110 protein-coding genes and 1 riboswitch (2 of these 111 cut by a window edge) are annotated in these 115,343 nt (G+C 40.5%); of the genes, 64 read left to right on the forward strand and 46 right to left on the reverse strand.

The genetic code is table 11. From position 1 onward, the window contains the following. The 9 genes from BCY91_RS04270 to BCY91_RS04310 all read left to right on the forward strand — a co-directional run. A protein-coding gene (locus BCY91_RS04270) for a RagB/SusD family nutrient uptake outer membrane protein (RefSeq protein ID WP_120180894.1) crosses the window boundary here: on the forward strand, positions 1–98 show its final stretch. 1,390 nt of this gene lie to the left of the window's left edge; 98 of the gene's 1,488 nt are visible here — the last part of the coding sequence; its start codon lies beyond the left edge, outside the window; the stop codon is at positions 96–98. Between the two features lie 18 nt (positions 99–116). Continuing rightward, positions 117–1,592 (forward strand): SusF/SusE family outer membrane protein, encoded by a 1,476-nt coding sequence (locus tag BCY91_RS04275; RefSeq protein WP_120180785.1) that lies wholly within the window; start codon positions 117–119, stop codon positions 1,590–1,592. A 20-nt stretch (positions 1,593–1,612) separates the two neighbouring features. Next, positions 1,613–3,373, forward strand: a complete 1,761-nt coding sequence (locus tag BCY91_RS04280; protein WP_120180786.1) for an endo-dextranase — start codon at positions 1,613–1,615, stop codon at positions 3,371–3,373. 1 nt (position 3,374) lies between these two features. Continuing rightward, positions 3,375–5,870 (forward strand): glycoside hydrolase family 31 protein, encoded by a 2,496-nt coding sequence (locus BCY91_RS04285; protein ID WP_120180787.1) that lies wholly within the window; start codon positions 3,375–3,377, stop codon positions 5,868–5,870. Positions 5,871–5,935: 65 nt separating this feature from the next. Beyond that, positions 5,936–8,131 carry a glycoside hydrolase family 97 protein gene (locus BCY91_RS04290; RefSeq protein WP_120180788.1) on the forward strand — a complete coding sequence of 732 codons (2,196 nt, stop codon included), beginning with the start codon at positions 5,936–5,938 and terminating at the stop codon, positions 8,129–8,131. 94 nt (positions 8,132–8,225) lie between these two features. Further along, entirely contained in the window at positions 8,226–9,539 is a 1,314-nt protein-coding gene (locus BCY91_RS04295) for a SusF/SusE family outer membrane protein (RefSeq protein WP_120180789.1), read from the forward strand. 198 nt (positions 9,540–9,737) lie between these two features. Beyond that, a complete protein-coding gene (locus BCY91_RS04300; RefSeq protein WP_120180790.1) occupies positions 9,738–10,010 on the forward strand; it encodes a DUF6364 family protein in 273 nt (90 codons plus the stop codon). Then, positions 10,000–10,344: a type II toxin-antitoxin system VapC family toxin gene (locus BCY91_RS04305; RefSeq protein ID WP_120180791.1), complete on the forward strand. Its 345-nt coding sequence runs from the start codon at positions 10,000–10,002 to the stop codon at positions 10,342–10,344. The genes BCY91_RS04300 and BCY91_RS04305 overlap by 11 nt, the downstream gene beginning before the upstream one ends. A gap of 101 nt (positions 10,345–10,445) precedes the next feature. After that, complete coding sequence (locus BCY91_RS04310) at positions 10,446–11,153, forward strand: class I SAM-dependent methyltransferase (RefSeq protein WP_120180895.1); 708 nt, start codon at positions 10,446–10,448, stop codon at positions 11,151–11,153. Between the two features lie 75 nt (positions 11,154–11,228). Here BCY91_RS04310 and BCY91_RS04315 read toward each other — a convergent pair whose 3' ends face one another. The 7 genes from BCY91_RS04315 to BCY91_RS04345 all read right to left on the reverse strand — a co-directional run bounded on the left by BCY91_RS04315 (position 11,229) and on the right by BCY91_RS04345 (position 16,612). Next, a complete protein-coding gene (locus BCY91_RS04315; RefSeq protein ID WP_120180792.1) occupies positions 11,229–11,711 on the reverse strand; it encodes a hypothetical protein in 483 nt (160 codons plus the stop codon). Between the two features lie 140 nt (positions 11,712–11,851). Then, positions 11,852–12,835, reverse strand: a complete 984-nt coding sequence (gene floA, locus BCY91_RS04320) for a flotillin-like protein FloA (protein WP_120180793.1) — start codon at positions 12,833–12,835, stop codon at positions 11,852–11,854. A 9-nt stretch (positions 12,836–12,844) separates the two neighbouring features. Beyond that, a complete protein-coding gene (locus BCY91_RS04325) occupies positions 12,845–13,312 on the reverse strand; it encodes a redoxin domain-containing protein (protein WP_120180794.1) in 468 nt (155 codons plus the stop codon). 47 nt (positions 13,313–13,359) lie between these two features. Beyond that, positions 13,360–14,277 carry an SDR family oxidoreductase gene (locus BCY91_RS04330; RefSeq protein ID WP_120180795.1) on the reverse strand — a complete coding sequence of 306 codons (918 nt, stop codon included), beginning with the start codon at positions 14,275–14,277 and terminating at the stop codon, positions 13,360–13,362. Between the two features lie 33 nt (positions 14,278–14,310). After that, positions 14,311–14,850, reverse strand: coding sequence for a shikimate kinase (locus tag BCY91_RS04335; RefSeq protein ID WP_120180796.1), 540 nt, complete (start codon positions 14,848–14,850; stop codon positions 14,311–14,313). A 48-nt stretch (positions 14,851–14,898) separates the two neighbouring features. Continuing rightward, positions 14,899–16,068 carry a BT_3928 family protein gene (locus BCY91_RS04340; protein WP_120180797.1) on the reverse strand — a complete coding sequence of 390 codons (1,170 nt, stop codon included), beginning with the start codon at positions 16,066–16,068 and terminating at the stop codon, positions 14,899–14,901. A gap of 1 nt (position 16,069) precedes the next feature. Then, positions 16,070–16,612 (reverse strand): DUF1599 domain-containing protein, encoded by a 543-nt coding sequence (locus BCY91_RS04345; RefSeq protein ID WP_120180798.1) that lies wholly within the window; start codon positions 16,610–16,612, stop codon positions 16,070–16,072. Positions 16,613–16,667: 55 nt separating this feature from the next. Between BCY91_RS04345 and folP the strand changes: the two genes are divergently transcribed. The 3 genes from folP to BCY91_RS04360 are packed head-to-tail and all read left to right on the forward strand — an operon-like array spanning position 16,668 to position 19,256. Then, complete coding sequence (gene folP / locus BCY91_RS04350; RefSeq protein ID WP_120180799.1) at positions 16,668–17,531, forward strand: dihydropteroate synthase; 864 nt, start codon at positions 16,668–16,670, stop codon at positions 17,529–17,531. 9 nt (positions 17,532–17,540) lie between these two features. Beyond that, the gene (gene cdaA / locus BCY91_RS04355; RefSeq protein ID WP_120180800.1) at positions 17,541–18,332 is read left to right on the forward strand and encodes a diadenylate cyclase CdaA; all 792 of its coding nucleotides are present in this window, start codon (positions 17,541–17,543) and stop codon (positions 18,330–18,332) included. A gap of 54 nt (positions 18,333–18,386) precedes the next feature. Next, complete coding sequence (locus BCY91_RS04360) at positions 18,387–19,256, forward strand: oxidoreductase (protein ID WP_120180801.1); 870 nt, start codon at positions 18,387–18,389, stop codon at positions 19,254–19,256. A 44-nt stretch (positions 19,257–19,300) separates the two neighbouring features. Here BCY91_RS04360 and BCY91_RS04365 read toward each other — a convergent pair whose 3' ends face one another. The 3 genes from BCY91_RS04365 to BCY91_RS17525 all read right to left on the reverse strand — a co-directional run bounded on the left by BCY91_RS04365 (position 19,301) and on the right by BCY91_RS17525 (position 22,295). Next, positions 19,301–19,693 (reverse strand): hypothetical protein, encoded by a 393-nt coding sequence (locus tag BCY91_RS04365; RefSeq protein ID WP_120180802.1) that lies wholly within the window; start codon positions 19,691–19,693, stop codon positions 19,301–19,303. A gap of 128 nt (positions 19,694–19,821) precedes the next feature. Next, a complete protein-coding gene (locus BCY91_RS04370; RefSeq protein ID WP_120180803.1) occupies positions 19,822–22,041 on the reverse strand; it encodes an NADP-dependent isocitrate dehydrogenase in 2,220 nt (739 codons plus the stop codon). 95 nt (positions 22,042–22,136) lie between these two features. Next, positions 22,137–22,295: a hypothetical protein gene (locus BCY91_RS17525; protein ID WP_182995302.1), complete on the reverse strand. Its 159-nt coding sequence runs from the start codon at positions 22,293–22,295 to the stop codon at positions 22,137–22,139. A 106-nt stretch (positions 22,296–22,401) separates the two neighbouring features. On the opposite strand from BCY91_RS17525, the gene BCY91_RS04375 reads away from it, so the two are divergent. Both BCY91_RS04375 and BCY91_RS04380 read left to right on the forward strand, forming a co-directional pair. Further along, complete coding sequence (locus tag BCY91_RS04375; RefSeq protein ID WP_120180804.1) at positions 22,402–24,198, forward strand: APC family permease; 1,797 nt, start codon at positions 22,402–22,404, stop codon at positions 24,196–24,198. Next, complete coding sequence (locus tag BCY91_RS04380) at positions 24,198–24,401, forward strand: YwbE family protein (protein WP_120180896.1); 204 nt, start codon at positions 24,198–24,200, stop codon at positions 24,399–24,401. Before BCY91_RS04375 ends, BCY91_RS04380 begins: the two co-directional genes overlap by 1 nt. Here BCY91_RS04380 and BCY91_RS04385 read toward each other — a convergent pair. From BCY91_RS04385 to BCY91_RS04405, 5 genes are all read right to left on the reverse strand, one after another. After that, positions 24,398–25,141 (reverse strand): ATP-binding protein, encoded by a 744-nt coding sequence (locus BCY91_RS04385; protein ID WP_245989000.1) that lies wholly within the window; start codon positions 25,139–25,141, stop codon positions 24,398–24,400. The two genes, BCY91_RS04380 and BCY91_RS04385, sit on opposite strands and share 4 nt — an antisense overlap. Before the next feature lie 59 nt (positions 25,142–25,200). Further along, on the reverse strand, positions 25,201–27,240 hold the full coding sequence (locus BCY91_RS04390) for a putative porin (RefSeq protein WP_245989001.1): 2,040 nt from the start codon (positions 27,238–27,240) through the stop codon (positions 25,201–25,203). Between the two features lie 3 nt (positions 27,241–27,243). Beyond that, positions 27,244–28,059: a purine-nucleoside phosphorylase gene (locus BCY91_RS04395; protein ID WP_120180805.1), complete on the reverse strand. Its 816-nt coding sequence runs from the start codon at positions 28,057–28,059 to the stop codon at positions 27,244–27,246. After that, entirely contained in the window at positions 28,043–29,095 is a 1,053-nt protein-coding gene (gene lpxK / locus BCY91_RS04400) for a tetraacyldisaccharide 4'-kinase (RefSeq protein ID WP_120180806.1), read from the reverse strand. Before lpxK ends, BCY91_RS04395 begins: the two co-directional genes overlap by 17 nt. 104 nt (positions 29,096–29,199) lie before the next feature. After that, complete coding sequence (locus tag BCY91_RS04405; protein WP_120180807.1) at positions 29,200–30,195, reverse strand: aspartate-semialdehyde dehydrogenase; 996 nt, start codon at positions 30,193–30,195, stop codon at positions 29,200–29,202. 64 nt (positions 30,196–30,259) lie between these two features. Between BCY91_RS04405 and BCY91_RS04410 the strand changes: the two genes are divergently transcribed. Next, entirely contained in the window at positions 30,260–32,872 is a 2,613-nt protein-coding gene (locus tag BCY91_RS04410) for a lamin tail domain-containing protein (protein ID WP_120180808.1), read from the forward strand. 205 nt (positions 32,873–33,077) lie between these two features. On the opposite strand, the gene BCY91_RS04415 is transcribed toward BCY91_RS04410, so the two are convergent. Both BCY91_RS04415 and pruA read right to left on the reverse strand, forming a co-directional pair. Next, positions 33,078–33,473, reverse strand: coding sequence for a DUF2147 domain-containing protein (locus BCY91_RS04415; protein ID WP_120180809.1), 396 nt, complete (start codon positions 33,471–33,473; stop codon positions 33,078–33,080). Positions 33,474–33,709: 236 nt separating this feature from the next. Beyond that, the gene (pruA, locus tag BCY91_RS04420) at positions 33,710–35,344 is read right to left on the reverse strand and encodes an L-glutamate gamma-semialdehyde dehydrogenase (protein WP_120180810.1); all 1,635 of its coding nucleotides are present in this window, start codon (positions 35,342–35,344) and stop codon (positions 33,710–33,712) included. Positions 35,345–35,472: 128 nt separating this feature from the next. Here pruA and BCY91_RS04425 point away from each other — a divergent pair, with 128 nt between their 5' ends. Beyond that, positions 35,473–36,252 (forward strand): S1/P1 nuclease, encoded by a 780-nt coding sequence (locus tag BCY91_RS04425; RefSeq protein WP_120180811.1) that lies wholly within the window; start codon positions 35,473–35,475, stop codon positions 36,250–36,252. 172 nt (positions 36,253–36,424) lie between these two features. Here BCY91_RS04425 and BCY91_RS04430 read toward each other — a convergent pair whose 3' ends face one another. Next, positions 36,425–38,377, reverse strand: coding sequence for a heavy metal translocating P-type ATPase (locus BCY91_RS04430; protein WP_120180812.1), 1,953 nt, complete (start codon positions 38,375–38,377; stop codon positions 36,425–36,427). Positions 38,378–38,562: 185 nt separating this feature from the next. On the opposite strand from BCY91_RS04430, the gene BCY91_RS04435 reads away from it, so the two are divergent. The 22 genes from BCY91_RS04435 (at position 38,563) to BCY91_RS04540 (ending at position 60,644) form a co-directional block, all read left to right on the forward strand. Continuing rightward, entirely contained in the window at positions 38,563–38,988 is a 426-nt protein-coding gene (locus BCY91_RS04435; protein WP_120180813.1) for a MarR family winged helix-turn-helix transcriptional regulator, read from the forward strand. 8 nt (positions 38,989–38,996) lie between these two features. Next, the gene (locus BCY91_RS04440; protein WP_120180898.1) at positions 38,997–40,001 is read left to right on the forward strand and encodes an NAD(P)/FAD-dependent oxidoreductase; all 1,005 of its coding nucleotides are present in this window, start codon (positions 38,997–38,999) and stop codon (positions 39,999–40,001) included. 2 nt (positions 40,002–40,003) lie between these two features. Then, entirely contained in the window at positions 40,004–40,324 is a 321-nt protein-coding gene (locus BCY91_RS04445; RefSeq protein ID WP_120180814.1) for a 2Fe-2S iron-sulfur cluster-binding protein, read from the forward strand. Between the two features lie 107 nt (positions 40,325–40,431). Further along, complete coding sequence (locus tag BCY91_RS04450; protein ID WP_120180815.1) at positions 40,432–41,733, forward strand: NAD(P)/FAD-dependent oxidoreductase; 1,302 nt, start codon at positions 40,432–40,434, stop codon at positions 41,731–41,733. 647 nt (positions 41,734–42,380) lie between these two features. Next, positions 42,381–43,901: a hypothetical protein gene (locus BCY91_RS04455; protein ID WP_120180816.1), complete on the forward strand. Its 1,521-nt coding sequence runs from the start codon at positions 42,381–42,383 to the stop codon at positions 43,899–43,901. 12 nt (positions 43,902–43,913) lie between these two features. Continuing rightward, the gene (locus tag BCY91_RS04460) at positions 43,914–45,113 is read left to right on the forward strand and encodes a tetratricopeptide repeat protein (RefSeq protein WP_120180817.1); all 1,200 of its coding nucleotides are present in this window, start codon (positions 43,914–43,916) and stop codon (positions 45,111–45,113) included. A gap of 7 nt (positions 45,114–45,120) precedes the next feature. Further along, positions 45,121–45,774, forward strand: coding sequence for a hypothetical protein (locus BCY91_RS04465; RefSeq protein ID WP_120180818.1), 654 nt, complete (start codon positions 45,121–45,123; stop codon positions 45,772–45,774). A gap of 1 nt (position 45,775) precedes the next feature. Further along, a complete protein-coding gene (locus BCY91_RS04470) occupies positions 45,776–46,702 on the forward strand; it encodes a hypothetical protein (RefSeq protein ID WP_120180819.1) in 927 nt (308 codons plus the stop codon). A gap of 11 nt (positions 46,703–46,713) precedes the next feature. Continuing rightward, positions 46,714–47,616, forward strand: a complete 903-nt coding sequence (locus BCY91_RS04475) for a hypothetical protein (RefSeq protein ID WP_120180820.1) — start codon at positions 46,714–46,716, stop codon at positions 47,614–47,616. Positions 47,617–47,636: 20 nt separating this feature from the next. Beyond that, positions 47,637–48,086, forward strand: a complete 450-nt coding sequence (locus tag BCY91_RS04480; RefSeq protein ID WP_120180821.1) for a hypothetical protein — start codon at positions 47,637–47,639, stop codon at positions 48,084–48,086. Next, entirely contained in the window at positions 47,987–48,607 is a 621-nt protein-coding gene (locus BCY91_RS04485) for a hypothetical protein (RefSeq protein ID WP_147387908.1), read from the forward strand. Before BCY91_RS04480 ends, BCY91_RS04485 begins: the two co-directional genes overlap by 100 nt. 24 nt (positions 48,608–48,631) lie before the next feature. Next, positions 48,632–50,455: a hypothetical protein gene (locus BCY91_RS04490; protein ID WP_120180823.1), complete on the forward strand. Its 1,824-nt coding sequence runs from the start codon at positions 48,632–48,634 to the stop codon at positions 50,453–50,455. Positions 50,456–50,480: 25 nt separating this feature from the next. Further along, positions 50,481–51,395: a WG repeat-containing protein gene (locus BCY91_RS04495; protein WP_120180824.1), complete on the forward strand. Its 915-nt coding sequence runs from the start codon at positions 50,481–50,483 to the stop codon at positions 51,393–51,395. After that, positions 51,392–51,880, forward strand: a complete 489-nt coding sequence (locus BCY91_RS04500; RefSeq protein ID WP_120180825.1) for a WG repeat-containing protein — start codon at positions 51,392–51,394, stop codon at positions 51,878–51,880. Before BCY91_RS04495 ends, BCY91_RS04500 begins: the two co-directional genes overlap by 4 nt. 20 nt (positions 51,881–51,900) lie before the next feature. Further along, positions 51,901–52,419, forward strand: coding sequence for a hypothetical protein (locus BCY91_RS04505; protein WP_120180826.1), 519 nt, complete (start codon positions 51,901–51,903; stop codon positions 52,417–52,419). 52 nt (positions 52,420–52,471) lie between these two features. After that, entirely contained in the window at positions 52,472–53,491 is a 1,020-nt protein-coding gene (locus BCY91_RS04510) for a hypothetical protein (RefSeq protein WP_120180827.1), read from the forward strand. A 149-nt stretch (positions 53,492–53,640) separates the two neighbouring features. After that, positions 53,641–55,479: a hypothetical protein gene (locus BCY91_RS04515; protein ID WP_120180828.1), complete on the forward strand. Its 1,839-nt coding sequence runs from the start codon at positions 53,641–53,643 to the stop codon at positions 55,477–55,479. A 22-nt stretch (positions 55,480–55,501) separates the two neighbouring features. Beyond that, positions 55,502–56,545, forward strand: coding sequence for a hypothetical protein (locus BCY91_RS04520; RefSeq protein ID WP_120180829.1), 1,044 nt, complete (start codon positions 55,502–55,504; stop codon positions 56,543–56,545). 14 nt (positions 56,546–56,559) lie between these two features. Continuing rightward, positions 56,560–57,624 (forward strand): hypothetical protein, encoded by a 1,065-nt coding sequence (locus tag BCY91_RS04525; RefSeq protein WP_120180830.1) that lies wholly within the window; start codon positions 56,560–56,562, stop codon positions 57,622–57,624. 1 nt (position 57,625) lies between these two features. Continuing rightward, positions 57,626–58,039 (forward strand): hypothetical protein, encoded by a 414-nt coding sequence (locus tag BCY91_RS04530; protein ID WP_120180831.1) that lies wholly within the window; start codon positions 57,626–57,628, stop codon positions 58,037–58,039. Further along, positions 58,033–59,976: a tetratricopeptide repeat-containing sensor histidine kinase gene (locus BCY91_RS04535; RefSeq protein ID WP_120180832.1), complete on the forward strand. Its 1,944-nt coding sequence runs from the start codon at positions 58,033–58,035 to the stop codon at positions 59,974–59,976. Before BCY91_RS04530 ends, BCY91_RS04535 begins: the two co-directional genes overlap by 7 nt. 17 nt (positions 59,977–59,993) lie before the next feature. Continuing rightward, complete coding sequence (locus BCY91_RS04540) at positions 59,994–60,644, forward strand: response regulator (RefSeq protein WP_120180833.1); 651 nt, start codon at positions 59,994–59,996, stop codon at positions 60,642–60,644. A 181-nt stretch (positions 60,645–60,825) separates the two neighbouring features. On the opposite strand, the gene BCY91_RS04545 is transcribed toward BCY91_RS04540, so the two are convergent. Next, positions 60,826–61,785, reverse strand: coding sequence for an FKBP-type peptidyl-prolyl cis-trans isomerase (locus BCY91_RS04545; protein ID WP_120180834.1), 960 nt, complete (start codon positions 61,783–61,785; stop codon positions 60,826–60,828). Between the two features lie 194 nt (positions 61,786–61,979). Next, the gene (locus tag BCY91_RS04550; RefSeq protein WP_120180835.1) at positions 61,980–62,990 is read right to left on the reverse strand and encodes a DHH family phosphoesterase; all 1,011 of its coding nucleotides are present in this window, start codon (positions 62,988–62,990) and stop codon (positions 61,980–61,982) included. Between the two features lie 106 nt (positions 62,991–63,096). On the opposite strand from BCY91_RS04550, the gene BCY91_RS04555 reads away from it, so the two are divergent. Continuing rightward, positions 63,097–63,516 (forward strand): nucleoside-diphosphate kinase, encoded by a 420-nt coding sequence (locus BCY91_RS04555; RefSeq protein WP_120180836.1) that lies wholly within the window; start codon positions 63,097–63,099, stop codon positions 63,514–63,516. Positions 63,517–63,614: 98 nt separating this feature from the next. On the opposite strand, the gene BCY91_RS04560 is transcribed toward BCY91_RS04555, so the two are convergent. Continuing rightward, positions 63,615–64,307: an SIMPL domain-containing protein gene (locus tag BCY91_RS04560; protein ID WP_120180837.1), complete on the reverse strand. Its 693-nt coding sequence runs from the start codon at positions 64,305–64,307 to the stop codon at positions 63,615–63,617. A 169-nt stretch (positions 64,308–64,476) separates the two neighbouring features. Here BCY91_RS04560 and BCY91_RS04565 point away from each other — a divergent pair, with 169 nt between their 5' ends. Then, complete coding sequence (locus BCY91_RS04565) at positions 64,477–64,962, forward strand: peroxiredoxin family protein (protein ID WP_120180838.1); 486 nt, start codon at positions 64,477–64,479, stop codon at positions 64,960–64,962. Here the strand turns inward: BCY91_RS04565 and BCY91_RS04570 are convergent. Beyond that, on the reverse strand, positions 64,959–65,243 hold the full coding sequence (locus tag BCY91_RS04570) for a SelT/SelW/SelH family protein (RefSeq protein ID WP_120180839.1): 285 nt from the start codon (positions 65,241–65,243) through the stop codon (positions 64,959–64,961). The genes BCY91_RS04565 and BCY91_RS04570 overlap by 4 nt on opposite strands. Before the next feature lie 43 nt (positions 65,244–65,286). Here BCY91_RS04570 and cobA point away from each other — a divergent pair, with 43 nt between their 5' ends. Then, positions 65,287–65,997, forward strand: a complete 711-nt coding sequence (cobA, locus tag BCY91_RS04575; protein ID WP_120180840.1) for a uroporphyrinogen-III C-methyltransferase — start codon at positions 65,287–65,289, stop codon at positions 65,995–65,997. Between the two features lie 91 nt (positions 65,998–66,088). Here cobA and fcl read toward each other — a convergent pair whose 3' ends face one another. After that, positions 66,089–67,018, reverse strand: coding sequence for a GDP-L-fucose synthase (gene fcl, locus BCY91_RS04580; protein WP_120180899.1), 930 nt, complete (start codon positions 67,016–67,018; stop codon positions 66,089–66,091). A gap of 114 nt (positions 67,019–67,132) precedes the next feature. On the opposite strand from fcl, the gene trmB reads away from it, so the two are divergent. Beyond that, positions 67,133–67,792 (forward strand): tRNA (guanosine(46)-N7)-methyltransferase TrmB, encoded by a 660-nt coding sequence (gene trmB, locus BCY91_RS04585; protein WP_120180841.1) that lies wholly within the window; start codon positions 67,133–67,135, stop codon positions 67,790–67,792. A 23-nt stretch (positions 67,793–67,815) separates the two neighbouring features. Then, positions 67,816–68,157: an MGMT family protein gene (locus BCY91_RS04590; protein ID WP_120180842.1), complete on the forward strand. Its 342-nt coding sequence runs from the start codon at positions 67,816–67,818 to the stop codon at positions 68,155–68,157. Between the two features lie 36 nt (positions 68,158–68,193). Here the strand turns inward: BCY91_RS04590 and BCY91_RS04595 are convergent, their stop codons facing one another. The 3 genes from BCY91_RS04595 to BCY91_RS04605 form a co-directional block, all read right to left on the reverse strand. After that, positions 68,194–68,736, reverse strand: a complete 543-nt coding sequence (locus BCY91_RS04595; protein ID WP_120180843.1) for a hypothetical protein — start codon at positions 68,734–68,736, stop codon at positions 68,194–68,196. A gap of 102 nt (positions 68,737–68,838) precedes the next feature. Further along, the gene (locus BCY91_RS18035; RefSeq protein WP_120180844.1) at positions 68,839–69,108 is read right to left on the reverse strand and encodes a PIN domain-containing protein; all 270 of its coding nucleotides are present in this window, start codon (positions 69,106–69,108) and stop codon (positions 68,839–68,841) included. 54 nt (positions 69,109–69,162) lie between these two features. Next, positions 69,163–69,363 carry a P-loop NTPase family protein gene (locus BCY91_RS04605; protein ID WP_120180845.1) on the reverse strand — a complete coding sequence of 67 codons (201 nt, stop codon included), beginning with the start codon at positions 69,361–69,363 and terminating at the stop codon, positions 69,163–69,165. Positions 69,364–69,530: 167 nt separating this feature from the next. On the opposite strand from BCY91_RS04605, the gene BCY91_RS04610 reads away from it, so the two are divergent. The 4 genes from BCY91_RS04610 to BCY91_RS04625 all read left to right on the forward strand — a co-directional run bounded on the left by BCY91_RS04610 (position 69,531) and on the right by BCY91_RS04625 (position 73,969). Next, entirely contained in the window at positions 69,531–70,499 is a 969-nt protein-coding gene (locus BCY91_RS04610; RefSeq protein ID WP_120180900.1) for a polyprenyl synthetase family protein, read from the forward strand. Continuing rightward, complete coding sequence (locus tag BCY91_RS04615) at positions 70,500–71,552, forward strand: TerC family protein (protein WP_120180846.1); 1,053 nt, start codon at positions 70,500–70,502, stop codon at positions 71,550–71,552. A 173-nt stretch (positions 71,553–71,725) separates the two neighbouring features. Continuing rightward, positions 71,726–73,537, forward strand: coding sequence for an alpha-amylase family glycosyl hydrolase (locus tag BCY91_RS04620; RefSeq protein ID WP_120180847.1), 1,812 nt, complete (start codon positions 71,726–71,728; stop codon positions 73,535–73,537). Positions 73,538–73,633: 96 nt separating this feature from the next. Next, the gene (locus BCY91_RS04625) at positions 73,634–73,969 is read left to right on the forward strand and encodes a cupin domain-containing protein (RefSeq protein WP_120180848.1); all 336 of its coding nucleotides are present in this window, start codon (positions 73,634–73,636) and stop codon (positions 73,967–73,969) included. 47 nt (positions 73,970–74,016) lie between these two features. Here BCY91_RS04625 and BCY91_RS04630 read toward each other — a convergent pair whose 3' ends face one another. Further along, on the reverse strand, positions 74,017–74,604 hold the full coding sequence (locus BCY91_RS04630; RefSeq protein WP_120180849.1) for a hypothetical protein: 588 nt from the start codon (positions 74,602–74,604) through the stop codon (positions 74,017–74,019). 126 nt (positions 74,605–74,730) lie between these two features. Continuing rightward, entirely contained in the window at positions 74,731–74,928 is a 198-nt protein-coding gene (locus BCY91_RS04635) for a hypothetical protein (protein WP_120180850.1), read from the reverse strand. A 91-nt stretch (positions 74,929–75,019) separates the two neighbouring features. Here BCY91_RS04635 and BCY91_RS04640 point away from each other — a divergent pair, with 91 nt between their 5' ends. After that, complete coding sequence (locus tag BCY91_RS04640; protein ID WP_120180901.1) at positions 75,020–76,459, forward strand: M20/M25/M40 family metallo-hydrolase; 1,440 nt, start codon at positions 75,020–75,022, stop codon at positions 76,457–76,459. Between the two features lie 330 nt (positions 76,460–76,789). Here the strand turns inward: BCY91_RS04640 and BCY91_RS04645 are convergent, their stop codons facing one another. The 5 genes from BCY91_RS04645 to purN form a co-directional block, all read right to left on the reverse strand. Continuing rightward, a complete protein-coding gene (locus BCY91_RS04645) occupies positions 76,790–77,518 on the reverse strand; it encodes a YoaK family protein (protein ID WP_120180851.1) in 729 nt (242 codons plus the stop codon). A 319-nt stretch (positions 77,519–77,837) separates the two neighbouring features. Then, complete coding sequence (locus BCY91_RS04650) at positions 77,838–78,860, reverse strand: rod shape-determining protein (protein WP_120180852.1); 1,023 nt, start codon at positions 78,858–78,860, stop codon at positions 77,838–77,840. Between the two features lie 79 nt (positions 78,861–78,939). Then, positions 78,940–80,469 (reverse strand): bifunctional phosphoribosylaminoimidazolecarboxamide formyltransferase/IMP cyclohydrolase, encoded by a 1,530-nt coding sequence (gene purH, locus BCY91_RS04655; RefSeq protein WP_120180853.1) that lies wholly within the window; start codon positions 80,467–80,469, stop codon positions 78,940–78,942. Between the two features lie 120 nt (positions 80,470–80,589). After that, on the reverse strand, positions 80,590–80,916 hold the full coding sequence (locus tag BCY91_RS04660) for a hypothetical protein (RefSeq protein ID WP_120180854.1): 327 nt from the start codon (positions 80,914–80,916) through the stop codon (positions 80,590–80,592). Positions 80,917–81,044: 128 nt separating this feature from the next. Then, positions 81,045–81,626, reverse strand: a complete 582-nt coding sequence (gene purN, locus BCY91_RS04665; protein WP_120180855.1) for a phosphoribosylglycinamide formyltransferase — start codon at positions 81,624–81,626, stop codon at positions 81,045–81,047. Between the two features lie 130 nt (positions 81,627–81,756). Between purN and BCY91_RS04670 the strand changes: the two genes are divergently transcribed. Continuing rightward, positions 81,757–82,320 (forward strand): type 1 glutamine amidotransferase domain-containing protein, encoded by a 564-nt coding sequence (locus BCY91_RS04670; protein WP_120180856.1) that lies wholly within the window; start codon positions 81,757–81,759, stop codon positions 82,318–82,320. A 59-nt stretch (positions 82,321–82,379) separates the two neighbouring features. Here the strand turns inward: BCY91_RS04670 and BCY91_RS04675 are convergent, their stop codons facing one another. The 3 genes from BCY91_RS04675 to rlmF form a co-directional block, all read right to left on the reverse strand. After that, on the reverse strand, positions 82,380–82,793 hold the full coding sequence (locus tag BCY91_RS04675) for a c-type cytochrome (RefSeq protein ID WP_120180857.1): 414 nt from the start codon (positions 82,791–82,793) through the stop codon (positions 82,380–82,382). 186 nt (positions 82,794–82,979) lie between these two features. Beyond that, a complete protein-coding gene (locus BCY91_RS04680) occupies positions 82,980–83,444 on the reverse strand; it encodes a COG3650 family protein (protein ID WP_120180858.1) in 465 nt (154 codons plus the stop codon). Between the two features lie 41 nt (positions 83,445–83,485). Continuing rightward, on the reverse strand, positions 83,486–84,484 hold the full coding sequence (rlmF, locus tag BCY91_RS04685) for a 23S rRNA (adenine(1618)-N(6))-methyltransferase RlmF (protein ID WP_120180859.1): 999 nt from the start codon (positions 84,482–84,484) through the stop codon (positions 83,486–83,488). Between the two features lie 351 nt (positions 84,485–84,835). Between rlmF and BCY91_RS04695 the strand changes: the two genes are divergently transcribed. Beyond that, positions 84,836–85,285 (forward strand): DinB family protein, encoded by a 450-nt coding sequence (locus BCY91_RS04695; RefSeq protein WP_120180861.1) that lies wholly within the window; start codon positions 84,836–84,838, stop codon positions 85,283–85,285. Positions 85,286–85,716: 431 nt separating this feature from the next. Here the strand turns inward: BCY91_RS04695 and secDF are convergent, their stop codons facing one another. The 7 genes from secDF to BCY91_RS04730 form a co-directional block, all read right to left on the reverse strand. Next, positions 85,717–88,677 (reverse strand): protein translocase subunit SecDF, encoded by a 2,961-nt coding sequence (secDF, locus tag BCY91_RS04700; protein WP_120180862.1) that lies wholly within the window; start codon positions 88,675–88,677, stop codon positions 85,717–85,719. 98 nt (positions 88,678–88,775) lie between these two features. After that, positions 88,776–89,306 carry a dihydrofolate reductase gene (locus BCY91_RS04705; protein ID WP_120180863.1) on the reverse strand — a complete coding sequence of 177 codons (531 nt, stop codon included), beginning with the start codon at positions 89,304–89,306 and terminating at the stop codon, positions 88,776–88,778. Between the two features lie 223 nt (positions 89,307–89,529). After that, the gene (locus BCY91_RS04710; protein ID WP_120180864.1) at positions 89,530–89,895 is read right to left on the reverse strand and encodes a methionine-R-sulfoxide reductase; all 366 of its coding nucleotides are present in this window, start codon (positions 89,893–89,895) and stop codon (positions 89,530–89,532) included. Positions 89,896–89,939: 44 nt separating this feature from the next. Beyond that, positions 89,940–90,176, reverse strand: coding sequence for a cysteine-rich CWC family protein (locus tag BCY91_RS04715; RefSeq protein ID WP_245989002.1), 237 nt, complete (start codon positions 90,174–90,176; stop codon positions 89,940–89,942). Between the two features lie 73 nt (positions 90,177–90,249). Further along, positions 90,250–92,616, reverse strand: coding sequence for a ribonucleoside-diphosphate reductase subunit alpha (locus tag BCY91_RS04720; RefSeq protein WP_120180865.1), 2,367 nt, complete (start codon positions 92,614–92,616; stop codon positions 90,250–90,252). 81 nt (positions 92,617–92,697) lie between these two features. Beyond that, positions 92,698–93,666, reverse strand: coding sequence for a ribonucleoside-diphosphate reductase small subunit (locus tag BCY91_RS04725; protein WP_120180903.1), 969 nt, complete (start codon positions 93,664–93,666; stop codon positions 92,698–92,700). Positions 93,667–93,767: 101 nt separating this feature from the next. Continuing rightward, positions 93,768–93,978, reverse strand: a riboswitch (cobalamin riboswitch). Between the two features lie 94 nt (positions 93,979–94,072). After that, positions 94,073–94,426, reverse strand: coding sequence for a septal ring lytic transglycosylase RlpA family protein (locus BCY91_RS04730; RefSeq protein WP_120180866.1), 354 nt, complete (start codon positions 94,424–94,426; stop codon positions 94,073–94,075). 168 nt (positions 94,427–94,594) lie between these two features. Between BCY91_RS04730 and BCY91_RS04735 the strand changes: the two genes are divergently transcribed. Further along, the gene (locus BCY91_RS04735) at positions 94,595–96,622 is read left to right on the forward strand and encodes a sensor histidine kinase (protein WP_120180867.1); all 2,028 of its coding nucleotides are present in this window, start codon (positions 94,595–94,597) and stop codon (positions 96,620–96,622) included. Positions 96,623–96,636: 14 nt separating this feature from the next. Here the strand turns inward: BCY91_RS04735 and BCY91_RS04740 are convergent, their stop codons facing one another. Further along, a complete protein-coding gene (locus BCY91_RS04740) occupies positions 96,637–97,326 on the reverse strand; it encodes a head GIN domain-containing protein (protein WP_147387909.1) in 690 nt (229 codons plus the stop codon). A gap of 47 nt (positions 97,327–97,373) precedes the next feature. Then, positions 97,374–99,011, reverse strand: a complete 1,638-nt coding sequence (locus BCY91_RS04745; protein ID WP_120180869.1) for a M1 family metallopeptidase — start codon at positions 99,009–99,011, stop codon at positions 97,374–97,376. 97 nt (positions 99,012–99,108) lie between these two features. Between BCY91_RS04745 and BCY91_RS04750 the strand changes: the two genes are divergently transcribed. The 5 genes from BCY91_RS04750 to cysM all read left to right on the forward strand — a co-directional run bounded on the left by BCY91_RS04750 (position 99,109) and on the right by cysM (position 102,709). Further along, on the forward strand, positions 99,109–99,903 hold the full coding sequence (locus BCY91_RS04750) for a HipA family kinase (RefSeq protein ID WP_394341546.1): 795 nt from the start codon (positions 99,109–99,111) through the stop codon (positions 99,901–99,903). Further along, positions 99,881–100,264, forward strand: a complete 384-nt coding sequence (locus BCY91_RS04755; RefSeq protein ID WP_120180871.1) for a DUF3037 domain-containing protein — start codon at positions 99,881–99,883, stop codon at positions 100,262–100,264. The genes BCY91_RS04750 and BCY91_RS04755 overlap by 23 nt, the downstream gene beginning before the upstream one ends. Before the next feature lie 69 nt (positions 100,265–100,333). Next, complete coding sequence (locus BCY91_RS04760; protein WP_120180872.1) at positions 100,334–100,897, forward strand: DUF4142 domain-containing protein; 564 nt, start codon at positions 100,334–100,336, stop codon at positions 100,895–100,897. 121 nt (positions 100,898–101,018) lie between these two features. After that, entirely contained in the window at positions 101,019–101,837 is an 819-nt protein-coding gene (epsC, locus tag BCY91_RS04765) for a serine O-acetyltransferase EpsC (protein ID WP_120180873.1), read from the forward strand. Beyond that, positions 101,834–102,709, forward strand: coding sequence for a cysteine synthase CysM (cysM, locus tag BCY91_RS04770; protein WP_120180874.1), 876 nt, complete (start codon positions 101,834–101,836; stop codon positions 102,707–102,709). The genes epsC and cysM overlap by 4 nt, the downstream gene beginning before the upstream one ends. A 42-nt stretch (positions 102,710–102,751) precedes the next feature. Here the strand turns inward: cysM and BCY91_RS04775 are convergent, their stop codons facing one another. Next, entirely contained in the window at positions 102,752–103,318 is a 567-nt protein-coding gene (locus BCY91_RS04775) for a T9SS type A sorting domain-containing protein (RefSeq protein ID WP_120180875.1), read from the reverse strand. A gap of 175 nt (positions 103,319–103,493) precedes the next feature. Between BCY91_RS04775 and BCY91_RS04780 the strand changes: the two genes are divergently transcribed. The 8 genes from BCY91_RS04780 to BCY91_RS04820 form a co-directional block, all read left to right on the forward strand. Continuing rightward, a complete protein-coding gene (locus tag BCY91_RS04780) occupies positions 103,494–105,434 on the forward strand; it encodes a KUP/HAK/KT family potassium transporter (RefSeq protein ID WP_120180876.1) in 1,941 nt (646 codons plus the stop codon). Position 105,435: 1 nt separating this feature from the next. Then, entirely contained in the window at positions 105,436–106,023 is a 588-nt protein-coding gene (locus BCY91_RS04785) for a pentapeptide repeat-containing protein (RefSeq protein ID WP_120180877.1), read from the forward strand. 511 nt (positions 106,024–106,534) lie between these two features. Continuing rightward, the gene (nirB, locus tag BCY91_RS04795; protein WP_120180879.1) at positions 106,535–109,030 is read left to right on the forward strand and encodes a nitrite reductase large subunit NirB; all 2,496 of its coding nucleotides are present in this window, start codon (positions 106,535–106,537) and stop codon (positions 109,028–109,030) included. Between the two features lie 246 nt (positions 109,031–109,276). Next, positions 109,277–109,669 (forward strand): nitrite reductase small subunit NirD, encoded by a 393-nt coding sequence (gene nirD, locus BCY91_RS04800; protein ID WP_120180880.1) that lies wholly within the window; start codon positions 109,277–109,279, stop codon positions 109,667–109,669. A 40-nt stretch (positions 109,670–109,709) separates the two neighbouring features. Next, on the forward strand, positions 109,710–110,660 hold the full coding sequence (gene moaCB, locus BCY91_RS04805) for a bifunctional molybdenum cofactor biosynthesis protein MoaC/MoaB (protein WP_120180881.1): 951 nt from the start codon (positions 109,710–109,712) through the stop codon (positions 110,658–110,660). 73 nt (positions 110,661–110,733) lie between these two features. Beyond that, a complete protein-coding gene (locus BCY91_RS04810) occupies positions 110,734–111,909 on the forward strand; it encodes a molybdopterin molybdotransferase MoeA (RefSeq protein WP_120180882.1) in 1,176 nt (391 codons plus the stop codon). Between the two features lie 35 nt (positions 111,910–111,944). Continuing rightward, complete coding sequence (locus BCY91_RS04815; protein ID WP_120180904.1) at positions 111,945–113,240, forward strand: MFS transporter; 1,296 nt, start codon at positions 111,945–111,947, stop codon at positions 113,238–113,240. Between the two features lie 62 nt (positions 113,241–113,302). Continuing rightward, positions 113,303–115,343, forward strand: partial view of a nitrate reductase gene (locus BCY91_RS04820; protein WP_245989003.1) — the 5' portion only. 1,475 nt of this gene lie beyond the right edge of the window; the window shows 2,041 of its 3,516 coding nt (coding positions 1–2,041); it begins with the start codon at positions 113,303–113,305; the stop codon falls past the right edge of the window.

Consider the following 115,343-nt stretch of genomic DNA (forward strand, 5'->3'; position numbering starts at 1 on the left):
TAGGTAAGGTGAATGCATCACGCAAACATTTATTGCTGCCTATTCCGCAAAAAGAAATAGACGCTAACCACAATTTGGTTCAAAACCCGGGTTATTAACAGAAAAACATTTCAACAATGAAAACAATTGATAAAATATTTATAGCACTTTTATTTTTGTTCCCTTTTATCCTTTTTTCCTGTAAAAAAGATTTAAGTGAAACCTTTAAGGATACCGGCGAGCAGAAGCTGGCACTTTCGGCAGATGTGGATTCTTTGACTTTAGATGTGTCAAACCCTACTGGAAAGGCCGTCAAATTCAGCTGGACAAGAGGTTCTAACCAAGGAACCAATGCAGGCATTACTTACCAGTTTCAATTGGCACTGGCAGGTACTAATTTTCAGAACAGTTTTTCTGTAGATTTAGAAAAAGGCACTAATACCTTAGAATATACCCACGAAGAGTTAAATGCCATTTTAACAGAAGATATAAGTTTAAATTTCGATACGGAAGCCGATTTGGAAGCCCGAATTATTGCAACAGTAGCTGTAGAAGGCATGGAACCTCAGGTATCCGAAACCCTAAACCTGTTTGCAAAAACCTATAAGCCTATTGCCAAAACATTATTCCTTATAGGACCAGCAACCGCAGGAGGTTGGAGCGCAGATGATGCAACTCCAATGAACGTTGTAGCAGGTACCGCCGGAGGCTTTACATGGCAGGGCAAATTAAATGCTGGCGAGCTGAAGTTTATTACCACATTAGGTCAATTTCTGCCATCTTATACCAAAGGGGATAACGACCAGCAACTTTATCTGCGTGAAACAGACAGCCAACCGGATGACAAATTTAATATTCCGGCAACGGGAGTCTATCAGATTACCTTAAATATCATCACCAAAGTCATCAGTATTGAAGCGAAAGACGCACCACAATACGGCCAGTTATGGTTTGTTGGTGGCTTTACAGGCTGGAATTTTGAACCGATGGAAAATGATATGCTTGATCCCTTTGTATTCCATTTTAACGCCGAACTAAATTCATCAAATGCTACCGATGAATTTAAGATAGCAACCGTAGGGAATTCGTTTGATGGTGATAAAGTATTCTTACGTCCGGCAGTAAACGGACAAGGTGCCGGAACCAATCTGGATGTTGTTAAACTGAGCGGTGACGAAAATCCAGAAGATAATAAATGGAAAATTGCCCCAGGAGTATATAAAATTAAATTAGACCTCCGCACCATGAAAATCGATATTGTGAAATACAATCCGTTTCCGGTGATTTATTTAGTTGGCGGAGCAACATCCATCGGCTGGGATATTGCCAATGCACTGCCAATGACTGCCCTTAGCGGAAACCCCTACAAATTTACATGGACAGGCCCTTTAGGAACTGATGAGCTGAAATTTACCTGCGACAAAAAAACCGATTGGAGTGGTGCTTTCTTTTTAGCAAGTACGGCCAATAAACAGCCGAGTGGCACTGTAGAGCCAATGGTGTATAGTCCCGCAGGTTCAGGCACTGATTATAAGTGGAAAATATCTTCCGCGGGTACTTATACTATCGAGTTGGACCAGTTGCAGGAGACAGTAAAAATCACAAAACAATAAATCTATAAGAAATCATATTCATGAAAAAAATATATATACCTGCAACGCTATGCCTTTTGGTACTTTTTGGATGCAAGAAAGATTACTTTAACGTAAGTAATAATCCGATAACCTATGGCCAGTCCTATATAGATATTACTTTATCAACAGATAAATCCATATACAAGCCCGGCGAGCCGGTTAAATTCAATTTTAAAGAACTTGTTTCCGGTGCTAAAGTCCGTTATTCCTATTTAGGCAAGGTAATCAAAGAAGACAACCTTATAGCAACTACATGGACATGGAACCCGCCTGCTGATGATTACAGAGGCTACATGGTAGAAATTTTTACCACAGAAAACGGAGCAGAAAAAGTGGTTGACAACATAGCCGTTGATGTTTCTTCTGATTGGGCAAAATTCCCCCGTTATGGCTTTCTGTCAGATTACGGAAAAATACAGGATGTCCACCTGAAACGGAACATAGAACTGCTGAACCGTTACCACATCAACGGCCTGCAGTTTTACGATTGGCTGTACGATCATCATCGCCCTTTGGCAGGAACAGTTGAAAACCCGGCCACATCATGGCCCGATATTTTTGGTCGCACCAATTATTTCTCCACCGTTAAAGGATATATTGACGAAGCGAAGACAAGAAACATGAAAACCATGTTTTACAACTTGTGCTACGGTGCGTTAAACAGTGCCACTGCCGATGGTGTAAAAGAAGAGTGGTACATTTTTAACGATAAAAACCATCAAGAGAAAGATTATCATCCGCTTTCGGGGCGTAGCAACATTTACTTGGTAAATGCTGGTAATACAGACTGGCAACAATACATTAACGGCAGAAATAAAGACGTTTACGATGCCTTTGGATTTGATGGCTACCATATTGATCAATTAGGATACCGGGGCGATAGGTATGACTATAACGGAAACCTGATTGATATGCCAACTTCGTACAGCTCGTTTATCAACGCCATGAAAGCTGCACAGCCAGATAAATATTTGCTGTTCAACGCCGTTGGTGGTTACGCACAAGACAAAATTGCCCCGGCTCCGGTAGATTTTCTGTACACCGAAGTTTGGGGAGGCCGTGAAGGCGATAATGAAAGTATGTCTTACGCCGACCTTATTAACGTGATGAATGATAACCTTTCAAAAAGCAACTATCAGAAAAATATTGTGCTGGCTGCCTACATGGATTATAACGTTAACAGTAGCGGTTATGTAAACAAACCCGGTATTTTGTTGGCTGATGCGGCAATTTTCGCATGGGGTGGAGCGCATTTAGAATTAGGCGAACATTACCTCATTAACGAATATTTCCCTAAAAATAACCTGCAGATGCGGGCAGATTTAGGCAAAGCCCTTATCAGTTACTACGATTTTTCGGTAGCCTACCAAAACCTGCTTCGCGATGGCGGAGACTTTCAGCCGGCAAATGTAAGCTTCGCAAACAGTGCGATTGTATCCGAAAGCTGGCCGGCAGCTAAAGGAAAAGTAGCAACCATCGGTAAAAAAGTAAACGGAAAAGACATTGTTCATCTGATAAACTTTACCAATGCCACCACAATGGTTTGGCGGGACAATAAAGCCACACAGGCAGAACCAGAATTAATCAGTACACCAACTATTAACGTACGGGTTTCTGGCACACCCTCTAAAGTTTGGTTTGCCTCCCCTGATGTAGATGGCGGAGTAGCCAAAATTTTGGATTTCACCCAAACAGGCAATAAAGTAACCCTAACGCTTCCGTCTCTTAAATACTGGGATATGGTAGTGATAGAATATTGATATGAAGATTGTAACGCTGTTCGGGTTCATTGTTAGTTTCGGTCTGTTGTTGTCTTTGACAGCAACAGCAACCGAATGTATATCCTATAAAAAGACAGGTAATCAGGTAGTTTTTGAAGCTAAGGACGGTTCAAAACTGGCACTAACTTTAAACAGTAGTGCTGTGGTAAAAATCTGGTACGACCCATCCGGTAAATTAATTCGCAAAAACGGCTCATTCGCAATTGTAAATGAAAACCTGGAAGATATAGGCGAAATAAACGTTAACGAAGAACAATCTGCCTATGAAATATTCACTTCAAAACTGCGCATAAGGCTCAATAAAAATCCTATGCAGTTGCAGATTTTTGATAAATGGCAAAAACTGCTTTTCAGCGATTATAAAGAACAGGGACACATTGCAACAGGTACAACCGGCAAAAAAGCATTAAAAGTACTGCGCAAAGACGAACAGTTTTTTGGTTTGGGCGAAAAAACCGGAACGCTGAACAGGCGTGGCAAAACCTACAAAATGTGGAACAGCGATAGGCCCTGCTACAGCACAACAGAAGACCCATTGTATAAAAGTATTCCGTTCTTTATGAGCAGTTATCATTACGGAATCTTTTTAGATAATACCTATAAAACCGAGTTCGATTTCGGTTCAAAAACAGAAGAATATTATTCTTTTGAAGCTCCTGATGGAGAATTTGTCTATTATTTTATTTATGGCAAAGACTATAAAGAAATACAGCAACAGTACATTGCGCTTACCGGAAAGCCAATTATGCCACCGAAATGGGCTTTTGGCTTTGCACAGTCTCGGGGGATGTACACCCGCGAAGATCAGGCACTGGAAATAGCTTCGGAATTTAGAAAACGCCAAATCCCCTGCGACATCATTTATCAGGATATTGGCTGGACACAAGGCCTGCAGGATTTTGAGTGGCGCAAAGGAAATTACAGCAATCCTAAAGCCATGCTACAAACCTTGGAGAAGCAAGGTTTTAAAATGATTGTTTCGCAGGATCCCGTGATTTCTCAGGCAAATAAAAAACAATGGGAAGAAGCCGACCGCTTGGGCTATTTGGTAAAGGACAAACGAACCGGTAAATCTTATGACATGCCGTGGCCTTGGGGCGGTAACTGCGGAGTGGTTGATTTTACCATTCCGGCCGTGGCAGATTGGTGGGGTGCTTATCAACAGAAACCGTTAAATGATGGGGTTCGCGGATTTTGGACGGATATGGGCGAACCTGCGTGGAGCAACGAAGAAGACATCGATCGACTAAATATGCAGCACCATATAGGGACGCATGCCGAAATCCATAATATTTTTGGCCTTACATGGGATAAAGTAGTAAAAGAGCAATTTGAAAAACACAATCCTAATAAACGCGTATTTCAGATGACAAGAGCGGCATACGCAGGTCTGCAGCGTTATACTTTTGGCTGGACAGGCGACAGCGGAAACGGCAGCGATGTGCTGAACGGTTGGGCGCAAATGGCCAATCAGGTTGCGGTTGGTATCTCGGCAGGTTTAGGGGGCATTCCTTTTTGGACAACGGACATATCCGGTTACTGTGGCGATATTACCGACTATCCGGCTATGGCCGAACTTTATACGCGGTGGATGCAGTTTGGTGTGTTTAATCCATTGAGCAGGGCCCATCACGAAGGTAACAATGCGGTAGAACCGTGGATGTTTGGCGAAATAGCAGAGAAAAATGCGAAAACAGCCATCGAACTAAAATATCAGCTTTTCCCTTATCTGTACACTTATGCCCGCAAGGCGCATGATACCGGATTGCCTATTGTAAGGGGCTTGTTTATGGAATATCCCGATGATGAAAATGTGGTAAAAATAGATGACGAGTTTTTGTGCGGCCGAGAACTTTTGGTAGCCCCCGTATTGAAAAAAGGCGAGCGGGTAAAAAAAGTTTATCTGCCGGATGGCGAATGGATAGACTTTAACAATAAGCAAACGGTTTATTTGGGCGGACAAACAATTGCTTATCAGGCACCATTAACCACCATTCCGATATTTGTTAAGAAAGGCTCCATTATTCCGCAGATACCTGTAATGCAACATCTGGATGAAAGAACGGATTATCCGCTGTTTATTCATGTTTTTCCGAATTATGAAGATGAAAATGCAAGTTTCGAGCTGTATGAGGACGAAGGAAATAATCAGGATTATCTGAAAGATATTTACTCGAAAACCTTGTTTAGCTGCCAAACAAAAAGCAGCGGTTGGCAAACCACTATCACACCAGAAGATAAAGGCTATAAACAGGCAGAACGGAGAAATATCATTCTGAAATACCATTTGGAAAAGAAACCAAAATCTGTGTTGTGCGTAGGTAAAAACATCAAAAATGTAAAACAGCAGACTATTGAAAAAAACATCGAAACAGATAAAAAATCAATTCAATGGTCGTGGAACGAAGAAAGCAGGGAATGTTGGGTGAAAATTCCTGATGAAAGAATGAGCCGACAAATAGAAGTTTATAAATAAAGCTGGAAATAGAGCTTCATAAAAACATCAACAAACAATCAGCGCTTAATACGAAATAACATAATATGATAACGAAGAGACACATTACCGCACTACTTAGTTGCTTAATTCTGGCTTGCTCCGCATTGGCGCAGGAACTGAAATCACCGGACGGACAGTTGAAAATGAATTTCCGTATAGCAGACAACGGCACACCAACCTATCAGCTTTTTTATAAAGGTAAGGAGGTAATTAAGCCCAGCAAAATGGGAATAGAATTGGAAGGAAATACCACAAAAATGGAATTTGGAGCCGAAGCTGATATTAAGCAGGAACAAAAAGATGTAAAAACATCGCTTTATGACAGGTTTAGCGTAGCCAGCACAAGCACAAACAGTTTTGACGAAACGTGGCAGCCGGTTTGGGGCGAGCGTAAGAACATCCGTAACAACTACAACGAGCTGGCGGTAAAACTTGTACAGCAGGAAACCAACAGAGAAATGGTTGTCCGTTTCCGTTTGTTTAACGATGGATTAGGTTTCCGCTACGAATTTCCGCAGCAAAAAAATCTAGTGTATCTCACTATCAAAGAAGAAAGAACACAGTTTGCCATGACCGGAGACCATACCGCTTTTTGGATTCCGGGAGATTATGATACGCAGGAATACGACTATACTACCTCGAAACTTTCAGAAATAAGAGGATTGATGAAAAGCGCTATTACGCCAAATTCTTCGCAAACCGTTTTTTCGCCAACGGGTGTACAAACATCCTTAATGATGAAAAGCAAAGACGGCCTGTACATCAATATCCACGAAGCGGCTTTAGTCAATTACGCTTGCATGCACCTGAATCTGGATGATAAGAATTTTGTTTTCGAATCGTGGTTAACACCCGATGCCGACGGAACCAAGGGGCATTTACAGGCACCGGCACAAACACCGTGGAGAACGGTTATGGTAAGTGACGATGCCCGTAATATTTTAGCTTCATCGCTTACGCTGAACTTGAACGAGCCATGTAAGATAGAAGACACATCGTGGATAAAACCTATAAAATATGTAGGCGTTTGGTGGGAAATGATTACCGGAAAAAGCGAGTGGTCTTATACCAATGATTTGCCGAGCATACAATTGGGAAAAACAGATTACACCAAAGTAAAACCGCATAACCGCCATGGTGCAACTACCGAAAATGTAAAACATTATATAGATTTTGCGGCAAAAAATGGTTTTAACGCAGTGCTTGTAGAAGGCTGGAATGTGGGCTGGGAAGACTGGTTTGGTAACTCTAAAGATTACGTTTTCGATTTTGTAACTCCCTATCCCGATTTTAACGTAAAAGAGATACAAGACTATGCTAAAAGCAAAGGCGTGGAAATGATTATGCACCACGAGACCTCCGGTTCTGTTAGAAATTACGAACGCCATTTAGATACAGCTTATACTTTTATGAAAAAATATGGGTATAACGCTGTAAAAAGTGGTTATGTGGGCGATATACTCCCAAGAGGCGAACACCATTACAGCCAGTGGATCAATAACCATTACCAATATGCCATAGAAAAAGCCGCCGATTATAAAATAATGGTAAATGCGCATGAGGCAGTACGTCCTACCGGTATCTGCCGTACTTATCCAAACCTTATCGGAAACGAATCTGCCAGAGGAACAGAATATCAGGCATTTGGCGGAAGCAAGCCCAACCACGTTACCATTTTGCCTTTTACAAGGTTAATTGGCGGGCCAATGGATTACACGCCCGGAATTTTTGAAATGGATTGCCATAACGGCTCGCATGTAAATGCTACCATTGCCAATCAGCTGGCTCTTTATGTTACTATGTACAGCCCTTTGCAAATGGCGGCCGATTTTCCCGAGAATTACGAACGTTTCCCGGATGCGTTCCAGTTTATTAAAGACGTAGCCGTTGATTGGGACGACACCAAATATCTGGAAGCAGAACCGGGACAGTACATTACCGTTGCCAGAAAAGCAAAAAACAGTAATAATTGGTTTATAGGCAACGTTGCCGGAGAAAAAGGGCATACCGCTAATATCTCGCTCAGCTTTTTAGATGCGGGTAAAAAGTACATCGCAACCATTTATGCCGATGCAAAAGATGCCGATTATAAAAAAAATCCACAAGCTTACGAGGTCAGAAAAGTTGTGGTAACCAATAAATCCAAGCTGGTGCAAAAATCTGTTCCTGCGGGTGGTTTTGCGGTAAGCATTATACAGGTAACGGATAAGAATAAGTTAAACGGACTGAAAAATTTATAGAAGAGAAAAAGCCTTAAGAAGTTTATCTCGTTGTGAAAGATAAAACTTCTTAAGGCCTTAAAAACAATATTATTCACTTTTAAACTAAACCATTATGAACAAAAAACTATTCTTTATTTCACTTTTGGCGGTACAGTTTATGGCTGTTTTTTCACTAAAAGCAGCCGATTACACCTATCTGGGATTGGTGGGAAACGCAACTGTTATCAACGATTGGGTTCCGCAGGGAATCCCGATGGTGAAATCTGCTGTAAACGATAAACTCTTTACCTATACCGGATTTCTAAAATCAGGCGAGTTAAAAATTCATACCCAAAATGCAGATTGGGGCATTGGAGATTGGATTATGCCCGTAACAAACGGCCAGTCAATTACAGATGCCAGTCATATCATAGTTCTTGAAGGTGATGCTACAGATAATAAATGGCAGGTTACTCCCGTAGATGAAGGAATTTATGCCATTAGCATAAACGTAGAAGACATGTCTGTAAGTTTCACTAAAGTAGATTATTATCCAAACTTATATCTTGTGGGGGATGCCACACCGGGCGGGTGGAGTCTTGACAATGCGACAGCGATGACCGTTGATGCAGGAAACCCCGCAATATTTACCTGGACAGGTAATTTGACTAGCGGAAATTTTAAAATTGCAACCAACCTTACTTTTGAAGGTAATTTTGACTGGATACACCCTTTAAGCAATGCCCAAAGCTTAGTCTCAACTGATGCAACGTTTGTGCTTTCTGGTGGAAGTTCTACTGATTACCAATGGGCAATAGGAGGGAGTGATGAAGGTCTGTATGAGGTTACCGTTAATATGGCAGGCACAAGCCCAACAGTTCAGTTTGTAAAAACAGGGCCTTTGCCTTTAAATTTCCTTTCTTTCACTGCTAAATTAGATAACAGTTTTGCCATGGGAGTAACGCTAAATTGGAAAACAGCCAATGAAGTAAACGTCCAATCTTTTGATATAGAAAGGAGTGCTGATGGAAAAACTTTTGAAACCATCGGTAATATACCTGCCAAAAACATATCGGGAACAGGCTATTACATTTTTAAGGATAAAAATGCTTTGGAAAGAATTTCTTATTATCGCTTAAAACAACTGGATAAAGATGGGAAATATAGCTACAGCTCTATTATAAGTGCTGATAATAAGGAAAGCCTAAAATTTAGTGTATATCCAAATCCATGTACAGATTATTTAAGATTAAATTATGCTGTAACAACATCAGAAACAGAATTAAACATTATTAATGTCAAAGGAGAAAAAGTGATTTCTCAGAAAATAACTGCCGGAACGGTTCTTTTCGATAGAAAGATAGACATATCGGCAATAGTACCGGGCTATTATATAGTTATTTTAAAAGATGGAAAAAATACCTCATCCGCCCGTTTTATAAAATAATTGTTTGATGCAGAAAGCATCTAAAGCCATTTTTCGTTAATGAAGGTATTGTTACCGAAGATTTAGCCGGAAAAAACAAAGCCTACAAAACCAGCGAGGTTGGTGATTGGTTGACTAAGAATGTTTAAAGATTTGAATAAAATTTTGTCAAAAGCCTCGACTGTTCGGGGCTTTTTAGTTTAAAACTAACCCCTAAATATGCGTATTGAAAATAATACGCATATTTATCATATGAAAACCAAAGTCAATCTAACCATAGAAAAAAGTGTATTAACAAGAGCAAAAGAGTATGCTGAAGAGGTTAATGAAAGCTTATCGGGTATTGTAGAGAATTATCTTAAAAGCCTGCCGAGAGAAAAAAAAGAAAGTTTTATGGAATATGTTGACAGACTTGAAGTTCCAGCAACAAACCCTGATATAGACTTTAAAAAAGAGTATTATATAGAAAGAGCAAAGAAATATGGCTATTAAAGTGTTTTTGGATACCAATATCATTTTGGAGTACATATTAAAAAGAGAAAAATATAATGAAGCAGCAGTTATTTTCCAATCACAGAAAGAATCTACGGTCCAGTTATTTGTTAGCTCATCAGTTTTACACATCGTTGGATGCTATCTCACAAAAAAATTGGGTGTTAAAATAGCGAAACTCACACTTGTTAGATTCTTAGATATTGCTAAGGTTATAGACGCTAATCATAATTACGCTATTATGGCATCAGAATCGGATTTTTTAGATATTGAAGATGCTATACAGTACTACACGGCTTTAAAAAAACAGAATGGACTATTTAATAACATTTGATAAAGATTTTCAAAAATTTAGTTCTGATAAACTTGAAATATTAAATTCCCAGATTTTTGCGCAAAAGCTATCTAAAATCTGATAAAACTAAATTCTTTAAAATGCACAAATCCACCACCCAAGAAATAAAAGAACGTTTTGATAACGATGTTGAACGTTTTTCAAATTTAGACACCGGACAAGTTTCTACCATTGATGCCGAAATATCACTTGAACTCATTACCGAGGCGGCAAAAAGTATCGTTCCAAACGCCCAGGATATTTTGGATGTTGGTTGTGGCGCAGGAAACTACACTTTAAAAATGCTCACTAAGCTCCCAAACTTAAATTGCACCTTGGTTGATTTAAGTGAACCCATGTTAACAAGGGCTAAAGAAAGAGTTTCCGCACAAACAAGCGGAGAAATTAAAAGTTTACAAGGAGACATCCGTGAAATAGATTTTGCGGGTAAAACTTTTGACATCATTTTAGCCGGTGCGGTATTGCATCATCTGCGCGACGATGCAGACTGGGAAAGCACATTCAAAAAACTTTACGAGCTTTTAAATGAGGGTGGTTGTTTAATGATTTCGGATTTGGTTTTACAAGATTCCAACGCCGTAAATGATTTTATATGGCAAAAATACGGTGACTATCTGGAGGGCGTAGGAGGTGCCGATTACCGCCAAAAAGTATTCGATTATATCGAGAAAGAAGATTCACCGCGGTCGGTAAATTACCAGCTTGATTTGATGAAAAAGGTTGGTTTCCGAAAAACAGAAATTCTGCATAAAAATTTATGTTTTGCCGCCTTTGGTGGGGTGAAGTAAACCGCAAAAAAAAAGCCCTACAAGTTTCCACATCCTGTAAGGCTTTTTGAATTTTTATTTTCAATTTTTGAATTTTTACTGCGCATTCAGCGTGTAAACAATCTTTGCCGAGTGGCCGTTTAACAAGTCGAAAGGCGAGCTTAAAACCAGCGTGTTTTTTGAAGCCGATTCGATGTTCATTCTATAACCTTCAGTTACGTTTCGGGCTTTTTCGCCCGCATCCACTTTCTTAAATTGGAAAACTGGGTTTGTACCATCGTTTAGTAAAGACCAATAAATATTTTGTGTAGTGCCGTTTGGCAAAGTAATGTAACCGCTGTAACCTCCGTAAAGCTTCCAGGTACTGCCAATAAAGTTATTGTATGGCGCCATCCCAAAAGCATCCCTTACCTGATAATCGCTAGGGAAGCCTTCCAGCCTTACATCGGATACCGTCCAGTTTCCGGCAACGGTAGATTTTGAAACTTTGTAATTTGTAACCCCACTTTTTGAGGCGCAGGCGCTAATAGCAAAAGCTAGAGCGCAAAAACATAAGGTAGCTAAAATTGATTTTTTCATTATTTGATGGATTTAACAAGCGGATATCAACTATCCGCGTCTGTTTCTCAAAAACGAAGCCACCACGCAATTATTTCAAAAAAAAACAGCGTACCGTTAAATACGCTGTTTTTCAGGAACATTAATTTTCTCGTTGATTGTTATTTTTGATCGCCGCTGTTACTTTTTGGCTTTGAGATAGATTCTCTCATGTCCGTATCCGCTTGGATGTTTTGCATTTTATAATAATCCATAATCCCCAGGTTTCCGCTTCTAAAAGATTCGGCAATAGCCAATGGAATTTGCGATTCTGCTTCAATAACTTTTGCGCGGGCGTCTTGTGCTTTGGCAATCATCTCTTGCTCGTAAGCCACCGCAATTGCGCGGCGTTCTTCGGCTTTTGCGTTTGCAACTTTCAAATCAGCTTCTGCTTGATCTGTTTGTAGCTTAGCGCCGATGTTATCACCAATATCGATATCGGCAATATCAATGGATAATATCTCGAAAGCCGTTCCCGAGTCTAAACCCTTGCTTAAAACCACTTTTGAGATTTTATCTGGATTTTCCAGCACTTCTTTATGCGTTACCGCAGAACCGATGGTAGTTACAATACCTTCTCCAACGCGTGCCAAAATAGTTTCTTCACCGGCACCGCCCACCAATTGGTTGATGTTTGCCCGCACCGTTACGCGCGCTTTCGCAATAAGCTGAATACCGTCTTTAGCAACGGCTGCAACCGGAGGGGTGTTAATCACCCTCGGGTTTACCGATAATTGAACAGCTTCAAAAACATCTCTGCCCGCCAAATCTATCGCGGTAGCTAATTTGAAATCTAAAGGAATGTTTGCCTTATCGGCAGAGATGAGGGCTTTAATAACGTTGTTCACGTGCCCGCCTGCCAAATAATGCGTTTCAATATCGTTAGAAGTGATGTTTAAACCAGCTTTGGTAGAGGTAATCATAGCGTTAACCACTAAAGACGGTGGTACGCGCCGGAGCCTCATCAGCACTAAATTTAATAGATTAACCTTTACACCAGAAAGCTGTGCCGTAAACCATAAGTTAACCGGCAAAATGTAAAGTAAAAAGAACAGGGCTATTACGCTCCCGATAATAATAAAGACAATGCTGAGAGATGGATCCATTTTTTTTGTTTAGCTAGATTTAATTACTTCGTCAATTGCTTTAAAATTAGGAAGTTCGCCCGCATTTTCAAGCACTTCTGCATAAATAATTTTTTGATTTTCATCAATTACAAAAGCAGCGCGTTTTGCAACACCTTTTAAGTTGAATTTAAATTCATCGTAAAATGCGCCAAAAGCTTGTGAAACTTCTTTGTTAAAATCGGAAAGTAAAGGGAATTGATAATTGTTTTCTTCTTTAAACTTTGCTAATACAAAAGGCGAATCGATAGAAATACCTAAAACTTGTGCGTTTTGACCTTCGTAATAACCAAAGTTGTCGCGCATGGTACAAAGTTGCGTAGTACAAACGCCGGTGAATGCTAAAGGAAAAAAATGGATGATTACCTTTTTCCCTGCGAAATCTTTTAAGCTTACTTCGCTTAAATCTGAACTTACCAGTGTAAAATCTGGTGCTTTGTCTCCAATTTGTAGTGCCATAATGTTTGAAAATTTGATGAATTGTAAATCTATAATTCTTATTGATGTTACGCGTCGTTTTTAAGTAAATTCCACTGCTTTTCCATAATGGCTATGCCTTCTCTGAAAGAATGTGGCTGGTAGCCCAGGTCTTTTACGGATTTGTCTAAAATAAATCCGGTTTTTACAGGGCGTTTAGCGGCCTGGTTTAAACTTGCCGAGCTAATTGGCCTAATCAAAGATTTATCTAAACCGTAATAATCGGCTACTTCCTGCACCAGCTCTAAAATGCTCATCATGTCTTTTCCTGAGGCGTTGTAGACACCTCGGGCTTCTTTCGCCGCGGCTAAAAGGCAAATTTCTGCCAAATCATCGGCAAGGGTGGGCATACGCCATTGGTCGTCAACTACATTTATTGGATTGCCTTTTTCTAAAGCACCTTTTGCCCATAAAATAATATTGCTGCGGCTCATGTCATTCACAACGCCGTAAACGATTATGGTACGTAAAATAGCCCATTTGATGTCCGATTTTTTAAGGAGCAGTTCGGCAGCCAATTTGGACTCGCCGTAAAACGAAACCGGTGAAGGTTCATCTTCTTCGCGATACGGGCCGGCTAAGCCGTCAAAAATAAAATCTGTTGAAAGGTGTATCAGTTGCGCGTCGTGCTTTTTGCAAGCTTTAATTAAATGTTCAACTGCGGTTACATTTAAAGCCCAGCAAGCTTCTTTTTCGGTTTCGCAGGTATCAACGTTGGTCATCGCCGCGGTATGGATTACCGCATCTGGAAGGTACATTCCGATAACGTGGTCAATGTTTTCGGCATCCAAAATGTCCATTTCATGGTAGGTATATCCATTTTTTATGGGATAACGGTTTTTCCCTTTGCCGGTGGCAATAAGCTCAAAATCGTTTTGTGCTAAAATACGTTCTGTTATCTTTTGGCCTAATAAACCGTTGCTGCCGGTTACTAATATTTTTTTCATCGTTAAACTAGGATGTTTTTATAAAGTCATTCATTAATTTCCACAAGGATTTAAAGCCTGTAGTACGTCATCTGCATTCAAATCTACACCTTTTAATAGCACTTGCGCTTGTTGATAAAAAGGGCGGCGCTCGTTCAGTTTCTGCGTTATAAATTCAATAAGTTCTTCGTGCGATTTTCCTTTAATTAAAGGCCGTTCTACTCTCGCATTTATAAGTCTATCGGCCAAAACCTTTACCGGCGGGTCAATAAACACGGTAATGCCGTTGCTGTTCATCCATTCCATATTATCAAAAAAGCAAGGCGCGCCCCCGCCTGTGGCAATAATGGAATTGGGCGAAAAAGCTCCGTCTTGCAGTGTTTTTTTCTCGCGTTCGCGGAAACCATTTTCGCCAAAGGCCGCAAACAGCTCGGGAATGGTCATTTGATTTTGGGCGACTACCAAATCATCCAAATCCAGAAAATTTGCCCCTGTTTTAACAGCTAAAGCTTTTCCAAGTTTACTTTTTCCGCATCCCATAAACCCTATTAAATAAATGGGCTTGCTAAAGGCTTGGTTTGTAGGTAAATCCATTATGTTTAAACGTTACGCTGGTTAAGTGATGCTCCGTGAGCCAAAAGCTTAATCTTGATGCTTTGCAAAATAATTTTCAACCAAATAATTGTAGCTGGGCAATGCGCTTGAAGGCCATTTTTTTAAGATGACGCCATTTTTCAACAGAATTAAACCTGGGTTAGCGCGAACCATACTTTTCAGCGGAACGGCATCAGCATAAAAAATCTCTGTCATTAGGTTAAGTTGTTTTGCCAATTTGTTTGCATCTTGTGCAGATGCAGCGGTTAATAAAACAGCGCGCACATTAAAATTCTCGACCGCGTTAATTGCTAGCGCGTTTATTTTGCCTAAAGCTTTTTGATTGCTTTTATCCAAATTCCAAGCAACAGCTACCAAATTGTAGTAGGGGTTTCCAAAAATTTCTTCGGTGTATTTTACGCCTTGCGAGTCGTAAATGTTTAAACCCTCAATTTTTGGTCTAAAACCATATTTAATAACTTTCGGCTCGCTAGAATGTCTAATTTCCCAATCCGGATTTTCGTAGATTTTTGTGGCGAGGTATTCTTTATCGCTCATTTGTTTTTTCTCGCCGGTTTTAGTGTTTTCTAAACTATAAGTAATCTCGTACTCATCTTGCGGTGCATTTTCGGGGATTTTCATTGCTTCCGGAATGTTTACGCCAACCTTATAAGGTAGAAAATCAACAATGGGCAAAAATGTGTAAGTATATAGTCCAAAAGCAAACGGCACTACAAGCATGAATACGGTACTAACTTTCGCCTCGCTAGACTGCACAGGCTTTCCTGCCAAGCGTTTGCGATTAATAAACAAAACAACAATTAACACCAACAGAATCAAGTCTTTACTAAATGATTGCCAAGGTGTTAAAGGAATTGCATCGCCAAAGCATCCACAAGTTTTTACCACCTCAAAATAAGCCGAATAAAACGTTAGAAAAGTAAAAAATACAATGAGTAGCAATAAGCCCCAAACCACCTGTTTAACATAATATTTGCTTAACAGGAATAAGCCTAAAACTACTTCAAGTGCAGATAAACTAATGGAAAAAAATACGGCTAGCGGGTTTAAAAACAAAAGGTTAAATACTTCAATATATTCTTCTAGTTTGTAAGAGAAACCCAAAGGGTCGTTTAGTTTTACAATTCCGCTGAAGATGAATAGCAGCGCAACAAATATTTTTACAAGTTGTAAAATGGCGGTTTGTTTTTTTAACATGCTAAGCCGTTCCTAATTTAATTAATGCAAAAACAGAGTAGTTAATCATATCTTGATAGTTGGCTTTAACGCCTTCTGATGCAATGGTTTTGCCCAAATTATCTTCAATCTGTTTCACGCGCAAAATCTTCATCAAAATTAAATCTGTTAAAGAACTTACGCGCATTTCGCGCCACACCTCGCCGTAATCATGGTTTTTGGCAAACATCAGTTCCTTAGTTTCGTTTATTTTCTGGTCAAAATTTACAGAAACCTCATCGGCATTTAGCTCAAGCGCTGCGTTCTCGTCAAGCTCAAGCTGCATCATGGCTATTACACAGTAATTAATGATGCCAATATATTCGTCGCTGATGTTTTCGCCTACTTTGCTCACTTTTTTCTCTTCTAAAGTACGGATTCGCTGTGCCTTAATAAATATCTGATCTGTAATAGATGATGGCCTAAGGATGCGCCAGGCTGTTCCATAATCTTTGGTTTTTTTGATAAAGAGCGTTTTGCAAGTGCTAATTACTGCGTCAAATTCTGCGGAAGTGTTATTTGCCAAAATATGGAGATGTTTTGTTAAAATGATGAAATTATGCCTTATTTTGTTGTATATAATGACGCATAAAGATACATTTTTTACGCAAAAGCGCAGTCTTAACCTAGGCGGGCGATTGATGGATTTAACGCAACCCAAGGTAATGGGGATTTTAAATCTAACACCAGATTCGTTTTACGGTGGTAGTCGTTTAGCTGATGAAACACAGATTTTGGCACGCGCGGAAGAGATGTTGGCGCAAGGCGCAGATTTTTTAGATTTGGGAGCATACTCTACCCGGCCCGGAGCCGAAGAAGTTAGCGCCGAAGAAGAAGAAGAGCGCCTGATTCCGGCCGTTGAACTGCTTTCCAAAACTTTTCCACAAGCTTTTTTATCGGTTGATACCTTCCGGGCAGCAGTTGCAGAAAAAGCAATTGGTAGCGGAGCGCATATTATAAATGATGTTTCTGGCGGTACTTTAGACAAAAAAATGTTTGCTACTGTCGGCCGGCTTGGCGTTCCTTACGTTCTAATGCACATGCGGGGCACGCCAAAAACTATGTCAAAACTAAACCAATATCAAAATTTAGCGCAGGAGCTTTATAGCTACTTTGCCGAGAAAATACAGGAACTTAAAAGTTTAGGCGTAAAAGACCTGATTATAGATCCGGGTTTTGGCTTTGCTAAAAATATTGATCAAAACTACCATCTGTTAAACCACCTTGCGCACTTTAAAAGCTTGGGACATCCTTTGTTAGCGGGCTTGTCGAGAAAATCGATGATTTGGAAAACTTTAAATTGCCAGCCTAGTGAAGCGTTAAACGCAACTACCGCTTTAAATATGGTTGCTTTGCAACATGGCGCAAGCATTTTGCGCGTACATGATGTAAAAGAAGCCAAAGAATGTATTACTATTTTTAATAAGTTAAAGAACAACTGTTAATGCCATTTTATGGATTTTTTAGATTTCAGCTTCCTTAAGCTCACCGTTTTAGATGCCATAGATATGTTGCTGGTGGCAATTATCATCTATTACATCTACAATTTGATTAGAGGCACCATTGCTGTAAATATATTTTTAGGATTTATCCTGATTTATATTCTTTACTTTTTAACCGATGCACTAAAAATGAAATTGCTTTCCAGCATTTTGGGAAGTTTTGTTAGTGTTGGTTTTATTGCGCTAATTGTTGTGTTTCAGCAAGAAATTCGGCGCTTTTTGCTCACAATAGGTAAAAACATCTCTTTACGAAACCGCACATGGCTAAAATATATCTTTAAAAAAGAGCAATACGAGAAAGATAATATGGCCAAAATTAAGCCTATTATAGACGCCTGCAAAACCATGAAAAAATCGCGCACCGGCGCTTTAATTGTTTTTGCAAAGTATTTTGATCAAGATGCTTTTGCAAACAGTGGTGAGATGATTAACGGCAAAATTTCTAAACGCTTGCTAGAAAGTATTTTTCAAAAAAACAGTCCTTTGCACGATGGTGCCGTGGTGATTTCGGAAAACTTGATTAAATCTGCCAGTTGTATTTTGCCCTTAACAGAAAATGACCAGCTACCGCCACAATTTGGTTTGCGCCACCGTGCGGGTATAGGCGTAACCGAATCTAGCGATGCAACGGCTTTAATTGTTTCCGAAGAAACCGGTGAAATATCTTACGCACAACAAGGCCGGGTGCGCATGAATATCAGTTTTACCGATTTAGAGCGCTTACTCAACCGTGATTTTAGTTGAGATTTGGTTTTAGATCTGATGAATAGAACAACAGTACATTTATAGAGGTAGCCGATGCAACAAAAAGTGGCTTTAATTACTGGCGCAAACGCCGGTTTAGGTTTTGAGGTTAGCAAGGTTTTGGTGCAAAATAACTTTCGTTTAATTATGGCCTGCCGTGATACGGATAAGGCCTTGTTAGCTAAAGCCCAGCTTATCAAACTTAATCCAAATGCGCTAATTGATGTGTTTGAGCTGGATTTGGCCAGTCAACAATCAATCCGTTTTTTTGCAAAACGCATTCTCGAAGATTTTGAGCGGATTGATTTATTGATTAATAACGCCGGTGTGATGATGACGCCCTACGAGCTAACAGAAGATGGTTTTGAGCTTCAACTAGCGACAAACTTCTTGGGGCATTTTGTGATTACCGGTTCTCTGCTCAAAATTTTGAAAGGTCGTGTTATCTGTTTAAGCAGTTTGGCGCACCGTTGGTCCGAAATTAGATTGAAAGACCCCAATTTTACAAAAGGTTACAGCAAACGCGCAGCTTACGGGCAAAGTAAATTGGCTTGTTTGATGTTTGCATTAGAGCTAAACAGGCGGTTGAAGGCAAGTGGTTCTGATGTTATTGCGCTAGCTGCGCATCCGGGCATATCAAATACCAATTTGTTTAAAAGTGTACCTAAGTTTTTAAAATGGTTGCAACCTTTCTTGGCACAACCAAGTGAAGAAGGCGCCAAGCCCATACTTTATGCTGCACTGTCGCCAAAAATAAAGGGCGGCGAATATATTGGCCCTGATGGATTTAAAGAATGGCGGGGCAAACCCGCTAAAGTTGCTTACAGCGATTTTGCTAGGAACAAACAAAATGCGAGACGTTTATGGGACTTAGCAGAGCAGCTGACTGGTTTTAAGTATGATTTTAACAATTTATATGAATAGCCGGAACTTTCGTCGCTGAAGCAGTAAAAATCCCAGCCTTAAAACTATTCATTTTTTGGGTAGCCCTCAGCGTCTAAATCATCCCTATCGTCTTCTGGCACATGGCTGTTCCGCTCATCGCGCCGGCTAATTTTCAAATGATCTTCATCTGTGGTATGCATCCCTAAATTATCCAGATCGTTTTCAAGCGAACGGTTTTTCTCGTACTCGTCGCCTACGTAAGGGTTGGCTTCGTCATAGTCCGAGTCCATATCGTCGCCATCATCCGCTGCGGTATCATAAGGATCGGGATGCTGGTAGTCCTCGTCCTCTGGCTCAATATCTAGCTCATAGCTGTTTTCTTCCTCGTTGTATTTTAAATTTTTCGCTTCATCGTCACTCAAATTCGATTCGGTGTTTCTGTTGAAACGTTCGTTCATGTTTTCTTTGCTTTCCATGATATTAAGGTTTTTAGCAAAACATTATCCATCACTATGCCAAGAAGTTTGTTTATAGACGAAAATCTCATTCAAGCAAAAAAGGCGACGGATTTTTGCCGTCGCCTTTCTTTTAAATGTATTTTGCTTTACAAACCAGCTAAAGCATTATTTAAAGTAGCGCTTGGGCGCATTGCTTTCGAAGCTAGTTCATCGTTAGGATTATAGTAACCACCAATATCTTGTGCTTTACCTTGCGCTTCAATCAGTTCTGCGCTAATTTTACTTTCGTTATCAGCTAAGGCTTTCGCCAAAGGTTCAAATTTAGCCTTTAATGCAGCGTCTTTGTTTTGAGCGGCCAAAGCTTGCGCCCAATAAAGTGCCAAGTAAAAGTGCGAACCGCGGTTATCAATTGTTCCTAATTTTCTGCCCGGAGATTTATCAGTTGCCAAAAATTTAGCGTTTGCCTCATCTAAAGCATCAGCTAATACTTGCGCTTTGCTATTGTTCTGGGTCTGTGCTAAATGTTCTAAAGAAGCTTGTAAAGCCAAAAACTCACCCAGCGAATCCCAGCGTAAGTAACCTTCGGTTACAAACTGTTCCACATGTTTAGGTGCCGAGCCGCCCGCGCCGGTTTCAAAAAGGCCTCCGCCGTTCATTAACGGAACAATTGAAAGCATTTTTGCAGATGTGCCCAACTCCAAAATCGGGAATAAATCAGTCAAATAATCGCGCAGTACGTTGCCTGTTACAGAAATAGTGTCTTCGCCTTTGCGGATACGCTCCAAAGTGAATTTAGTAGCTTCAACCGGAGACAATATTCTAATATCTAAACCAGCAGTATCATGATCTGCCAAATATTTGTTTACTTTTTTGATGATTTCCCTATCATGCGCACGGTTTTCATCTAACCAAAAAACAGCCGGAGTTTCAGATAAACGCGCGCGGTTTACGGCTAATTTTACCCAATCTTGGATGGGCGCATCTTTAGTTTGGCACATCCGGAAAATGTCTCCTTTTTCTACCTGCTGTTCAAAAAATACGTTTCCAGAAGCATCGCTTACGCGGATAGTTCCATTTGCGCTAGCTTGGAAAGTTTTATCGTGCGAACCATATTCTTCGGCCTTTTGCGCCATTAAACCTACGTTTGGTACCGAGCCCATTGTTGTTGGGTCAAAAGCGCCAAATTTTTTGCAGTCTTCTATGGTGGCCTCGTAAACTCCAGCGTAGCTTCTATCCGGAATTAACGCTAGGGTGTCTTGGGATTTACCTTCTTTATTCCACATTTGGCCCGAGTTACGGATCATGGCAGGCATAGATGCATCCACAATTACATCAGACGGAACGTGTAAGTTGGTAATTCCTTTATCAGAATTTACCATCGCCAAATCTGGGCCGTTGGCAATTGCGGCATCAATTGCTGCTTTAACTTCCGCTTCTTGTGGCTGGCCGGCAATTTTTGCGTACACATCGCCCAAACCGTTGCGGGTATCAACCCCTAAAGATTTAAACAGCTCGGCGTATTTATTAAAGATATCGGCAAAATAAACTTCTACTATCGCACCAAAAATAATAGGGTCAGATACCTTCATCATAGTAGCTTTTAGGTGCGCAGAAAGCAATACACCAGCATCTTTTGCTTCTTTTATGGCATCGGCAACAAAGGTTTTAAGCTTTTGGATACTCATTACAGAGCTATCTATAACTTCACCGGCTTTTAAATTTGCCAAAGCTTTTAACTCAGTTACAGCCCCACTTGCATCTACAAACTCAATTTTAAATTGCGAGTCTTGCGCAAGCGTTGTTGATTTTTCTGAACCGTAAAAATCTCCTTCGCTCATGCTGGCAACATTGGTTTTTGAGCCGGATGACCAAGCACCCATGCTGTGCGGATTTGCTTTAGCATAATTTTTAACTGCTTTGGGTGCTCTGCGGTCCGAGTTTCCTTCGCGCAATACCGGATTTACTGCAGAACCTAACACTTTTGAATACTTGGCTTTAATTGCTTTTTCTTCTTCAGTTTTTGCTTCCTCTGGGAAGTTTGGCAAAGCAAATCCCTGTGATTGTAGTTCGGCAATGGCGCTTTTTAGTTGTGGGATAGATGCCGAAATATTAGGTAATTTGATGATGTTAGCTTCAGGCTGTTTTGCCAATTCACCCAATTCTGTAAGTGCATCCCCAATTTTTTGACTGTCTTTTAAGTACTCGGGAAAATTGGCTAAAATTCTTCCTGCCAAAGAAATATCCCTAGTTTCTACATCAATACCTGCCGATGCAGTAAAAGCCTGTATAATAGGCAAAAGCGAGTAAGTAGCTAGTAAAGGGGCTTCGTCTGTTTTGGTATAAATAATTTTTGATGGGCTTGACATGTGTTTTGTTTTATGAATGTTTTAAATGAAAATCCTTTAAAAAAAGAACATGTGTAAAAATCGCCTAAAGATAAAGAAAGCATTGAATTATAGCTTCATTTTATTGGTTTTTGACCAAAATCATTATCAGTATAAGGATAGAATGCTACTAGGGCAAACACCAAAAAATCGTTAAATGCGGCCATCGTTTTAGTTTTAATAAAATTGCTTTCGCCGATGCCGGTTTGGTAAAATATTTGAACTAGTTTAAGCAATGCCTTTGTTTTTATGTTTGTACCTTTACAGGCCAAACAAGAAACAAGCGTTTTGGCGAACTTTACGGGCTGTGCAAGCCGGCGCCATCCCTTTTTTTGATTTTTTATGACAGAGGAAAAGAAACTCGGAGAATTAGCGTCAACATCCATTTCTGGCAACGATATCAGCTCTTCGGTATTATATGTTTGCGCTTTAGCTATCAGTTTTGCTGGCCAATACGCATGGATTACCTTACTAATTGTGGCTTTGGTGCTTTTTACCTTCCGTAAAATATATGGCGAAGTGGTAGGCGCGCTGCCACTAAACGGAGGTGCTTATAATGCTTTGTTAAACACAACAAGCAAATCTTTAGCATCTATGGCCGCATGTTTAACCTTGCTGTCGTACATGGCTACGGCGGTAATTTCTGCTAATGAAGCCATGCACTATTTAGCTCATTTAATTCCCTCTTTACCGGTTATTTTAGCCACAATAGGCGTGCTGTCTGTTTTTGCGCTGTTAACCATTTCCGGAATCACAGAATCTGCAAAAGTAGCCGTCGGTATTTTTCTGTTTCACCTAAGTACCATGGTGGTGTTAATTGTTTCTATCATCATTTATATTATTAAACATGGTTTTGAGAATTTAATTGCCAATTGGCATCAGCCATTAACTTTTGGAAGCATTGGGATGGCGATATTTTTTGGTTTTGCCGCGTCGATGTTGGGCATTTCGGGTTTCGAGAGTTCGGCAAACTTTGTTGAAGAACAAAAACGGGGCGTTTTCCCTAAAACCCTGCGCAATATGTGGATTGTGGTGAGTGTACTAAACCCGCTGATTGCTTTTTTGGCCATTTGTGTAATGCCCATACCCGAAATTAAGTTACACAGTAATGCGCTGCTTTCGCAGATTGGCGTAGTTAGCAGTGGCGAGTGGTTGGCGCTTATTATATCTGTAGATGCCGTTTTGGTACTTAGTGGTGCCGTTTTGACGTCGTTTGTCGGTGTTTCGGGTTTGTTAGAACGTATAACTTTAGACCGGATTATGCCCAATTTTTTCTTGAAGAAGAATAAGAAAGGCAGCTCGTACCGCATTATCATTTTGTTCTTTCTGCTGTGCATATCGGTGTTGTTAATTACCAAAGGCCAAGTTGCGTTGTTGGCAGGTGTTTATGCGCTCTCTTTTCTATCGGTGATGTGCCTCTTTGTTATTGGTAATATGCTGTTGAAAGTGAAAAGGAAACGTTTGCCACGGCCAGAGCGCGCGAAATGGACCGCACTTATTTTTGCGTTTTCGGCAGTTTTTTGTGCGATTTTGGGTAACGTTCTTATTGTGCCAGAAAACCCGGATCAGCCACGCAATATTGTGGTGTTTTTGAAATACCTTATCCCCACCATGTTGTTTTTGGTGGTGATGTTAAACCGTACCACGCTACTTAAGTTCTTGATTAACTTTATTCAATATCTTTTTAATCCCATTAGGAGAGCCATTGAAGATAGCGATTTGGAAATTCCGCTCCGCCGTGCGGTAATCCATATCAGCAGATCTTTACAAAAAAGCATCAACCGCATTAATGAGCAAGAATTTGTGTTTTTTACCAAAGGCGATAATGTAGCTAATTTAAATTCTGTGATGGCTTACATCCGCGATAACGAGCACACTAAAAAGATAAAAATTGTAACCGTATTGCGCGAGGGAGAAGAAATTGCCGAGAATTTAGAACAAGATATTAAAGTTTTGGACCGCATTTATCCCGAAATTGCTATTGAGTTTATCAAACTGAGGGCTAAATTTGGTCCCGATTTGATTAGGCAACTATCAAACGAATGGAAAATACCTGCAAATTTTATGTTTGTAGGCTCGCCAGGTGACAGATTCCCTTACCGGATTGAAGAGCTGGGCGGTGTAAGATTAATTATATGATGGACGGAACCGTAAGAGCAAATATTAAACCGGGGATGTTGGTAAACATCGTCTTAAAAAAAGACCAGCGCACCGGCGCCTTAACTGAGGGAATTGTTAAACGTTTGTTAACCAGCGCGCCAAAACATCACCGGGGCATAAAAGTGATGTTAGAGGACGGGCAGGTTGGGCGCGTGCAAGAGATTATTGAAGACGATTTTTAAACGTTTGTATTTGTTAAAAACTCAAAACGGTTTTCTTTTGTGATAATTTTAGTGCTAACATTATCATAAGCTTTTAAAAAAGTTAAAGGAATTTTAGCTTTAACTTTAGCACTCCATTTTATCTCGACGGCCAGTAAATCATCACCGGTTTTTTCTAAATAATCTATCTCTTGCTGTTGCGTGGTACGCCAAAAAAAGCGCTCTGCTTCCAGTTGGTTCTGGTGGAGGTATTTTAATCGTTCGCTAATAAGGTAGTTTTCCCATAAAGCGCCCACATCGTTCCGGTTATTTAAAGTATTGAAATTCCTGGTTACCGCGTTGATAATGCCGTTATCGTAAAAATATATTTTACGGTTCTTTTTAATCTCGTTACGTACATTACCAGAAAAAGCAGGTAAGCTAAACAATACAAAGGCTTTCTCTAGCAAATCCACATATTTCTCAACCGTTTTTTGATCGGCTTTTACCCGTTGCGCCAGTTCAGAAAAATTAACCTCACTGCCCACCTGTAGGGCCAACGCTTTTATTATCTTTTGGAAAAGCGCCGGTTTGTTAATCTGCTCCAAGGCAAATAAATCTTTATACAAATAGCTGTCTGCTAAAAGTTTTAAATGCTCTTCTGCATTGGCTAAATCGTTAACAATTTCTGGGTAAGTTCCATAAATCAGCCTTTGCTTAAGCAACCTTTCTTCTGTTAAAAAGTCGGCGTTTTTAACCAGTTCGGCATAAGAAAATGGCAATTATTGGTAAAAAGCCTATTCGTCAATTAATGCCGCCAGTGTACATCATAGGCTTTTTATTAATCGTAGAAGTTCCAGCGCACACCAAATTTGGCCAAACGGTAAGGCATAGGATAGCGGTTTACGGTGTAGTAACCTTTGCTAAATAAACCTTCATTAATATAATCGTAACGCAAAAATAAGTTGGCTCGTTTCCAATTGGTTCTAATCCAAACATCAACAACTGGGTAAGTATCAAATTTCACATCGTCTTTGCGGTAAAACTGCCCAATTGCGGGCGCATAAGAAGGGGCGTTGTAATTGCTAAAATATCTTAAATCGAAGCCAAACTCGGTTTTTAGCACTTTAAAAAAATCTTGGTGCATATAAAAACTATGGAAAGTGTAAACCTCTGGCGTCATTAGAACACTTTCAAAATCCGTTTTTTGATACACTAAAAAGTTTTCGGAAGTAAATTTTCCGAATTTAAAATCCTTACGTAAACTCAGCTTCAGCAAATTGATGTTGCTGGCAACCTGCGTAGGGTAGGCGTCGCCGTCTGTCCCTTCGCTAAAATACAAGTAGTTGTTTAGCAGATAGTAAGAAGCCTTTGCCGCAAAGTGGTATTTGGGAATAAGATAACTAAAAGAAAGATTTTGTGTTTTTATCTTGTTAAAAGATAGGTTCCAAAGGTAATGGTTGGTCACTTGGCGCTCATAAACCAAAGAAGGACTTTGGTTTTGCGAATAGGCTTCCAATAAAACGCTGCCTATTCTGTTGCCTAATTTAATTTCCGAGCTGGCTTGGTACAAAAAATCGCCAAAATTACGGCCCTGTACAATTTGCTGAATGTTAACGTTCAAATTTGCTTTGTCGCTAAAGCTATATTCGGCATCCCCTTTAAGGGTGATGTTCTGAAAGCTGGTGTCGAAATTATACTGCTGGTAGGTGTAATAATCATGCGCAATACCGGCGGTTACTTTTAGCTCGTTACGTAAAAAAGAGAGACTCTTTCCGCGTAGGTAAAAGCTGTAGCTAAACTCATTGTTTAAATGTTTTAAATAAGTGCTATCTGCTGTTTTGCTAGAGTCGGTGTAGATGTAATAATGCTTTAATAAGCCAGAGGCGTCGTATCCATCGTTCTGAAAAAAATACTTTTGCGTATTGTAGGCAATTTTATAGCCCACGCGTTGCGTAGGTAAAACTGTTGAGTTGGAATCGAGGCTTTTTTGTTTGCCGATGTTAAAATATTGTTGCAGATATAAGGTGTTATTGCGGTTGTTGCGTTTGGCGGTATTTAGGCGTGCGGCTTCATATTCGGGATCTACCCTTGTGCTTACCGTAAACACCGAATCGTTAAGGATAGAGCCGTTTTCGTAGCCTTTCAAATTGTTGAAGGTGGCGTTGGCCAGCATGGTGTACCTTTTATTTGGTGATTGATACCAGCTCCACAAAGACGCATTCAAATGGTTGGCCACCAGCGCGTCTGCACGGCGGTTTGGTGCACCATAATAAGCCCTGGAGCCTAATTTTGCAAAACTTGCACCCACATTCCAGTTGGGTTTAACGTTTTGGGTATGGATAACATGAAACTGTTGCTCCGTTGCACGTCCGAAGGCTGGGTTTTCAAAATAAAGCTCTGTATACTGGGTACGTGCTTGGTAGTATTTAATGTCTTCGGGTTTTAATAAATAACGGTCGTAATAATGATAGCCTACATCAAAGCCGATGGTTTTTGCAGGTTCAAAAAGCAGGTTGCGGTACGAAAGGCCGTTTAAGCCCAAATTCATAGTGGGGTGTTCTGGCAAATCCAAAATACGGTAGCGGTGGAAATCGTTTGTGCTGGTATCTAGCAGAAATAAACGGTTACTGTCTGTTAAAAATTCGGCTTTGGTGTACTTGATATAGGTGGCGTTGTACACCACCGAATCGCGTTTTGAATCTAGTTTTGCACGTAAAGAATCAATGTTTTCTTCGCCACGCTCGCCTTCTTCGTCGCTATTGTTCCCTTCCCGTTGTTGCCTTTCAAACTCGCCGTCTTGAGGTATACGGCGTTGCAACTGCGCAAAAGTTTGGGAAGCAAAAAAACAGAGCGTTAAAATCAAAAAGTACTTCTTCAAAACCTATAAATGTAAAATCAGCTCTTTTAAAATATTGGTTAACTTGGGTTCTGCCTCGCTTGCCACTTTGATGATTTCCTCTACAGAAACAGGTTGTAAAGTTTCTGGAAAGCCCTCATCTGTTAAAACCGAGATGGCAAAAACCGGCAAGCCCATGTGGTTGGCCACAATTACCTCCGGCACGGTACTCATACCTACTGCATCGCCGCCAATAATACGCAAGTACCTATACTCGGCACGCGTTTCTAAATTTGGTCCCGTAACCGATACATAAACGCCCGTATGGCAGGTTGTATTTTGTTTTTTGGCAATGGCACAGGCTTTTTCTATTAAATTTACATTATAGGGCCTGCTCATATCCGGAAAGCGTGGACCTAATTCGTCGTAATTAGTGCCAATTAGCGGATTATCCGGCTGTAAATTGATATGGTCTTCAATAATCATTAAGTCGCCTTTACGGTACGATGGATTTAGCGCGCCACTGGCATTGGAAACAAAAAGCTGACTGATGCCCAACATTTTTAAAACCCTCACCGGAAAAGTAATCTGTTTCATGTTGTAGCCTTCGTAATAGTGCAGGCGGCCTTGCATGGCCACTACTTTTTTACCAGCTAGCTCTCCAAAAATCAATTTACCCGAGTGGAACTCTAATGTGGAGATTGGAAAATTTGGAATGTTGGCATACATCAATTGATGTTTAACTTCTATTTCGGAAACTAGGCCTCCTAACCCTGTACCTAAAATAATTCCTATTTCTGGTTCAAAATCGCCTATGCGATGTTTGATGTAACTTATTGCTTCGCTAATTAATTTCAGCATATTCCTTAATCAAATGGTTAAACGCTTCGCCCTCGTTAAACAAAAAAACAACTTCAATTGGCCATTGGTAAACAGGTAAAGCCCTTAGTTCGGCAAATTTATCTGTTTTAAGCCGCACAGCATCTTTTTCTGTGGTAATAATTATTTTCTTGTCAGAAGCTATCGCATCAAAAGCTTCTACAAGTTTACGTATATTTTTATCGCTAAACTGATGATGATCTGCATAGCGGTGGTGGGCAATGTTTGGCGTGTACGATAATAGGTTTTGATATAATGGCTCTGGCTTTGCAATACCGGTTAAAAGCAATACATGCCAATCATCTGTAATGAGTTCTTTTGGAAGTTTCTCGGCGGTAAACACGTTATTTAAACTGCTAGCATAGGCAAGCGCAGAAAAAAAGAGTTTTTGATGCGGGTAAGGCGCTAAGATATTTTTAATAGATTGCCTTTCTTCTGCACTTAAATTTTGGGGGCATTTGCTTGCAATTAAAACCTGGGCCCTTTTACGCCCCGAGAAAGTTTCTCTATAATTTCCGGCAGGCAATAAAAATCTCGGTTTGTTTATCTGATGATAATTAAATAGCAGCAAGCTTAGCCCGGGTTTTACCGCGCGATGCTGATAGGCATCATCCATCAAAATTAAGTTGTGCGTTTGTCGAATTTTTTTTATCCCTGCAACGCGGTTTTCGCAAACAGCTACACCAATGTTTTTAAACTTCTGTGCCATTTGTAAAGGTTCGTCGCCCGTGTTTGAGGCATCATCATTGGGTTTTACCCATAAAAAACCCTTGGTTTTTCGGCCGTAACCCCGGCTTAGCGTTGCCAGTTTATGGTCGTTTTTTAAAAGTTTAATCAGGTACTCCACCATCGGAGTTTTGCCAGAACCGCCCACTTCTAAATTCCCGACAGAGATAATGGGCAAGTTGAAGCTGTAGCTTTTAAACCAGCCCCAATCGTAGAACTTATTGCGGATAAAAACGATAAGACCGTAAACGAGGGAAAAGGGGAGGAGCAGTTGGCGTAGGACTTGAAGCATAATAATCTTCGAAGTTACAAAAAAGTAGACGAAGGAATTTGGGTTTGGTAACCAACAAAAAAGCCCTCCATTTTACTGAAGGGCTCAATTACTATTTTAAGAAACTATCCTATCAAATTCTTGTCTAACAAATATTCGGCAATTTGTACCGCATTTGTAGCGGCTCCTTTTCTCAAATTATCTGCTACGCACCACATATTCAAAGTGTTTGCTTGCGATTCATCTCTGCGGATACGGCCTACAAAAACCTCGTCTTTTTCATGTGCATCTTTTGGCATCGGATATTGTGCGTTTGTAGGGTCATCAACCACTATTACACCTTTTGTAGCCTCTAATAATTCGCGAACTTTGGCCAAATCAAAATCTTTCTCAAACTCGATGTTTAAGGCCTCAGAGTGCCCGCCCATTACCGGGATACGCACTGTAGTTGCAGTAACTGCAATGCTATCATCACCCATGATTTTTTTGGTTTCCAAAATCATTTTCATTTCCTCTTTGGTGTATCCGTTATCTTGGAAAACATCAATCTGAGGGATAACATTCAAATCAATAGGGTAAGCGTAAGCCATTGGCCCGTCGGTAATGCCTTTACGTTCATTCATTAACTGCTCTACAGCTTTTACGCCTGTGCCAGTAACAGATTGATACGTAGAAACCACTACTCTTTTTATTTTATAGGCTTCATGCAATGGCTTTAAGGCCACTACCATTTGTACGGTAGAGCAGTTTGGGTTCGCAATTATTTTATCTTCTGCGGTTAATACATCGGCATTAACTTCTGGCACTACCAATTTTTTGGTTGGGTCCATGCGCCAGGCAGATGAATTATCAATAACGGTAGTGCCTACTTCTGCAAATTTCGGAGCTTGTTCTGTTGAGGTGCTGCCGCCGGCAGAAAATAAAGCTACATCAGGACGCATTGCAATGGCCTCTTCTACAGTTACAACCTTGTACTTTTTTCCCTTGAAATCAATTTCTTTGCCCTTGCTTTTTGCTGAGGCAACAGGAATTAACTCGGTAACTGGGAAATTGCGCTCTGCTAAAACTTTTAACATCACCGTGCCTACTAGCCCGGTTGCGCCTACAACTGCAACTTTCATGGTTGTGAACTGATTTTTAAGTAATTAATAATTAATATATTGTGTTTGTATTAATGCCGCAAATATGGGAAAGTTTTTACTGTTTTTTAACCTATTTATAGTAAATATTGCTTTATGTCAAGTGAATGACAACTTCAGCGACGGTGATTTTACGCAGAATCCGGCTTGGCAGGCTGATGCGACTACCAACTTTGCAGTAAATAATGGGCAATTGCAATCCAACAGCACTACCGCAAACAGCAGTTTTTATATCTCAACCGAGAACAGTTTAGCAAGCGCCTGCTCTTGGGAGTTTGATGTGAATTTGAAGTTTGCAACCTCGGGCAATAACTACGTGGATGTTTACCTTATTAGCAACAATGCTAACCTTAAAAGCACAAATCTCAACGGTTATTTTGTGCGTATAGGCGATACATCAGACGAGGTTTCGCTATACAAGCGCTCAGGTACAACGTCTTCATCCCTGAAATTGATTGATGGCCGAGACGGTTCTGTTTATAGCTCATCAAATAACAACTTTAAATTTCGGATAAGCAGAGGCGCAGATGGCCTTTTTACGTTGGAAAGAGACAGCACCGGGACCGGCAATAACTTTGTAGCAGAAGGAACGGTTTTAGACAACACATTTGCCAGTACTGTAGCTTTCGGTTTTTATGTGCAGCAGTCCACAGCTTCTTTTTTCCAGAAACATTTTTTTGATAACATACTTATTAAAACGGTAGTTCCGGATACCACCCCGCCCTCGCTCGCCAAAACAAGTGTTGCTTCGGATGGCAAACAGCTTACGCTCGATTTTGACGAAGCGCTTGATGCCCTTACAGCAAAAAATACCGGTAATTACCTGGTTATGCCGGGTAGCATTGTACCAACGGATGCAACTGTTAATGGCAGTGCTGTTGTTTTATCGCTCGGCAATCAGTTGGGCACTGGAACCTACACCCTCAATTTTTCGGGTATAAAAGACTTAAAAGGAAATGTTGCATCGGCACAAACAGCAAGCTTTACCTACAAACGCCCTTATTTGCCTAAGTATAACGACATTGTTATCAATGAAATTTTTCCAGATCCATCGCCACAAATAGATTTACCTACCAGCGAGTTTGTAGAACTTTGGAACCGGAGCAATGAAGATATTTCGCTGAAAGGCTTTAAATATAAAGACGCCGCAAGCACTTATACTTTTGCAGATGATAGCATTAAGGCTGGCGAATATGTGATACTTTGCGCAATGGCCGATGTTTCAAACTATTTGCCTTTCGGCCGAGTGATAGGGTTGGGCACCTGGCCATCTTTAAATAACGGTTCTGATAGCCTAAAGCTGTTAAGCCCTAGCGGTGACTTGATAAGCGCAGTAAATCATCAAAATACTTGGTACAAAGATGAAAATAAGAGGTCCGGCGGTTGGACATTAGAGCTGATTGATCCTGAATCATTTTGCAAGCCGTCGCAAAATTATACAGCAAGTGTAGATGCTAGCGGAGGCACGCCCGGGCGCGTAAATTCAACTTATTTAAGCAATAAAACGCTTGAGCCTTTGCAGTTGGTAAGTGTAGCACTACAAGATAGCGTCACGTTAATTCTTACATTTAACAGGGGTTTAGATAGTTTGCAGGCATCGCTCCCAAGCCACTACAATTTGAATAACGGAATTGGTGAACCCGCTGTTGTTACGCCGATAGCACCAAATTTTAATTTAGTAGAACTAAGCTATGCTGAACCTTTGGGCACTAATAAAACATATAGCTTAACCGTGAACAACCTTAACGATTGCGGAACTGCTGTTTTGGCTGAAGCTAAAAAAGAATTTATCGTTCCGGGAAAAATAGAAATCGGCGATGTGTTAATCAGTGAAATACTATTTAATCCGAAAGCCGGTGGAGTTGATTTTGTGGAGATTTATAATGCTTCGGATAAAATTCTGGATTTTAAAGATTTACGTATTGCTACTTTGGCCAACAACAAAGATTCTTTGGTCAGCATCAAAGCTGTAAGTAGTGCCAGTTTGTTTTTTGAGCCTAAAACTTACTGGGTGCTTAGCGCAAATCCAGATTCTGTGAAGGCACAGTATTTTACGGCACACCCCAATCGTTTTGTAAAATTGGCTAGTTTGCCAGCTTTTGCTGATGATAAAGGTGTGGTAGTTTTGCTAAACAGAGAAGGCAAGTTAGAGCAGTTTGCCTACAATAAAAACATGCACTTTGCTTTGTTGAAAGATGTGGAAGGTGTTTCTTTAGAGCGTGTCAGTTTTATAAAACCTACCGATGCTGCGGGAAATTTCCGCTCGGCAACGGCTGCATCCAGCTATGCTACGCCCGCTGACGAAAATTCGCAGCGCACACCTGGTTTCGCCTTATCCAATGAAGCCGTTTTTTTGCCTTCAAAGAGTTTTTCTCCGGATAATGACGGTTTTGAAGATTTACTGACTATCCATTACAAATTTGCGGAAGCCGGAAAAGTAGCGAACGTGAGTATTTATGATGACCAAGGGAAACAGGTTAAAAAATTGGTGAGCAACCAAACTTTAAATGCCGATGGGCAGTGGGTTTGGGACGGATTTACCGAAAACAACAGATTGGCAAAAACCGGCATCTATGTTTTTTATATCGAAATTTTTGAACTAAATGGGAGGGTAGAGAAATTCAAGAAAACAGCTGTGCTGGCTTCAAAGCTAAATTAAAACGGGAACGCGTTTTAAGGTCGCATTCCCGTTTTATAAACAAACTTTAAAAAGCCTGGTAATAAGCGTACAAATTCTCTAACTATTTTCATGAGGCGTATAATTTACCGCGCAAAGGTATAGTTTTCATTTTTATTTTAAACGATATTTTTTATAATATTTTTTGTTTCGAGAAAATAAAAGCGTGTTTACGAAAACATCTCCCCTATTTGACCCTCAGCCACGTTTTTGACTTCCCGAAAAAAGCAATAGTAGCGGTAGATTTTATTTCGTTTGGGCCTAGCATCTCAATTTTTCCTTTCAAACTCAAATCTTTCGTAGGTATTTCTACGGTGCCACGCCACTCGTCGTCATCGTAAATAAAGTTTTTCATAATCACCATCCCCGGTTCTAGGCGGTTTTCTTTTGTGCTTAAGTTTTCTTTTATCTTACCAAAATATTCGCTTTTGATTTTATAAATGTAGATGGTTTTGTTGCCATCTTTTTCTTTCCATGTGCCTAAAATAGCATCGGCCTTTGGTTCTTGTAAAGCCGTCATCAAAATAAATAACGGCAATGCAACTGCAATTAAGCCCATTTTTAAAATGCTTTGCTGTTTCATTTTTAGTATTTTTTAGTGATGAAATTGCGCCATGTTTATGTTAAATAAACTGGTGGCTATTCATCTTTTTTATAAGTAGGTGTGCGGTTATCAAATTTAAATTGACGTTACCCGCGATAATGTTTTCCTGTAAATTACAGTCTGTTTTCAAAAATGATGCAAAAGTTGTAAATCAACACGTATTTAACGCGTTTTTATGGAAAACGTGTGCAATAAATAGCAGCAAGGAATTAGCCTTAATTGCTGTCTAAGAAAGGGTAGCGGTAATCTGTAGGCGGGTCAAAAGTTTCTTTAACCGTACGGGGCGAAACCCACCTTAGCAGATTTACCATTGCGCCGGCCTTATCATTAGTGCCCGATTTGCGCGCGCCGCCAAAAGGCTGTTGGCCAACCACCGCGCCGGTACATTTATCATTGATGTAAAAATTGCCTGCTGCGTTTTTTAGTTTTTCTGACGCTTGCGCGATAGCAAGGCGATCTTGCGCGAAAACAGAACCAGTTAGGGCATAAATTGAGGTATGGTCTATAACCGTAAGCATGTCTTCAAAATCCTCATCGTCATAAACATAAATGCTTAAAACCGGACCAAAAATTTCTTCGCACATGGTTTTGTAATATGGGTCTTGTGTTAAAATAACGGTAGGCTCTACAAAATAGCCGATGCTTTTGTCGCAATTGCCACCGTAAATAATTTCTGCTTCATCATCATTGGCAACTTCACTTAAATAGCTCGCAACTTTGTCAAAAGATTTTTCATCAATAACGGCATTTATGAAGTTGCTAAAATCTGTCGGCGGTCCCATTTTTATAGTGGAAAGGTCGTTCAGTAGCTTGTTTTTAATGGCTGCCCAAAGCGATGCCGGAATGTAAGCCCTGGAAGCCGCCGAACATTTTTGGCCTTGGTACTCAAAAGCGCCGCGCAGTAAAGCTGTGCTTGCGGCTTGCCAATCGGCAGATGGATGCAGCAATATAAAATCTTTTCCGCCTGTTTCGCCAACAATGCGCGGGTAACTTTTATACAAATGGATGTGGTTTCCAATTGTTTTCCAGATTTCTTGGAACACATTTGTTGAGCCTGTAAAATGGATGCCTGCAAAGTCGGGATGTTTAAAAACAACATCGCCCACTTGGGGACCATCCGCATAAATCAGATTGATGACACCCGGAGGCAAGCCAGCTTCCAACAAAACCTGCATAATTAAATCTGCAGCAAAAATTTGTGTATCGGCCGGTTTCCATACAACTACGTTGCCCATCATCGCGCAAGCACAAGGCAAATTGCCGGCTATGGCAGTGAAATTAAAAGGCGTAAGCGCAAAAACGAAACCTTCCAGGGGACGTTGCTCTGTACGGTTCCAAACGCCACCGGCAGATATTGGAGGTTGCTGGGCATAAATTTCGGCCATGTAGTGCACGTTAAATCGCAAAAAATCTATCAGCTCGCAAGCCGAATCAATTTCTGCCTGATAAGCATTTTTAGACTGGCCCAGCATGGTACGCGCATTTAACCGATAGCGGTACTTGGTAGAAATAAGTTCCGCTGCTTTTAAAAATACGGACGCACGGTGTTCCCAAGGCATTTCTTCCCATGTTTTCTTTGCGTCCAAGGCGGCTTTTATAGCTAAGGTAGCATGAGTGCCGTCTCCATAATTGCAATAAGCCAAAACCTGCTGGTGCCGGTGCGGTGCCACGATAGGCTTTTTAACATCTGTGCTTAACCTTTGTGCGCCAATGTACATGGGTATTTCGGTAGTTACGTTCTGTTCGTCGGCCAAAGCATTCTCTAAATAAACACGTTCGGCAGAACCCGGAGTGTAATTGAGTGTTATTTCGTTAGAAGGTTGGGGAACTTTGAAAAATCCTTTGAGCATGGTTCGGTGTTTGTTTAAATTTACGCCTTTCTGCCGAGGGTATAGACTCTTTTATGTCAGATTATTGATACAGATTGCCCGCGGCGCCTCGGCTTTAGCTTATCTTTGCCATCCAAAAATAGGCTGTTATGAAACGTGCATTTCTTGCGCCAATATTAGTGTTGGCTTCTTTATTTTTGATTTCTTGGGGAGTGGTGGCCCACCGTTCCATTGCCAAAATTGCCGAAAACCATTTGAGCGCCAAAGCAAAAACAGCTGTGTATAAAATTTTGAACGGCGAAGAAATACCGATGGTAAGTACTTTTGGTGATGAGGTGCGTTCTTATGGAAAATATAAAAACACAAGCAATTGGCATTACATCAATTTGCCCGAAGGATTAAGCTACCCACAATTTGTAGCGAAATTGAAGTCCGATTCTGGTGCTAATATCTACAATGCGTTGTTGGATATGATTGCCATTTTAAAAGATAAAAAAGCGGGGAAAGAGGATAGGTTGTTTGCTTTGAAAATGTTAATCCATTTAGTAGGAGATTTGCACCAGCCCATGCACGTAAGCCGCGCAGAAGACCAAGGCGGCAACAAAATTAAATTACGGTTTAATAACCGCCAAACCAATTTACACGCCATTTGGGATAGCGATTTGGTGTATTACAGCGGCTGGACTTTTACCGAAATGGCAACCGCTTTGGATAAAGTGAGCGAAGCTAAGATCAAGGCTTGGCAAAGCGATGAGATTACAAAATGGCTGTACGAATCGTACCAGATTAGCGCAGTGTTGTATAAAGAAGTTGAAGGTAAAGCCAGCTTAAATTATCGTTATTATCCCGATCATGCGAGGATTTATAAAGAGCGCATCCAAAAAGCCGGAATCCGTTTGGCGGGTTTACTGAATGATATTTATAAGTAGGGCAAGGATTAAGGAGCAAGGAATAAGAGTAAAGAATAAAGAGCAAGGATAAAAGACTGTCTTGTGCCTAAACCTTAGGCCTCTCACTTTACACCTTTGGCTGAGAGCAAAGAATAAAGAGCAAAGATTAAAGACCCACGAACCTCACATCTTAAACCTCTCACCTTACACCTTATTCTATCTTCTTTTTCTGGATACGCACCGCGTTTAAAATAGCCAAGAGCGCAACACCAACATCGGCAATTACGGCTTCCCATAAAGTGGCAACGCCGCCGGCACCCAAGGCCAACACCAAAATTTTTACGCCCGCAGCTAAAGCAATGTTTTGCCAAACCACACTTTTTGTGATTTTGCCAATTTTTATCGCATTAACAATTTGGTACGGGTTGTCGTTTTGGATAACAATATCGGCTGTTTCAATGGCAGCGTCGCTCCCTAATCCGCCCATAGCTAAACCTACATTTGCTAAAGTAATTACCGGGGCATCGTTTAAGCCATCGCCCATGAAAGCTACTTTTTTGCCCGTTTTTTTTGCCAGTTCAACTTGCTCAATTTTATCTTGCGGCAATAAATCGGCATAAAAAGTAGCTATGCCCAGTTCGCTAGCTATGTGTTTTGCTGTGGCCTGCCTATCGCCGGTTAACATCGTGGTTGGTATATTTAGCTTTTGTAGCGCTTTTATAGTTTTTACCGATTGCGGTTTTATGGCATCCGAAATTAACAACTGCCCAATAAATATCCCATCAACAGCCACCGCCACTATACTTCCGCTCTGCTCAACAAAGTGATCTTCAAAAGCAACCTTATACTTATCCAGAAGCTTAAAATTGCCCACCAAAACTTCTTTGCCATTTACCAAAGCTTTTAAACCGTGCCCCGCTATTTCTTCTAGCTGTTCCACCTTTACACCTTCTAGGTTAGCCGTGTTTTTTTGTAAGATAGCTTTTGCGATGGGGTGGGATGAGTATTGCTCTAAACCTGCTGCGTAGCCCAACAACTCCTCTTCGCTTAGGCCGATGGGCTTTATTTCTTGCACCTCAAACACGCCTTCGGTTAAAGTGCCTGTTTTGTCCATCATCACGGTATCCACTTCGGTAATTGCATCAATAAAATTTGCGCCTTTAAATAAAATCCCGTGTTTTGATGCTAAACCAATCCCTCCAAAATAACCTAAAGGAATAGACACTACCAAAGCACAAGGGCAACTGATGACCAAGAACACCAACGCACGGTAAAGCCAGTCTTTAAAAACATAATCGTTTATAAATAAATAAGGCAAAACCAGTAAAGCCAGCGCTAACGCAAAAACGATAGGCGTATAAATTTTGGCAAATTTGCTGATGAACAGCTGCGTTTTAGATTTCCTCGAATTAGCCTCCTGCACTAAATTTAAAATTTGGCTCAATTTGCTGTCTTTAAATAAAGCAGTGGTTTTAATTTCTACGGCGCCGCTGGTGCTGATCATGCCGGCCAGTACTTCATCGCCTTTGCGCTTGCTTCGCGGCACGCTCTCGCCGGTGAGGGCAGCAGTGTCAAAACTGGCTTTGTCAGTTTGTAAAACACCGTCTAAAGCAATTTTTTCGCCTGTTTTTACGCTAATGATACTGTTTATAGCCACCTCAGCAGCGTGTACCTGCACTTGTTTGCCGTCTTTAACTAAGGTTACGGTAGCCGGTCGGCTGTCTAACAAATTTTTGATACTTCTTTTGGCGTCGCTAACGGCAGATTCCTGAAACCACTCGCCCAAACTGTAAAATACCATAACGGCCACGCCCTCGCTAAAAGAACCTATGGCAAAAGCGCCAATTGTAGCAACGCTCATCAAAACAAATTCATTAAAAAAATCCAGATGCAGGGCTTTTTTGACAGCCAGTTTTAAAACATCGTAACCAGCTAAAAGATAAGCACAGAGGTAAATGGCTAGGCTTAAGTAAACATTTGGCGTTATGGAAAAACCATGTTCTAGCACTAACATCAACGCTAAAACGCAAAGGGCAGTCAATAAAGCCCAATGTGAGGAAACGCCGTGCTCGTGCTCAGCATGTACATCATGATGCTGATGGTTTATAGTTGCAGCTTGGTTTTCGCTTTGGCAACAATGTTGGTGGTGTAAAGAATCTGCCATTTGAGTGTTTGTTCAAAAATCGTTCTTATTTATGAAATTGTCGTTAAAAATGAAGCTGCTGCTCCGCAATTTGATCCCTGGCTTTTGATAAAAATCATCCGAAAGTCTTTATTGTGATTTGTTACTATAAATTTTTACAACAATTATTAATACACGTATATTTGTTGCAACAATAATTGTTTTTTATGCAGGCTTTTAGTACTTATTCTTTTTTGTTAGACAGGACCAACAAGCGGGTAAAGCAATATGCACAACAGCGCTTTAAAGCAGAAGATTTTGATATCACGGTGGACCAATGGTTGGTGCTAAAAAGCTTAAACGAGCATAACGACCAAAACCAAAGTCAGCTGGCAGAGCTGACAGGAAAAGACCACCCCACTTTAACACGGATTTTGGATTTGATGTGCAAAAAGGATTTGGTGGAACGCAAGCCCTCGCCGGATGATCGGCGCAGTTTTATCATCCATTTAACAGATTTGGGAAAGCAAAAGCAAAGAGAATGGGCACCCAAGGTGGATGCTATCAGGAAAAAAGCTTGGGAAAAGCTAAGCGAAAAAGATTACGAAGATTTAAAAAGAATTTTAAATACCATTTACGAGTCATTGTCATGAACAATAACATTATACATACCGATTTATGCATTATTGGAGCAGGGCCAGTGGGTTTATTTGCGGTTTTTGAAGCGGGATTGTTAAAAATGCGTTGCCATTTGGTTGATGTTTTGCCACAGGTTGGCGGCCAGTTGTCAGAAATTTATCCGCATAAGCCTATCTATGATATCCCCGGTTACCCCGAGATTAAAGCGCAAGAGCTGATTGATAATTTAATGGAGCAGATAAAACCCTTTGACCCCGGTTTTACGCTTGGCGAAAGGGTAGAGGCATTGGAGAAAAAGCCAGAAGGAGGTTTTAGCGTAAACACCGCCGACGGCACCCAGATCCATTGCAAAGCCGTGGTGATTGCCGGTGGTTTAGGCTGTTTTGAACCACGCAAGCCCGAGGTAGAGAATTTGGCCCAATTTGAAGGTCGAGGGGTGAGCTATTGGGTAAAAGATCCGGAAACTTATCGCGATAAAAAAGTGGTGCTGGCGGGCGGCGGCGATTCGGCTTTAGATTGGACTATTTTTTTGGCAAATGTGGCGGACGAAGTTACTTTGGTGCACCGTGGCGATACTTTTAGAGGGGCGCCAGACAGTGCCGAAAAGGTGTTTAAGCTGGCAGAAATGGGAAAAATAAACCTGATTTTATCATCTCATTTAACCAAAGTCGAGGGCAAGCAATGGTTGCAGCAGGTACAACTGCTAAACAAAGCCAAAGAACAAATCGTGCTGGATGCCGAATATTTGATTCCGCTTTTTGGCCTAAGCCCAAAATTAGGACCGATAGCAGATTGGGGTTTAAATATTGATAAATCTGCCATAAGCGTAGATACCGAAGCTTTTGGCACAAACGTGGACGGAATTTATGCCATTGGCGATATCAACACCTACCCCGGAAAGCTAAAGCTTATTTTAAGCGGATTTCATGAGGCGGCTTTAATGGCACAAAGCGCATTTAAACATGTTTTTCCGGATCAAAAACTAACGTTTAAATATACCACCGTTTACGGTGTAAACAGTTTTTAGCGATGATTAATTTTTCTGTAATAGACCGCGACGGAACCCGAAAGGAAGTAGAAGTCCCGGAAGATATCAATTTGAATTTAATGGAGGTGCTTAAAGCATCTGAATACAATATTTTGGCAACCTGTGGCGGTATGGCACTTTGTGCAACCTGCCGCGTAGAGGTAGAGTCGGGTTTAGAGCAATTACAACCCGCTGGCGACCAAGAACTGGACATGTTAGATATGTTGCCCGATGCAGCAACGGAAAGTAGGTTGGCATGTCAATTGAGAGTTAACCAACAGTTGGAAGGAATTGTAATCCGTATCAGTGGCGATTTAGCTTAGGATGCCTGTTTGCCAGCTGTTCTACAAAAAAAATCTACTTATTTACTGCGCTTTAACTTGTATCGGGTTATTGTAGATAAGGCGCGTTCATCGAAAAATTGAAAGAAATGAATAACAATCAAACAGCAGCATTTCCACGGATTATTATCATTGGTGGCGGTTTTGGGGGTATCCAGCTGGCCAAAAAACTCAATAAACAAGAAGTTGAGGTGTTGATGGTGGACAGGCATAATTACCACACTTTTCAGCCTTTACTTTACCAAGTGGCTACCGGCGGTCTGGAGCCCGATTCAATTGCTTTTCCGTTGCGGAAGGTCTTTAGGAGCCAAAAAAACTTAAACTTTAGGGTTGCCGATGTACTGAGGATAGAGCCAGAAGAGAATAAAATTATTACAGATATTGGCGATTATAGTTATGATTACTTGGTGATAGCCACCGGATCTGAAACCAACTTTTTTGGGCAAAAAGAAATAGAACACTTTGCCATGCCCATGAAAACGGTTCCCGAAGCTTTAAATTTACGCTCCCTCATTTTGCAAAACTTAGAAGAAGCGTTGATTGAGGAAGATGCCGAACGTAAAAAAGCGTTAATGACATTTGTGGTAGTCGGTGGCGGGCCAACTGGTGTAGAAACTGCCGGTGCTTTGGCAGAGTTGCGAAATCATGTATTGATTAGCGATTATCCCGAACTGGATATAAAAAGCCTTCGCATATTTTTGATCGAAGGTGGAAGCCGTGTGCTTGAGCCGTTTTCTGAGGAAGCATCAGCGAAAGCGAAACAATTTTTAGAAGATATGGGCGTGGTGGTTTATGATAAAACGAGAGTAAACTTTTACGACGGCCAAAAAATCACTTACAATGATACCGAAACCATTGATACCAAAGGCGTAATCTGGAGTGCCGGGGTTAAAGGCGCAATTATCCCTGGGATGGATAAAGCTGAAATTGTGCGCGGCGGACGAATTAAAACCAACACCTACAACCGGATTGTGGGTTACGATAATATTTTCGCCATAGGCGATTTGGCTTATATGGAAACCAAAGATTATCCGCACGGGCATCCCGGTGTGGCGCAAGTTGCAATACAGCAGGGAAAGCAACTCGGAGAAAATCTGCTCCGCATCATTAATAACGAGAAGGCAAAAGATTTCGATTATTACGATAAAGGCTCAATGGCAACCGTGGGGCGCAATAAAGCTGTGGTAGATTTGAAGTACTGGAAATTTCAGGGTTTTTTCGCTTGGCTAACTTGGATGTTTGTTCACCTGCTGTTTCTGGTGGGTTTCAGAAACAAAGCCGTTACTTTAATGAATTGGATTATAAACTACTTTAGTTATGATAGAGGAACGCGAGTAATCATCCGGAAATTTAACCGCGAACTGATGAAAGAAGAAGCTATTGCGAAGTAGAGTTTTTGTGAGTAAAGATGAAGGAGTAAAGGACAAAAACTGATAAAACCTTGTGAAATAAAAAAGCCTTCCGATGATGAGTCGGAAGGTTTTTTTTTGTGCTTTTTTAAGTTTTCGAAATGGGGCAGATGCCCTATTTAATTAAAATTGGCTAATCGGTAAAATTGTGATGTAAGTTTTAAGACGTACAATTAGCTAGTAATCATGATAATGCGTTTCTTTAAAAACGATACAAAAGCGTATTGATTGATAACCTCAAATTAGAAAAACATGAAAAAGTTTTACAGCATTATTAATGTAGCTCCAGGTTTATTTCGGAGCCTTCAACCCGAATGCTATTGTGTTGCACATCTCCATTATTGTGGGCGCTATACTCATGTTTTTTGTAGTTAAGCGGTATCCATACCTATTTACGCCCGAAAATAGATGGGGCTCGGCACTTATTATTTCGCCCTTTTTATTACTTAAAATGGGGATGCAGCACCTAACCGCTACTAATGAAAGATTGAAAAAAATTAGTTAAACAGATTGGAAAGCGACTGTAACAATGCGCCATATGGCGTCAAACGAAAATATGACAGCTGTTAGGCAAATGCAGCATCTAATCATATAAAAATGAACAATAACCAAGATCAATATCAAAAATTATGAAAAATAAATTCTACAATCAATTAGCAACACTGATTTTTGCAGGGAGTGTGCTTGCCGTGCAGTCTTGCAAAAAGCTTGGCAATAATGATGAGCAACCCTGCGGCAGCGCAGAAATGAAACTCCCCGAAATACCGAAAGGAACGCTGTTTACCGCGCCAATAGATCCTAATATTACCAAGCCTGTCATCGAAGATACCATTAAGCTTTACCCGGGCGAAACATCCAGTGCAAACTATAAAGGTGTTGGCGCAGGTGGGCTGGAGCGTGACTTAAACGCTATGGAAGTTCAGTGGACTTTTGAGCACGATAATATTTTGATTAATCCGGAAACTGGAAAATATTACCAAAAAAACGAAGTAGCAAAAATGCCTTCTTTCCAGTACATCTTCTCGAAGGGTTTTACGACTAATCTGTCCGACGACCAGATCCAAAAAGGAGATATCATCACCTCATTTCAGGGTGTTATCAAAAACAAATGCGGCGAAACAAATCCGATCACTGCGCATGTGAAAATATTAAATAGCGGAAATGTAATGCAACCACTAAAAGAACTGTCTTCTATCGCCCGAACCGGACACATACAGGCGTATCATAACAATAAACTTTATCTGCTATTTGGTACAGGTGGGAAAAACAATTATTCATACGATATCAAAGCTAGAAAGCTAACATTGCTACCTGCGATAGATTTTGATAAATATGGGTTTAATGCAGACGAGAAAAAAGCAATTGAGAGGTCATTATATGGTGCTCAGGGACATGGGCCATTTACAACCTATGCTCAACAAGGCGCAAAAATTTATTTTTCGATACCACTTTCGGATCATAACATTTCCCAGGGAGTGGTTTTATGGGAATACGATTTGGAAACTTTACAACTTACTAAATTACCGAGCGTGGACCGCAAAATTTATAACGGTATGGGACCTGCTAACCCAGCCGTTAGGGGCTCTGCTTCTGTAGCGAAGATGACACTTTGGGATAATAAAATTTATTATTTCCCCTTATACAAGGACTTAGGGGAAGCTTATATAGGCGTATTTGACTTAAATACCAAGCAATGGAGCGATGAGATACGGGTGCCGACAGATGATTTAGTTCATGCGATAGTTTATGTAGGAAATCCGAATTTTGAAGCTCGTAGCTATTTCCAGCTGTTTTATGCGCTTGACAATCAATTAAAGTTGGTTTTTGAAGGAAACAGAGAGGTAACTTATGATTTGGACACAAAAGCATTAACGGTTAAAAATTCGGATTATAAACATGTTGATATTGAAAAGTATCCGAAGAGTGGATTTGTGTATAATGGAGATTACTACTTCTTAGCCAATGAGAAGCTTGGCGGTGTAGTGCAGGATAATGCCTTTGTGTTATATAAGAAAAACAAGAATGGCAGCGTAGAAATTGCCAATTTCTTTGGCGGTGGCAATAGAAATAGAGGAAGACGGTTTACACCGGTAGGCAATACCGTGTTTGTTGTAGGCCAAGACGCTGTGCGATATTGGCTCGATAAATAAAAGCAATTCGACATGAAAAAATCAATCCTACTTATCATCACATTCTTTACCGTTTTTGCTGTTTCGGCACAAGGTACGGACAGCCTTACGGTCTTGGCAAACAAAGGCGTGGTAACGGCACAGTTCAAGCTGGCGATGCGTTATTTGGAGCAGGACGATTTCAAGCAGGCGGTACATTGGATGGAACGCTCCGCTAAAAACGGACATGCCGAAGCTCAAAACAATATGGGCGTATATTACGAAAACGGTATGGTGGACGGACAGCATAACTACGATAAGGCTTTTCAACTCTATACCGCTTCTGCCGAACAAGGCTTTGTGGTAGCCATTTATAACCTCGGCTTGTGCTATTTCAACGGCAGGGGCACTCCCGCAGACCGTAGCAAAGGCGTATCGCTACTGAAAAAATCTGCTGATATGGACTACCCACCGGCTCAATATTATACAGGCGTAGCCTATATGAACGGTTTTGGCGTGGAGAAAAATATGCAGGCGGCACTCGCTTATCTTGAAAAATCTGCTGAGAACAACAATGTAATGGCAACCAACCAAATGGGCGTATTGTACGAGTTTGGCAACGGAGTACCGCAAGACGGACAAAAGGCATTCAGCTATTACCAAAAAGCGGCGAATGATTATTACCTCGCCGCCTACAACCTTGCCCAATGCTATTTTAACGGAACAGGCGTATTGCAGGATTATGCCCTTGCTCTGCAATGGTTCGAGCGGGCGGCAACAGCAGAATACCTGCCAGCCCTGTACAATATCGGGGTATTCTATGATAGAGGTTACGGCATAACGCAGGATTTCCAAAAGGCAAGGGAATACTATCAGCTGGCAGCTGACAAAGGCTACGACCTTGCCCAATTTAACATCGCAAGCATTTACGAAGCAGGACAAGGTGTGGAGCAGGATTTTGACAAAGCCCGCAAATATTTTGAAATGGCTTCGGAACAGGGATTTGTAAGAGCGGATTACAGTATCGGGAATATGTACATCGAGGGTCGGGGCGTAACGAAAGACTATGCCAAAGCCATAGCACATTACACCAGAGCCGCCAACGGCGGACACGCAAGTGCACAGTTTAATCTCGGGCTAATATACAAAACAGGCATAGGCGTAGCCCCCGATTTGGAAAAAGCAAAATACTGGCTGAAGCTCGCTGCCGACCAGGGCGATGAAGAAGCTAAACAGGAACTGAATAATTTATAACAACCCGATGAAAGCGTTTTTTGCCACTATCGAACGACAGGTACAGCACTACCGCCAATGGGATTTTCTCCTGTTTGCGGTATTGACTTTACTATCCGTATTGAACGGACAGACTACCGTTTTTTATCTCATCTACTTCTTTTGGTGGAATGAGCTTATCCGTTTGGTGGTGGACAGGCTGTGCTACAAGCGAAACCCCAATGCGTTGTATGAAGACGGACACGCTACCGATTTTGGAGGCAGTTTGTTTCTGATGGGGATTTATTGGGTGTTTATCGTCGTGTTTTTTGGATTTATTGCGGCTACGGACACGGAGGGAACGGACATTATCATTGCGAATATGGCGGTATTGGTTTTTCACAATTGGTTTTTCAACCTCAACCTGATATTCGTATTGCTCGAACGTATCTATTTGCACAAAACCCGGCAACCGCTACAAATTTACTTCGGTGCTTTCAATCCCAATACCATTGTACTGCACATCTCTATCATCGTTGGCGGTGTCATGATGTTCTTTGTCGTCAAAAAATATCCGAACATTTTCACGCCCGAAAACCGCTGGGGTTCGGCACTTATCGCTTTGCCCTTTCTGTTGCTGAAAATGGGAATGCAGTACCTGACGGCATCCGATAATAAGATTGGCAAACGAAATGCTCCATAAAATGAAGACAACAATCAAACATACCACTCTATCGCTTTTCCTTGCCCTCGGCTTCACAGCATCGGCACAGGAAAGCACCCTGCCCGAAGAATTTGAGTTGCCGAAAAATACGGTTAAAGCGGTCATCAGCTACGCTGATTTTGAAATTCCGAAACAGCACTTTGCCATACGTCCGCATCATCAAACATACACCTTTCAGAATAACAGGCTCATCAATTACCAACAAAGCGACAGCACCAAAGATTGGAAAGCAGACATCAATTATCACTACGAGAACGGACAACTAAAAAGCAAAGAAACAGTAGAAAGCTCGAAAGCGGGAATGGAGTACAAAACCTACAAATACCGCACCGAAATCAAGGACTATAAAACAACCTATTTCAAAATCTACCACACAGGCGAGTTAGATAAAACCATTGCATTTTACAACGAAGCGGGCGAACTGCGGGGCAAATCAATTTACAATGTTCACGGAAAGCGTACCCAACAGATAGAGTATAACGGCAAGGAAGGATACCGTATCAGAAAATACCACAACGATGAACTGATGTCTGAAATCACGCACTTCAACCACGACGGTAAACTGACGAAAACCGTAACTAACGTGATGCCCGGCGGAGCAGACGAAGTCAAGGTAATGACCCTTTACTACTACAACCCCAAAGGCGACCTCAGACAGATAGTGGATTTTGTAACCGAAACAAAGAACTCTGCCCAAAAATTGACGAAGACCACTTATGTAGATTATCTGTACGATGGCGATATATGGGTAGCGAAAATAGAATATGGCACTGCCACCAAAAATCCCGGAAAAATAGTAGCCACTATACGAACCATTGAAACACCCGAAAAAACATACCACGCACCAAGCGAAGAACAGCTAAAAACATTTTGCCAAGAAACGTATCAAAAATATTTAAAGTTATAAAAGAACTAAAAATGAAAATAGCAAAAAACATACTGACTATATTGGGTTGCGTAGTTGCCAACTTTGCATTTGCCCAAAACTACATTCCGTACTATCCTGCCGATTGGGAATTTAAAAACAATGCAGATTTAGTAGACTTTTCGCAGGTAAAAAGCGTAACCACGAAATATCTGACCATTGACGAAAACGAGGAGTATCCCGTTTATGAAACCTATCTTTCGTGGAACAATACCTATCAACTAACTGACTACCAGTTCGTCAATTACAACAACAGTTATGCCGACTTTGACGTACAGATAAATTACGCAAACCCCAACGGTAATGCTTTGAAATCGGTAAAAATTGTAAACCCCAATACCTTAAAACCAATAGAAGAATGGCAATATACCAACGGCTCATTTAATGTGGAGAAGATAAGCGTAAAACGCTATTTGCTGAATGTAACCGAACCTGATGTATTTGAGGTAAAATACGAAGGCAACGATGACGATTTTGTACAGGAAACTGTTTATACTCCACAAAACAAGATTAACAGCCAAACCAAATATTGGGAATATCGCAAAGATGACGGTAGTTACCAATTGGTCAAAAAACTATATCTCGATAATTTTCTTGACCAAACCGACAGCTTAATCTTCAACTCCGACAGAAAAAAAATAGCACATTATATCATCAACTTGAGTATAGCCACCAAAACCGACTATACATACAAACACCGAAAAGTTGAAATAGCCGGTGATGAACACGATTATCAACAATTGGAACGCATCATAAAAGACGGAAAAGACACCGAACGCTACGAATATGAATACGACGCCAAAGGCAATTGGATAGTACGAAAAACCTACAAAATGAAAAACGGAAAATGGGAATATACCGATATAACAAGGCGTGAAATAGAATACAAGAACTAACTCTTTAAAACAGCAATAAAATGAAATATACCATAGCATTTTTACTGATGATAACGAGCCTTACCGCTTGTGCCCAACCACAAGCAGAGCCTTCACACCTGGTTCCGCCCAAAACTTATTGGCAGTCCTTTGGATTTCAGAAACAGCCCAAGCAAGTCGGTATCGGCTATTACAAGAGCGACAGCCTCGGCTACGAACCTGCAATGCTCGAAGTGTACAACTTCAACGAAGACGGATTTATTACCCAAAAATACATCCGCATTTTTGGCGAATACGGCAGTGAAACCGTGAACAATTACGTGTACAGCAATGGCGTATTGGACAGCATCAACACATTGGCATCTGCCAAAACTTTAACAGCCAACAAAAAATGCATTACGGCAACAGCAGACAGCTCACACACATTACCGCCAGCGGAAAATTTGCCGACTACACCGACACCTATACCTACGATGACAACGGAATGGTAGCCACCATAGAGCGCAAATGGAAAAGCGGAGGCAGTAAGAAAACCTTTTTCAAGCACAACGGCAATTACGTCCGTGAAAAGGAAACCGCACCCGACGGCAAGATTACCGAAAGCTATACCGTGTATGACGAAGACGAACTGTTTGCCTCGTTTGCTTTGGGTGGACGACCTGTGGTAACTTTTCACGACAGCTACCACCGCATAGAATTTGAAGCCGAAGTGAACACACACGCTCTCAACTACGTTTTGGAACAACGAAAATTAAAGCAGAGCAACCCCGAAGCATTCAACAAGCTGATGACCGAATTGCAAGGCAAGCCCACATCAAGGGTGGTGTTTGACATACCCGCAATGGCGACCAACGAACAGGGCGACTGGACAAAACGCCTACAAATAGACCGCCGTTTCAGCAAAGGCGAAAGACGCTTGGTGTTTAAAAAACTCGTGTATGCAGACGGTACGGAAAGCGGAAGCACCGACTACGATTTGATTTTTGAACGAAAAACAGAACGGATAAAATAATGAACAACCCAAAATCTTAATACAATGAAACACGAAGTATCCACACACAGCATTGGCAACACAAAAGTGCGTAAAGCCACCATTACACTGTTGTTTGTAGTATTTACAGTGATGAATGGTTTTGCCCAGCAGTTCATAGATATTGTAAACGCACCATTGAACCCGATTGGTTATATCGAAAACAAAAACCAACTAAATGTAAAAGGCGATATTGCATTTTACAACAATGGAAATGAAGGCTTTATCTATTTTGATAAAAATGGACAACGTGTATTCAATCTGTTATACACGCTTTATACAAATAAAGAAAAAGCCCGTGTAAATAGAGGAACGTACTTAGAATTGGACAATCAGAAAAAAGTAGTGTACAAAGAGAATTTCTATTTTGATAGCAAAACATTTTATACCTATAATCCCAATGGTACTATTTCCAAAATAGAAGTTCAAGGCAAGTATCCGTCTGTTACCACTTATGAATATGACAACAAAAAAAGAAAGGTTAAGGAAATTGACCAAAAAGAAGCAAAAACAACGGTTACAACTTATACTTACCAAACCACAGGAAACCGTATCGTTATCTCTGCTTCTGAAACGGTTAAGGAAAATAACCAAAGTAAAAGCCGGACGTTTGAATACGCTTATGAAAACGGTCTTTTGATGAAGTTTACAGAAAATGGAGTTGAAGATAATCATACTTACACGTATGACACAAAGGGAAATTGGGTAACAAATTCTTTTCGTTTTGGGAATGTTAACAGGGAGTTTTATTATCACAGTGAACTCGGGCAATGGGATAAATGGAGATGGATATACAAAAAAACAAACACTACCTATTCGCCTTATTTGATGATTAGCAACAGGCAAATCAGAATGTTAACTATCGGATTTAATGACCTCAACAATTTTACCGACATATTGATTTATGAGCCACTCACTGCTACTACGCTGGTGGCAGAAAATGCAGTAACCACTACCGGTTTATCACAAGGTGTCGGCGGTAGAAAAATTAGGACGCTGAAAGCAAAAAACTTAATGTACACCAGTGTGAAAGGGAATATCAAGTTCTTCGTGGAGGGCGATAATAAGAGCGGTAATCTTAAACAGGTTTTCATAGGAAAAACTTATGTGATTTACGATGCAAGCAGTTCGCAGACCTATTGGTGTCGGGATTTTGAGAAAGGTAAAAAATTCAATGTTTTTGAAGATTTGGGAAAAGATGCTTTGTTGTGGTTTAAAAACGAAAAAAATGACGTTTATTTTTGGCAAAAGGGAAATTATGTTAGTACATCTGGTTATACACTGGGAGAAACTTTAAACGATGGTTCTAAACTTCTTTACAAAAACCAAAAACCGGCTTTAGTTTTAGAAAATTTTACAACTTCAGCACAGAATACATTTTACAAAGCTGTTCCGTATTCCGGTCAGGCAATTCCTAAAAACACGACTTCCAACACATCACAAACCACCACCACAACAACAGGCTCAAATACCAACACTGCCGACCTTTACAGCGGTCTGTCTGCCGAAGCAAAAGCTTTTATGGAAACCTATAAGACCAACCCGAACGGATTGAAAAACTATGTACAAAACCTGCACAAAAGTTGGGAAGAAAAAGGCTCTTCTACATCAGATATTAATGCGAAGTATATCGATATGTACCAAGAACTTTATGCCAAAGACAAAGCATCCGCATTTGAATTATTGATGGAATTACCCTTTAAATGGAAAGAGCCACACCTGAAAACCATCACTACCTTCCTTACCGGCGAGCAAAAAGCTTACAACCGCCAAAAAGCACAGGAAGTTCTAAAGAAATACAGTAACTCATACGACCTTAAAACAAATTAACGCAGTCCATTAAAAAAGAAAAGCAATGAAAACAATCATAAAAACAACAGCCATCGCTATATGTACGTTTATAGCCACAGCCGTACAGGCACAGCAATTAGTGGTATTTAAAGAAAATGGCAAAGCAGGATTTAAAGACCAAAGCGGAAAAGTCATCATAGCTCCCAAATATGATGATTACAGAACTAAAGACGCTTCCCGAACCAAAGATGATGAAGTGTACCGGGTTGCCATTAACGAGAAATGGGGACTAATAGACGGCAAAACAGGCAAAGAGCTTACATCGCTGAAATACGAAAAAATAAACGCTTTTTCTGACGGATTGGCTGGTGTGCTTCTCGATTTGAAATGGGGATTTATAGATAAAAACGGTAAAGAAGTCTTTCCTTTAAAATACGATGAGCCATCTGCTGACGGTGTGTATGGTCTGGGATATGATTTTTATGACGGAATAGCCGTAGTTTCCATTGGCTATAAATACGGTGTCATAGATAAAACCGGGAAAGAGATTGTTCCTTTTAAGTATCATTCTATCGGAGAATTTAGCGAAGGAATGGCAAGCATTCGCCTTGCGGATAAATTTGGCTTTGTGAATAAAAATGGGAAAGAAATTGTTCCTGCAAAATACGATGATGTACAACGCTTTGAAGACGGATTTGCAAAAGTATCGTTAGCAGGCAAATGGGGTACAATAGACAAAACAGGCAAAGAAATCATTGCGGTAAAATATGACGACATTCACGATTTTAATAGAGGGCTGGCGTGTGTAGGCATTGGAGATAACTGGGGCTATGTAGATACTACCGGAAAAGAAGTTATTCCATTAAAATTCGAGGAAACCTTTTGGGCAGACGAAAACACAATCCACGCAAGAAAAGCTGATGGTACAGTGGTAAAATTTGATAAAAAAGGAAATGAATTAAAAAAAGAAAACAGATGAAAACAATAGTAAAAACAACAGCCATCGCTATATGTACGTTTATAGCCACAGCCGTACAGGCACAGGAATTAGTAAAATTTAAAGAAAACGAAAAATGGGGATTTAAAGACCAAAACGGAAAAGTTATCATAGAGCCCAAATATAGCGGTGCCGAAGAATTTTCAGAAGGGTTGGCTTCCGTATCACTCGATGATATATGGGGATTTATAGATGAAACAGGCAAAGTTGTTATCCCCTTTAAATACAACTCGGGCTACGGAACAGGTCAGAAGTTTTCACAGGGTTTGGCTTCGGTTAGCCTGAATGGTAAATGGGGCTATATAGACAAAGCCGGAAACACGGTAATTCCTTTTGATTATAATGAAGCTTGGGATTTTAAAAACGAAAAGAATTATGACGGAACGCCAAAAATATATGCACACGTAAGAAAAGGTTCAGACGAATTTTGCATTGATAAAACCGGAAAACGCATTAGATGCTGGTAAATCAATAAAATTCAAACAAAATGAAAAGCCTGATATTTCTCTTTTTAATTGCATTCTGCACTTCGGCATTTGCCCAAAGTAAGATTGCCACCACACCCACTACGGAGCTATACGGCTATTACCAAAAAGGCGAAAATGTAGAAGAAGCCGTTTTTATGGCAGAAGAATACGAAGCCCTGATGGCAAGGCAGGGATTTACTTTTTTACGAACCGATACGGTTTCAAAGAGCGATTACAAATTGCATTGGACTAAAAAATATGAGGGCAGTGTGATGCAAGCCCGCATTCATTATCAGTTTTTAATTCCCTACTTCAAAATCACGATAGAAGACATAAGGGTTACTTTTTCCAATGGCGAAGTGCTGAACATTACCAGCCATTTGCAAAACGAAATGGTACGCAAACAGTTCAATTCATTGTACGAAATGCTTGTGCAAACCCTTGTACGGCTCATAGACCCAGCCAAAACAGTTACCAAAGAGCAATTTCGGGAAGCATTGAACAACCTCGACAAAATGCCCGAAATAAAAAATGATTAGCCACAACTTGTCCCGATTTTGGCGGGATAGAAGCATAAAGAACATTCGTCCGATGAAAGAAAAGCTACCGCTCAATGAGCAGGACATTAGCAAGATTAGAAACCACTTAATCCCCATATTGGTTTTTCCGTTTCTGGCGGTAGGAATGTTTTATGGCTTCTATTCCCTTTTTTGGAGCGACAGCCAATTCCTGCAAGACAAAACCGGGCAATATATGCTGGTAGGCTTTAGCGTGTTTTTCTTTGGCATCATCGCTTATATGATTTCGACCACTGTGATAGATTTAAGGCGGGGTTTTAAGTACAGAATTACAGGAACAATAACCGACAAAAAATTAGACGTTCGCACATCTACCACTCATTCGTCCAACGGAAAAACAGGCAGTAGCAGTAGCCATAGCAGTACCTCACGACATTATTATGTGTATATAGACGATGTTCAATATTCGATAGAGCAACAATATTACGGAAAAGTAAAAGTGGGCAATGATGTTATTTTGGAAAAAGCCCCCAAATCAAACATAACCCTGTTATTGGAAGTAACCGATGCTAATGAAATATCTCTTGTACAATCCACAGAAACGGACAACGACAAGCAATTTTTAAACAGCATTCCGAAAAAAGTACCCTTTAAGCAAGAAGATTTCAAAGCCTTGAAAAGAGGTTTTATGGCGAAACAAAAAATACGAGTGATGTGGTTTTTGCCCACTGTGCTTATTGCCCTGTTGCTTGTATGGAACGGTATGCAGGCTTTTTTGGTTTTCCTGTTTCCGTTAGTGCTTATTCCCGCCTACCAGCTCTGGAAATTTACGCGGGAGCTTAGCCAATACAATAGCAATAAGCAGTATGCCTATAAAGAAGGCATTCCGGCCATTGTTGAAGACAAATCCAAATACGCTTATAACGGCAGGGCTTCCAACAATGTGAAAACCACCCAAGGATATTTGAAAGTGAATAATCAGCTGTACGAAAAATTAAATCCCGGCGATACGGTTACTTTATTTAAACCGGCAAAAGGCAAACAGGTTTTGAGTGTACTGACCGTTGACAAGGAGGAATTGTACCTGATGTAACAGCACAAAAAAACAGAACAGTAGTACGGAAAGCGGAAGCACCGACTACGATTTGCTGTTTGAACAAAAAGTAGAACGGACAAACTAATTAAACCACATACAAACATAGAAAAGAAGCAAAAGCCTTTGTGGTTAAAAAAATAAACAAAATGAAGAAAAACAACTTAATAAGCTTAGGGTTAGTATTACTCTTATCCCTATTTTCCTGCAAAAAACCAAAAAACGAACCTCAGGGGCAACAGGGCGATAAAGATGGTACGGTTGAAGAAGTATACCCGGGCACCATGTTTAACGACGCCGCAGAACTTATGACATCTTTTAACGGCAATTACATGGTAATAAAAAGTAATTCTGCAAACAATCTGTATCAATACAGTAACGATGGTGGCGCTACTTGGCAAAACCTCAGTTCGGTTAAAAACGTTTTATCCGTTAATGATAAGGGTTTTTATGTTTACGACCCGCAAGTTGGTAGCCGTCAGTTTAGCAGATTAGGAAAAGCCGATGCAGGTTTTACATATTACATTACGGGAGGCGAGTTTATACTGGGCAAAGATGATTATATCTATGATGTAAATGTATCCTATAACGCTAATAAAATAACCCTGATAAACAGTAATAATGGCGAAAGTACAGTAGTTAATACCAAAGCAGATACCTTAGGCAAATATTGCGGACAAGACAAAGACGGTGGAATTGCTTTTATCAGTGCAAATGGGTTGAACATTCATAAACCGACCGACAACAAGTGGGTTTTTCATCCCATGAATATTGTTCGTTTGTATTTTACTTCCAGCAATGTATCAAAACCATCTAAATTTTATTTTAATGGGTACGATAAATTGGTTGTTGCAGATCAAAAGGGATTTCATGTGTATCAAACCGGCCAGAAAAACGCTATTCAAACCTTTGACTGGCCTGCTCCGTACAACAACTATTACGAAAATCCTCAAAAAATAGAAATTAACAAAAGTGGGGATGTTTTCGCTACTGTTTCTCCGTATGGCGGTAAGCCCATCATGTTTAAAATTACCAACGGCAATATGGTGGGTTATCCCAAATCAACCTATACCGTATGTAAAGGCGATTATACCTACGAAATGTATCCGCTGGTAGCAAAGAAAATAAGTACAGGAAAAACAGAAGAAATTTCGGGTTTACTAAAAGAAGCTAGACATTTTAAAAACGCCTACATTACCGAAAACGAAGTGTATGCAATATATCAAATAGAGCCTTTTCACAGTTATTACAATGGCGAAACAGCAGGAGCTGATACCGTTATTCGTTACGATAGAAAAACAAATACTTTCAAGCCTTTAAACCTAAGCGGTACTTTCAGTTTTGTGTATCAAGATGGCAACCATGTTTTTGTAAGTGGGAATAACGAGCTTATGTATTCTGCAAACAATGGCGATACATGGGAAAAAACAGCTTCGCCCATTACAAACAATTTGGTTGAAGTTAAAAAAATTGGAAACACTTATTATGGCATGTGCAAAACAGTTTCTACCTACACCAGTACTTATGGCACAAGTTATTCTAATAGTTTTAAAATGCTAACCAGTAGCGATTTAAAAAATTGGACACTGTTACCTGGTGCATCGTATGATGGCAAGTCGGGGCAAGGACCTGAAACTTTTACCAAAGATGGTTTTTTAAGCTATGTTTCTGCAAGAGTAGGTGGCAAAACATTTTTTCAATATTCTATTGATTTTGGAAAAACATGGCAAAGCACTACCGATTTTGTTGTTGTTTTTGTGGCAGAAACCAGCGATGGAGATTTAGTACAGTTTAATCACAATGGGGGTAGTCAGCTATACTATCAATACTACAAAAGAAATGGAGTAAGTGGTGAATTAAAAGGTGAAGTTACCTATAATGCACCAACGGGCAGAAGTTTTCATACCTCGACACCACGTGTGCCAGTGGTTGGCAACAACGGTAGTTTTTATTTTTTTAATGATAACAAGATATATAGGCTCAATTAGCATATTCAAGTTAAATAGTGATATGAAAAAGATATTTATCCATTTTTTCAGTTTGATTATATATTGTCATGCGGCTTATGCCCAAACCTTGCCCGACATTACGTATCAAGATTACGGCTATACCAAACCCATTAAGAAAGTAACGCAACTATATTACAGCATTGATTATGCAAATGACGGAAGCGTAAAAAATTTAGAAGAAGTAGAAAAAGTAACCCAAACTTTTAATGCAGACGGCAACATCGAAAGCTACGAAAACCAAAGTTTTTTGGACGAAAGTTGGGCAAAATCCCAAAGTGCGTACAAACAGGGGCGTTTGCATAAACAACTGTGGATATACAGCTATCCGTACCTGAACAGGACGTACACCTACCTTTACGACAAGCAAAGCAGGATTACCGAAGAAAAAATCCGTTTCAAAGACGGAAGCAAAAGCCATATCAAATTCCGCTACAAAGACAGTTTATTGACCGAAATAGAAGCCGACATAGACGGTACGCAGTCCGTTACGGAGCGTTATTATTCTGCCAAAGGAAAATTGTACAAGGAAATCCATCGGCAAAAAGTACCGAACGAAGCCGACATCGTAACTAATTATTTTTACCTCGAAGACAAAGAAATACTCTCTTTCGTAGAACCACAAAGCTATTTCTATGCTACGGCTTACCTCAAAGGTGCGATGGGTCATCATTTCGGCGAAATCAAATTTAAGCTCATCGAAGACAGCACCGCACAAAATAAACTATTGAAAGGCATTTTGCGTTTCGACAAAGAAGCACCAAGCGATAATCTGCCATTTGATTTACAATCGTATTCCGACCAAACTTTACAAGCATACAAGAAAAACCCAAAAGAACTGAAGCCTTACCGAATGGTGCTGTACTTACGTGACGAAAACAACAATATCTACACCGAAGCTGAAGTAGATTTGCAAGCCAGAAAAATTGCCGGTATCGGTTTTTTCAAAACAGAATTTGCCGACGGAACGACCACCGGTACAACCGATTTCAGGCATAAAAAGCTACATATATTTGAAGCGATGCTGGAGCAAACCAAATTACCTTAAAAACACATACTGATATGAAAACGATAGTACATAAATTTTTAGTAACGGCACTTTTTCTGATTGCTGTTGCCACATCTCAAAAAGTGTTTGCCAATGCCGCACAACCCGGCGTCTGGAATGCAGGTGGTACGGTCTTTACAATGCTCTATCCCGAAGATAGTCTTACGTTCAAAAAAGTGCAGATGGTAGAAGAAAAAATCTACATTCAATTGTACAAAGGCTATGCGGTGGTAAAAGGCACTTACCTGTTTCGCAACACTACTAAAGATAAACTCAATTTCAAAATGGGCTACCCCATTAATGGTATTTACTATGGCGGTGATATTGAGCTGAATGAAGTAGTGCTCGATAGCCTGAGCAGTTTCAAAGTAAAAGCTAAAAATCAATGGCTCTCACTCTTGCCCGAGAGCCATCCCGAGCTTAACAACGACAATAGCAGTGCCGTGCCTTCGGACGATAATTGGATGGTATGGCAGATGAATTTTGCTCCCGAAGAAAGCCAGACGGTAGAGGTTTATTTTGTAGTGAACACCAACAACGCGAAAGTTAGAAAAGGTTACAATACCGAAAGTCACAATGCATTTATCTATCTGCTCGAAAGCGGTAGCGTATGGAAAAACCCGATTGAGAAAGGCAGTTTTTATGTACAGCTGATGGACGGTTTAACGACCGAAAATATCAACGGAATTTCGCAGGGTTTTGGTTTCCGATACAACGAAACGCATAAGCTCTATGCCGGAGCGAAAACCAACTTTTCGCCCACACCAAAGGACAATTTGGTGGTAACCTATTACGAACACAACGAACATTTTGTGTTTGAGAAAGCCCTCCTCCAGACCGAAAACCTCTTTTCAAAAATAGACGAAATGAGCCAATCCGCATTGGAAACCCTTACCTATACCGACGTACAAATAGGCGACCCCTACAAAGTAGAAAGCACCTTTTGGGGAGCATTTCCCGGACTGCTCACGCTTTTTGTGGTCTTCGCACCGTTCATCATTGGGTTTATTGCGGTGGTTATTATCATTTGGGCAATCTTCAAATGGAGAAGAATTAGAAGAAAAAACAAAAGAATGTAGTATGATAGCTTTAGCCTTGTTGTTTATGGTAATTATCGGTCTGCTGTTGGTAATCGTGTGGTTGCTTCAAAAATATTTTGATACATACAGCAGTCTGCACACATCCGAAAACAGCCAAATGGCCGAATTGCAACGCCGTTTCAGCATACGGCAAATGCAAGCGGAAGCTCTTAGCTGCGAAGACGAAATCAATGTCATCATCAACGAGCGGTTAATCGAAATGGAACAAAAATTCCCGACCGTATACCACGAAGAAAACTACCCGCAAGAAGAAGCGGAAGTGCTGGCGGAAACCCTGAAAAACGTACTCACGTCCTATATGAACCTATTAAATAAAAACTTAGGAAACCGGAACCCTGCTTGTAAAATAATTTTTATATTGATAGCAAATTCACTGTTCATGAGCCTATGCTAAAAAAGATACTTTTAACCGTCTGTTTTTTTGTTTTCAGTAGCTCGTATGCACAAACCGGGCAAAGCAAAATCGACAGCCTAAAACGCTTACTTAACCAAAGCGATAACGACTCCTTAAAAATCCACTATAAGCTTTTGATTGGAGACGAATTCAGAAACATCAATTTAGATAGTGCTATTTTTTATAGAAACGACACAAAAAAACTGATAAAACACGATGGACTTTTAAAGAAAAGATGGGAACTTTTTGATACTTTCCTGATTGCCGAGCAAGGAGATTATAATCTTGCAATTAGAAAGACAGAAGCACTGATTCCCTACTACAAAAACAGAAATGATTATGAAACCCTCGCAACAATCCACAATAGTTTAGGAATAGAATATGTAAGTCTTGGAGAGTTTAACCTGGCAGCAGACAATCTACAGAGAGCCTTAGAGTATGGAAAAAAAACAAACGACAAACATTCAATAGCGAGATCGAATTTCAATTTGGGTATTGTGTATTTTGAAATCAAGGAATACAAAAAATCAAATGCCTGTTACCAAAAAGCCATACGTATATGTGAAGATATCGATTACCAGACCTATCTTGTATATTCCCTAAATAATTTGTCGAACAACTTAGTCCATCAAAAGAAATACAAAGAAGCCATCCCCTACGCTAAAAAAGTAGTAACAGAGTTTAAAAAAAACGGCAAAGAAAGGCTATTAAGCTATCCTTATGTCAACCTGGGCACTGCATATAAGGGTTTAAAAAACTATCCCCTTTCAGAAGAATATTACCTAAAAGCCATCCGCATAAAGGCAGACAACAAAGACGAAAAAGATCTGATCATTACACAAGGTTATCTTGCCGATTTGTACATGCAGCAGAACCGTATCGCTAAAGCCGAAAAAACCGCATTAACGGCTTACAAAAATGCCCAGAAACTAAAACTTCTGCCCGAAATTGCCTCTACCTCTGAGATTTTAGCAAAAATTTACAGAATACAGGGCAAGTATCAGAAATCTGCCGATTTCTTCTCGATAAACAAATCAACACAAGACAGCTTGTTTGTTATCGAAAAGGCAAAGGAAACTTTCAGGCTACAAACAAAATACGAGACCGCCGAAAAAGAAAAACAGATCCTAGCGCAACGGGCAAAAATAGCAGACCACCAGCTTGCGCTAAAAAACCGGGACTTCTGGATTTTTGGGTTAACGGCATTGGCTATTATCATCGGGCTGATGGGCTTTTTGCTTTACAAACAGCAGGTGCTCAAAAACATCAAACAGCAGAAAGATAACGAGCTGAAACTGGCGCTGGAGAAAATCGGAACACAGAACCGCTTGCAGGAACAGCGACTGTCAATATCACGGGATTTACATGACAATATCGGGGCACAGCTATCGTTTATCGTTTCCGCTATAGACACCATTAAATATTATGTTGCCGATAAAAACGAGCAACTGACAGGCAGGTTAAGCAATGTCGGTACTTTTGCCAAAGAAACCATTCAGGAGCTTCGAGATACCATTTGGGCAATGAACAAGTCGGGCATTACCGTAAAAGACCTGCAAAGCCGTATTGCCAACTTTATCGAAAAAGCCAAACATTCCTATCCCAACATTCGTATTTCGTTGGTAACGGATAAAAATATACCGGATGATACAGCATTCACAGGATTGCAGGGGCTGAATATTTTCCGCATTGTACAGGAAGCCACCAACAATGCCCTGAAATATGCCCAAGCCGAACAGATAGAAATACGGATAAGCAAAGAAGATGACAATATCCATTTCCAGATAACAGACAACGGCAAAGGCTTCGTAGAAAAAGACGTGGAGGCAGGCAACGGACTGTTGAATATGCGGAAACGGGCTTCGGAGCTGGGCGATGAATTAGCGTTAAGTTCCACAGCAGGTCGTGGAACGAGTGTGTCGTTTGGAGTGAAATAACCCATAAGTATTTAGTTATGAAAATACGCATAGCCGTTATAGAAGACAATAATTTCCTGATAAAAAGTGTAAAAGAAAAACTTTCGTTTTTTGAAGACATAAGCATTTCCTTTACCGCCAACAACGGTCTGGAATGTATGGACAAGCTCAATGAAAACCGTCAGACAGACCTTATCCTTATGGATATCGAAATGCCCAAACAAAACGGCATTGAAGCAACCGCTTTGGTCAAGCAAAAATATCCGCAGATTAAAATCATTATGCTTACCGTTTTTGATGATGACGAGAATATTTTTAAGGCAATACAGGCGGGTGCCGATGGGTATTTGCTTAAAGATGTTTCTGCGCAGGAACTGTATTTGGCCATTGTTCAAACTTTGGAGGGCGGTGCAGCAATGACACCCTCTATAGCCAGAAAGGCGATAAATCTTTTACGCAGTCCACTAACTTCGCAGTTGCATGAACACCACTTGAACCACGATCTGTCCGAGCGAGAAATTGAAATATTAGAGCAATTGGCGGTTGGCTTGCCTTATACCGCAATCGCGGAAAATTTATTTATTTCACCGTCTACCGTACGTCGGCATATCGAAAATATTTACCGCAAACTGCAAGTACATTCGAAAGTAGAGGCCGTGAACATCGCCAAAAGCAAGCGAGTGATATAACTGGTAGAGAATTAGCTAAAGATGCTTTCTCAAAGGACGGCCTTTTTATTCCTAAAAAATCATTCCATTTTTATTATACATACTTGATTTTTTTAACACGAATAGAAAATTTTTATAATAAAAAAGCTGCCTCAATTGTTTTTCGAGACAGCCTCTTTTTAATTTTATAGATACACTCAGCTTATTGCGCCGGCGCTACCGGAGCCGGAGCTGCCGGTGCTTCGTTTTTCTGGATAACGTTTACCAGTTCCAATTCAAAAATCAGTGGAGTAAACGGACCAATCATACCGCCTGGCATTCCTCTGTCGCCGTAACCTAATTTAGATGGGATAATAACGGTAGCTTTACCGCCTTTTTTCATGTGCATTACGCCTTCATCAAAACCTGGAATTACATTTCCTTTGCCAATAATTAGGCTTAGTGGCTGGTAAGGTGCGCGTGCCGGATTAAAAATATTCGCTTTTTTAGCTTCTGCCTCAACGCTGGTATCAAACACTTTGCCCGATAGCAATTTGCCGGTGTAGTTAACTACAACGCTATCACCTGCAACCGGCTGAACGCCAGTGCCAGCAGTAGTGGTGGCAATAAATAAACCTGAAGGCAAGGTCTCTGCCTTAATGCTGTTTTTATCCAAGTATTTTTTGATATTACCCGCTTCGGCGTTTTTAGCTTTGTCGCCTTCTGCTTTAAAGTAGTTTTCTATTTTTTCTTGGAAAGCCTGTTGGTTAGCCGTGTCTTTGTGGATTACCTCCTCAATTTTTACGGTGTAAATGATGTATTTACCTTTGATGCCTTGTGGCTTCGGCTGGCCTTTAGCTTCGGCCGAGTCTAAATCAATTTTGAAAGTTGCGCTATCGCCTTTGCTCAACAATTTAATGGCGTAAAATAAATCACCGTCATAAGATGGTTTAGATACAAAAGTTTGCGACGGGCGGTCTAACTCGTAAGAATTATATAAAACGGAGTCGCCATCTGTTTTAGCGATGATGTTTAAGCTGATAAAATCGCCATCCGCAATGGAATCGCTTTTCACATCATCATGAATGTTGTACATTAAACCCGCAGGGCCTTTTTTAAAACCTCCGTTACAAGCCGCAAAACCAAGTGCCGCTACGGATAAAATCAATAATCCTTTTTTCATTCGTTATATATCTTTTTTTAATTGCATTCAAGAATCCCTTTCGGGATGTTTTCATTCGTTATATATCTTTTTTTAATTGCATTCAAGAATCCCTTTCGGGATTTTTTCATTTATATTTATTCGTTTTTAATTGCATTCTGTTAACGGCCACCGTCGTCTTTGCTCTTTACTCTTTAATCCTTGCTCCCTACAAACTACTGCAAAAGCAAATTTTTATATTCGGGCAAAACCGCTTTAAACTGTGCAACCACCGTTTCTAACGACTCGTCTGATTGCCCGCCTGCAGCGTTTCTGTGCCCCCCGCCATTGAAATATTTTTTACAGATTTCATTTGCAGGGAAAGTACCAACCGAGCGCAAAGATAATTTTATTTTGTCTTTACGTTCAACAATAAAAGCAGCTAATTTAATTCCGCTTAAAGAGAGGGCATAGTTTACAATTCCTTCGGTTTCACCTGTTTGGATGTCAAATTTTGCGATATCCTCTTTGCTGGCGGTAATCAATGCCGTATTATATTCGCGCAGTACTTCCAGTTTGTTGCTTAAGCAATAGCCCAAAAAGCGTAAACGACCTTCAGAAGCATTGTCGAACACGTTTTGGTGTATCCGCCAGTTTTCGGCGCCAGCTTCTATCAATACGGCTACAATGCGGTGCAAATTTGCGGTAACATTAGGGAAGCGGAACGATCCGGAATCGGTCATGATGCCGGTGTACAAGCAGGTAGCAACGTCTTTATTAATTAGCTCGCCGTCATTCAGCAAGTTCACAATAAAATCATAAATCAGTTCGGCAGTAGCGCAAGCGTTGATGTTCCAATGTCTAAAATCGTCAAACCCTTCTGGCTCCAGATGATGGTCTATCATCACTTTTATCGCCTTCGCTTTGCGCACCTCTTCGCCAAGCTCGTTAATCCGCGAAAGCGTATTAAAATCTAAGCAAAAAATAAGATCGGCATCTGCAACTAAAGCTTGGCTTTCGGCTACCGCATCAGTATAAATAATAACCTCTGGATTATTGGGTAGCCATTGCAAAAAGTAAGGATAATCTGTTGGACTGATCACTTTTACATGATGGCCTTTTTGGATTAGATAATTGTATAATCCTAAAGACGAGCCCATTGCGTCGCCATCTGGCTTGTGGTGCGTGGTAATTACAATTTTGCAGGTTTCAGCTAGTTTCGCTTTCAGCGCATTTAAGTCAATCATCTGGCTATATAAGATGGCGAAGTTAATCAAATCATCCGAAAATTATATCAATACTTTTGGATACGATTTTAAAAACCTACTTTTGCTGCAATTTTAAAAATCAAGCATGACAACGAACAGAACTTTTACCATGATTAAGCCTGATGCGGTAGCTAACGGGCACATTGGCGCTATTTTAAATGATATTATCAACGGCGGTTTTAAAATTATCGCGATGAAATACACCCAGCTAAGCAAAGAAAAAGCTGGCGAGTTTTATGCAGTGCACAAAGAACGCGGTTTTTACGGCGAGCTGGTAGACTTTATGTCTTCTGGACCTATTGTAGCGGCAATTTTGGAAAAAGACAACGCTGTTGAAGATTTCAGAAAATTAATTGGTGCTACCAATCCTGCAGAAGCGGCAGAAGGTACCATCCGTCAAAAGTATGCGAAATCAATTGATGCAAACGCAGTACACGGATCAGACTCTGATGAGAACGCTAAAATTGAAGGCGATTTCTTTTTTGCTGCCGACGAGCGCTTCTAAGATTTTAAACTAGGTTATAAAAAAAGCGGCGAACCTTATGGTTCAGCCGCTTTTTTGGTTTTAGTATTGGCTGACTAGCTGTTCACCAATCACTTTTATTATTTAATCTCAAATACCGCCCTAATGTTCACGCTAATTTTAATGGTTTTAAAATCAATAGGGGAGGCTGCATCGGCAGACTCAAAAGACTGTGTTTTTAGCATAGCCGTGCGGTAAATAGGTTGCGGAAAACTGCTATTGTCCGATTCGCTGATTTCTATTACACCCCACAATTTTTCCCCGATAGCTTCTACCAAATAGGTGGCTTTCTCTTTCGCCTGCCTCAAGGCTTTAATTTTTAACTCTTTTTTAAGCTCGTCTTCTTTAGAGTAAGCATAACGCTCAATGTTAGAGTAAGCAATTCCTTTCGGGTCCAACGCAGCAATCAAAGCATTAAACTTATTTAAGTCTTTTACCTTAATGCTGTATTGTTTAGAAGCTAAAAAGGCAGGGTCTTTCTTTTTATCCCAATAATTGTTGTAAGCGTTAATGTTGTTGATCATAAAATCTTCTTGCGCAATGCCCGCTTTAGTAACTGCTTTTTGCAATTGCGCTTCAAGCTCATCGATACCAACTTTGTTTTTATTGTCTTTCATGTACTCTTTTAAAGAGATGCCGATGTAAATTTCATCTGGAGTAACTTCCTGTTCGGCGCTGCCGCTTACCTCTATTTTTTTACGTAAGTCGGCGTTTTGGGCAAATAATGAAGTGCTAGCAAAAGCTATGATTGCAATTAAGAGGAACTTTTTCATCTGATTATTGTTTTAAGGGTTTTAAAAATATGTGCCCGCAGTAAACATCTTTTTGTAATATTGAGCTGTATAGGGCATGGTTTCGTTATTATTATTCTTTTTAGTTTTAATAGAGATGTAATTTTAATGCCAATTCCATAAAGGAGATTTTATTTAAATATTTTTTGTGATGATACGTTTTGCTAAGTTTTTATGTCTGATGCTATTGTCTGCTTTTGTGTTTGCACAAGAGCCAGCTCAAAAAATGCCCGATTTTGATTTCGTAAACGTAAAAGGCGGACATACCACGCAGGCCGATTTGGATAAAAATAAAAAGACCCTAATTGTGTTTTTTGATGCAACCTGTCCGCATTGCCAAAAAGCTTCGGCTTTTTTTAATATGCATTTAAAAGAGCTTTCAAAGGTGAATGTGTTGTTTGTTACTTTAGATGAGCAAAAATCCATCAATATGTTTATGCAACAATACGCGCCATTAATCCCCAACGCTACAAACGTAAAAATTTTACGAGATACCAATTACGCTTTTGTGCCTACCTTTTTGCCAAAGCGTTATCCGGCAATTTACGTGTATGACCAAAAGAATCAGCTACAGCTTTATACCAATGACGATAAGGAGCTAGAGAAAGTTTTGCAAACACTAAGCGATAAATCTTAGTGCTTATCTGTGTGGCCTAAGCTTTTTTCGGGATTAACTTTATCGCGTACCAATTTTTTCAGTTCCTTTATTTCCGGAAAACGTCCTTCGCGTTTTCTATCGAAAATAAGGCCGGTATTCACAGATACTTTAAACGTACCCGCAAGCTCCGCTGGCGCTAAAAAAACACCTTCCAAATCATCAGAAAAAGTAGTTAATAATTCTTGCGCCATATAAGCAGCGCGCAACAGCCAGCCGCATTTTGGGCAATATTCTATTCTTACACTAGGTTTTTGTTCCATCTTTGTGGCGCGTGTATTTATATTTGCGTTTTGCGATAAAGATATGGAATTAATAGTTGTGGGTGCAGGGCCGGGCGATCCGGAATTGGTAACGTTAAAAGCGATCAAAGCGTTGGAGCGGGCCGACGTTATTTTATACGATAATTTAGCCAATAAAGTACTCTTAGATTACAGAAAAGAAGGTTGCGAGCTGGTTTACGTAGGCAAAACGCCCTACAAAAAGTATAATAGCCAAGATGAAATAAACGCTTTAATTAAGCATTATGCCGACAGGTTTGAGGTGTTGGTGCGCTTAAAAGGCGGAGATCCGTTTGTGTTTGGTAGAGGCATGGAGGAATTGGCTTTTGCAAAATCTTACGGCATGAAAACCAGCTATATCCCAGGCATAACAAGCATGTTGGGCATCGGTTTAAGTGGCATTCCGCTAACGCACCGAGGAATAAGTGAAGGTTTTTGGGTAATAACAGGAACAAAAAAAGATGGTAGCTTATCTAAAGACATACAGCTTGCTTTGCAAAGCAAAACCACGCTTGTTATTTACATGGGGATGAAAAATTTGCCGTTTATTGTTGAGGAGGCGGTTAAATTTGGTAAATCGAACATCCCGGCGGCCATTATCCAAAATGCATCATTACCTAATATGAAAATGGCAAAAGGCACGGTTGTGCAATTGCCAGAACTGGTGAAAACGCACGGACTTACACATCCTGCAATTATCGTAATTGGTGATGTAGTGGAACTGGCTGAGGGATAAAAGGTGCAAGGTTTATGGTTTAAGGTTTAGGGCGTAGGGTTTAAGTGGTCCAGCTATCCTTATTCTTTGATGCTTGTTCTTTTTGCTCTCTTTAAACGTGTTTTTCCAAAAAATCTTGGTAAGCCAATTTAATACCTTCTCGTAATTCTACTTTATGTTTCCAGCCTTTGCTGTGAAGTTTGCTTACGTCCATCAGTTTCCGCGGTGTGCCGTCTGGTTTACTGCTGTCAAAAGCCAGTTCGCCTTCAAAACCGATTATATCTTTAACTAGCAAAGCTAAATCTTTGATGGTTAAGTCTTCGCCGGTGCCCACATTAATCAAATGCGGTTCGTTATAGTTTTGCATTAAATAGTAGCAAGCGTCGGCCAAATCATCCGCAAATAAAAACTCGCGCATGGGGCTTCCACTTCCCCAAATGGTTACCGTAGCATCTCCACGTTCTTTAGCTTCGTGAAACTTGCGTATCAAAGCCGGCAATACGTGCGAGTTTTGAGGGTGGTAATTATCATTATAACCGTATAAATTGGTTGGCATAGCCGATATATAGTTGCAACCGTATTGTGCGCGGTAAGCATCGCACATTTTGATCCCCGTAATTTTTGCGATGGCATAAGGCTCATTAGTTTCCTCTAACAAACCAGTTAATAGGTATTCCTCTTTTAAAGGTTGTGGCGCCATTTTAGGATAAATACAGCTGGAGCCTAAAAACATCAGTTTTTTAACGCCATTTAAATATGAGTGATGAATTACATTGTTCTGGATCTGCAAATTATCGTACAAAAATTCTGCGCGATAGGTGTTGTTAGCTACAATTCCGCCAACTTTTGCGGCCGCCAAAAAAACGTACTCTGGTTTTTCGCTTGCAAAAAAATCGGCCACAGCCTGCTGATTTCTTAAATCTAGTTCTTTGGAACTACGCGTTATAATGTTGGTATAACCTTCTTTTTGCAGCTTGCGCAAAATTGCAGAGCCCACCATGCCTCTGTGCCCGGCGATGTAAACTTTTGATGATTTTTCCAAAACGTAATTTTTATAAACGCCCAAAGATAAAGTATTGGACGGCTTTAGCAGCGATAGCCGAAGATATTTTTCGGTTAAACCGCCATATCCTTTATTTTTGCCAAAAAATTAGCTGTGGGAAAAAGAAAATTACAACGTTTTGCCGAGATAGGCACGTTTAAAAATGTAAAGCAACTAGACGAAGGAAAAGCGTTTAAAGGGCAATGGGCATCTGCATTTTTTAAAAACGCCAATCCTATTGTTTTAGAGTTGGCCTGCGGAAAGGGCGAGTACAGCGTTAATTTGGCGCGCAAATTTCCGGAGAAAAACTTTATGGGCGTTGATTATAAAGGTAACCGTTTGTGGGTAGGCGCAAAAATGGCTTTGGATGAAGGAATTGAAAATGTTGGTTTTTTGCGTATCCAAATCCAAAATATCTTAGATTATTTTGCACAGGATGAAATTGATGAGATATGGATTACCTTTCCAGACCCGCAACCGCAAAGTCCGTTAGAGCGTAAGCGCTTAACCAACCCTACCTTTTTAGAAAAATACAAAGTGATTTTGAAAGATGGAGGTTACATGAATTTAAAGACGGATAACGACGGCTTTTTTGCTTACACGCTAGAGAAAATTGCCGAGCTAAATTTGCCTATTTCACAGCAAACTACAGATGTTTATAAGGATTTTCCTGGCGATGAAATTCTGTCGATCAAAACGCATTACGAGCGTATTTATTTGCAAAAAGACAAAAATATCAATTACGTAAAGTTTCAATTAGACCTTAAACTTTAAGCCTTATACCTTATACCTCCAAAATGGATCGCGCTTCCTTTTACGAGCAAGTTTATCAAGTTACCCGACTGGTACCTAAAGGGCGGGTAACATCTTATGGTGCCATTGCCAGTTACTTGGGCACAAAAGGCTCATCGCGTATGGTGGGTTATGCAATGGCAAGCTCGCATCAAATCTCACCGCCCGTGCCAGCACACCGCGTAGTAAACCGTAATGGCGTTTTAACAGGTAAATTCCATTTCGGAAGCTTAACCGCCATGGAAGATTTGTTGGCAAAAGAAGATGTAAAGGTGCTTGACGATAAAATTGTTGATTTTAAAAATAAATTTTGGGACCCGGCCGCGGAGTTGGATTTGGAGAAGTGAGCCACACCTTCCACCTCAAACCTTTACGCCTCCACCCTAAAACCACGTCCCTACTCCAGCGCCTAAACCGTGTATTTCCGGTTTCACATTGCCAGTCATAAAACCCTCAACCTGTTGGTGCCTGTAAATTGCCTGTACAAAATACTTTGATTTTCTTTTAGTGGTAAAAATAAGTCCGCCGGCTGCATCAGCAAAAAAGCCTTTGTTATAAGTGCGGAAAATGCGTGGTGCGTAGCCTGCAGCACCTTTTATAAAGAAATTGGTTTCGTCTGTAGAGATTGCTTTGGCCAGTAAATGGGCGTTGGCGCTAAAACCCAAAACGTCAAAATTAGATCCTGTACCGCGGTAGTTGGTATTCTCTATGCCAATCCCGAAACCTACACGTTCGTTTGCTTTCCCAAGCATTAGTTTAACCTGTAACGCATTTGTTTGTCCGCCCAAAGCGTGTTCATTTAAACCGAAAACATAACTAATGCTGGTTTGGCTTGATGTACGGAAACGATTGCTTTGCTTTTCTTGAGCAAAAACTAGGTCTGTGATAAAGAATAATGCAATTATTATCAGAAGGTATTTTTTCATGTGTCCAAATGAGCGTGGCAAAGATATCGTAAAGAGTATAATTAAGTGTGGAAACCTCGAGCTTTGCCTATTTCATCATAGGGTCGTAAATTCTCAAACCTTTTAAGTTTTGAAATCATTAACGTTATGTGTCAGTAGTGTTAAATCATAAGCTATTGCTGTAGCTGCAATTATTGCATCGGGTAATTTTATCTTATTTGATTTTCTTAAGTCTATGGTGGTCTTAATAATATGCTCTTTAATCGTAATTACTTTTGCAAGATTAATAAAATCGAACACTTTTGAATTCGATTTGGCATGGCCAGGTACTTCAATTTTATTAATGAATGAGATGTTGAAATCGCTATCTATAATGTTGGTGATTTTTTTGATTTATCTCTTCATCATAGCAAAGACCTAAATATTCAATTAGGATATTGGAGTCGATTAAGTATTTTTCTCCCATTCTTCGCGACTTTTTTTAGCCTCTGATAACATAGCTTCAACCTCATTTTTTAATAGCACACCCAAAAAGTCGGAAGGTTTACTTAGATGAGACTCTGATGTGAAAGTGGCGCCCAGCTCTTTTAAAATTTCCTTTACCAGCTTAACTTTGGTTCCGGGAACATTTATTATTAAAGTTTCCATAATCAAATTTAACAATTTCAGTCTTTAATTTGATATTCTAGTCTGTTCTATAGTTGGTGTTTCAATACCTAAAGCTTCGTTAGTGCAATAACATTCCTGCCAACCCAAATTCTATAATCGCTTTTTTTAACTTATGTTTGCAAACCAAAAAAGAAAGGCTTGCCTCAATGAATTTGGACGACATAAAACAGCCTATTGCTAAAGAACTGGATGCTTTTGAAGATAAATTCAAAGCATCAATGCAAAGCTCTGTGCCTTTATTAGATCGGATTACACATTATATTGTGAAACGCAAAGGCAAACAGATGCGCCCAATGTTTGTGTTTTTTTCTGCTGGCTTGTGTGGTGGCATTACCGAGTCTACCTACCGCGGCGCTGCTTTGGTAGAGCTTTTACATACGGCAACTTTGGTGCATGATGATGTGGTGGATAATTCTTTTGAACGCCGTGGTTTTTTCTCTGTTAATGCCCTTTGGAAAAACAAAATTGCGGTATTGGTAGGCGATTACTTGCTATCCAAAGGTTTGCAGCTTTCTGTAGATAACAAAGAGTTTGATTTACTTAAAATTGTTTCAGATGCAGTGCAACAAATGAGCGAAGGCGAGCTTTTGCAAATTGAGAAAGTACGGCGCATGGACATTAGCGAATCTGTTTATTACGAGGTAATTAGGCAAAAAACAGCTTCTTTAATTTCATCTTGTTGCGCTGCAGGTGCCGCATCTGCCGGTGCTAGTACCGAAGTGGTAGAACAGATGAAAAATTTTGGCGAGAAAATTGGTATCGCTTTTCAGATAAAAGATGATTTATTTGACTTTGGGGTGGATGATGTGGGCAAACCTAAAGGTATAGATATTAAGGAGAAGAAAGTAACCCTGCCTTTGATTTATGCACTTAACAAAGCAGATAAACCTTTGAAAAAACAGATGATAAACCTGGTGAAAAACCATAGCGATAACGAAGATAAGCTAAAGCAGATTATAGATTTTGTGCGGGAGAGTGGCGGACTAAGTTATGCCGAAGAACAGATGCTAAACTACCAAAACCAGGCTTTTGCCATTTTGGATAGTTTTCCCCAGTCGGCTTTTAAAACAGGTTTGCAAAATTTAGTACGCTTTACTACCGAAAGAAAAAAATAGATGAGCCACGAGATGATCTTTTTTGGCGGTTTCACACTTTTTATAGTGTTGATGCTTGCCCTTGATTTAGGTGTTTTTAATAAAAAAGACCATAAAGTGAGCTTCAAGCAAGCCGCCGTTATGAGCGCTATTTGGGTTTCATTTGCCATTGGTTTTTACTTTTTTTTAAAAACCGAAGGGCACGAGCTTCATAACATCCATAACCAAGCGCACCTTGCTCAGGTAGTAAAAGACCACCAGCACAATATTACGCTCAACGGTGCCAACTTTAGCGAAAACCTAAAAAAGTATAACGATAATTTAGGGCTCGAGTTTATTACCGGTTATGTGATAGAATATGCGCTATCGGTAGATAATATTTTTGTGATGGTATTGATATTTTCGGCTTTTGGTGTAGCCGAAAAATATTACCACAGGGTGCTTTTTTGGGGTATTTTGGGCGCCGTAGTCATGCGCTTCATTTTTATTTTTGTGGGCGCAACGCTCATTAGCAAATTCGGTTGGATATTGTACGTTTTTGGCGCTTTCTTAATTTACAGTGGCTTTATGATGTTTAAAGCGAAAGATGAGGAAGAACAAATTGACCCCGAAAACCATAAAGTAGTAAAGTTTGCTTCGCGCTTTTTTCCCATCCATCCAGAGTATGTGGGCCATGATTTTTTTCACCGTAAAAACGGCAAGCTGTATTTAACGCCATTGTTTTTGGTTTTGTTGGTGATTGAGTTTTCGGATGTCATTTTTGCAGTAGACTCTATCCCGGCAATTTTTGCGGTAACCAAAGACCCTTACATCGTATTCTTCTCAAACATTTTCGCTATTCTCGGCCTGCGTTCCATGTTTTTTTTGTTGGTAAACGTTATCCACAAGTTCCATTACTTAAAAACAGGTTTGGCAATTTTGCTGATGTTTATTGGGTTCAAAATGCTAACGCACCATTATCTAAAGCTGTGGGGTTTTACCACCATGCACTCGCTGTTTATCATTTTAGCAATTTTAACCGTAAGTATTGTTGCGTCTTTGCTTTTCCCTAAAAAACACGTTCCAAAGCATTAATCCGCGTTAGTTGGCTGAAATACGGCTTTGTAAAAGCCGGTTCTTTTGCGCTTTTTCTGCGCAAAAAACCAAAGCGAAGCGGCGTATGTAAGACAGCGTAAAAACGCCCAAAAAATTATCGTTTTCAGCTTATTTATGGCAGCATATTAGCTTAGGCTTGGCTAAAAATAAGTATGCAAAAAAATATACAGCAAAATATATCTGTGCCCGGCATGGGTGCAATTGTACATCAGCAAGGCGTGTTTTTTAGGGTTTGGGCGCCTAATGCCAAACGCGTTTTTGTAATGGGCGATTTTAACGCTTGGCGCGAGGATGAATTAGAGCTAAAGCTGGAAGATAATGGTTACTACGGAATAAATGTAGCGCAAGCTAAAGCAGGTAGCCAGTACAAATACGTCATTATTAGCAAGGCCGATGAAAAATTGATTAAAAACGATCCTTACGCCCGTGAATTAACCAACTCTAATGGTAATTCTGTGGTTTATGATAATGAGCGGTTTGATTGGGAAGATGACCAATCTTTTATGCCTTATTGGAATGAAGCTGTGATTTATGAATTGCATTTAGGAACTTTTTACACTAAAGAAAAAAACCAGCCGGGCAATTTTTACACACTAAAAGAAAAGATACCTTATTTAAAAGACTTAGGCATAAACGTGATCGAGATTATGCCTCCGTTTGAGTTTCCGGGAGCATATTCTTGGGGCTATAACCCTGCCTATCCGTTTGCGATAGAATCTGACTATGGTGGTCCAGATGCCTTGAAAGCACTGGTAAAAGAGGCTCACAACCACGGTATAGCGGTGATTTTGGATGCCGTGTATAATCATTTTGGCCCTTCTGATATTGATTTATGGCGTTTTGATGGCTGGTACGAGAATGATAAAGGAGGCATATACTTTTATAACGACTGGAAATCTGCCACGCCTTGGGGCGACACACGTCCGGATTACGGCCGGCCAGAGGTGCGTAATTACATTAAAGACAACGCACGGATGTGGCTTACAGATTTTCATATAGACGGATTGCGCTTAGACAGCACTTACTATATGCGCCATGTGGAAGAAGGGCAGGATATGGCGCAAGGCATTGCAGAGGCCGTTACTTTATTGAAAGAAATTAATGCAGAAGTACAAGAGAAATATCCGCAGAAACTGATTATAGCCGAGGATCTGCACAATTTGGAGGTCATAACCAATAGCTTAAATGATGGCGGTGTGGGTTTTAGCAGTCAGTGGGATTCGGTATTTGTACATACCATACGCAATGTTCTTATCACCCAAGAAGACGAGCAGCGCGATATGGAGCAGGTAGCAAAAGCCCTAACACAGCGTTACAGTAATGGCGCGTTTAAGAGGGTAATTTATACCGAATCGCATGATGAGGTTGGCAACGGAACAGCCCGCGTGGCAGAAGAGATAGCATTTGACGATGTAAACAATTGGTACTCTAAAAAGCGTGCAACTTTAGGTATTGCTTTAGTGATGACAGCGCCCGGCATCCCGATGATTTTTCAAGGGCAAGAACTTTTGGAAGATAGATGGTTTTCTGACACCGACCCCATTGATTGGTCTTTGTTAGAACAACATAAAGGGATTTTTCAGTTACATAAAGATTTGATTGCTTTGCGGCTAAATAAACAAGATTTCACGCGTGGTCTTTGCGGGCAACATATTCAAATTATTCGGGCAGATCAGGAGCAAAAAGTGGTTGCTTACCAACGCTGGAAAGAAGGGGGCGAGCGCGATACAACCGTGGTAGTGCTTAACTTCTCGGTTACAGAAAAGGCAGTTTATCGCATCGGTTTTCCTGCGCCGGGTTTATGGAGAATACGGTTCAACTCTGATTGGGATGGTTACGATGCGGATTTTAGCAATTACCAGTCTTTTGATGTGGAAGCAACCGGCCAAGCTTGCGATGGCTTTGAGCACAGCGCCGAAGTGTCCATAGCGCCATACACAGCACTGATTTTCTCGCAAGGATAGATGAAATTTTAGATTTTAATCCGACACGACCTCAAGTAAATTACGTTTAAAAAATCAGCTTTAAATGCGAAATTTACAGATTTACAATTGTTAATTATGGAAAGTAATATTTTTCAAACAGCTGATGATATTAGCTGGGAAGACTTAGGCGACGGTGTACAGCGCCAAATGTTAGGTTTTGATGCCAAAGCGATGATGGTGAAAGTGAAATTTGAAACTGGCGCTATCGGCTCGGTTCACCAACATCCGCATACGCAAGTGACCTTTGTAGAGAGCGGTAGTTTTTTAGTCACCATTGACGGTAATTCAGCCTTGTTGAAGAAGGGCGACGGTTTCCGCGTACCTTCAAACGCTTTGCACGGCGTAAAATGTGAAGAAGCAGGCGTATTGGTAGATGTTTTTAGTCCGTTAAGAGAAGATTTCATAAAATGATGAGAGGTCTACGATTTTCTGGATCTGAAAATCGTAGACCTCTACAATTATAATAAGTTATACTCGGCCAGTTTATTGCGCTCATCTTGCAAGGCACGTGCTAGCTTCTTTTCGTTATCGTTGGCCTTGGTTTTATAGGTTTTAAACTCGTCTTGTAAATCCTCAAAAAGTTTGATGCGGTAGCGTGCTTCTTTTCGGGCAGCAAATGCTGTAAAGTATAAAACAGTAGCAATTACCGCTAATGCAATAATAAATCCCCACATCAGCATCCGGTAGTTGCCTTTTTCGATACTAAAAAGGCCTAAAAAAGTGATTTCGTTGGCACTGTTGATAGATGCTTGTAAAGATTTTTCTTTCTCGGCCAGTTGGCTGTGCTGCTTTTTTAAGGCTTGTTCGCGCTCATTTAGCGTGGTAGCTATCTGCGCGTATTTGGCTTCTTTGCGCTGCAAAGTGTCCACGGTGTTTTTCCACAACGAATTGATGTGGCTCTGCTTAATTACTTTATATTCTTGATAATTGTTAGAACCTTCTACCACCTGTTTAAATTGATCGTTAATGCTTTGAGCCTGCACATAAAAACCAAAAAACAGGAATGCGGAAAGTAAAAAGGCAGTTTTTAAATGGTCTTTGTTCATAGAGATTTGATTTTGTTATCATTTTAAAGCGCCTTTTGTGTCATTTTATTGTATGCTGATGGCACAAATAATAAAAATAACGGCTGATACTAACAAAAGCTCAATCTTAAATGATTGTGAACCCGTCTATTTTCTTACGATAAGATAAACAATAAATAATATTACCAGGCATACCGGTATAATCCAGTGGATGGTTTTTCCGGCTGATTGGTCGTTTTTTTCGGTTACAGCTTCCTCTGCAGGTGCGGGGTTTTGCTGGTTTTCGTTATAGTCATGTTCAATCCCTTCCGGTGATTTTCTGAATTCTTCTTCCTTGTTTTCCATGATGATGCTTTTTCGCTGTTATAAAACAATTTTATTGCCAAAAGCTGATGTGCGCTTGCCACATTTAAAAACGAATTGCTTATTTTCCATCATGAAAACATTTCTGAAACTCATCGGTGCTTTGCTGTTTTTGCTTGTGGTAGTGGTGTTGGTTAAAACAGTGCTTTTTAAAAGCAAACAAATGCAGGAACAAAGCTACGTACCTTTAGCGGTCACAGACTCGTCGGTAGTTCGTTTGCAAAGAGCTATACAAATTAAAACCATCTCATATGACGAGCCAACAAAGATGGACAGTAGCGCATTTTCGGCCTTTCAGCATTTTTTAGTAAGCAGTTATCCGGCGGTTTTTGCTGGGATGGAGGTAGAATACGTCAACTTTTTTGGTATTGTTTTACATTGGAAAGGTTTGGATAACAAAGGTAAGCCAGCAGTTTTAATGGCACACCAGGATGTAGTGCCTATTGAAGAAGCTACGCGTAGCCAATGGGATGCTGATCCTTTTTCGGGCGAGATAAAAAACGGATTTGTGTACGGGCGCGGTGCAATTGATGATAAAGGGAGTTTAATTGCCATTTTAGAAGCTGCAGAAACTTTGGTCAAACAGGGGTTTAAACCTAAATGCGATATTTATTTTGTTTTTGGTCATGATGAAGAGGTAATGGGTCTACAAGGCGCTAAGGCGATAGCAAAGCTGTTTAAAGAGCGTAACATAGCCCCGCGTTTTGTATTGGATGAGGGAGGAATTGTAACAGAATATAAGGTGCCGGGTTTAGGTAAAACAGCCGCCGTAGTGGGCATTGCAGAAAAAGGATATCAAACATTAAAGTTGAAAATAAATATTCCGGGCGGACATTCGTCCATGCCCGAACATAAAACCGCCATTGATGAACTGGCAAAAGCGGTTGTTGCTTTAAAAGATCATCCTTTTGAGGCAGAGCTGAATTCAACCGTCCAAAATTTCTTGGATTTTGTAGGTCCCGAAATGCCTTTTACCAGCAAAATGGCTATGGCCAACCGATGGTTATTTACGCCCATCATTAAAAGTACTTATGCCAAATCTCCAACTGGCAATGCCACCATCCGCACCACCACCGCAACTACGATATTTAATGCGGGCGTTAAAGAAAATTTAATTCCGGGCGAAGCAGAAGCCACTGTCAACTTTCGCACTCTGCCCGGTGTTTCCCAAGCCGATGTGATAGCCCACGTAAAAAAGATAATTGATAATAATCAGATACAAATTATTCCGGAAGGAGCGGGGCACAGCCCTAGCCAGGTTGCTTCTGTTACAGATAGCAGCTTTGCTTATATCCAAAAAACAATTAGTGCTTACAAGAAAGACATTGTAGTAGCACCTTATTTGGTGTTAGGAGCCACAGATAGCCGTTATTTTGGCGATTTAACCGCCCAAGTTTTCCGTTTTATTCCATTTACAGATCCCGAAGGTTTCCACGGTGTAAACGAGCGGATTAAAGTAAGCGAGTTTAAGAAAGGAATAGGCTTTTATTATGAGTTGATGAGGGGGATGTGAGTAGCTTAAAAGAATTATTTGTTAATGTATTCCCCTGCCGTCATTACTGGAATTTTAGCATTTTTGAAATCCTTTTTGTTTCGGGTAATAATTACGTCCGAGTGGTTATCTATAGTAATTGCGTATCGTAAACCATCTTCAAAATCGTCAAAGTTTGACGTAAGCGCTAAGTCAATTGATTTATCCTCAAGTGCTAAGACAGTTACCAGAACTTACGTTTATGGCGAATTGAAGTTTAAACTCTAATACAGGTCAGGATTTGTAAATCCTTAAAAGCGGTAAGAGTTGTTTTTTATTATGAATTGATGATGAAAGGATAGATTTAAGTACTCAATAACGATGGCTTCTTTGTGTTTTTATCAGTTTATATCTGAACTCATCGTAAAATAGACTGATCAACAAAATTGCTGCAGCAAAAATTAAAGCGTTTAATTCCATGTTAAGCTTTGAGTAAAGAAAACCACCTATCAAACCACCTCCAAAAAAGAAGGAAATGATATAAATACGAAGTTTAATGGCTGACTTTAGCTTTTTTATTTGTAGTTCCGATTTTTGGAAAAACAAGTGGGAGAGGTCAATCCCTAAATCTGTAAAAAGTCCGGTAAGGTGCGTGGTTCTAACGGTAGCGTTTGAAATTTTTGTAACGTAAGCATTCTGCAACCCCATGGCAAAAAGCAATAAACAGGCAATTAAATTGGGATACCGGAATTGGATGAAATTACTAATTAGCGCAATTGTAATTAAAATAAGGCATTCAATTATTGTGGGCAATACAAATACGTTGAGCTTTCTGTTTTCTTTGAATATTTCGATAAGCATACTTGATGAAAATGAACCTGCAAGAAAAGAGAAGATATAGAGAAAATAAATGGTTCCTTTCCAAAATTCGAAATGTGCAACATCGTAAATAAAGAGAGCGAAATGTCCTGTTACATTAGTAGTAAGCTGTTTTATTGCTAAAAAACCGACAACATTTACAATTCCGGCAACAAAAGATAAAACAGCGGCAATCTGTAGGTTATGTTTTAGAGTTCGGCTTTTACCTTGGTGCCTAAACATTTTTTATAAGGTTAAATCTCAGCTGTTTTAGAGATAATGAATTAACTGTAAATGTATCTAAAATTAAGGTTTTGTCTGCCTTATTCATTTAAATGAGCTCGCTAAAATTTTCAATTGTTCGATAAAAGATTTTGCCGGATAAACCTTTGTAGATTTCCCAAAAATCGGGTATTTGTTTATCTAAGAAACAAAATTGAATATAAAAAAAAGCAAGAATCTCTCAATTCCTGCTTTCCATAACGCAAGCTACATCTTGCATTCTAATATTTTCCACAACGCAAGCTCTCCTATCTCACGTCTCAAACTCACATCTAAAGAACTACTGTATCAAAAACTTAAAGTTCTGTACGTTCTTTAAGGAAATTCCGGTACCTCTAACTACGGCACGCAAAGGATCATCGGCAACGTGTACCGGCAATTTGGTTTTAGAGCTTACACGTTTATCCAAGCCGCGCAATAGCGCACCGCCACCGGTTAAGTAAATACCTGTTTGGTAAATATCTGCAGAAAGTTCTGGCGGTGTAATCTCGAGGGCTTTTAAAATAGCCTCTTCAATTTTCGAGATCGATTTATCTAAGCAATGCGCTATTTCTGTATAAGAAACTGTAATTTGTTTAGGCACGCCGGTCATCAAATCACGGCCTTGCACGGCAAAATCGCCAGGCGCGTCTTGCAATTCGGGCAAAGCAGAACCCACTTCAATTTTAATGCGCTCCGCAGTTCTGTCGCCAATCATAATATTGTGCTGTCTGCGGATATAGTTTACAATGTCAGAATCAAAATTATCGCCGGCCACGCGGATAGATTGGTCGCAAACAATTCCCGAGAGGGCTATTACCGCAATTTCCGTAGTCCCGCCACCAATGTCAATAATCATATTACCCATTGGTTCTTCCACATCAATCCCAATACCTACTGCGGCGGCCATTGGCTCGTGAATTAAATATACTTCTTTGGCGCCTGCAATTTCGGCCGAGTCGCGCACGGCTCTTTTTTCGACCTCTGTAATGCCCGAAGGGATACAGATGACCATCCTTAACGAAGGGAAAAACCATCCCTTACCGTTATTGATCATTTTAATCATCCCGCGGATCATGTGTTCGGCCGCGTTAAAATCAGCAATAACACCGTCTTTTAACGGACGGACGGTTTTGATATTTTCGTGGGTTTTGCCTTCCATTTGCATCGCTTGCCTGCCAATTGCGATAACTTTATTGGTGGTGCGGTCAAACGCAACAATAGACGGTTCATCTACAACAACCTTGTCGTTATGGATAATTAAAGTGTTAGCGGTACCTAAATCAATCGCTATTTCTTGTGTGAACCAGTTGAATAAACCCATTTATGACGTTCTTGTGGTGTTGTAGAATTTAAAAGCTAAAAATATCAAAAACAATCTTTTTAGCGATGCTAATTTAGTATTAATGTTTAAAATGGCGAACTCCGGTAGTTACCATCGCTATACCTTTTTGGTTTGCCATATCAATAGAGTCTTGGTCTTTGATAGAACCGCCCGGCTGTAAAACTGCGCTGATGCCCGCTTCTGCCGCTAGCTCCACGCAATCTGGGAATGGGAAAAACGCATCCGAAGCCATTACTGCCCCTTTCAAATCAAAACCGAAAGTTTCTGCTTTGATTACCGCCTGTTTTAAAGAATCAACTCTTGAAGTTTGGCCAACACCGCTTGCAATTAAGGTGTTGTCTTTAGCAAAAACAATGGTGTTTGATTTGGTATGTTTTACCACTTTATTAGCAAAAAACAAATCTTGTAACTCCTGTGCGCTAGGTTGCTTTTGGGTTACTGCTTTCATTGCATCCGGACCTTCTACCGTGCTGTCTTTATCTTGTTCAATCACACCGTTTAATAGGGTTTTGAACAATTTATTAGGCAATTCTACCTCTTTGCGGCGTAAAATAATGCGGTTTTTCTTGCTGGTAAGTATTTCCTGTGCTTTTGCGCTATAAGCCGGCGCAATGAGTACCTCAAAGAAAAGCTGGTTAATTTCGTTTGCCGTAGCTTCATCAACTTCGCCATTGCAAATAAGCACGCCACCAAACGCAGAAATTGGGTCGCAAGCTAAAGCTGTTTTCCAGGCATCTAATAATTGAGGCCGGCTGGCAATTCCGCAAGCGTTGGTATGTTTTAAAATGGCGAAAGTTGGCTCTTCAAACTCATCAATTAAGGCAACGGCAGCGTCCACATCAACCAAATTGTTGTATGACAATTCTTTGCCGTTCAGTTTTTCAAACATCGCATCCAAATCACCATAGAAATAGCCTTTTTGGTGAGGATTTTCTCCGTAACGCAATACAGACGCTTTTTGTTCGCTTTGTTTAAATAACGTTAGGGCATCATCGCCTTGGTTAAACCAGTTAAAAATAGCAGTATCATAGTGCGATGAGATGTTGAAAGCATTGCGGGCAAAGGCTTTACGTTGTTCTAAAGAAGTTTCGCCTTGTTGCGCTTCTAAAATATTGTTCAGGGTGCTGTAATCATCTTTTGAAGCGATGATAACCACATCTTTATGGTTTTTAGCAGCCGCTCTAATTAAAGAAATGCCACCTATATCAATTTTTTCGATAATGTCCTGCTCTGCAGCGCCAGATTTTACTGTTTCTTCGAAAGGATAAAGATCTACAATTACCAGGTCAATTTCCGGAATTTCGTATTCCTCAATCTGGCCTTGATCGCCCTCATGCGCGCGACGGGTTAAAATGCCACCAAAGATTTTAGGGTGAAGGGTTTTAACGCGTCCGCCTAAAATAGAAGGATATGAGGTTAAATCTTCAACAGGAATTACTTTTACGCCTAGATCGGTAATAAATTTTTCTGTTCCTCCGGTAGAGTAGATGTTTACGCCTAATTTATTGAGCTGTTGTATAATAGGCTCTAAATTATCTTTGTAATAAACCGAAATTAAGGCGTTTTTAATCTTTACTGGATGGCTCATGGCGTGTTTTTGTTTTAAAGCGCAAAGATAGGAAAATCAATTTTTTTTGTAGCACAATGTGTAAATTCATTTCAAGCTTTTAAATAGAAGCAAAACCCAGCCTAAAAGAGCTGTTATTTGCTATTTTGCAGCAGCTTCATTCATGTGGCATTTAAAAGATTTCACTTTAGCCCGGCTAACAATAAAACCAACTAAATCTTTTGCGACGGAGGCAGAAACCTGTAATCTTCTGTTTTGATGTCTTTTTATGTCACCTATCGTACTAACGTTCAGAAGTACCGCCGTTTCTAGAAAGCTGAAATTTGGATCCGATCCAACAATTTCTACGATGTTTTTAGACTTAACAACCACATCATCATCGTTGTTGTTACAGGCCGAGAAAATTGATGTTGAGAGTAACAGTGCAAATACTATACTTGCCGTGTACCATTTGTTTTTTGTTTTCATGATAAAATTGTTTTGTTATAAGTCTGAAACAAGCCTATCAAAAAAATGATTTAAAAAATAAGATCAACAGTACAATTATAGGTGCGAAATGCACAAAACACCGGAAGATGACTTTTTAGAAAGCCTTTTTAAGATACCTTCATTTTTTTTACCAAGCCTTCTATCACTTTTGGGAAGTGCAGATGCTCTAGCTGTTGAACTTTAAATTTTATCATTTCTAGGTCGTCATCTGCCTCAATCTTAAATTTAGATTGATGAATAATTTCACCTTCGTCAAATTTATCGTTTACCAAATGGATGGTAATACCAGATTCGGCTTCGGCCGCGGCCAATACGGCTTTATGCACGCGTTCGCCATACATGCCTTTACCTCCGTATTTTGGCAGTAAAGAAGGATGAATATTGATGATTTTGTTTGGAAATGCTTTTAATAAGTTTTGCGGAACCAGCCATAAAAATCCGGCAAGCACCACCAAATCAACCTCTAAATTTCGCAACAAGGTAACCACTCTGCTTGTTTCGTAAAACTCGTGGCGGTCAAATATGTGCGATGGCACCTCAAAATTATCTGCACGTTGCAACACATACGCATCGGGGTTATTGGTTAAAACCAGCACTACCTCGGCATCATCATTACGTTTAAAATGCTCCATAATTTTCTGAGCGTTTGATCCGGAACCAGATGCGAAAATAGCTATACGTTTCTTCAAGGTGATTTATGTTTGCTTGTTTCTTCAAATATAGAATTTTGTGCGCTCAAGCGAAACCAATTTGTAAAAATTGCGCGTTTTGTTTGCTTATGGTTTGGTGTTTGTTTAAAAACGTAAAACATAAAATACCATGGAAAATTTGAAAAACAGAAAAGTAGCTATTTTAAGCGATCAAGGTTTTGAACAGTCGGAATTGCTAGAACCGCAAAAGGCTTTGTTAGATGCCGGTGCCACGGTGCATGTAATTTCTGCCGAGAAGGGGAAAATCAAAGCTTGGGACCATAGCGATTGGGGCAAAGAAGTGGATGTTGATAAAGCTTTGAGCGAAGCGAATCCCGAAGATTATGATGCGCTAATGGTTCCGGGAGGCGTGATGAACCCAGATAAAATGCGCGCAAATGCAGATTATGTGGATTTTGCCAAAGCTTTTTTTGAAGCAGGTAAACCCATTGCGGCCATTTGCCACGGACCGCAGTTATTAATTGAAACCGGCGCGCTAAACGGCAGAACAATGACATCATACCCATCTATTAAAACAGATTTGGTAAATGCCGGCGTTAATTGGGAAGATAAAGAGGTGGTGGTAGATAAAGGTTTAGTCACCAGCCGATCGCCCAAAGATATACCGGCTTTTAATAAAAAAATGATTGAAGAGTTTCGCGAGGGCGTCCATAAAGGGCAAAAATCTATTTAAGCTTAACAAAAAAAGGGAAACGCCTGCGTTTCCCTTTTTTGTTATAATCTCTCTAAAACTTAATTTTTTGAGGCCATATTAAGCGGTTTTTTATTGCCGTTATGGCAGGTTACACATTGTATGGCCGCTATCTGGTCGTTTCCTTCGTGCTCTTTGAAATATTTCTTGTTGATTTTGTTGGTCATCCGCATCATATCACGCGCTACTTCTTTGTGTTCTTTTTCATCACTAGCAAAATCTAACCGTTTTGGGTTGTCTTTAGATCTGGCGTGGCAAAAATCGCATTTAACACCTAAAGCGGTTTTAAAATCGTCCATAATTTTATCCAGTTCTTCATGGCTGATGTCTTTAGGCAATACCTTTAAATTTTTCGCTTTCGGCTCGTCCTGTTGCTTAGCCGGAACCATAGCCGCTAAACTGATGATGCCAACAATGGCACTTAAAAAAAGAAAAGGTTTTAAACGGTTTTTCATCTCACATAGTTTTAAATCAAAAAATTAGATCTGCTTGCTTGCGCGAAAGGCAATGATGATCTGTTTATTTATTGGTGTGCCATCTGTCAAAGATTTGCTGTGGATAGCACGTAACCAAGATAAAGAAAGCAGGAATACATTTTCAGAAAAATTTCTAATCTAGAATGAATCTTCGTTTTAAGCAAGTTAAGGGTTTGGAAGATTTGTTTGAGCATTGCCCACAAACGCTCCACAACCGTTAAGGATGGAAGCTTGTTGCGCCCGGTTTTTCTGATAGCTTACCTTAAGTGTATAGGGATAAATTTTATCAGACATGCCGTCGCTGCAATCGCCTTTACGGATATTAAGCATCAATTTCTGCCCGTTTTCTTCGGCGGTAAAATTTTGGACACCGTTTATCGTATGTGGAATAGGCGTTTTTACAATTATGCTATCTTCCAATAAGTTTAGTACAATTTTTTGTTCAGAAATCTCTAAACCCCAAAATGGTTCTGTACCGCTTCCGCGGAAATATACTTCACTACTTTTAACAGTGTCGGGTTTTAGCGGTTTTGGCCCTGGCTGTGAATTTTTAACTTGGGGTGAATTTTGGTTGCAGGCGCAAATTGTTCCAAAAAGTGTAAGTAAAATGCTGTAAAGGATAGTTTTCATAAAATAAAGCCTATCCTTTTTTTAGCAAAAGCGATACCGTTTTAATCTTCGCTATCGGGTTTTGCGGCTTCGCCATTGCTCGGGAACCAGTGTTTTCGCTTTTCTGCAGGAATAAAAGTCCAGGCCAAAATACGGCTCACCTTATTGCCTTGCCCCATCGGTTTAACTTTAACATCGGCAGCGCCAAGTTTTTCTAAAAGTTTTTGTGCGCCTTTTAAATTTTCATGGTTAGATATAAGTGTGGTAAACCATAAGCACGATTTCCCGAACTCTTCGCTCTGGCGGATCATGTCGTTTACAAATTTCCCTTCACCTCCGTGGCACCACAGCTCATGCTCTTGCCCGCCAAAATTTCTTTTTACCTCATTAACTGGCGTTTTGTTAAGGTTAGACAGTTTTTTTAACGACGCATTTTGCGCCTCGGTAAGGGTGGCGTAAAAGGGTGGATTGCAGAATGTGGCGTGGATACGTTCTGTTTTTTCGATTGCGCCGGGCAATATATTTTTAGGGTTAACTTGCAACCTCAACTTTATTTTTGAAGCTAAGGAAGGGTTGGCATCCACTATTTTTTGTGCAGCGTCAATAGCCTCTTTGCTGATTTCCGAGCCTATGAAAGTCCATCCGTACTCATGCGTACCTATTAGCGGATAAACGCAGTTGGCGCCAACGCCAATATCCAAACATTTAATTTGTTTACCCGTAGGTACTTTCCCGCCATTGGCCAAGGCCAATAAGTCGGCTACGTTATGCACATAATCTGCCCGGCCCGGAATTGGCGGACAAAGAAAGCCTTCTGGGATATCCCAACTTTTCACATCGTAAAAATGTTGCAATAAAGCCTTGTTTAATGCTTTTACCGCATCTGCATTTGCAAAATCTATGGTTTCTGCACCGTGTTCGTTCACTTTTACAAAGGTGGCTAGCTCTGCGTTCGCTTTTATCAGTTCTTGTAAATTGTAGCGTCCGTGGTGCTTGTTGCGCGGGTGTAACTGTGATTTTGCTTTTTCTCTGCCTTTCTTTTTAGCGGTGGGTTTTGCCATGGAATCAAATTTTTGCGCAATTTACCATTTTATTAGGCTTGTGCGGCTGTTTATTAGGCATATTTATATGTTCGGGAATTTCTTACGATATTTATAGAGGATTTATGAGCTACAAATTGGACCGCAAAAATTTAAGGCACAAACCGCTGAAGAAGCGGCGGATCATGCGTCTTATTATCAGAAGTTGACGTGGCAAGAACGTGCTAAGATTGCACATTATTTGAATTGTAGTGCCTTCAATTTTCCGTTAGATAACCCTCCAAAACTGGACCGTACAAAATTTAAAGCGAGGGGGAGAGATTAGCGGACTGGGTTTCCAAATTTGGAGGCGAAGAAGAAACTGTGAATCAAATGAAAGCATTTTTTAAAGAAGCCTTAGTTTATAATCACGATACCAATCAGCAATTTGCGCGTTTGCTTACGGAGAACCAAGGTTTAGAGCGTGCACATGAGCTTTTTGGCCATATTTTGAGCGCCCATCATATTTGGAACGCCCGATTGCAAGCAGTTACTCCTCAATTTGCTGTATGGCAAAACGTTTCGGCAGGGGACTATGCAGTTGTTGACAAGGAAAACTATGGTGCTAGCATCAGCATTTTGGATAACGTGGATTTGGAGGCTATCATTGCTTACAAGACTACTAAAGGCGATGCTTTTAAAAACCGTGTGCGTGACGTGCTTTTCCATGTCATTAATCATAGTACTTACCACCGCGCGCAAATTGCCAGCGAGTTCAAAAGAGCAGGCTTGGGTGTGCCCGCTTCTGATTGGATCATGTACAAACGGAACCTTAAAGGTTAGATGCTATTAAGTTAAGACTTTTTTACGTCATCCGAGGTACGAGAAATCTCACAAGCACGTCTGAATATCGCATTTTTTGAAACCTATTTGTGAGATGTTTCACTATCGTTCAACATGACGCCTCTTTTAACTTATTAGCATTGCATAGAGGTTAAAGAAATAAACCCCGCTGAGTTTGCGCCAAAAAAAGTCTAAAAATTAGAAACCCGCATCGCTGTTTAAACACCGAGCCCGCGTTTCATAAACGGGATTGCAGCGGATACCGGCCTGTGGCTAATGCCGTGCGTGGGATTAAGCGCCGCCGAGCAGTATGAGCGGAAAGCGCGGCTGCGGTGGATAAACGGCAAAGCAGCACCTTTTCAAAACCACATTAAACAAAAAAGCTCCTGAGTGTTTTACCCAGAAGCTTTTTCTTAAACAACACAAATAGTTTAGGCTTTTTGGTCGTCTTTTTCTTTGATGATATCTACCACAATTGGCGTTGCCACGCAAATGGAAGAATAAGTTCCAAAAATTACCCCGATTAATAGGGCGAAAGAGAAACCTCTTATGACCTCGCCACCGAAGATGAACAATACTGCCAACACGAAAATTACGGTTAGCGCGGTGATTACGGTACGGCTTAAGGTGCTGTTAATGGCATCGTTAATTACGATAGACATTTTATCTGTTTTAGCGTGGTGCGTTGCTAAATACTCGCGCACACGGTCAAACACCACCACGGTATCATTAATAGAATAACCGATAACGGTAAGGATGGCCGCAATAAACGCCTGATCGATATCTAAAGAGAACGGTAAAATTCCGTTAAATAGCGAGAAGAAGGATAGCACCAACAAAACATCGTGCGCTAAAGCTACTGTGGCCCCTAAACCATAAGTCCATTTTCTAAACCTGATGAAGATATATAGCCCGATAGCAATGATAGAGAATAGTACAGCGTAAATTGCCGAAATTTTGATGTCGTTAGCTATAGTTGGACCTACTTTTTGGAAACTTTCGATACTACTTTTATTGTTGGCTATTTTAGCTAAGCCTTCTTTAAGCTTTGCTTCTACCACTTGGTCTGCATTAGAAGAGTGGTCGTTTATTAGGTATGGAGTTGTAATCCTTACCTGATCATTGCTACCAAAAGTTTTTACTTCAGAAGCCACGCCAAATGATTCGTTAACCGCTTCACGAACATTTTCTGTAGTAACCGTTTTCTCAAATTTAACAACATAGGTTCTGCCGCCTTCAAAATCTACACCAAAAGAAAAGCCTCTTACAACCATAGAAATAATACCTATAGTGATGAAGATGCCCGAAATGATATAGAAAATTTTACGTTTTGCAACAAAGGCATAATTGGCGTTTTTAAAGGTATGGTCGCTCCAAGGGTTAGAGAATTTAATCGGCATTTCTTTTTTCAGCATCCACTCAAAAATCAATCTTGAAATAAGGATGGCAGAGAATAAAGAGGTTACGATACCGATAATTAAGGTAGTTGCAAAACCTTGTATTGGTCCCGAACCGAAAACGTATAAAATAATACCGGTTAATAGGGTAGTGATTTGCGAGTCTAAAATAGACGGCATAGCGTGTTTATAACCGTCTGAAATGGCTAAACGAATAGATTTACCCAAATTCAGCTCTTCGCGTACGCGTTCGTAAATCAACACGTTGGCATCTACCGCCATACCCAAGGTTAGCACGATACCCGCTATACCCGGCAAAGTGAGCACCGCACCTAACGATGCCAGTACGCCCATCAGGAAGAATACGTTGGTAAACACAGCCACGTTGGCTACGGTACCGGCGCGGTTATAGTAGAACATCATAAACACCAATACTACTAACAAGCCCACCACAGATGAGGTTAAACCTGCGCTGATGGCTTCGGCACCTAAAGACGGACCTACAACAGCCTCTTGAACAATTTTTGCCGGTGCAGGAAGTTTACCCGCTTTTAAAACGTTGGCTAAATCTTTTGTTTCTTCAACGGTGAAGTTTCCAGAAATAGATGAAATACCGTTAGGGATTTCGCCAGAAACGCGCGGAGCGGTATACACTGCATTATCCAAAACAATGGCTACACATTTATTATCATCTTCACTTGATGGCGAACCTGCCGCTTGTGCAGTAATTCTTTTCCAAGCACGGGCGCCGTCGGTTTTCATTACCATTACCACCTCTGGGTTACCACGTTGGTCAAAATCTTCACGTGCATTTGAAATAACGTCGCCAGATAAAGCTGGTTCGCCGTTGGCTCCGGTAGCTTTAATGGCATATAGTTCAAATACTTTATTGTCTGGCGCGGTTGATTTAACGCCCCACATTAATTTTAAGTTGCTTGGGATTAAAGAGGCGATATCTTCTTCTGCAAAAATGGCGTTTACTTTGGCGGTATCGCTTTCTAAAGCATAACCTACAGTTGGTCCCGGGCGCAAACCTTGTTGGCCGTTAGCGCCTTGGAACATGGCAGGCGTTAACAAGGCAAACAATGGGTTTGATTTTGCCAACGCGTTTACATCTGCAGAATCTTTTGAGGTGCTGTCTTTTTTAGCACTTAACAAAGCGGGTTTATCTGCTTTAGCAGATGTTTTTGCGGTATCTGCCGGAGCAACTTTAGCCTCTGTTTTTGGTTGCTTAGCTGCTAAAATGTTGTTGATATTTTGCATCAACGGGAAAATCTCTTGATTATCGAAAGTTTCGTAAAACTCTAACTTGGCCGAACCTTGCAATAATTTACGCACCCTTTCTTTTTCGGTAACGCCCGGAAGCTCTACCAAAATACGGTTGCTGCCCTCTTGTAACTGGATGTTAGGCTGGGTTACACCAAATTTATCAATACGGGTTCTTAAAATGTTGAAAGAACGCTCTACAGCAGAGGTAGATTGTTTCTCTAAAAACTTTTTTACCGCGGCATTAGAGTCGCTCATTTTTACATCCTCAGCGTTTTCTCTGGTTGCAAAAAAAGCAGCTAATTTACCGTTAGGGTTTAGCTTTTCGTATTCAGAAACAAACAGACTTACCAATCCTTCTTGCGAAGTACTTAGTTGGTCTTCTGCATTCGCTAAAGCTTTATTAAAAGTTTCATCGGTTGGATTGTTGGCTAAACTTCTGATCAATGCAGATAATTCTATCTCCATTGTAACGTTCATACCGCCTTTCAAATCCAAACCTAGTGGGATTTCTTTTTGTTTTACATATTGATAGGTATGGCCTAAAATTGGGTAAACGGGTTGGTTAGATATAGAATCTAAATATCTTTTTTCTTTAACCGGATCACCATTGGCATATTCTTTGGCATCGTTTTCTACCTTATTGGTAACAAACGTAAAAGAAAGTGCATATAAACATAAAAGTGTAAGTACAATTGCTGCAAACTTAATAATCCCTTTGTTTTGCATTTTTTTTAAATGATTTGAGTAATTCTGCTGTTTTTATTCAAGATGGCAAAGCTAATTAAATTTTTGTTTTATAAAATCCCTTAGGATTAATTTATTAGCTAGTGCTTTTGTAGTATCAGAAAAGTATAATTGAAGACGTGCTTTTCGTCTTGATGATGCTCCTGACGCCATTTTACTTCCCAATCTTTAGCGTTTAATTCTGGGAAAAAAGTATCGGCGCCACCTATTGTATCTACTTTTGTCAGGTAAACTTGCTGGGCAAAATCTAAGGCCTGCCGGTAAATTTCTCCGCCGCCTATCACAAAAAATTCTTCTTCTTTTTCGCAAGCTTTTATAGCATTACCTAAGTTATCAAATACTTCAACACCAGGTATTTCCAGGTCTTGTTGCCTGCTGATGACGATGTTTCTCCGGTTTGGCAAAGGTTTGCCCAAAGAATCGAAGGTTTTGCGCCCCATAATGATGGTATGCCCAGAAGTTACTTTTTTAAAAAACTTCAAATCGTTTGGCAAATGCCACATTAATTGGTTGTTTTTGCCGATGCCGTTTTCGCTGTCTGTAGCCACTATCATGGACAGGCCTTTGAACTTTCCCGTGGGGAGCTCGGTTTGGTCCGTATTATCTTGCATGGTTTGTTTAGGTTTTTTGTATAAAGCCAAATATAATGTTTTTGGAGTTAGATGTGAGATATGAGACCTTGTTGAGGTACGGCATTAGATGCTTAAAGAAGCCTCATCTTACAGTCATCCTTCGTTCATCTTACATTTAGGCTATTAAATTAGATGCGCAATAAGGGAAAGCTTTACGAAGCTTTTTGGGTCTTCGTAAAGCTACAATTTTAAACCTTTTTTGCTAAGTATTTGCCGGAATAAATTTCATGCTGATGGAGTTCACGCAGTGGCGGGTGTTTTTTGGTGTAAAGCTTTCCCCTTCAAAAACATGCCCCAGGTGTCCGCCACAATTGGCGCAAACAATCTCTATACGCCGGCCGTCGGCATCTAAAACGCGTTTTATGGCGCCGGGGATTTCATCATCAAAACTTGGCCAACCGCAGTGCGATTCAAATTTGTCTTCAGAGCGGTACAGCGGCGCATTACATTGCCTGCAAACATAAGTTCCTGCCTCTTTCATGTTGGTGTATTCGCCTATAAAAGGACGCTCGGTACCTTTGTGTAATATCACGTATTCCTCTTCGGGAGTTAATTTATTAAGTTCCATAATCTGTTTTTTTTATGAGTAAACATCAAGAAACATGCTAAACCTTAGTCGAGCCATAAGCGGCGGTATTCTTCTTTTAATTCTGTAAGGCATTTTGCACATAAGCAACCATCAAAATGCTCAGAAACATATTGCACTTCGTTTAAATCTAAAGTGACGGTGCTGCACTGGCATTGCGTATAATTATTGGCTTTGCATTCTATTTTTGAATGGCAACGCTCGCAAATAATAATTTCGTGTTTGGTGTACTTGCCTTGTCCGATTGTATGTTCTTCTTCCACAATCAAAGGTATCAATAACAAAAAGAGTCCGGCAGCAAAAGCTCCGAACTCTTAAAACTATGATTTTTTAAATTTAGGCACTGCAAGAAAGGCAACCTTCTTCCATGCTGCAACTTGCGCCTTCTGGTATTTCTACGGCATTTTGCTGTACAACCGGATCAATTTCTTTTACCGCCTGGCTTTGCACGCTAAATTTAATTGCTTGGCTGGCTGCCTGCGTACGCAAATAATACATACCGGTTTTTAAGCCTTTTTTCCAAGCGTAAAAATGCATTGACGTTAGTTTTGAGGCAGTAGGTGCGCTCACAAACAGGTTTAGCGATTGCGATTGGCAAATGTAAGCGCCTCTGTCTGCCGCCATATCAATAATGGTACGCATTTTTATTTCCCACACGGTTTTGTACAAATCTTTAATGTGCTGCGGAATGCTGTCGATATTTTGTACAGATCCGTTTGCCAAAATGATTTGCTCTTTCATCTGGTTGTTCCACAAGCCCAGTTCCACTAAATCTTTCAGCAAATGTTTATTTACTACCACAAACTCGCCACTTAAAACCCTGCGCGAGTAAATGTTGGAAGTATAAGGCTCAAAGCATTCGTTATTTCCTAAAATTTGAGAGGTAGAAGCCGTAGGCATCGGCGCAAGCAACAACGAATTTCGCACGCCGGTTTCTACGACTTGTTTACGTAGTTTTTCCCAATCCCAACGTCCGCTGGCAGGTTTAACGCCCCACAAATCAAACTGGAATTTCCCTTCTGATAAAGGTGAGCCTTTAAAGGTCTCGTAAGCACCTTCTTTAACTGCCAAATCTGCGGAAGCTTGCATAGAAGCAAAATAAAGCGTTTCAAAAATGTCGATATTCAGTTGTTTGGCCGCTTCGCTTTCAAAAGGCATCTTCAAAATCATAAAAGCATCTGCCAAACCTTGTACCCCTAAGCCGATAGGGCGGTGGCGGAAGTTAGAGTATCTGGCTTCTTCTACCGGATAATAATTATGATCAATAATGCGGTTTAGGTTAATGGTGACCTGATAAACCACCTCGTATAGTTTTTGGTGGTTAAATGCACCGTTTTCAATATAAGCAGGTAAAGAAACCGATGCCAAATTACATACTGCAACCTCATCTTTGGAAGTGTATTCTAAGATTTCGGTACATAGGTTTGAGCTTTTGATGGTACCTAAATTCTTTTGGTTTGATTTGGCGTTGGCCGCATCTTTATACAAAAGATATGGTGTTCCGGTTTCTATCTGCGCATCTAAAATGGCAAACCACAATTCTTGTGCTTTGATAGTTTTGCGCGCCCTGCCTTCTTGCTCGTACTGGGTGTAAAGTTTTTCAAACTCATCGCCATAGCAATCTGCCAAACCCGGTGCTTCATGCGGACAAAACAGGCTCCATTCGCCATCTGCCTCTACACGTTTCATAAATAAATCCGAGATCCAAAGTGCATAAAACAAATCGCGGGCACGGTTTTCTTCTGCGCCGTGGTTTTTCTTCATATCCAAGAAAGCGAAGATATCGGCATGCCAAGGTTCTAAATAAATGGCAAAAGCACCTTTACGCTTGCCACCGCCTTGGTCCACATAACGTGCCGTATCATTAAATACTTTTAGCATAGGCACAATGCCGTTGCTGGTGCCGTTTGTGCCGCTAATGTACGAGCCCGTAGCACGTACGTTGTGGATACTTAAACCGATACCTCCCGCGCTTTGTGAAATTTTAGCGGTTTGCATCAATGTACCGTAAATACCCTCAATACTGTCGTCTTTCATGGCTACCAAAAAGCAGCTGGACATTTGCGGTTTAGGCGTAGATGCGTTAAACAGCGTTGGCGTTGCGTGGATAAACCACTTTTCGCTCATTAAAGTATAGGTTTTAATTACGCTTTCTAAGTCATTTTTGTGGATGCCAACGGCCACGCGCATAAATAAATGTTGTGGGCGCTCGGCAATTTTACCGTCTATTTTTAGCAGATACGAGCGCTCTAAAGTTTTAAAGCCAAAATAATCAAAGCTAAAATCGCGGTCGTAAATGATGGTGCTGTCTAGCAGTTCGGCGTTTTGGTCAATAATGTCCATCACCTCATCAGAAATTAAAGCGCCGCTTTTGCCATTCTTTTTGTCGATATAACCGTGCAACATCCGCATCGTTTCCGAAAAAGATTTCACGGTGTTTTTGTGCAGATTGGATACTGCAATGCGCGATGCCAACAAAGCATAATCTGGATGGCGGGTAGTTAAAGATGCGGCCGTTTCTGCTGCTAAGCTGTCCAGCTCGGACGTGCTTACACCATCATACAAACCGTCGATTACTTTTTTTGCCACCTCAACCGGATCTACATAGTCTTGGTTAAGGCTGTAGCTTAATTTCTCTATCCGAGAAGTAATTTTGTCAAATTTTACGGATTCTTTTCTTCCGTCTCTTTTTATTACAAACATGATTTATGGTATCAAGTATTGAGTATTGGGTAGTGAGTAGTGCGTATGTCTTGCTACTTAATATTACGTCTGATGTCTCTCTTAAAAATCTTCTTCCAAAGAAAATGCTTGGCTTCCGGCGTCGCCTATTACGCCGCTTTTTTGATAGTCGCCAACGCGTTTTTCGAAGAAATTGGTTTTGCCTTGCAATGAAATCATCTCCATAAAATCAAACGGATTGCTGGCTTTATATATTGCCGGATAGCCTAATTCTATCACCCATCTATCAGCAACAAATTCGATGTATTGCTGCATTAAGCGGGCATTCATGCCAATCAAATCAACCGGAAGGGCGTCGGTAACAAATTCTTTTTCGATAGTTACCGCTTCTTGGATAATTTCATAAACCTCTTGTTGGCTTAATTTGTTAGCGAGCATACCATATAAAAGGCAGGCAAATTCGCAGTGCAAGCCCTCATCGCGTGAAATTAATTCGTTGCTAAAGGTTAGCCCCGGCATTAATCCGCGTTTTTTAAGCCAAAAAATAGAGCAGAAACTACCGCTAAAAAAGATGCCTTCTACTGCAGCAAACGCAACTAAACGTTGTGCAAAAGTTCCATTTTCTATCCAACGTAAAGCCCATTCGGCTTTGCGTGTTACGCACGGAACAGTTTCTATGGCGTGCAATAAATGGTTTTTTTCTTTCGGATTTTTGATGTAGGTATCAATCAGTAAAGCATAAGTTTCCGAGTGGATGTTCTCCATCATAATTTGGAAACCGTAAAAGCAGCGTGCTTCTGGCACCTGAACTTCGCTCATGAAGTTGATCGCTAAATTTTCATTGACGATACCGTCGCTAGCGGCAAAAAACGCAAGCACGTGGCCAATAAAATGCCTTTCGCCATCCGTTAGGTTGTCCCAATCTTTTTGGTCGGCAGATAAGTCTATCTCTTCGGCGGTCCAAAAACTGGCTTCGTGGCGTTTGTACATTTCCCAAATAGCGGGATAGTTGATGGGCAAAATAACAAAGCGGTCTTTGTTTTCTTTGAGCAATATTTCTTCCTGTTGCATTTCTAAAGCTTTTAAATTAAACAAACAGGAGTTGACAAAAGATAGCATGGCCCTTGCACGGGCAACACCGGGTGCTTTTATCAAAACCTTTTACGTGAAAGTCTTGAAAAACTTATTTGGCAGGTCTCCTGGCTTTTCTGTTCACAAAACGCCTTCCCATTAAAAACAGTGGCTTTTTGTTTTGCAAATGTTTGACGTTGCCCCGGAAGCAACGAAACAGAATCACAGTTGCATCGTCAGCCCGTGGTTTTCACACGGTTCCCTTTTAATTTTGGCTATTGATGCCAAAAACCTAAATAAGGATTGTTAAAGAACTGTGGTAAAGCTAAGCTTTTTGGTACGAGGGGCGGTTAAAAATTTTTAAACAGGAACTATGGTTTTCCACATCTTTTGGCAGAAAGTGGTTTTAGGGAGTTTCGTAAGTGATTTTGCAAGGCACAACACCTTTGCCGTATAAACCTAGTTCTTTTGCGGCGATGCCAGAAACATCAATAATTAAACCTTTGCCAAAAGGGCCACGGTCATTTATTACAACGGTAACTTGTTTGCCATTGTTTAAGTTGGTGACCTTTACCTCTGTGCCAAAAGGCAAGGTTTTGTGCGCCGCGGTATATTCATTTGCCCGATAAACCGCACCACTGGTGGTTTTACGGCCCTCAAAGCGTTTATGATAATAGGTGGCTTTGCCTGTTTTAGAAATGCTATCTGCTGGAGCGCTTAACGTTAAAATGTTTAGCAATGCTACGGTAAGTAAACCCATGTGCCTAAGTTAGAAAAAATCAAAATTTCTGCAAAATTTCGCAGTTTTTACCAATCAAATTCAAATTAATGTTAACGGAAGTGTTGTTTATTTATTTTACGTTCAGTTACTTAACTAAAGTAAAAATACCTTAATTTAGACGCCAGAAAAAATTTACGCTCCTATTTCATGAAAACACGCGTTCTTGGCTCCGGATTTCCCCGGGTAGCTGGCATCGGTTTATTGTTTGTATGGCTCTTTAGCGCTATTGAAAGCAAAGCTCAATCTGCCTTAGCTCAAAAACTTGAAGTGATTGACAGCCTTGTTTTAACCGGCGAAAGAAAATTGGCCTTAAAGGAACATCGCTCTATTGATGTTAAAAAACTGAAAGCGCCAGAACAGAAAGCGAAATATTATTTGCAAGCATCGTCTTTAGAACAACTGGATTATGAACATGCTGCAGAGCTAGCCAAAGAAGCCGTAACAATTTTTGACAATACACGGTTTAGAAAGCAAAACCCCGATTTATATTTTAAAGCCTTAGTAATTAATGGAGAAGCTAATTATCACCGTAAAAACTATTTGGTGGCCTTAAACTATTTTGTTGAAGCAAAAAGTCTGTTAAAAGATGGTGATTGCAGGAATGGCGTTTTATTCGGAAAATTTGCCAACATTTATTTCGGACAGAAAAATTACGAGAACGCCGCGAAATATTACATCAAATCATACCATACCCAGTTGATATGTGACGGAACATCCGATATCAAACCCAGTTACTTTTTTAGGGGTATGGCGTTAAATAACGCAGGCTTCAGTTATTTTAAAAATGGCCAGCTGGATAGTGCCACTTATTATTATAACAAATTTGAAGAAGACATTAATGACCAGCTCCAAAAAAAGAAAATAACCCAAGGTTACGCCAATATTTTACGCACCATATTATATGATAATAAAGGCGGCCTGGCGCTGGCACATGAGGATGCGGGCTTGGCCGCATCTTATCTTGAAAAAGCTATAAACATGCCCGTGCAGGGGGATGACTTTTTAAAAGTACCGCCTTTTTTAAAGCTGGCAAAGCTTTATACCCAAAGCGGGCAGATAAAGGATGCCGAGCATGCTTTAAAAAGCAGTATGGCCATCATTAGCCGGTTTAAAGAACAAAGCCAACAATATTATCCGTTATGGGTAAAACGCAAAGCAGAATTATTTAAGAAGACAAAGCAGGCCGATAGCACACTGGCTTATCAAGAGAAATACATTGTGCTGCATGATTCTGTAGATGCTGCCGAACATGAATTATATTCCATAGACGTAGCAAAAGAGCTGGAAATGATTCATCAGCGTTTTGAGCTTAACCAGCTTAGGCAAGATGATAAAGTGCGACGGATGTACGTGGCAGGTTTAATTGAGTTTGTGCTTTTTATAGCCATTATTTTTGTATTGGTTTATCTGCATTTGCGAAAAACAAGAAAACTGCATCAAGAGGCTGTACAGCAAAATGAAACTATTAAAACCACCATTGCTGATTTAGAACGTGCCAATAAAAACTACATCCGCATTATGCGTGTAATGGCACACGATTTACGGAATCCGCTGTCTGGGATGACGGGTATAGCTTCGGCCTTGTTATATGAGGAAGAGCTGGATGAAGAAAGTAAAAAGCTACTGAAGCTAATTGAAACTACCGGACTACATTCTATTGAAATGATTAACGAGCTTTTAAAAACTGGGCTGGGCGATGAGGAAGCGCCGGTAGAGACGCAAGAGGTTGATTTGGTGGCATTAGTTTACGATTCTATGGAGCTGTTGCAGTTTAAAGCGAAAGAGAAACAGCAAAACATAGTTTTTGATAACAAAACTTTAGACCCAATTTTTGCGCAGGTTAATTACGAGAAAATATGGCGCGTGGTAAACAATTTGATTGTTAACGCCATAAAATTTAGCTATGCTAACAACGATATACACGTTGGCGTTACAGCATACAACGTCAGTACAGTTGTTTATGTGAAAGATAAAGGCATGGGCGTGCCAGAACAAGATAAAGACAGCATTTTTGATATGTTTACCAATGCTAAAAGAACAGGCACAAATGGCGAGCAAGCTTTTGGTTTGGGCTTATCCATCTCCAAAAAAGTGATGGAAAAACATCAAGGAAAAATTTGGTTCGAGAATAATATTGAGGGCGGTTCCACTTTCTTTTTAGAGTTTCCGAAATAAGTCCCGTAATTATATTACATAGGGCTAACCGTGCCTTGGCCTAGTTTGCTGGTTTTAATTTCTGGGTTGCCATTGTATTTTACAGCACCCGGGCCAAGCATCTTAGCATCAATGCTCTCGCTAACTTGCACATAAGCGGTTCCGTTTCCGGCTATTTTTATTTTGCTATTTTCTGCATCAAGCTGCTCGGCGTTGATATCGCCAGAGCCTGCCATTACCAAATTCAATAAACCTGTTTTTCCAGAGAGTACAATATTTCCAGATCCGCTAAGGCTTGCATCTGTAGCTTGGCTTTCTACCGCTGCCACCACCTTGCCCGATCCGCTTAGCTGAATATTTGCTTTCGGTGAATTTAACGCGCCGTTTAAAGTAATGCTGCCCGAGCCAGATTGCATCAGCGCATCTAAGCTTTTAGCCATGATATGAATTTTTACATCACCTAAAGCCACATTCCAATTATTAATGTCGCGTTTGGTACGGATTTTTAAGACCCCATTTTGCACCACGGTTTCTATCCGCTCCACATCTTCTGCAGCGCCCTCAATTTTTAAACCTTCCTGCTCGCCCATACTAATAGAAACAATGCTGGCGCCTGCATTTGCTACGGTATGAAAGTTTTTGATAGGTCGGGTTTCCTGCGCTTTCGTAGCTAAAACAAAAAAAGTGAATAGTGAAGTAAAAAGTAAGGTGCTATATAGTTTCATGTTTGCTATTTTGTTAAAGACGTAAAAAAACGAAATAAGTTGCACGGCTACGGATCTCTTTTAAAATTTATGTAAAAATTGGGTTCTATTTTTAATTGCGAAGCATTGTTATAATCGGCTAAAACGGTCCATGTGGTTTTAGGGAACAGCCATTTGCCGTCTGAAGTTTTGATCGGCATTTCAAAGTTGCTAACATCAGAAAGCCATCTGCACCATACTTTACCGCCTTCATTTTTCGTCTCAAGCGTTGGGATATTTGTGTAATTTAAATATTGTTCAAAAGCAGGAACCAAATTTAATCCGGTTTCCTTTGTTAGGTAAGCAATTATTTCTGTGCCGGTGCAGGTTTTTTTGCCAAACGTGGTGTTAAGGCCGCGCAAAATATTGCGCCACTTTTCATCGTTATTTACCAACTGCCTAATGGTGTGCAGCAAGTTAGCGCCTTTAAAGTACATATCGCCAGAACCCGGGCTGTTTACGCCATACGTGCCAATAATAGGTTTATCGTTTTGCACTAAATTCCTTTGCCCGATAACATAAGCGGCTCCGGCCTCTTCGCCATACCAATATTCGGTAAACAAACTTTCGGCATAAGTGGTAAAGCTTTCGTGCAGCCACATATCGGCTATATCTTTTGCGGTAATGTTGTTGCCAAACCACTCGTGGGCAGATTCGTGCACGATAATAAAATCCCACTTTAATCCCCAGCCGGTGCCAGACAAATCGCGACCGAGATAACCGTTTTTAAATTCGTTTCCGTAGGCTACAGCGCTTTGGTGTTCCATCCCTAAAAATGGCGTTTGAACAATTTTGTAGCCATCTTTATAAAAAGGGTAGGGGCCAAACCAATATTCAAAGGCCTCCAACATTTGCTTTACTTGCTTAAACTGGTTTTTTGCTTTTTCTACATCTTGCGGCAGCACATAATAGTTTAAAGCCAGTTTGCCGTTTAGGCCGTTGTAACTGTCGCTAATTTGAGTGTAAGGGGCAATGTTGGCGCTTATGGCATAGTTATTAATGGGATTTTCAACTTTCCAATCAAAGCGGGTGTAGCCGTTGTTTAGCTCCTTTTTCGCCACCAAACGACCGTTAGAAACCGCCGTCAATCCCTTCTGTACATTTATACTAATCAGGGCGCTGTCCGCTTCATCCGCCTGTTGGTCCTTATTTGGCCACCAGGCACTTGCACCTAAACCTTGGCAAGCGGTTGCAAGCCAATAGCTGTTATCCGCAGTTTTTGAAAAAACCATTCCACCGTCCCAAGGAGCATTTTTTGCTTCATGCGGTTTCCCACTGTAATACACCCTAAAACTATCTTGTGCGCCTGCTTTAATTTCGCGGTCGAATGTTAAAAAAACAGCATCGTATAAACGTTCTACAGGAAGTTGCAGGCCATGGTATTCCACTTTTTGGATGTTTAAATTGGCGAATAAATCAAACTGCAATCTTTTAAAATCTCTAGTGGCTGTAAATTTGAAAAGATTGCTTCCGCTAATGTTTTTCTGTGCCAGGTCAAAAGCTACGTTTAAGTGGTAGAAGTTAATATCGTAGCACGTTCTCAGTGGCGAGTGGATATCGCCGCGCAGACTGTCCGCTTTTGAAAAAGATGACACAAGCTTTTGCGCATTTGTAGCCACTGCAAGCAACATCGTAATAAAAGTAAAAACTGCGCGTAAAGCTTTCATAAAATGGTTACAAGCTTGTAAATATCTAAATTAAGCTTTGCTTTGCGCGATTTTAGCTTCCTTTTTTTGATTTTGCATTTTTTAAAAATAGTTTTGGATGATGGAACAAGCGCCAAATTTGCGCCACGTTAAGGTGATGCGCTACGTTACGCCCCTGCGCGAGGGAGGTTCGATGCCGGCGATAGCCGAAGCTGACGACGATTTTTTGTACGTGCTTAAATTTAGAGGAGCAGGGCAAGGCACCAATGCGTTGATAGCCGAACTTATTGGGGGCGAGCTGGCGCGGAAGCTAGGTTTAAAAGTGCCAGAGCTGGTTTTTGCCGAGCTTGACGAAGCGTTTGGACGGACGGAAGCGGATGAAGAAATACAAGATCTGCTAAAATTTAGCGAAGGACTTAATTTAGCGTTGCACTATCTGTCTGGCGCCATTACTTTTGATCCGGCTGTGGATGCCATCAGCAGTGCCGAGGCCTCGGCCATTGTTTGGCTTGATGCTTTGTTGATGAATATGGACCGCACCGCAAAAAACACCAATATGTTAAAGTGGCATAAAGAGCTTTGGCTGATAGACCATGGCGCTTCTTTATACTTTCACCACAATTGGGCAAGCTGGAAAGACCAAGCGCTATCACCATTTACCTTAATCAAAGACCATGTTTTGCTTAAATATGCCGGTGAAGTGCGCGAGTTTGACCATAAAGCCAAACAATTATTGAATGTTGAATTTTTGAAGAGTTTGGTGGCGCTTATCCCAGACTCATGGCTTGGCGATGCTTTTTTTGAAAGTAAAAATGCTTTTCGCGATGCTTATTTTGAGTTTTTAGTTACACGGATGAACAATTCGGACAAGTTTATTAAAACGATAGAAGATGCAAGAGCAAAACTTGTTTGAGTATGCCGTGATACGCGTGGTGCCACGCGTAGAGCGCGAGGAGTTTTTTAACGTTGGCGTGGTGCTGTTTTGCCAAAAGAAACGCTTTTTGGATGCGCTATTTTATTTAGATGAGCATAAATTGAGAGCTTTTTGTAAAGAAATAGATCCGGAAGTTTTACAGGAGCATTTAAGTGCTTTTAAGGAGATTTGTTGTGGTACGCCTTCAAAATCGCCGATTGCAAGTTTAGATGCGGCATCGCGTTTCCGTTGGCTTACGGCAACGCGCAGTACGGTTTTGCAAAGCTCAAAGGTGCATCCGGGTTTTTGTGAAAATCCTCAACAAAAACTGCAACAGCTGTTTGAGCAAATGGTGAAATAAGGCGGTAATTGGCTTTGGTCTGGTTTTTGGACTTTTCGGTTCTTTTTAAATCAAAAACTATCGAAAGACATGAAAAAGTTAATTTTAATGACCGCAATTGGTTTGGGAGCGCTATCCTTTCAGGCCTGCACCAACCAGCAAGCAAACAGTGATGCTAAAGACAGTTTAGACTCGCTAAACGAGCAGCCGATGGTAGAAACCACCGACGACGGTTCGGAGTTTTTAACCGAGGCAGCCAGCGGCGGTATGATGGAAGTAGAACTAGGAAAGCTTGCGCAAGAAAAATCGGCAAACCAACAAGTTAAAGACTTTGGCAATATGATGGTGACCGAGCATAGTAAAGCAAATGACGAGCTGAAACAATTGGCTATGAGCAAAAACGTATCCTTGCCAGATGCACCGCTGCCCAAACATCAGGATGAAATTGATAAGCTAAAAGAAAAAAGCGGTGTCGATTTTGACAAAGCTTACATTGATTTAATGGTGAGCGACCATAAAAACGATATCGATGATTTTCAGGACATTGTTGATAATGGCAAAGATCAAGGAATTACCACCTTTGCTACTAAAACTTTACCTGTGCTAAAAAAACACCTGGAGGCAGCGCAGTCTATAAAAGACCAGCTGAAATAATTTTTTGAGCTAATTGATGAAAGGCGGCGGTTTAAAATTGTCGCCTTTTTTATTTAAAAATTGCAAAGAAAAAACCAAAGAACACGGCAAAATAAAGTTAATGCCTTAACTTTGGTTTCTGATGAATATACATTTCTTACAATCCCTTTATCAAAGGCAACAGCGCGCACAAGCCATTCCTGCAAACGAAGAAATTGCAAACTGGGCCTTGTCAATCATCGGCTTACTTTTCCCCGAGCTTTCTGATAAAATACACAATTCGGTAAAAGAGATTGAAGAAGAGTTTGATAAGTTAGAGCTGGAGCTAAACCATCTTTTAGATGCTACTCAAGCCTGCAAAGACTGCCATAATGAAGCTATTGCAAAGCAGTTTATAGACAGCTTGCCGCATATTTATGCCACCTTAAAAACAGATATCAGCGCTTTAAACAGCGGTGACCCTGCGGCCAGTGATGAGTTTGAAGTGATTAGAACTTATCCGGGATTTTGGGCCATTGCATTTTACCGCATTGCAAACAGCCTTTTGCTTTTGAAAACGCCATTAATTCCGAGGATATTAACAGAATACGCGCACTCTAAAACCGGGATAGACATACACCCCGGTGCCAAAATTGGCGAATATTTGTGCATAGACCACGGTACGGGCATTGTAATTGGCGAAACAACCATCATTGGGAAACATGTAAAACTTTACCAGGGCGTAACCTTGGGCGCTTTAAGTGTAAGTAAAACGCTTGCCGGCGTAAAAAGACATCCAACAGTAGAGGATAATGTAGTAATTTACAGCGGCGCAACTATTTTAGGCGGCGAAACCGTAATTGGTGCAAACAGCATCATTGGCGGTAACGTGTGGCTTACTAAAAGCGTGCCCGCTAACTCTACCGTTTACCACACCCCCTCAATTAAAGTAATAGAAAATTCGAACCCGCACATATCATGAGCACGCTTATAGATTTAGTTGGAAACACACCTTTAGTAGAGCTGCAAAAACTTAACACAAACCCGAACGTTAAAATTTATGCAAAACTAGAAGGCAACAACCCGGGTGGCAGCGTTAAAGATCGTGCGGCCTTAAACATGATACAGAGCGCTATCTCCAGAGGTGATATTAAGCCCGGGATGCGTTTGATTGAGGCTACCAGCGGAAATACAGGTATTGCTTTAGCGATGATTGCGCGGTTGTTTGACTTGGAAATAGAGTTGATTATGCCAAAAAACTCGACTCAAGAGCGTGTACAAACAATGGAAGCTTTTGGCGCAAAGGTTATTTTGTTGGATGGGATAGAGGCTTGCCGGGATTATGCAGAAGAAAAAGGTGCAAGTGGCGATTATTTCTTATTAAACCAATTTGCTAATGCCGATAATTATCTGGCGCATTACAAATCTACCGGTCCGGAAATTTGGAAAGATACCCAACAAAAAATTACCCATTTTGTGAGTTCGATGGGCACCACCGGAACCATTATGGGCACGTCTATGTATCTGAAAGAACAAAATACCGAAGTACAGATTGTTGGTTGCCAACCTACCGAAGGTTCTTCTATTCCTGGGATTCGCAGGTGGCCAGAGGCTTATCTGCCGAAGATATTTGATGCAAGCAGGGTTGATCGGATTATTGATGTATCTGAACAAAATGCGGTTGAAACAACACGCGCATTAGCAAAAACAGAAGGTATTTTTGCAGGTATGAGTAGCGGTGGCGCTTGTTACGCAGCTTTACAGGTAGCGCGTGAGCTGGAAGAAGGTGTTATTGTTTTTGTAGTTTGCGATAGGGGCGACCGTTACTTGAGTAGCGACTTGTTTGGTCGTTAGCAAAGAGTAAAGAATAAGGATTAAGGACAGGTGTAATCCTATTTAAAGAACAGAAATACGTTTAACTACCGACTCTGAACCGGCGATAATACGCACAAAATAGAAACCGGAGTTGAGTTTCCGATCAATCAAAAACTTGTTGGTTTGCAAGCCCGCGTTCAATTTTTGGTTAAGCAATGTTGATACCTCGTTGCCTAAAACATCTAATATTTTTATCACTACCAATCCGTCTTTTTTTAACGAATAGCTCAAGTTAATTTCATCGGCAACCGGATTAGGGTAAACCTTCACATTATCAATAGGTTTTTGGATATCCAAAGAAACATTGCCTAGGTTTTTTACGCCCTGTGGTTTATTCAGAATGGTGTTATCTGGACCTAAACCGGTTCTGATGGCGGTCATTTTAAACATGAAAGCATCAAAATCTGTTTTAAAAGCATTTTCAAAAACCGGCCGGTTTGGCCTGCTATCTTTAAATTTTAAGGCTGTTTTGTTTAGGGTGGTATCTACACCAGAAATGTGAATGCGCGCTAATGCCGGTGTTACAGTTGCAAAAAACACAACTATCACAAAGCAAAGCAACGCGTTTTTGGTGTATTTATTTTCCATCGTCTTAAACAAAAGTATAAATTAAATCTTTAATATTTCAAAATAAGGTTTGCGTTAGTACCTAATTAACATTTTTTAACAGCCGTATTACCTCTATTTGAACTTTTACGCCATAAAAATTTTAAAGTTACCATTGCATTTTTTTGCTTTAATTTGCAGCACTAAATTTTAAATTTTGTCTGCTAAGCACATCAATTTAAACAGATTATCTGCCGCCGGCGTCTTAATTAGTCTGGGCATCATCTACGGCGACATAGGCACCTCTCCGCTTTACGTTTTTAAAGCTATCATCGGCGACCGTGTAATTAGTCAGGATCTTATTTTAGGAGGGCTTAGCTGTGTGTTTTGGACCTTAACCTTACAAACAACGCTTAAATATGTTGTTATCACTTTAAAAGCCGATAACAAAGGCGAAGGTGGCATATTCTCCTTATATTCTTTAGTGAAAAGGCGTGCAAAATGGTTGGTTTTTCCGGCTATTATTGGTGGTTGTGCCTTGCTGGCCGATGGGATAATTACGCCTCCTATCACCATATCCGCTGCGATAGAAGGTTTGGAGATTTTTTCGCCAGATCTTAAAACGATACCAATTGTTATCACCATTATCACGGTTTTGTTCCTCATCCAGCAGTTTGGAACCTCTATAGTAGGGAAAGCATTTGGCCCCATTATGTTTGTGTGGTTTACCATGATGGGCGTTTTAGGCATTAGCCACATTATCCATTTTCCGGGGATTGTTAAAGCGCTAAACCCTTATTATGCGGTGCATTTGCTGGTTACTAACCCCAGTGCTTTAGCTATTTTAGGCGCGGTTTTTTTATGTACCACAGGTGCCGAAGCTTTATACTCTGATTTGGGGCATTGTGGACGTAAAAACATCCGCATTAGCTGGATTTACGTTAAAACCTGTTTAATCCTCAATTATTGCGGGCAAGGCGTGTATTTATGGAGCCTGCAAAATGAGCTTCTTGACGGGCGCAATCCTTTTTACAGGATGATGCCGGACTGGTTTTTGATTTTCGGAATTTCTATTGCTACAGCGGCCGCCATTATTGCCAGTCAAGCTTTAATCTCTGGGTCATTTACCTTAATCTCCGAAGCGGTACGTTTAAATATCTGGCCAAAGGTAAAAATCAATTATCCTTCGGAAGCTAAGGGCCAGTTGTACGTGCCGAGCATCAATTGGTTGTTGTGGGTGGGTTGCCTAATTGTGGTGCTGTATTTCCAACGTTCCGAAAACATGGAAGCCGCTTATGGCTTATCTATCACCATTGCCATGTTGATGACCACTGTTTTGGTTTCAGTCTATTTAGCAAAAAAGAAGTATCCAATTTATCTGATTGTGCTTTTTTTAGTGGTTTATGGCGTTTTAGAGAGCATTTTCTTCGCCGGTAATTTAGCTAAGTTTTTGCACGGTGGCTGGTTTACAGTGCTGATAGGAACAATACTGTTCAGTATTATGTGGGCATGGTACGCGGCGCGTAAAATCAAAAACCGCTTTGTTAAGTTTGTAGAAATTGAACAGTATTTTGATGTGATTAAGGAGTTGAGTGAGGATGAAAGCGTGCCTAAATTTGCGTCGCAACTGGTTTACCTAACCAGCGCAAATTTTTCTTCGGAAATAGAATCGAAAATCATTTATTCTATCCTTCAAAAAAAGCCAAAACGTGCCGATGTTTATTGGTTGGTGCACGTAGATGTGGTTGACGAGCCTTATCAAACTAATTATAAGATAGAGCATTTGATTCCCGAAAAGCTCATCCGTATCGATTTTAAACTCGGATTTAGGGTCGAGCAGAAAATCAACGTCCTGTTTAGGAAAGTAGTGGAAGATTTAGTTAAAAATCACGAAGTGGATATTACCAGCCGTTACCAATCGTTAAGTAAGTTTAACGTTGTTGGGGATTTCCGGTTTGTGGTGCTCGAGAAAATATTGTCACGTTCAAACAAGTTGTCTTTTTGGGATAAGCTTACACTCGATTATTATTTCATCCTTAAACACTTCAGCTTGTCAGAAGAAAAGGGTTTTGGGCTGGATTTGAGTTTTGTAAGCTTAGAAAAAGTGCCACTAATGATTAATGAGTACGATAATGTAGAACTTGTGAGGATTAAATAGCATGGTAAAAAAGAGCACCAAAGTTTTTGTAAACGACGCGCTTTTCGAGAAGCAAAATTACAATCAGAAAGCCTTGCCTAAAGGTGAATATGACCAATGTGTATTTAAAGCTTGCAATTTCTCCGGTTCAGATTTGTTTGATGTTGTTTTTAGCGACTGCCGGTTTGTAGATTGCAATTTCGCGATGGCCAACGTGAGCAAAACTGCCTTCAGGAACGTCGAGTTTAGCGATTGTAAGCTTTTAGGGATGCACTTTGAACACTGTAATGATTTTCTGCTGTCCTTTAATTTTCACAATTGCAACCTCAATCTTTCTTCTTTTTATAGGCTCAAACTCAAAAATACCGTTTTTGAAAATTGCAGTTTAAAGGAAGCGGATTTTACTGCCACTGATTTAACGCAATCTGCTTTGTTAAACTGCGATTTAGCTGATGCTAAGTTTGACCAAACAAATCTTGAAAGGGTTGACTTAAGCACTTCTTATAACTACACCATCCATCCCGAAAATAACAGAATTAAAAAAGCCAAGTTTTCTTCCGCCGGTTTGGCCGGTTTGTTAGCGCATTACGATATTTTGGTGGAGAGTTAGGCGCCCCATCTTGAAAAGCGCTCTTGCGTTTGCCTTTATGAATTGTAGTCCGCAATTTATACTGTTTCTTTTAAAATATTCATGAATTATCACTTATTCAGTCCGAATATTTGATTATACAGATGAATTTTGTTCGTTTTCTTATAAAATACAATTTATCGTGCGATATTTTGCGCTATTTATTGGTTTTATTAAGATTTATTGCTGTTTTTATTTCTTATTTCGGTGTTTTAGTTGAAAACGTCTTTCTAATTGCTGGTTTTTATATTAATATTTTATTAAAAACACTTATTATGTTTGATATTTTGTTAAAATAGCGATAAATAATTTGTTAGTTTTTATAAAATACTAAAAAGTATTTGAAAATTTAAGCTTTTTGTGGATTATAATTTGCGTTTTTGTATTTTTACAAAGTTATAATTGAGATAACTCAATATAATTTTATAAATTATCATAAATATTTAAATGTTATGATGATTTGTGCCGTGTAAAACTTCAAAAACTGCTTACAATGACTAAGAAAAACGTAATAGTTATAGGAAATGGAATGGTTGGACATAAATTTTGTGAAAAACTAATCGCCAAATCAAATGAATTCCAAATTATTGTTTTCGGAGAAGAACCTCGGATAGCTTATGACCGGGTGCATCTTAGTTCTTATTTCGACGGAAAAACCGTAGAAGATCTTAGTTTATCAAGCCTTGACTGGTATCACCAAAATAACATCCAGCTTTATTTAGGCGATGCGGTGACAGAAGTCAATCGCACAGAAAAAATTGTACATACACAAAGCGGCAGAACCCAAAACTACGATTACCTAGTTATGGCTACCGGTTCGGCGCCATTTGTTCCAAACATTCCGGGAGTGGAAAAAGAAGGCGTTTTCGTTTACCGCACCATTGAGGATTTGGATAAAATGAAAGCCCATGCCTCTAAATGCAAAACCGGCGCAGTAATGGGCGGTGGCTTGTTAGGTTTAGAGGCCGGTAAAGCTTTGCTGGACTTAGGCATCAAAGAAACGCATATTGTAGAGTTTGCATCGCGTTTAATGCCTCGGCAAATTGATGATGCAGGCAGTAAATTATTGCAAGGAAAACTGGCTCAGCTAAATCTTACTGTTCATCTCAATAAAAATACCTCAGCGGTTCTGGGCGAAAAAAAAATAACAGGTTTGGCTTTCGCCGATGGCAGCGAACTGGCTTTGGATATGTTGGTAATTTCTGCCGGGATACGCCCTAGAGACGAAATAGCCCGACTTTGCGGATTGGAAGTCAGCTCCAGAGGTGGCATCGTAGTCAACGGATTTATGCAAACCAGCGACGAATCTATTTTCGCTATCGGCGAATGTGCTTTGTTTAACAGTATGATTTACGGCTTGGTTGCGCCAGGCTATGAAATGGCGGAAGTTGCTGCCTCGTTTTTGTGCGAAGGCGATAAGCAGTTCAAAGGCTTTGATATGAGCACCAAACTGAAATTAATTGGCGTGGACGTGGCCAGTTTTGGCGATGCCTTTATATCCGAACCAGATTGCACATCTATCATATTTGAGGACACGCACAAAGGCATTTACAAAAGAATTAATATAACTAGTGATGGTAAACAGCTTTTAGGAGGGATTTTAATTGGCGATGCCGAAGCTTATAATATGCTTTTGCAGACTGTCAACAATAAAATTGTTCTTCCGCCAAACCCAGAAGATTTGATTTTAGGCGCAAGAGGAGGTGAATCAACTGTTGGCGCAAGTGTAATGGGTTTGCCGGATGATGCGCTTATTTGCTCCTGCGAAGCTGTATCAAAGGGCGCTATCTGCAACGCTGTTATCAATCAGGACTTAAAAACTTTTGACGAGGTTAAAAAATGCACTAAAGCAGGCTCCGGCTGTGGCGGATGTGTGCCCATGGTTAAAGATTTAATCAACGGAACACTCACCGAGAACGGGATGTACATTAAGAATGTGTTGTGCGAGCATTTTGATTATTCGAGGCAAGAACTGCTTGATTTGATTAAAATGAACAAGATAGAAACCTACGACCAAGTGCTGGATACTTTTGGAAAAGGCGATGGTTGCGAGGTTTGTAAGCCAGCTGTAGCAAGCATTTTGGCCAGTTTATGGAACGATTTAATCTTGAAACAAGATACCATCCAAGATAGTAACGATAGGTTTTTAGCAAACATCCAAAAAGGTGGAACTTATTCTGTAGTTCCTAGGATCCCGGGCGGAGAAATTACTCCTGATAAACTCATTGTAATTGGTCAGGTTGCCAAAGAATTTAACCTATACACAAAAATTACAGGCGGACAAAGGATTGATCTTTTCGGTGCGCATTTGGTGGATTTGCCAGCCATTTGGTCAAAATTAATAGATGCCGGTTTTGAAAGCGGACATGCGTACGGCAAATCTTTACGTACCGTAAAAAGTTGTGTAGGAAGCACTTGGTGCAGGTTCGGTTTACATGATAGTGTGAGTTTTGCTATCGAAATTGAAGATAGGTATAAGGGTTTGCGCTCTCCTCATAAACTAAAAGGCGGTGTTTCTGGATGTATCCGCGAGTGTGCGGAGGCAAAATCTAAGGACTTTGGAATTATCGCTACAGAAAAAGGGTGGAACTTGTATATCTGCGGAAACGGTGGTTCAAAACCGCAACATGCGGAATTGCTTGCTTCGGATATTGATAGCGAAACCTGTATCAAATACCTCGACAGATTTTTGATGTTTTATGTAAGAACTGCCGACCCTTTAACAAGAACTGCCACTTGGTTAAACAAAATGGAAGGCGGAATGGCTTACCTAAAAAACGTAATCATCAATGACAGTTTAGGTATTGCCGAGGAATTGGAAGAAGCCATGCGATACCATATCAGTACCTACGCTTGCGAATGGAAAGCCGCTATCGAAAACCCGGAAATGAGAAAAAGGTTTAGCCATTTTATTAATGCCCCGGAAGAAAAAGACCCAAGCGTAAAGTTTGAAACAATGAGAGATCAGGTGAAAGCGGAAACGTGGTAGGAGCCTCACCCCAACCCTCTCCCCGTCCGTACCGTCCGGGCGGACGAAGGAGAGGGAGCTACCTGATGAATAAATTTGAATGAGTGAATGATAGAATGTTGAATGAATAACTGACTACCTACTAATAAACCAATTACTAATGAACTAAGAAAGGTACTAATGAACCAATGACTAATGAATTCAATGAACTAAAAATAGCCGCCAAACAAGCACTAATGACTAACAACTAACTAACAAACTAATAATATGAGTGAAATAATAGAATTAAACCGCGAAATTGAGAAACTACAAGGAGCAGAAGATTTATTTTTTGCTTGTTACTCAGATGATGTTCCGCAAAACGGAGGTGTTTGCGTGAAATACAAAAACGAGCAGATCGCCATTTTTAACTTTACCCGTCGGGGCGAATGGTATGCAACGCAAAATATGTGTCCGCATAAGCAACAAATGGCGCTTTCGCGTGGTATGATTGGCAGTTCTGGCGAAGAGTGCGAACCTAAAGTGGCCTGTCCGTTTCATAAAAAATCATTTTCCTTAAAAACAGGCGATTGTTTAACAGGCGAGGATTATAAAATCAGAATATTCCCCGTAATCATCAATAACGGAAAAGTTTTTATCGAGGTTAAAAGCATAGGTTAAATCTTTATGCCTCCAGTTGGCTCAGGAAAAAAATGTATAAATGCGGGATACTACCCATAAGCAAATCACTTTAAGAACGGCAAAAGCTGTAGGCGTAATTTATTGCGCCTCAGAAACTATAGCGCTGATTAAACAGGAATTGCTTCCGAAAGGAAATTTGTTTGACGTTGCAAGAGCGGCTGCTTTTATCGGAGCCAAACTAACGCCACAGCTTTTGCCGCACTGCCATCCGGTACAGATAGACGGCATGGACATCAGATTTGAGTTTTTGGATACCGATTTACACGCTGAACTTTTTGCGCCGGAAACTTTTGAACAAACCGGAATTGTAATTACCGGAGAAGCAAAATCCATCGGGCGCACCGGAATTGAGATGGAAATGCTGACAGCAGTTTCCGTAGCCGCTTTAGAAATTTACGATATGCTGAAACCGGTTGATAAAAAACTGGAAATCGGAAACATCAAATTGCTGGATAAAAAGGGAGGTAAAAGTGATCGGAAAAAATATTTTTCCACTTCGCCGATTTGCGCTGTTTTGGTCTGTTCAGATTCTACCGCCGAAGGAAAACGAGCGGACAAAAGTGGGATCTTGATAAAGCAGATGCTGGAGGAGCTTAACGCCGAGGTAAAATATTACAAAATTTTGCCCGATGAAAAATCGCAGATCCAATCGCAGATTTTAGAATGGGTAAAGGAAGATGTGCATTTTATTTTCACCACCGGCGGAACTGGGTTGGGACCTAGAGATTTAACCGTTGAAGCTGTAAAAGAAATTCTGGAGCGTGATGCCGATGGTGTTACCGAGGCCATGCGTAGTTTCGGTCAGCAGCGTACCCCAATGGCCATGATGAGCAGAGCGGTCGCCGGTTCTATAGCCCATTCCATGATCATTACTTTGCCAGGAAGTTCGGCCGGTGCCAAGGAATCGCTAGAAGCTATTTTACCAGGGATTTTCCACGCCCGCAAAATGATGAAAGGTGGCGGACATTAGTTTGCTGGTTTCTACAAAGTCTTGCGGCTAGCCACTTAATTCTTGCTACCAGCTACTTGATACTAATAATAATATGATTTCATTCAAACACGCCAGAGATTTAATCCTTACAAAAGTTACAACCTTCGGAACGGAAGAAGTGGCTTTAGAAAATGCGCTTGGGCGGATATTGGACGAGAATGTTTTTGCACCTAGAGATTTTCCGCCGTTTAACCGCTCGGCTATGGATGGCATTGCCCTTAGGTTTGCGGACCTGCAAAGCGGTATCAAAGAATTTAATGGTGTTGAAACCGTTTTTGCTGGGAATTTAGCCTCAAAAGCAATAGTTAGCGGCGAGTGTTATAAAATAATGACCGGGGCGCCCGTTCCCGAATATGCTGACACCGTTATCCGCTTTGAAGATACATCTGAAAAAAACGGGCTTATAAAGGTTTTGGCGGATGATTTTAGTCTTTATCAGCATATTGCTCAACAAGGACAGGATTTAAAAAAGGCTGAGCTTGCCATAAAAAAAGGCTCAGCTATAAATATTGCTACCATTGGTTTATTGGCTTCTATGGGTAAATCCTCTGTGAAAATACAAAAGTTGCCCTTGGTAAACATCATCACTACCGGTAACGAGGTGGTAGATTTAAATGAGCAAATTTCAACAACGCACATCTACAACAGCAATAAATATGTGTTGAAAGCACTCTTAATGCAAAACCTAATTGAGCCTAAAAACTGCGAACACGTTAAAGACGAACTCGGCACTTTAAAAAAAGCCATTCAAAGCAATCTTAACGCGGATATTTTGATTTTGTCTGGAGGGGTTTCTGCGGGTGAAGCTGATTTTATCCCGACCGTTTTAGCGGATTTAGGTGCGCACAAACTCTTTTACAAAGTCGCCATAAAGCCCGGAAAGCCAGTTTGGTGCGGAAAACTAGGCTCCACAATGGTTTTTGCTTTACCCGGAAATCCATTTTCATGCTTAGTCACTTTTAAGTTGTTTGTAGAATTTTATATCAAAGCTTGTTTAGGCTTTCAGCTAGAAAATCCAGAATGCCTACCGCTTAATTTCAATCGTACAAAAAAGTCAAGTTTAGATGAGTTTTTCCCTGTCAATTTAAAAAACGGAACGCTAAATAAAATCGATATCAATGGTTCCGGCGACGTCCGATTGGGCTTTGCTGCTAATGCTTTGGCCGTGCAAAACGCCGATCAAAGAGAAATCTTAAAAAATAACCCTGTTTGTTATGTCAGTCTTTAGCTCTTCAAATGCTACTTATTAAAAAATATTATCCCATGGAAACTCAAAAGCCACTTACCAAATTCAACATATTCTCTTTAAAAGGCGTTCAAATGCGCACTTTCCACATTACGTGGCTCATGTTTTTTGTGTGCTTTTTTGGCTGGTTCGGGCTGGCTCCTTTAATGCCAACTATCAGGGCCGAGCTCGCTTTAAGCAAGGCACAAGTCGGGAACATCATCATAGCATCCGTTGCTTCAACCATCATGGCCCGTTTACTTATCGGTAAACTTTGCGATATTTTCGGTCCACGTAAAACCGCAGTTTGGCTGCTGTTAATCGGGTCAATCCCGGTTATTACCGTTGGTTTGGCCAACAGTTACCAAACCTTCCTGCTGTTTAGGTTAGCTATCGGAGTTATTGGCGCATCATTCGTAATTACGCAATACCATACCTCAATGATGTTTGCGCCAAATATTAAGGGAACAGCAAACGCCGTTACCGGTGGTTGGGGAAACTTAGGCGGTGGTGTCACCAACATGGTGATGCCGGTAATTTTTGCGACAATTATAGGTTTTGGTTATACCTCGGCAGAAGCTTGGCGCTATGCGATGATTATCCCAGGTTTAATGATGTGGTTTACCGCAGCCATTTACTGGAAATTCACCAAAGATACGCCTCAAGGTAATTTTGAGGAAATCGGCCATTCCAGAAAAGAAGCGCAAAAAACCGATTGGTCTGTTTTGGCAGATTGGAGAGTATGGGCTTTAACGTTAAGCTATGCGGTATGTTTCGGGATGGAAATTACTTTCGATAACATAGCTTCTTTACATTTTGTGGATCATTATGGACTAACGCAGGCTAATGCCGGTTTTTGGGCCGGTGTTTTTGGTCTGATGAATCTTTTTGCCAGAGCTTTGGGAGGTGTAGTTTCAGATAAGGTAGGAGTGAAGTTTGGGATGAGGGGCAAAGGCATGTTACTGGCTTTAATGTTATTGCTGGAAGGATGCGGGTTAATCCTTTTCGCACAGGCCGGTTCTTTTGTTTTTGCAATCATTTCTATGCTCACTTTTGCCTTATTTCTAAAAATGTCTAACGGTGCAACTTACGGGATTGTACCCTTTGTTAACGAAAAAAATGTGGGTTTAATCAGCGGTATTGTTGGTGCCGGCGGAAACTTGGGCGGGATGGCCTTGGGCTTTCTTTTTAAATCTGAATCCATTTCTTATACACAAGCTTTCCAATACATCGGGTTTGCCATTATTGCTGTCTCATTCGTCATTTTTATTACTCGCTTTAACGCAAAAGAAGAATTAGATCCCGAAAAATTGCTTTACGATTTTACAGAATAACAAGATTTACAAAGGCTTTTAGCTTTCAGCTTTTAGCCTTGTGCTTATAACAATTTATGCCGATGCCAAAGAAAAAAGTTTTAGATGAGTTTCCGTCCACCTGCTGTTATTGCGGCGTTGGCTGTGGCGTGGTAGTAAGCAAGGAAAAAAATGGCGATTTAACTTTAAAAGGCGATACAAGTCACCCATCAAACAAGGGAATGCTCTGCAGCAAAGGGATGAATTTGCATTATACCGTTAACGATAAGTCGGATCGGTTAACGCATCCGCAAATGCGCTACAATAAAAATATGCCTTTGCAAAACGTGAGTTGGGACCAAGCTTTGGACAGAACTGCGGCGGTTTTTAAAACTTTCATCAACAAATACGGGCCAGATTCGGTAGCTTTTTACGTTTCAGGCCAATGCCTTACCGAGGAATATTATGTGGTAAATAAGCTGATGAAAGGCTTTATCGGCAGCAATAATATCGATACCAATTCGCGTTTGTGCATGAGCAGTGCCGTTGTGGGCTACAAAATGTCTATGGGCGAAGATAGCGTTCCGCTTTGTTATGATGATATAGAACTGGCCGATTGCTTTTATGTTACCGGCGCAAATCCGGCTTGGTGCCATCCTATTTTATGGCGGAGGGTTGAGGCGCACAAAGCGGCGAATCCGGATGTGAAAATCATCGTGGTTGATCCTCGGGTAACCGATACCTGCTCCATCGCAGATTTGCATTTACAGCTTAATCCCGGTACAGACGTTACTTTAAACCACGCCATTGGCAGGTGTCTGATAGAAAACGGCGATATCGATTTTAAATTTATTGAAAACCACACCGAAGGATTTAACAAATATCAGGAGCTTGTTTTTTCAAAAACCTTGGAAGAATCGGCAGAAATTTGTGGGTTGGCTGTGGCCGATATAAAACTGGCAGCAAACTATATCGCCATGTCAAAAGGCTACATCAGCATGTGGACAATGGGTTTAAACCAAAGTGCCATGGGTGTTGATAAAAACCTGAGCTTAATCAATCTGCATCTCATTACCGGAAAAATTGGGAAAGCCGGTTCGGGTCCGCTTTCTTTAACCGGGCAGCCAAATGCAATGGGCGGACGTGAAGTCGGCGGTTTATCAAACATGTTGGCGGTGCATAAAAACTTGGACAACCCCATCCATCGGCAAGAAGTTCAGGATTTTTGGGGCGGAGCGGAAATTAACCCAAAACCCGGTTTAACCGCAACAGAAATGTTTGAAGCCTTGGAAAGCGGAAAATTGAAAGCCATCTGGATCATGTGCACCAACCCGTTGTTGAGTTTGCCAAATGTGCGCCAGGCCGAAGCGGCATTAAAGAAAGCAAAATATGTGGTGGTGCAAGAAATCAGCAATAAATCAGAATGTTTGGCTTATGCCGATGTGATTTTACCGGCAGCGGCTTGGGCCGAAAAAGAAGGTACGATGACCAATTGTGAAAGAAGAATCACTTATCTGCCAAAGATTTTGGATGCGCCCGGCATTGCCCTGCCGGATGCGGAAATCATTTGCAAGTTTGCTAAAAAAATGGATTATCAAGGTTTCGATTATAAAAATCAGGAAGAGATTTTCTTGGAACATAGTCGTTTAACGGAGGGCACAAATATCAACATCAACGGTTTAACTTATTCCATTTTAAAAGAAAAGCGTACCGTACAATGGCCTTACCTGAAACAAGAAAATAAAGGCACAAAACGCCTTTTTACCGACCATCAGTTTTATACGCCCTCAAAAAAAGCGAAGATTTCGCCTGTTGAAGACGTTTTTAAAAGTGAACGCCCAAATGCAGATTTCCCGTTTATTTTAACTACGGGCAGAATCAGGGACCAGTGGCATACGCGTTCAAAAACGGGCAAAGTAAACAAGCTCAATCAGCACATTAAGCAGTCTTTTTTAGAAATTCATCCAAAAGATGCCGAACGTTTAGGCTTGACAGAAGATGAAGTTGCTGTGGTAAAATCCAGATGGGGCGAGGTGCGTGTGAAAGCTAAAATTAGCGAAGGAATTAAATCCGGTGTAGTTTTTTTACCGATGCACTACGGTAAAATTCTGGGCAATGATCTTAATCGCGCAAATAACGTAACCA

Origin of the sequence: Pelobium manganitolerans (genome assembly GCF_003609575.1) — a bacterium.
Taxonomy (GTDB): domain Bacteria; phylum Bacteroidota; class Bacteroidia; order Sphingobacteriales; family Sphingobacteriaceae; genus Pseudopedobacter; species Pseudopedobacter manganitolerans.

Bases quoted from the DNA above. Each gene is read 5' to 3' on its own strand.
- BCY91_RS04550 (WP_120180835.1), bottom strand. From the start codon at position 62,990: ATGATTGACTTAAATGCGCTGAAAGCGAAACTAGCTGAAACCTGCAAA.
- BCY91_RS04300 (WP_120180790.1), top strand. From the start codon at position 9,738: ATGCGTATTGAAAATAATACGCATATTTATCATATGAAAACCAAAGTC.
- BCY91_RS04750 (WP_394341546.1), top strand. From the start codon at position 99,109: ATGATGGAACAAGCGCCAAATTTGCGCCACGTTAAGGTGATGCGCTAC.
- BCY91_RS04670 (WP_120180856.1), top strand. From the start codon at position 81,757: ATGGAAAATTTGAAAAACAGAAAAGTAGCTATTTTAAGCGATCAAGGT.
- BCY91_RS04280 (WP_120180786.1), top strand. From the start codon at position 1,613: ATGAAAAAAATATATATACCTGCAACGCTATGCCTTTTGGTACTTTTT.
- BCY91_RS04290 (WP_120180788.1), top strand. From the start codon at position 5,936: ATGATAACGAAGAGACACATTACCGCACTACTTAGTTGCTTAATTCTG.
- BCY91_RS04305 (WP_120180791.1), top strand. From the start codon at position 10,000: ATGGCTATTAAAGTGTTTTTGGATACCAATATCATTTTGGAGTACATA.
- BCY91_RS04430 (WP_120180812.1), bottom strand. From the start codon at position 38,377: ATGGCAGATTCTTTACACCACCAACATTGTTGCCAAAGCGAAAACCAA.
- BCY91_RS04485 (WP_147387908.1), top strand. From the start codon at position 47,987: ATGCATTACGGCAACAGCAGACAGCTCACACACATTACCGCCAGCGGA.
- BCY91_RS04640 (WP_120180901.1), top strand. From the start codon at position 75,020: ATGAAAACATTTCTGAAACTCATCGGTGCTTTGCTGTTTTTGCTTGTG.
- BCY91_RS04735 (WP_120180867.1), top strand. From the start codon at position 94,595: ATGAAAACACGCGTTCTTGGCTCCGGATTTCCCCGGGTAGCTGGCATC.
- BCY91_RS04445 (WP_120180814.1), top strand. From the start codon at position 40,004: ATGATTAATTTTTCTGTAATAGACCGCGACGGAACCCGAAAGGAAGTA.
- BCY91_RS04335 (WP_120180796.1), bottom strand. From the start codon at position 14,850: ATGGATTTACCTACAAACCAAGCCTTTAGCAAGCCCATTTATTTAATA.
- BCY91_RS04545 (WP_120180834.1), bottom strand. From the start codon at position 61,785: ATGAAAAAAGGATTATTGATTTTATCCGTAGCGGCACTTGGTTTTGCG.
- BCY91_RS04325 (WP_120180794.1), bottom strand. From the start codon at position 13,312: ATGGCACTACAAATTGGAGACAAAGCACCAGATTTTACACTGGTAAGT.
- BCY91_RS04730 (WP_120180866.1), bottom strand. From the start codon at position 94,426: ATGGGTTTACTTACCGTAGCATTGCTAAACATTTTAACGTTAAGCGCT.
- BCY91_RS04630 (WP_120180849.1), bottom strand. From the start codon at position 74,604: ATGAACAAAGACCATTTAAAAACTGCCTTTTTACTTTCCGCATTCCTG.
- cobA (WP_120180840.1), top strand. From the start codon at position 65,287: ATGGAATTAATAGTTGTGGGTGCAGGGCCGGGCGATCCGGAATTGGTA.
- BCY91_RS04480 (WP_120180821.1), top strand. From the start codon at position 47,637: ATGAAATATACCATAGCATTTTTACTGATGATAACGAGCCTTACCGCT.
- BCY91_RS04405 (WP_120180807.1), bottom strand. From the start codon at position 30,195: ATGAAAGTTGCAGTTGTAGGCGCAACCGGGCTAGTAGGCACGGTGATG.
- BCY91_RS04515 (WP_120180828.1), top strand. From the start codon at position 53,641: ATGAAGAAAAACAACTTAATAAGCTTAGGGTTAGTATTACTCTTATCC.
- BCY91_RS04760 (WP_120180872.1), top strand. From the start codon at position 100,334: ATGAAAAAGTTAATTTTAATGACCGCAATTGGTTTGGGAGCGCTATCC.
- purH (WP_120180853.1), bottom strand. From the start codon at position 80,469: ATGAGCCATCCAGTAAAGATTAAAAACGCCTTAATTTCGGTTTATTAC.
- nirB (WP_120180879.1), top strand. From the start codon at position 106,535: ATGACTAAGAAAAACGTAATAGTTATAGGAAATGGAATGGTTGGACAT.
- BCY91_RS04530 (WP_120180831.1), top strand. From the start codon at position 57,626: ATGATAGCTTTAGCCTTGTTGTTTATGGTAATTATCGGTCTGCTGTTG.
- BCY91_RS04615 (WP_120180846.1), top strand. From the start codon at position 70,500: ATGAGCCACGAGATGATCTTTTTTGGCGGTTTCACACTTTTTATAGTG.
- BCY91_RS04375 (WP_120180804.1), top strand. From the start codon at position 22,402: ATGACAGAGGAAAAGAAACTCGGAGAATTAGCGTCAACATCCATTTCT.
- cdaA (WP_120180800.1), top strand. From the start codon at position 17,541: ATGGATTTTTTAGATTTCAGCTTCCTTAAGCTCACCGTTTTAGATGCC.
- BCY91_RS04710 (WP_120180864.1), bottom strand. From the start codon at position 89,895: ATGGAACTTAATAAATTAACTCCCGAAGAGGAATACGTGATATTACAC.
- BCY91_RS04660 (WP_120180854.1), bottom strand. From the start codon at position 80,916: ATGAAAACAAAAAACAAATGGTACACGGCAAGTATAGTATTTGCACTG.
- epsC (WP_120180873.1), top strand. From the start codon at position 101,019: ATGAATATACATTTCTTACAATCCCTTTATCAAAGGCAACAGCGCGCA.
- BCY91_RS04425 (WP_120180811.1), top strand. From the start codon at position 35,473: ATGAAACGTGCATTTCTTGCGCCAATATTAGTGTTGGCTTCTTTATTT.
- BCY91_RS04330 (WP_120180795.1), bottom strand. From the start codon at position 14,277: ATGAAAAAAATATTAGTAACCGGCAGCAACGGTTTATTAGGCCAAAAG.
- cysM (WP_120180874.1), top strand. From the start codon at position 101,834: ATGAGCACGCTTATAGATTTAGTTGGAAACACACCTTTAGTAGAGCTG.
- BCY91_RS04555 (WP_120180836.1), top strand. From the start codon at position 63,097: ATGACAACGAACAGAACTTTTACCATGATTAAGCCTGATGCGGTAGCT.
- BCY91_RS04450 (WP_120180815.1), top strand. From the start codon at position 40,432: ATGAATAACAATCAAACAGCAGCATTTCCACGGATTATTATCATTGGT.
- BCY91_RS04590 (WP_120180842.1), top strand. From the start codon at position 67,816: ATGGATCGCGCTTCCTTTTACGAGCAAGTTTATCAAGTTACCCGACTG.
- BCY91_RS04380 (WP_120180896.1), top strand. From the start codon at position 24,198: ATGGACGGAACCGTAAGAGCAAATATTAAACCGGGGATGTTGGTAAAC.
- BCY91_RS04500 (WP_120180825.1), top strand. From the start codon at position 51,392: ATGAAAACAATAGTAAAAACAACAGCCATCGCTATATGTACGTTTATA.
- BCY91_RS04540 (WP_120180833.1), top strand. From the start codon at position 59,994: ATGAAAATACGCATAGCCGTTATAGAAGACAATAATTTCCTGATAAAA.
- BCY91_RS04415 (WP_120180809.1), bottom strand. From the start codon at position 33,473: ATGAAACAGCAAAGCATTTTAAAAATGGGCTTAATTGCAGTTGCATTG.
- secDF (WP_120180862.1), bottom strand. From the start codon at position 88,677: ATGCAAAACAAAGGGATTATTAAGTTTGCAGCAATTGTACTTACACTT.
- BCY91_RS04695 (WP_120180861.1), top strand. From the start codon at position 84,836: ATGAAAGCATTTTTTAAAGAAGCCTTAGTTTATAATCACGATACCAAT.
- BCY91_RS04565 (WP_120180838.1), top strand. From the start codon at position 64,477: ATGATACGTTTTGCTAAGTTTTTATGTCTGATGCTATTGTCTGCTTTT.
- lpxK (WP_120180806.1), bottom strand. From the start codon at position 29,095: ATGCTTCAAGTCCTACGCCAACTGCTCCTCCCCTTTTCCCTCGTTTAC.
- BCY91_RS04285 (WP_120180787.1), top strand. From the start codon at position 3,375: ATGAAGATTGTAACGCTGTTCGGGTTCATTGTTAGTTTCGGTCTGTTG.
- BCY91_RS04595 (WP_120180843.1), bottom strand. From the start codon at position 68,736: ATGAAAAAATACCTTCTGATAATAATTGCATTATTCTTTATCACAGAC.
- BCY91_RS04535 (WP_120180832.1), top strand. From the start codon at position 58,033: ATGCTAAAAAAGATACTTTTAACCGTCTGTTTTTTTGTTTTCAGTAGC.
- BCY91_RS04635 (WP_120180850.1), bottom strand. From the start codon at position 74,928: ATGGAAAACAAGGAAGAAGAATTCAGAAAATCACCGGAAGGGATTGAA.
- BCY91_RS04470 (WP_120180819.1), top strand. From the start codon at position 45,776: ATGAAGACAACAATCAAACATACCACTCTATCGCTTTTCCTTGCCCTC.
- BCY91_RS04620 (WP_120180847.1), top strand. From the start codon at position 71,726: ATGCAAAAAAATATACAGCAAAATATATCTGTGCCCGGCATGGGTGCA.
- BCY91_RS04645 (WP_120180851.1), bottom strand. From the start codon at position 77,518: ATGTTTAGGCACCAAGGTAAAAGCCGAACTCTAAAACATAACCTACAG.
- BCY91_RS04785 (WP_120180877.1), top strand. From the start codon at position 105,436: ATGGTAAAAAAGAGCACCAAAGTTTTTGTAAACGACGCGCTTTTCGAG.
- BCY91_RS04775 (WP_120180875.1), bottom strand. From the start codon at position 103,318: ATGGAAAATAAATACACCAAAAACGCGTTGCTTTGCTTTGTGATAGTT.
- BCY91_RS04725 (WP_120180903.1), bottom strand. From the start codon at position 93,666: ATGCAACAGGAAGAAATATTGCTCAAAGAAAACAAAGACCGCTTTGTT.
- BCY91_RS04495 (WP_120180824.1), top strand. From the start codon at position 50,481: ATGAAAACAATCATAAAAACAACAGCCATCGCTATATGTACGTTTATA.
- BCY91_RS04475 (WP_120180820.1), top strand. From the start codon at position 46,714: ATGAAAATAGCAAAAAACATACTGACTATATTGGGTTGCGTAGTTGCC.
- BCY91_RS04340 (WP_120180797.1), bottom strand. From the start codon at position 16,068: ATGTTAAAAAAACAAACCGCCATTTTACAACTTGTAAAAATATTTGTT.
- BCY91_RS04315 (WP_120180792.1), bottom strand. From the start codon at position 11,711: ATGAAAAAATCAATTTTAGCTACCTTATGTTTTTGCGCTCTAGCTTTT.
- BCY91_RS04370 (WP_120180803.1), bottom strand. From the start codon at position 22,041: ATGTCAAGCCCATCAAAAATTATTTATACCAAAACAGACGAAGCCCCT.
- BCY91_RS04360 (WP_120180801.1), top strand. From the start codon at position 18,387: ATGCAACAAAAAGTGGCTTTAATTACTGGCGCAAACGCCGGTTTAGGT.
- BCY91_RS04680 (WP_120180858.1), bottom strand. From the start codon at position 83,444: ATGAAAACTATCCTTTACAGCATTTTACTTACACTTTTTGGAACAATT.
- rlmF (WP_120180859.1), bottom strand. From the start codon at position 84,484: ATGGCAAAACCCACCGCTAAAAAGAAAGGCAGAGAAAAAGCAAAATCA.
- BCY91_RS04560 (WP_120180837.1), bottom strand. From the start codon at position 64,307: ATGAAAAAGTTCCTCTTAATTGCAATCATAGCTTTTGCTAGCACTTCA.
- BCY91_RS04610 (WP_120180900.1), top strand. From the start codon at position 69,531: ATGAATTTGGACGACATAAAACAGCCTATTGCTAAAGAACTGGATGCT.
- BCY91_RS04490 (WP_120180823.1), top strand. From the start codon at position 48,632: ATGAAACACGAAGTATCCACACACAGCATTGGCAACACAAAAGTGCGT.
- BCY91_RS04740 (WP_147387909.1), bottom strand. From the start codon at position 97,326: ATGAAACTATATAGCACCTTACTTTTTACTTCACTATTCACTTTTTTT.
- floA (WP_120180793.1), bottom strand. From the start codon at position 12,835: ATGGATCCATCTCTCAGCATTGTCTTTATTATTATCGGGAGCGTAATA.
- BCY91_RS04720 (WP_120180865.1), bottom strand. From the start codon at position 92,616: ATGTTTGTAATAAAAAGAGACGGAAGAAAAGAATCCGTAAAATTTGAC.
- moaCB (WP_120180881.1), top strand. From the start codon at position 109,710: ATGCGGGATACTACCCATAAGCAAATCACTTTAAGAACGGCAAAAGCT.
- folP (WP_120180799.1), top strand. From the start codon at position 16,668: ATGACGCATAAAGATACATTTTTTACGCAAAAGCGCAGTCTTAACCTA.
- BCY91_RS04650 (WP_120180852.1), bottom strand. From the start codon at position 78,860: ATGGGTTTATTCAACTGGTTCACACAAGAAATAGCGATTGATTTAGGT.
- BCY91_RS04625 (WP_120180848.1), top strand. From the start codon at position 73,634: ATGGAAAGTAATATTTTTCAAACAGCTGATGATATTAGCTGGGAAGAC.
- nirD (WP_120180880.1), top strand. From the start codon at position 109,277: ATGAGTGAAATAATAGAATTAAACCGCGAAATTGAGAAACTACAAGGA.
- BCY91_RS04745 (WP_120180869.1), bottom strand. From the start codon at position 99,011: ATGAAAGCTTTACGCGCAGTTTTTACTTTTATTACGATGTTGCTTGCA.
- BCY91_RS04460 (WP_120180817.1), top strand. From the start codon at position 43,914: ATGAAAAAATCAATCCTACTTATCATCACATTCTTTACCGTTTTTGCT.
- BCY91_RS04570 (WP_120180839.1), bottom strand. From the start codon at position 65,243: ATGGAACAAAAACCTAGTGTAAGAATAGAATATTGCCCAAAATGCGGC.
- BCY91_RS04365 (WP_120180802.1), bottom strand. From the start codon at position 19,693: ATGGAAAGCAAAGAAAACATGAACGAACGTTTCAACAGAAACACCGAA.
- BCY91_RS04525 (WP_120180830.1), top strand. From the start codon at position 56,560: ATGAAAACGATAGTACATAAATTTTTAGTAACGGCACTTTTTCTGATT.
- BCY91_RS04310 (WP_120180895.1), top strand. From the start codon at position 10,446: ATGCACAAATCCACCACCCAAGAAATAAAAGAACGTTTTGATAACGAT.
- BCY91_RS04510 (WP_120180827.1), top strand. From the start codon at position 52,472: ATGAAAGAAAAGCTACCGCTCAATGAGCAGGACATTAGCAAGATTAGA.
- BCY91_RS04435 (WP_120180813.1), top strand. From the start codon at position 38,563: ATGCAGGCTTTTAGTACTTATTCTTTTTTGTTAGACAGGACCAACAAG.
- BCY91_RS04295 (WP_120180789.1), top strand. From the start codon at position 8,226: ATGAACAAAAAACTATTCTTTATTTCACTTTTGGCGGTACAGTTTATG.
- BCY91_RS04465 (WP_120180818.1), top strand. From the start codon at position 45,121: ATGAAAGCGTTTTTTGCCACTATCGAACGACAGGTACAGCACTACCGC.
- BCY91_RS04755 (WP_120180871.1), top strand. From the start codon at position 99,881: ATGCAAGAGCAAAACTTGTTTGAGTATGCCGTGATACGCGTGGTGCCA.
- BCY91_RS04410 (WP_120180808.1), top strand. From the start codon at position 30,260: ATGGGAAAGTTTTTACTGTTTTTTAACCTATTTATAGTAAATATTGCT.
- BCY91_RS04395 (WP_120180805.1), bottom strand. From the start codon at position 28,059: ATGCTGAAATTAATTAGCGAAGCAATAAGTTACATCAAACATCGCATA.
- BCY91_RS04815 (WP_120180904.1), top strand. From the start codon at position 111,945: ATGGAAACTCAAAAGCCACTTACCAAATTCAACATATTCTCTTTAAAA.
- BCY91_RS04520 (WP_120180829.1), top strand. From the start codon at position 55,502: ATGAAAAAGATATTTATCCATTTTTTCAGTTTGATTATATATTGTCAT.
- BCY91_RS04455 (WP_120180816.1), top strand. From the start codon at position 42,381: ATGAAAAATAAATTCTACAATCAATTAGCAACACTGATTTTTGCAGGG.
- BCY91_RS04705 (WP_120180863.1), bottom strand. From the start codon at position 89,306: ATGCAAGATAATACGGACCAAACCGAGCTCCCCACGGGAAAGTTCAAA.
- BCY91_RS04505 (WP_120180826.1), top strand. From the start codon at position 51,901: ATGAAAAGCCTGATATTTCTCTTTTTAATTGCATTCTGCACTTCGGCA.
- BCY91_RS04675 (WP_120180857.1), bottom strand. From the start codon at position 82,793: ATGAAAAACCGTTTAAAACCTTTTCTTTTTTTAAGTGCCATTGTTGGC.
- pruA (WP_120180810.1), bottom strand. From the start codon at position 35,344: ATGCTCAAAGGATTTTTCAAAGTTCCCCAACCTTCTAACGAAATAACA.
- BCY91_RS04810 (WP_120180882.1), top strand. From the start codon at position 110,734: ATGATTTCATTCAAACACGCCAGAGATTTAATCCTTACAAAAGTTACA.
- BCY91_RS04605 (WP_120180845.1), bottom strand. From the start codon at position 69,363: ATGGAAACTTTAATAATAAATGTTCCCGGAACCAAAGTTAAGCTGGTA.
- BCY91_RS04275 (WP_120180785.1), top strand. From the start codon at position 117: ATGAAAACAATTGATAAAATATTTATAGCACTTTTATTTTTGTTCCCT.